Raw genomic sequence first — 112,661 nt, forward strand, 5'->3', positions numbered from 1 at the left:
CAGCCAGAAGTGGACCATGCCCATCCGGGATTGGAAGGCCGCGCTGACCCGCTTTACCATTCAGTTCGGAGACCGCATCTCCGTCAATTGAAGTCCGACCCGTTTACACAAAAATTCGGACACGCCCCGGCACGGGCATGCGGATTCTGGAGGCGCTACGCCTGCGCGTGAAGGATGTGGAGTTTGAGCGACGCGAGCTGATCGTGCGCCAGGGCAAGGGCAACAAGGACCGGGTGACGGTGCTGCCCGAGAACCTGATTGCACCGCTACGCGAGCAGATGGAGCGCGCCCGCGTGCTGCACCGCAAGGATCTGGATGCGGACATGGGTGCGGTGGGCTGCCCGATGCGCTGGCTGTCAAGTACCCGAATGTCGCCACGGCCTGGGGCGGGCGGGGTGTCTTGAGTCCGCTGGATGCCTTGTAACCACCGCCGGCGGATGGGTGTTCGGTCGGCGCACCCCGGATGGGTCAACCCGCCTGTGCGCTTGGGCACATGGAAATTGCCTTGCGTGAACCTGGTCCACATGGGCTTTTCCTGGAAGCGGCAAAAAGCCCCACATTCACACCGCAGCATGCGGTTGGAAGACGCGGATCCTGGCGGCGATTTTGTCGTGCAGGGCACGGTCGGTCACGCGCATGTCGTACTCGGTTTGCTGGTTCATCCAGAAGCGCGGCTCCATGTTGAAGAACAGGCCCAGCCGCAGGGCCGTGTCGGCGGTAATGGGACGCTTGCCGTTGACCAGCTCGCTGATGCGGCTGGGGGGTACGTCGATGTCCGCCGCCAGTTGGCGCGCGGAGATGCCCATGGGCTTCATGAAGTCCTCCAGCAAAATCTCGCCGGGGTGGATTTCGTCCAGCAGTTCGGCCATGTTCTCCTCCTCGTTGTGACTTGACAGGAGACTACGGCTTTTCGTCGGCACTTTCCTAGACAGGGACCGCACCGGCCGAGCCCCCATCCTTGCCTTCCCCCAGAGGGGGAAGGAGATCGGCAGCCGCCCGTTCGCGCAGCAGCACATCCGCCAGCGCGCCGTCCAGGATGCGCGGGGCCAGCACGTCGTAGTCCAGCAGCACGTCCAAGAGCGGCCCTTCGGCGATTTCGTCCTGGCGGCGCAGGATGAAGCCGTGGCGTTCGAGCAGCTTCAGGTTGGCGTCCAGGCGCAGCTTTTTGCCCAGCTGCGGGCCGTAGTCTTCCAGCAGCGCCTTGTACGACAGCACGGGGCTGGCGCTGGCGGCGCCGGGCAGGGGCTTGGCTCCGGGAAAGAAGTCGCTCTGCTGCTCGCCGTCAATGCTCTGGCGGCTGGTCTGGCGCTCACGCTTCGGTAAAACGATGAGCGCCCACAGCACAACGAGCAGCGCCTGGCCGTCGCGCGGCAGCTCCAGGTTGTTGTTGGCGTTGATGCCGGCCTCGCCCAGCGCGGCGTTTTGCGCGGCGGGGAGCAGGGCGACGCTGACGTGGTCGGCGTAGATGCTGTCCATCCAGCGCAGGCCGCATTGGGCCAGGCGCTGCTCGACCTGGGCGAACAGCTCGGCGTCGACCAGCGCGCGCTTGACCAGGCGGTGGTTGCGCGGCAGCCAGCGGCGGGTGAGCAGTTCGGCGATGAGCAGGGCGGCGTCATCCATTCTTTGATTCCTTGGTGGGAGCGCCGGTGTCTGGCCGGCCTGGCGCTGCGGGCGTCGCTGGCTCCTGTTCTTGCGCGCCCATGGAGCCGGCCGGCAGTAGCTGCCCACGGCTGAGCAGCTCGATCTGGTGGTGGTCGACGGCTTCGGCCTCGGCCTGCCACTGGACGCGCCAGGGCTGGCGCGCCAGGGCGCCGGTGGCGCCGGGCAGCACCTGGGCCTGGGGGTCGCCCAGCAGCGGCAGCAGCTGCGCCTTGTAGGCCAGTTGGGCGTAGCGCGTGGCGCCGGGGATGGGGCCAAGCAGCGCGTCCTGCACGCTGCGCGCCGCACCGTCTGGCGCGGGCTCCATGGCCCAGCGGCTGAGCAAATCGTTCAGGTCACCCAGCTCGCGCGGCAGGGCCACGGCGGCAAGCGTGCCGGCGGGCGCGTCCTGGGCGCTGGGTAGTTCCTCGGCCTGTTCGGGCGCGGGGCGGTCGCGCTCGAATTCGGCCTCGGTCACGTCCAGCAGCTCGTGCGGCGCCAGCGCCGCGACGGCCGTGGGCCGGGCCAGGGCGCCGGCCAGCAGTTGGTGCAGCGTGGGCGCGGCCTGCAGCCAGCGCTTGACGTCGGTGCTCGTCAGGCCAGTGGTGCCCAGCGTCACGCGCTGGCGATCCATTTGCTGCAGCGCGCGGTTGAACTGGCTGGCCATGGCCAAGAGGCGCGACTGCGCCTGGCCCAGGCCGCGCGCGGCGCGTTCGAGCTGGATGTGGCCGCGGCTGCCGCCGATGATGGCGGCAATCGCCTCCGATGCACGATCGATCAGGGTGGCGGCGCGGTCGTAGCGTTTGCGCGCCTCGCGCAGGCGAAATTCCGAGCCGCTGGCGATCGCGTCGGCAAATTCGCCGTGCAGGCGCGCCAGCTGCGCGTGCAGCAGCTGCACCTGGCCAGCGTCGACGCTGCCCAGCTGGTTGGCGCCGACCACCTGGCCGAGCAGGGCTGCGAGTTCGCCGCCGTCGGCGTCGTCCTCGCTCGCCTGGGCCGTGAGCGGCGCCAGCACGCCGGCCACGCGCTGGGCGAGGGCTGGCAGGTGGTAGGCGCGCTGGGTTTCGTCCCAGGCGAGCAGGCCCACGTCGCGCAGACGCTTGAGCACGGTCTCCAGCGCCTCGGGGCGCAGCGCATGAAAAAGCTCGGCAATGCGCTCGCGCGCCAGCAGCGCCTCGCCCTGGCTGGCCAGCTGCAGAAACACCCACAGGCGCAGCTGTACCAGCGCGGCCGGGCCGTGGAACAGGCCGCTGAGCGCGTGGACCAGCGGCTGCTGGTGCGTGAGGCGCCACAGCAGGAGCGAGTCCTGCGCGGCGTCGGCGTCGCGAAAAAAGTCGGCGATGGCCCCTACGCCGCTGCCGCTGCCGCCGCCACTGGCCAGGTCGTCGTCGGCAGGCTCGACCGGTGCGTGGGCCATCAGTCCAACCCCAGCATGCTCAGCGCCGCGACGGACGCCGTTTCGGCGCGCAGCACGCGCGCGCCCAGGCTGGCGGGGGCAAAGCCGGCGGCCAGTGCCGTGTCTTCCTCCTGCGCCGTCAGGCCGCCTTCGGGGCCATGCAGCACCCAGACCGCCTGGGCGTCGCCCGCGGCCTGGCGCAGTGGCTGGCTGCCCGGGCGCAGCGACAGCAGCAGGCGCCTGCCCTGGCCGGGTGCGCCACGCAGCCAGTCGGCCAGCGCCAGCGGCGCGTGCACGCTGGGCACGCGGTTTCTGCCGCACTGCTCGCACGCGGCGACGGCGATGGCCTGCCAGCGCGTCTGGCGCTTGGCGGCGCGCTCGCCCTCCAGGCGCAGCACGCTGCGCGCGGTGGCCACGGGCTGGATGCTGGCGGCGCCCAGCTCGGTGGCTTTTTCGACCAGCCAGTCCATGCGCTCGTTGGCCGGCATGCCGACGATCAGGTGGACGGCGCGCGCCGCCTCGCGCTCGATGGCGTGGTGCGCGCCCACTTCGACCTGCACGTCGCTGCGGCCCATGCGGGTGACGGTGGCGTCCCATTCACCGCCGGCGCCGTTGAACAGGGTGAGCGCCGCGCCGGGCTGCAGGCGCAGCACCTGCACATGGCGCGCGGCCTCGGTGGGCAGGTCGATCTGCGCGCCAGGGGCCAGGGGCAGAGGGCAGTGGAGGCGGGGCATGGTGGAGGCGGGGGTTTCAATATCTCGCTTCCTCCCCCTGTGGGGGAGGGTTGGGGTGGGGGCCTGCGGCGCCGATGGACAGGAGCCGGCTTGCCCCCATCCCTGCCTTCCCCCAGAGGGGGAAGGAGAAAACGACCGGCAGCAGCTTTCGCCTACATGCGGCCAAAGGCATAGCCTGCTGCCGCCTGCGTGCCTTCGATCTGGTCGACCAGGTGCAAAAGCGGTGCGAGCTCACGGTAGCGCGCGCAGGTGGCGCGGATGTAGCCGATGAAGCGCGGCGCGTCGGCCAGGTATTTGGGCTTGCCGTCGCGCAGCGTCAGGCGGGCGAAGATGCCGGCCACCTTGAGGTGGCGCTGCAGCGCCATCCAGTCGACGGCGCGGTAGAACTCGCCAAAGTCAGCGCCCCAGCCGTGGCTGCTGGCCGCGCCCAGCAGGCCGGCCTTGCGGGCCTTTTCCCAGTAGCGCACGGTGAGGTCGATGACGAAGTCTTCCTCCCAGCTGATGAAGGCGTCGCGCATCAGGCTGGCGATGTCGTAGGTGATGGGGCCGCAGACCGCGTCCTGGAAGTCGATGACGCCCAGGCGGCCACCTTCGCCGACCATCAGGTTGCGCATCATGAAGTCGCGGTGCACGTAGACGCTGGGAGTGGCCAGGTTGTGCGCGACGATGGTGCTGAACGCCTTGGCCAGCACCACCTGCTGCACTTCGTCGAGCTGCACCTGGCGGTGGCGCGCGAGGTACCAGTCGGGAAACAGCTGCAGCTCGCGGCGCAGCAGCGCCTCGTCATAGGCGGGCAGCGCGCCCGGCTGGCTGGCTTTTTGCCAGTCGATCAGGATGTCCAGCGCCTGGGCGTACCAGGCAAAGGCGTCCTGCGGGCGGGTGGGGTCAAGCTGCTCGATGGCCGTCTGCGCGCCCAGGTCGGTGAGCAGCATGAAGCCCTGCGCCTCGTCCCAGTCCAGGATTTCGGGCACGCGCAGGCCGGCGCCCTGCATCAGCGCCTGCACGTGGACGAAGGGGCGGCAGTCCTCGTTGGCGGGCGGCGCGTCCATCACGATCAGGCTCTCGCCCTGGGCGTTGTCGATGCGCAGGTAGCGGCGAAAGCTGGCGTCGGCCGATGCGGGGCGCAAAGTCGCCGGCTGCAGGCCGTGGGCTGCGCCCACGCGCGCGAGCCAGGCATCAAAGGCGGCGTGACGCCGGGCGTCGTCCCAGGAGACGGTCTGCGCGGCGGGCGTGGAGGGGGAGTGGAGAGAAGGGCTCATGGATAATCGCGATTCTACAAACCCGCCCTGCCCGCAAATGCGGGTCGCAGCGGGTGCGAAAATGCCGCGCGGCGCCGGCCGCACCGCTTTACTGTCCCTTCGGAAATTTTCGTTTGTCTTCGCTATCCACCCCGTCCTTGGCTCCCAAGGTCGCCTGCCTGCGACTGCTTGCCGCCGCGCTGCTGGGCCTGCCGCTGGCCAGCCAGGCCCAGGCGCCGCGCGCCGCGGCACCGGCGCCTGCCAAGGGCCTGCCTGTCTACGTCAGTGGCGACCGCATCACCGGCCAGAGCGACATCGAGGCGACGATAGAAGGCCACGCCGAACTGCAGCGCGGCGACACGACGATTCGCGCCGACCGCATGACCTATGACGTGCCGGCCGACCGCGCGCGCGCAGAGGGCAACGTCAGCGTGCTGCGCGAGGGCAATCTGTATCAGGGCACGCTGCTGGACCTGCAGGTGGACGCCTACAGCGGCTTTTTCACCGACGTGAACTACCGCCTGCACGAGACGCAGGCGCACGGCGAATCGAGCCGCGTGGACTTCATCGACCGCGACCGCTCGGTCGTTCACCAGGGCACGTACACCACCTGCCAGCGCGATGAGGACGACGCCCACTGGCGCCCCGACTGGATACTGCGCGCCGACGCGCTGCACCTGGACCAGGCCGAGGACGTGGGCCGCGCCGAGGGCGGCGTGCTGGAATTCAAGGGCGTGCCCATCCTGCCGCTGCCGGGCATCAGCTTTCCGCTGTCAGATCGGCGCAAGAGCGGCCTGCTGCCGCCCACCATTGGCATGGACAGCCTGAGCGGCCTGCAATACACCCAGCCCTACTACTGGAACATCGCGCCCAACCGCGACGCAACGATTGCGCCCACGCTGATGGCGCGCCGCGGCGTGGCGCTGGACGGGAGCTTTCGCTACCTGGAGCCCAGCTACAGCGGCGAGTTGTCGGCCAGCTATATGCCGAACGACAAATTGCGCGAGCGTGACCGCTGGTCGCTGGGCATCAAGCACGACGACCTGTTTGCCAGCCCGGTGGGCGACCTGCGCCTGGCAGTGAATCTGCGCCGGGTGAGCGACGACAACTACTGGCGCGACTTTCCGCTGCGCGGCGAGAGCTATTACACCGACACCACGGCCCAGCGCCTGCTGCCCGGCGACGCCCGCCTGAGCTGGGCACGCGGCGACCACGCGGTGAGCGTGCGCACCCTCAAATGGCAGACGCTGCAGGACGTGAGCGCGCCCATTACCCCGCCGTACGACATGGCGCCGCAGCTGGACTGGCAGTGGCGCCCGCAGGAAATCGGCGGCGGGCTGGACATGAGCGTGCAGACCAACTACACGCACTTCATTGCCGACCGCGACTACATCCACCAGCCCAACACGCAGCGCAGCTTCATGGTGGCGCAGGTCAGCCGCCCGTTCCTGGCGCCGGCGGGCTTCATCACGCCACGCCTGCAGCTGCACGCCACGCACTACAGCTTCGACACGCCGCTGACGAGCGGCCAGCGCAGCGCCAGCCGCACGCTGCCCACGTTCAGCCTGGACTCGGGCCTGGTGTTCGAGCGCGACACCCGCCTGCTGGGCCGCAGCCTGACGCAGACGCTGGAGCCGCGCGCCTTCTACACCTACACGCCGTACCGCGACCAGAGCATGCTGCCGGTGTACGACACGGCGCTGCAGGACTTCAACTTCGCGTCGATCTACACCGAAAACAGCTTCAGCGGCAACGACCGCATTGCCGACAACAACCTGCTGACGCTGGGCGTGACCAGCCGCCTGCTGGACGCGGACACCGGCGCCGAGGCAGCGCGCTTTGCGATTGCCCAGCGCCTGCGCAACAGCGACCAGCGCGTGGCGATGCCCGGCGCGCTGGCCGCGCGCGAGCGCGTCTCGGACGTGCTGCTGGGCGCGGGCCTGAACTGGACGCCGCAGTGGGGCATGGATGCCTTCGTGCAATACAACCCAAAGACGCGCAAGTCCGAGCGCTCGACGCTGGCGGCGCGCTACACGCCCAGCAAATACCGCACGGTGAGCGCCGCCTACCGGATGAACAAGATCAGCGACCTGATCACCGAGCCCAACGAGCAGCTGGACGTGGCGTGGCAGTGGCCCATAGGCGACCTGTGGGGCGACAGGCGCAGCGGCCCCACGCGCGAGGCCGGGCGCTGGTTCAGCGTCGGGCGGCTGAACTACAGCCTGCTGGAGCACAAGCTGGTCGACACCGTCGTCGGTCTGGAGTACGAGAGTTGCTGCTGGATCGGGCGCGTCGTGCTCGAACGACTGCAGCGCGCCGACCAGGCGTCCAACACCCGCATCCTGGTGCAGCTGGAGTTCTCGGGCTTCTCGCGCCTGTCGCTGGGCTCCAACCCGCTCGACAGCCTGCGCCAGCACATTCCCAATTACCAGACGCTGGGGGCCGACCGGCCCGCACCGTAAGATCCGCCTTTTCCAGCCATGGCAGCTCTCCTGCGCTCACACACCGCGATGACCCGTCCCCTCTTTCGCCCGGCCGCGCTGGCCGCCCTGGTCAGCGCCGCGCTGCTGGCGCCGCTGGGCGCTGGCGCCCAGGGCCTCAAGCCCTCGGCAGCCAGCGGCCTGACCCGCCTGCCGGCGGCCGTCACCACGCTGCCCTCCGCCAAGGACGGCGCGCCGCGCCAGGCCGACTTCATCGTCGCCGTCGTCAACTCCGACCCGATCACCAACAACGAGGTGCAGCGGCGCATCGAGCGCACGCTCTCGCAACTGCGCAACGAGGGCGCCACGCCCCCGTCGCACGAGGTGCTGGTGCAGCAGGTGCTGGAGCACCTGATCCAGGAAAAAATCCAGATCCAGACCGGCCACGAGATGGGCCTGAAGGTCGACGACTTCGCGGTCGACCAGGCCGAGCAGTCAGTCGCGCGGCAAAACGGCGTGTCGGTGGCCACGATGCACCAGCGCCTGGCCGAAGACGGCATCAGCGCCAGCGCGTTCCGCGAGGAGCTGCGCAATCAGCTCCTGATGCTGCGCGTGCGCGAGCGCGACGTGGAGTCGCGCGTGCGCGTGAGCGACCTGGACGTCGACCAGTACCTGCGCGAGCAAAAGCAGGCGCCGGCCACGCAGGCGCTGGAGCTCAACATCGGCAACATCCTGATTGGGGTGCCCGAGAACGCCACGCCCGCGCAACTGGCCGAGCGCCAGGCGATCGCCCAGGAGGTGCTGGCCAAGATCAAGGCCGGCGGCAACTGGCAGGAACTGGCGCAGCAGTACTCGCAGGCGCCCGACGCGGCCCAGGGCGGCGTGATGGGCATGCGTCCGGCCGACCGTTATCCGCAGCTGTTCACCGACGCGCTGGCCGGCACGGCCGTGGGCGGCGTCGTCGGCCCGGTGCGCTCGCCGGCGGGCCTGCACATCCTCAAGCTCATCAACAAGGAGCAGGCCGGCCTGATGAGCATGGCCGAGGAAAACCACGCGCGCCACATCCTGCTGCGCGCCCAGCCCGGGCGCAGCGAGCGCCAGGCGGCGCAGGAGCTGATGGAGCTGCGCGAGCGCATCGTGCGCCACCAGGCGACGTTCGAGCAGCTGGCGCGCGAGTATTCGCAGGACGGCAGCGCGGCCGAGGGCGGCGACCTGGGCTGGGCCCTGCCCGGGCGCTACGTGCCCGAGTTCGAGCAGGTGCTGGACTCGCTGCAGCCGGGCCAGATCAGCGAGCCGGTGGCCACGCGCTTTGGCGTGCACCTGATCGAGCTGATCGCGCGCCGCGAGGTCAAGCTCACCCAGCGCCAGCAGCGCGACATGGTGCGCGACGTGGTGCGCGAGAAAAAGCTCGACGAGGCCTGGCGCAACTGGATGCAGGAAGCGCGCGCGCGCGCCTACGTCGAGTACCGCGAGCCCCCACAGTGAACATGACCCCCACGGCCGCCCACTGCGTGTGGCTCCCTGCCCCCACACGCAGGCATGCCCTGCGCTTCGCTAGTGCGTGGGGCCGCGTTTTGCCTTGGGGCGGCCCGGCGGCAAAACAATTGCCCAATGCCTGCCGCCATGCGGCAAAGCCATGAAGCACATCCCCCGCAAGCGCTTTGGCCAGCACTTTCTGAGCGACCCGGCGATCATCGACGCCATCGTGCGCGCGATTGCGCCGCAACCGGGCCAGCCGATGGTGGAGATCGGCCCGGGCCTGGCCGCGCTGACCCAGCCGCTGGTCGAGCGCCTGGGACGGCTCACGGTAATCGAGCTCGACCGCGACCTGGCCGCGCGCCTGCGCCGCCACGGCCAGCTGCAGGTGGTCGAGTCGGACGTGCTCAAGGTGGACTTTGCCGCGCTGGCCGGCGAGTTGCAGAGCGCGCAGCTGCGCATCGTCGGCAACCTGCCCTACAACATCTCCACGCCCATCCTGTTTCACCTGCTGCCCTTTGCACACCTGGTGCAAGACCAGCATTTCATGCTGCAGAAAGAGGTGATCGACCGCATGGTGGCGCAGCCGGCGACCAGCGCTTACGGGCGGCTGTCGGTGATGCTGCAGTGGCGCTATGCGATGGAGGACGTGCTGTTCGTGCCGCCCGAGAGCTTTGACCCGCCTCCGCGCGTGGACAGCGCCGTGGTGCGCATGCTGCCCCGGCCCGCGCCTGCAGAGGTGGATGCCGGCCTGCTGTCCGAGCTGGTGCAGGTGGCGTTCAGCCAGCGGCGCAAGCTGCTGCGCCACAGCCTGGGGCGCTGGCTGGAGAGCAGGGGTTTTGGCGGCGCGTTCGACCTGCAGCGGCGCGCCGAGGAAGTGGCCGTGCCCGAATACCTGGCGCTGGCCCAGGCGCTGGGCGCAGGCGGCGCGTCAGCGCCGGATCAGGGCGCGGCGGCAGCCAGCCAGTAGCGGCTGTTGAACGGACTGCTCATGCGCAGCGCCAGTGGCGACAGCTGGGAGTCGGCGTCGGGCGCCGCGCCCAGCGGGCGGCTGCCGACCTCGATGGCCTGCGGGTACGCGCCGTGGACGGCCGCCCCGTTCGCCCGCTGCGTCTGGCCAGTGGTGGCGCAACGGGCTACAGAAAAGAATAGAAACAGCGGAACGCGATCTTGCGGTCGGCCCAGTAGTCGGCGGCGTCGCGGAAGATGTCCAGCAGCTGCTCGCGCGCTTCCTTGTCGAACTTGTGCGTCACCGGAATCTGCTCGAGCACGACGACAAAGCCCGGCTGCGGGCCGCTCTTGTGCAGCGGGTCGGTCATGCAGTCGTACAGCGCGTCGAAGTTCTTGCCGAAGTGCGCCGGAAAGGTGAACTGCGTGGCCACCAGCTCCAGGACGTCCTGCTTGGTTTGTGCGTGTGCCAGGTTGGCGTACAGGAAGTGGTGGCCCATGTGGCCCGCAGCCTTCTGCAGGTCGTGCACGCGGAAGGCCCGAATCGACTGCACGATGTTGCTGCGCACGCCGCGCAACAAGGGTTCCTGATCCTGACGAAGCGGTGTTTCCATCTCCGTGGCTCTTTCTTGAGGGTTCTCTAAAAAACGCATGCGTCGATCTTTCGCGGCTATGGCCTGATCTGGCGAAAGCTGGCGTAGTGGTCGCCGGTGTAGTAGCAGGCGTCGGGGGTGCGTGGCGCACCTCCACAGATGATGCGCCGCGCGCCCCTGCTGCGCATGCCGGGCGTGCGTACGGTGTACTCCAGGTAATACCCCCGGCGCTGGAGCGGCAACAATCGTTCACGGTTGCCGAACACGGTGCCGTCTTTCTCATAAGGGAAGGGTCCGCCCGCCAGAATGCGCCGGTAGGTGGTGCGCCCCTGGGCGGGCAATTGCGCCAGTGCAATCGGCGCTGACGCCTCGGCGTCAACGCCCGCCTGGCGGGCCAGAGCGGCGGGAGCAGGCCAGGCCAGTGCACAGGCGACGGCACACACCCACCCCGTCTTGTGTGCCGCACGGGCGACAGCCTGGAGCATCGACCACCTCTAAGGGTTCTCAGGGTTTACCCAAAATTCAGCCCGTGAGTGTGACAAAAATATGCTTTAAATGCAAGCATTTGCCTAAAAATGAGGCAAAAAAGCGCCATCCCGGCCCACAGGGCGGCGGGATGGCGACAAGGGCTGTGGGCCGGTAATCAGCGCGGCAAGGTGGCGTCGGCAACCGTGAGCGCCACCATGTTGACGATGCGCCGCACCGTCGCGCTGGGCGTGAGCACCTGCACCGGCGCCGCCGCGCCCAGCAGCATGGGGCCGATGGCAATGCCGCCACCGGCTGCCTGCTTGAGCAGGTTGTAGGCGATGTTGGCTGCGTCGATGTTGGGCATGACCAGCAGGTTGGCGCTGCCGCTCAGCGTGTTGTTGGGCATCAGGTCGCGGCGCGCCTTCTCGTCGAGCGCCACGTCGCCGTGCATCTCGCCCTCGACCTCCAGCCACGGTGCCTGCTCGCGCAGCAGCGCCAGCGCCTGGCGCATCTTGACCGCGCTGGGGTGCTGGCTGGAGCCGAAGTTGGAGTGGGAGAGCAGCGCCGCCTTGGGCTTGATGCCAAAGCGCGCGATCTCCTCGGCGGCCATGACGGTGATCTCGGCCAACTGCTCGGGCGTGGGGTCGTAGTTGACGTGGGTGTCGACCAGGAAGACCTGGCGCTCGGGCAGCAGCAGCGCGTTCATGCAGGCATAGGTGTTGGCGCCGGCGCGCTTGCCAATGACCTGGTCGATGTACTGCAGGTGGTGCGCCGTATGGCCCCAGGTGCCGCAGATCAGGCCGTCGACCTGGCCCTTGTGCAGCAGCATGGTGCCGATCAGCGTCAGGCGCCGGCGCAGCTCGATCTTGGCGATCGGCACCGTGACGCCGCGCCGCTCGGTCAGCCGGTGGTAGGTCTGCCAGAAGTCGCGGTAGCGCGCGTCCTGCTCGACGTTGACCACGTCGTAGTCGAGCTCCTCCTTCAGGCGCAGGCCGAACTGCTCGATGCGCTGGGCGATGACGGCCGGGCGCCCGATCAGCGTGGGCCGCGCCAGTTGCTCGTCGACCACGATTTGCGCGGCGCGCAGCACGCGCTCCTCCTCGCCCTCGCTGAAGGCCACGCGCTTGGCCCGCGCCTGCTTGGCCGCGGCAAAAATGGGCTTCATGATGGTGCCCGACGCGTAGACGAAGGTCTGCAGGTGATCGCGGTAGGCGTCCATGTCGGCAATCGGGCGCAGCGCCACGCCGCTGTCCATGGCCGCCTGCGCCACGGCCGGCGCGATCTTCATCATCAGGCGCGGGTCGAACGGCTTGGGGATCAGGTATTCAGACCCGAACGCCAGCGGCTCGCCGGCGTAGGCGGCGGCCACCACCTCGCTTTGCTCGGCCTGGGCCAGCTCGGCAATCGCATGCACCGCGGCAATCTCCATCTCCGCGGTGATCGTCGTCGCGCCGCTGTCCAGCGCGCCGCGGAAGATGTACGGGAAGCACAGGACGTTGTTGACCTGGTTGGGGTAGTCGGTGCGGCCGGTGGCGATGATGGCGTCGTCGCGCACCGCCTTGACGTCGTCGGGCGTGATCTCGGGGTTGGGGTTGGCCAGCGCAAAGATGAGCGGGCGCGGCGCCATCTGGCGCACCATGTCTTTTTTGAGCACGCCGCCGGCGGACAGGCCCAGAAACACGTCGGCGTCGGCAATCACTTCGGTGAGCGTGCGCAGCGCCGTCGCCTGCGCAAAGCGCGCCTTGTCCTCGTCCATCAGCTCGGTGCGGCCTTCCCAGACCACGCCGGCCAGGTCAGTCACCCAGATGTTCTCGCGCGGCAGGCCGAGCTTGACCAGCAGGCCCAGGCAGGCCAGCGCCGCAGCACCCGCGCCCGAGGCGACCAGCTTGACCTTCTCGATGTCCTTGCCCGCCACTTTCAGGCCGTTCAGGATGGCCGCGCCGACGACGATGGCCGTGCCATGCTGATCGTCGTGGAAGACCGGAATCTTCATGCGCTCGCGCAGCTTGCGCTCGACGATGAAGCAGTCCGGCGCCTTGATGTCTTCGAGGTTGATGCCACCGAACGTGGGTTCCAGGCTGGCAATGATCTCGACGAGCTTGTCCGGATCCCTCTCGTCGATCTCGATGTCGAATACGTCGATGCCCGAGAACTTCTTGAACAGAACCCCCTTGCCCTCCATCACCGGCTTGCCCGCCAGCGGACCGATGTCGCCCAGCCCCAGCACCGCCGTGCCGTTGGTCACGACACCCACGAGGTTGCCGCGCGCGGTGTACTTGAAGGCTGCCGTCGGATCCTTGACGATCTCCTCGCAGGGCGCGGCCACGCCGGGCGAGTAGGCCAGCGCCAGGTCGTGCTGGTTGACCATCTGCTTGGTGGCGGCAATGGCAATCTTGCCAGGGTGGGGCTGCTCGTGGTACTCCAGGGCGGCCTTGCGCAGCAAGGCGCGTTTGTCGGCGTTGGCGGTGGTTTCAGGCATGGTGGTCTCCGCAGTGCGGGGCAGCACCCCTCAAGGCAGAGCGCCCTGTCCCGCAGCAGTCTGGTGTACGTGATGAATGGCGATATTGCAAGCATCCGCCGGCACCTCAAACGGCGCTCGGCGGACGCGCGGCGCCATTGTGACGCAGTTTCATGAAATGCTTTTTTGCATCACAAAATCAATGACTTTTATCCACCCAATACGAAGAGGACGTCCTACACGCCCCGCGATGACACCGTATACACCGACTCTGCGTGTGCCATGCAGCAACGACTCGGTTACACCCCTGTCTGTTGGCCCGGCACAGAGCCTGGTTGGCACACGCCAACAGCATAGGAGTTGTCGCAGGTGTGCAGCTAGAAGGCCGCTGTATCGCACACGATAGCTTGACTCTGGGCGTATCTGTGGCCGCCCCATGTCTGGCGCAGCACCTGCCCGCGCTCAATAACTGTGGATAAAGGCGTATCGCCGAGTATTAGAAAAATCAATCTTGCATTTCAAAACCCGACGCGCGAACGATTGGACTCCATGCAGTACGCTCCTTGAGAATGCGCTCCGTGGCATCAACCCCCGGCTTGCCAACCACCTCCAGCCCCAAAGCCTCAAGCTTATTAGCTGCATCCGGGGTATGTGATGCCTTGACAAATGCATCCTGTAGACGAGCCCTCGACGCTTCCGGCGTGGCACTATTCACATAAGCACCATACCAACTGGTTGCGTATTCAAACTGTTTATAACCTTGCTCGAAGGCAGTGGGGACATTTGGCAGAGCCTTGATGCGATGCGTGCCACTCACGCCCAAAAAATGCAATCTTCCACCACGGTACAGAGGCATCATACTGGCCACCGCATCCCAACCCATGGAAACCGTGCCAGCCACCACATCAACCAGCATGGGCGATGCGCCGCGATAAGGCGTGGGCGTTACGGTCAAGCCCAACTCCTTACTCAAGGCAAACGCACCCAAATGACCCGCGCTGCCAATGGACGCCAAGCCCAGGCTACCCTGTGATGGATTTTGCTTGAGCCATTGAATATACTCATCCATAGTCTTGTAAGGGGCATTAACAGCGGTAGCTACTACGGTGGGCACGTCCGTGAGCAGTGCTACTGGAGTCAAGTCTTTATCTGGATCGTAGCTGAGTTTTTTATAGGTCAGTGGAAAAATAGTGAACATCGGCGAGGGGCCGATAAAAATCGTTTTCCCATCTGGGACGGACTTTTTCACGAAATCCAACGCTAGTCGCGATGATGCGCCAGGCTTGTTCTCTACCAGTACATTTCCCATTCCATCTTGGCGCAGCTGCTCGGCATAAATACGTGCCAGCGCATCCGCCGCGCCACCTGGCGCAAAACCCACAACAATACGGGTGACATCACTGTCTTGAGCCTGCGCTGTATTCATCAAGCCGAGTATTGCCAGCAGGCTAGTGAGCAATACATTGCGCCGTGCACGAAATAGATAGGTTATTGCAGTCATATGTTCTCCTTAAAGTATGAGGTAACAGATGGCCAGTGATTTAGAAGATCAAAAGCCTCCTCCAGACAAACCGCAACCTGCAGCAGGTACGCATCTTCAAACAAAGGGGCGACAATTTGTAATCCAATAGGCAACTGCTCTTTATCAAAGCCACAGGGTACACTAATCGCCGGATGTCCTGTCATGTTCATTGGCATGGTCCAGGGATACCAATTCGCACGAATATCTCCCAAGATATCACCATCAATATCCATGTCGTCGAAAATATCGGAATCCAAGGGCAAGGCGGTACGAGTGAGCGTAGGCATGAGCAGAAAATCTACACCATCGAGCCAACCTTGCAAAGTGTGGAACAGCCGCGTGCGGGCGAACATAGCTTGTTGATAGTCCTGAGCACTGTAATCAAGTGCTCCCTCAATCTGGCGGCAGAATGTTGCGCTCAGACTGTCTCGATGTTGACCAACCATCTCGGCAAAGCGTGTTCTCCAAACCGTATGATTGACCGTCCGCCAAATGGGTTCGATGTCCAGTTGCGCTTCAAAAGGCTCAACCTCACCGCCCAAAGCCTCAATACGCTGTATGGCAGCCAGGAACGCTCGTTCTACCTCAATGGCAACCTTCCGACCTTGTGGTGCCAAGTTATAGCGAAAACGCTTACCACGCAGGTCGGTGGCATTGCGCACTGTTTGCACATAGTTCACCCTTGGCCGCCCTAGCGACCAAGGGTCACAAACGTGTGATCCAGCCATCACATCCAGCATCAACGCTGTGTCCGACACGGTGCGCGTGGTTGGCGTGACATAGGTTTGATTACCAAACAAATCTAAGGCTTGGTTGTGTGGCACCACACCCAGACTTTGCTTGATTCCAACTACGCCGTTACACGCCGCTGGTATCCGTGTGGAGCCACCTCCGTCGGTAGCCACAGCCAGGGGTGCCATGCCGGCGGCAACCGCTACCGCCGCACCACCGCTGCTGCCACCACAGGTACGCTGCGCATGCCAAGCATTACAGGTACGGCCAAACAGCGGAGAGTCAGTAAAACCCTTGGAGCCAAACTCTGGTGTTGTCGTCTTGCCAACCAAGATGGCTCCCGCGCGTCGCAACCGTGCCACTGATACAGCATCCTCCTTGGGCATATAGTCACGCAGATGCATTGCACCAAAGCTGGTGGGAATATCCTGAGTGTTGACGATGTCCTTGACTGAAAAGGGTACCCCATGTAAAGGTCCAAAACTGTGACCGCGCATCAGCGCCTGCTCAGAAAGCTTCGCTTGTTCCATTGCTTGTTGCGAGCACAAGGCAATGAAGCAATTTAACTTGGGTTGAAGCAGATTAATATGCTCTAGAACAGACGTCATGACCTGCACAGGCGAAATTTCCCGATTTCGCATAGCTTGTGTTAAATCAATAGCCGACCACTTCCACAGTTCGGATGGAAGATTTTGGAGAAAAGTGGAAAATTTTGGCACTCGACTATGACTCCGTAATGGCTCTCACAGATAAGCTCAGTAATCGCCGTAAGAAACTAATCCACCAAGCGCCGATCACTGCACTTACGCGGTCTCCATCAGCGCATCGCCCAGCGCGCTGACCAGGCGGTCGATCTCCGCCTCGGTGCTGATGAAAGGCGGTGCCAGCTGGATGGTGTCGCCGCCGTAGCGCACGTAAAAGCCCTTGTCCCAGCACTTCATGGCCACCTCGTAGGGCCGGCGCGCCGGCTCGCCCGGCAGGGCCTCGATGGTGAAGCCCGCGGCCAGGCTGCAGTTGCGGATGTCCAGCACATGGCGTGCAGACCGAAGGCTGTGCACCGCGCTCTCGAAGTAGGGCGACAAGGCCTTCACGCGCGCCGGCATATCCTCTTTTTGCAGGATGTCCAGCGTGGCATTGCCCGCCGCGCAGGCCACGGGGTGGGCCGAGTAGGTGTAGCCGTGGGCGAATTCGAGCATGTACTCGGGGCCGCCCGCGGCCATGAAGGTGTCGTAGATTTCCTTGGCGACCACGCAGCCGCCCAGCGGCTGGGCGCCGTTAGTCACCTGCTTGGCGAAGTTCATGATGTCCGGCGTCACGCCAAACACCTCGGAGCCCGTCCAACCGCCGCAGCGGCCAAAGCCGGTAATGACCTCGTCGAAGATCAGCAGGATGTTGTTCTGCGTACAGATTTCACGCAGGCGTTGCAGGTAGCCCGCGGGCGGGATGACCACGCCGGCCGAGCCCGAGAAGGGCTCGACGATCACGGCTGCGATGTTGCTCGCGTCGTGCAGGGCAATCAGATCGAGCAGCCTGTCGGCCAGCGCGCGGCCATCGGTATCGGGCATGCCGCGGTGAAAGCCCCCCAGGGGCGGCTGGGTGTGAGGCATGTGATCGGCCTCCACGCCCTGGCCGAAGGTCTTGCGGTTGCCCACCATGCCGCCGACCGAGATGCCGCCGAAGTTCACGCCGTGGTAGCCCTTCTCGCGGCCAATCAACCGCGTCTTGCCGGCCTGGCCCTTGGCGCGCCAGTAGGCGCGCGCCATCTTCAGCGACGTGTCGGCCGCCTCGGAGCCCGAGCCGGTGAAGAACACATAGTCCAGACCCGCGGGCGTCAGCTCCTTGATGCGGTTGGCCAGCTCGAACGATGCCGGATGGCCGAACTGGAAAGCCGGTGCGTAGTCCAGGTTGGCGGCGGCCTGGCCGATGGCCTCGGCAATCTCGCGCCGCCCGTGGCCCAGGCCCGAGCACCACAGGCCCGACAGGCCGTCGAAGATCTTGCGTCCTTCAGCCGTCGTGTAGTACGCGCCCTTGGCACCGACGACCATGCGCGGGTTGGCCTTGAAGTTGCGGTTGCCGGTGAACGGCATCCAGTGGGCGTCCAGCCAGGCGGCGTCCATGCGCGGGGTGCTGGCGGTGGTGGTGTCGTCGATCACGGCAAACGTCATGGTGCTCTCCTGCAGGCAGACGGGAAGATGGTGTGGAAGCCATTGTGGCCACTGTTCATAATTGAGTAAATGAACATCTATCGCTATTCATTTGCATGATTAAGCAAGTAAATACCGCTGCCGCGCCACCGGGTGATCGGCGCCCGCGCGCACTGATCGGCCAGGTCAGCGACATGGACCTGCGCCTGCTGCAGGTGTTCAAGGCGGTCGTCGAATGCGGCGGCATGGCCGCGGCAGAACTGGAGCTGAACATCGGCACCAGCACGCTGAGCCGCCACGTGAAGGATCTGGAAACCCGCCTGGGCCTGACGCTGTGCCGGCGCGGGCGCGCCGGCTTTGCGCTGACGCCCGAGGGCCAGCGCGTCTATGACGAGACGCTGCACCTGCTGACCGCGGTGCGCGGGTTTCTGACCAGCATCGACGACATTCACGCCAGCATGGGCGGCCAGCTTGCGCTGGCGGTGTTCGACAAGACCGCCAGCAACCCGGCGGCGCACATCGACCGCGCGATTGCCGCCTTCCACGACGCCGCGCCCCAGGTGCAGTTGCAGCTGCACGTGGGCTCGATCAACGCCATCGAGCGCGGCGTGATCGACGGCAGCTACCAGTTGGGCATCATCCCGGCGCACCGCAGCGGGCGCAGCCTGTCATATACGCCGCTGTTCACCGAGACCATGCTGCTGTACTGCGGCCAGGGCCACCCACTGTTCGGCGCCGATCACGCGGGCATCGACTGGCCGCAACTGCGCGGCCATCGCTTTGCCGGCCTGGGCTACCACTCGCCCAACATGGCGCTGAGCCACCAGGCGCAGCTGGCGCGCGCGGCCACGGGCTTCGACCAGGAGTCAATCGCCACGCTGGTGCTCTCGGGCCGCTTTCTGGGCTTCCTGCCCGACCACTACGCCCAGTCTTTCGTGCAGCAGGGCCGCCTGCAGGCGGTGCGCGCCGACCGGCTGCACTACCACTGCGAATTCGTCGGCCTGCTGCGGCGCTCGCCCGCGCCGTCCCGCGCGGCGCAGCTGCTGCACGACTGCCTGGTGCGCGCGCACGCGGTGAATGAGTCTGGGCCGGCGCCATAAACGTAATAATTTGCAAACAACACGCAGTCTGCCGACAATGCGGTTCTGCCCCCGGGCCCAACCTCTTGCCGCCTGCCATGTCGCCCTCCTTCACCATTGCCCGTTCGGGCCTGCAGGCCGCCCAGCTTCACCTGGACGCCGCCGCGCACAACACCGCCAATCTGCAAACCCATGGCTTTCGCAGCACCGTCGTGCAGCAGCAGGCCGAGCCAGGCGCCGGCGTACGCGCCCAGGCCGTGGCAAATACCGGCGGTGCGCCGTCGCTGGAGACTCAGGCGGTGCAGCAGCTGGCAGCCACCTATGCATTCAAGGCCAACGCCGTGGCGCTGCGCATCTCGGATGAGACAGCCGGCCACCTGCTGGACACACGGGCCTGACCGGCGCACCGGCCGCCACGCCCGCTGTAGCGCCCAGCCCGACATGCGCGACGTCCTGCTTGGCACCCACCCGCAGTTGCGCCGGCCGCTGGCGCTGACCGCGCTGACCTGCGTGCTGATGGGCTGCTGCATCCTGGCGATGCAGGCGGTGGCAGCGGCCGGGCTGGCCGACGCGCGGCCGGTGCACTGGTGGTCGCTGGCCAGCGGCTGCTGGGTATTGGGCTGCTTCGTGCTGATCCGCAGCGGCCTGACGCAGCACTGGCGCGACCCGGCCTTCACGCTGGTGCAGATCGGCGGCGCCATTGCCAGCAACGCGCTGGCCTACGTCATCGCCGGGCAGGGCCGCGGCATCGTGCCGCCCATGCTGGCATTGGTCATGATTTTCTGCGTCTTCGGACTGACGCCGCGCCAGATCAAGGGCCTGCTGGCCTACGCCGTGGCCTTGTACGTGCTGGCCATCGCCGCGACCCAGCGACAGCCACGCCACGCGCCAGACACGATGCTGACGCTGGTCTACCTGTTCATCATCGTCATGGTGTTGATGGCCAGCACGCGGCTGACGCTGTACATCCACGGCATGCGCCAGCGGCTGCAACGGCAAAAGGGCGAGCTGGCGGACGCGCTGGCACAGATTCGCGCGCTGGCCACGCGCGACGAGCTGACCGGCCTGCCCAACCGGCGCTACGCCCAAGAGGCGCTGCGGCTGAAGTTGCTGCGCGCGCAGCGCGGCGGCCAGCCGGTGCAGCTGGCCGTGCTGGATCTGGATTTTTTCAAGCACATCAACGACCTGCATGGCCACGTCGCGGGCGACCAGGTGCTGCGGCACTTCGCGGCAACCGTCCAAGCCGGGATACGCGCCGAGGACATCCTGGCACGCTGGGGCGGCGAGGAATTCATCCTGCTGCTGGACAACACGACCGCACCCGAGGCCGCGGCCCTGCTGGAGCGCGTGCGCCAGGCGGTACAGGCCATGTCCGTCACGCTGGGCGACGGCGCGCTGCTGCGCACCACGGTATCGCTGGGCGCGGCCGAGCAGCAGGCGGGCGACACGCCGCAAACCCTGTTCGAACGCGCGGACGGCGCGCTGTACGCGGCCAAAACCGCCGGGCGCAACCGTCTGGCCTGGGCCGCGGACACGGCGCCGCAGCCATCAAAGCCTGCCTACGGTCTTTCTGCAGCAAGCCCGCCTGTGGATGTCGCGCCGGCCCCGATCGCGGCGAGGGCGCCGCGATGATTTTTTGGTTTTGCATTCAAGCGCAGGGCGAGGCGAACCAACGAACACGAAGGGGGCTCAGATCTGCGCCGGCCCGCCCGGCAGCCGCTCCAGCCACTGCTGCAACGCGGCAAACACCGGCGTGCAGGCCAGCTCATTGAAAATTTCATGGTAGAGGCCGGCAAAGCCCTCGGCCGTGACGACTGCGGGCGGCGCCGCGGCGGCAAAGCGGCGGCAGCCCGCGGGATCGATGAGCGTGTCGCCCTCGCCCCACAGCAGCAGCGTGGGCGTGCGCCACTGCGCCGCGCACGCCAGCACCTGCTGCTGCCCGGCGTTGGCCAGAAAATGCGCCAGCCGCGCGCTGATGCGGTCGTGGCACAGCGGGTCGGCGCGGTAGGCGGCGACGATGGCGTGGTCATGCGTCAGCGCGTCCGGGTCCAGGCCGTTGGACACGCGCAGGCCTGGTGCCAGGCGCGGCAGCACGGCCAGCAGCAGGCGCTGCAGCGCGTTGGCGCGAATGGCCAGCGCCGGCGCCGACAGCACCAGCGCCTGCACCGCATCCGGCTGGCGCGCCACCTGCGCCGCGGCCACCAGGCCGCCCATGCTGTGGCCCAGCAGCACCAGCGGTTCATCCGGCGCCAGCTGCCCGCGCGTCAGCTCCAGCATTTCCTGCAGGTGGTCGAGCAGCTGGCCGCTGCGCCGCAGGCCGCCGCGCGGCCCGTCCGAGCGGCCGTGGCCGTAGTGGTCGTAGCCGTGTACCGCCAGCCCCCAGGCGTTCAGGCGTTGCGCCAGTGTGGTGTAGCGCCCCATGTGCTCGCCCAGGCCATGAACCAATAGCACGCTGGCGCGCCGCTGCGCGGCGGCAAGCGGCCAGCCATACAGCGCCAGATGCGCGCCGTCGCGCATGCGGCGGGTTGCGGGTTGCAGGTCAGCCGTCATCGCTCACTCCTCCATAGCGTCGTGCCAGCCAGCGCGTCAGCGCCGGCCCGAAAGCCATCAGCGCCAGCAGCCGGGCCAGTTGCAGCGCCATCACAAAGGCGGAATCGGCCGAGCTGGTCGCTGCAATCACGGCCATGGTGTCGATGCCTCCGGGGCTGGTCGCCAGGTAGGCGGTCAGCGGGTCGACGCCCGCCAATACCACCAGCACCGCGGCCAGCACCAGCCCCAGGCCGATCAGCAGCGCCATGGCCAGCAGCACCTGGGGCAGGGCACGCAGCGCGTGGCGCACGATGGCCGGGGTGAAGCGCAGGCCGATGTGCCAGCCAATGCCGGCATACGCCAGCGCCATCACCACCGGCGGCAGCGCGGGCGCCCAGCCCGCGCCCCACTGCACCAGCACCGCGCCCGACAGCGGCAGCAGCAGCGCGCCCGACGCCATGCCCAGGCGCCGCGCCAGCCATTCCCCGCCTACGACCAGTGCCGTGGTGAGCAGCAGCGGGCCGGGCCAGGCCAGCGACGCCGCTGGAGCGCTCAAGGCCATGGCACTGGCGGACGAGGGCAGCGCGCCCGCCTGCGGCGCCAGCATGTGCGCCACGCCCGCGGCCAGCAGCGTCACCATCAGCACCCGGACGTATTGCATGAAGGCGACCAGGCGCACGTCGGCGCCATGGGCCTCGGCAAGCAGCACCATGGCCGCGGCGCCGCCGGGCGACATGCCCCACAGCGCGGTCGATCCGGGCAGCACGCGCCGGCGCACCAGCCACAGGCCCAGCAGTGCGCTGGCGCCGACCAGCGCCAGCGTCACACCCAGCATCAGCGGCCAGTCGTGCAGCACCGGGGCGAGCTGACGCGGCTGCAGGCTGGACGCGATCAAACAGCCCAGCAGCCCCTGGCTGTAACGAAAAAAACGCCGCGGCAGGGCCAGCGGCGTGTTTGCGCGCAGCGCATGGGCGACACCCGCCAGCAGGCAGGCCAGCAGGATGGCCGCAGGCACGGCCAGCCAGCGCAGCAGCGCCGCCAGCAGGGCGCTGGCCAGCACCAGCGCCAGCCAGCGCGCGGCGGCCGGCATCAGCGTGCAGCGGCGGGCCGGCGCGCGCCGCGCCAGGCGCGGTACAGCGGCGGGAAGACGATCATGAACGCCACGCCGACCCACAGCCCAATGGAGATCGAGCTCTCGAACAGGATGCCGACCTCGCCGTTGGTGATCGACAGCGCGCGGCGCAGGTTCTGCTCCATCATGTCGCCCAGCACGAAACCCAGGATCAGCGGCGCCATCGGCACGCCCTGCTTGCGCAGCAGGTAGCCGACGACGCCGGCCACGGCCATCAGCATCAGGTCGAAGGTGGTGGCGTGCACCGAGTACACGCCAATCGTGCTCACCGCCAAAATGGCCGGCACCAGCAGCCAGTTGGGCGTGCGCAGCATGCTGGCAAACACGCCGACCAGCGGAATGTTGATGAGCAGCAGCAAAAAATTGGCGATGAAGAACGAGGCGATCAGGCCCCAGACCAGCTCGGGGTTTTGCGTGAACAGCGCCGGGCCGGGCGTGATGTTGTAGAGCGCAAGCGCGCCCATCATCACCGCCGTCGTGCCCGAGCCGGGAACGCCCAGCGTCAGCATCGGCACGAAGGAGCCGGCGGCCGAGGCGTTGTTGGCCGCCTCGGGCGCGGCCACGCCACGGATGTCGCCCTCGCCGAACTTCGCCTCGGGCCCGGCGATGCGCTTTTCCATCGTGTAAGTCATGGCGCTGGCAATGGTGGCACCGGCGCCGGGCAGTACGCCGACGACGAAGCCAATCAGGCCCGAGCGAATCGTCGTCCACCAGGTGTGCGCCAGCTCCTTGAGGTTGAACAGCGTGCGCCCGGTCACCTTGACCATGCCGCCAGAACCCACATGCTGCTCGAGCATCAGCAAAATCTCGCTGATCGAGAACAGGCCGATCACCAGCACGATGAACTGGATGCCGTCCGACAGGTGCACGTTGTCGCCGGTGAAGCGGTAGACGCCCGAGTTGGAGTCCAGCCCCACGGTCGCCAGCGACAGGCCGATGATGGCCGCCAGCGCCGCCTTGACCGGCGCGTCGCCCATCAGCCCGGTGATGCAGGCAAAGGCAAAGCACATCAGCGCGAAGTATTCGGCCGGGCCGAACGCCAGCGCCCAGCGTGCCAGCAGCGGCGCGAACAGCACGATGCCGCAGGTGGCGATGAAGGAGCCGACGAACGAGCTCCAGGCCGAGATCGACAGCGCCACGCCGCCCAGGCCCTTCCTGGCCATGGGGTAGCCGTCGAGCGTGGTCATGATGGCGCCGGCGTCGCCCGGCACGTTGATCAGGATGGCCGAGATGCGCCCGCCGAACTCGCAGCCCATGTAGACCGCGGCCAGCAGGATGAGGGCTGTCTCGGCCGGCAGCTTGAGCGCGAAGGCCAGCGGCATCAGGATGGCGACGCCGTTGATCGGCCCCAGGCCCGGCAGCATGCCGACGATGGTGCCCACGAGCGCGCCGAGCGCGGCGATCATCAGGTTGTTGGCGGTCAGCGCGACACCAAAGCCGGTCGCAAGGTATTGCAACGTTTCCATGGCTCAGCGCCCTCCCAGAATGAACGCCAGCAGGCCGGTGGGCAGCACCACGTCGAGCAGCTTGTCAAAGAGCAGAAACAGCACCAGGCCCAGGCCCAGGCCGCCGGCGAGCGACTGCTTCCAGGTGCCGCCAAACGCCATGCCCACGGGCACGGCCATCAACACGGTGGCGAGCGTGAAACCCAGAGTCTGGAACAGAAAAGCGTAGGCAAACACCGCCGCGAGCGCAAACGCCAGCGCCCGCAGCGGCACGCGGCGCAGCCAGTTGTCACGCAGCGTGGGCTTGAACACCAGCCACAGGCCGCCCAGCGCCATCAGGCCAGCCAGCAGCAGCGGAAACGCGCGCGGGCCCACGGGTTCGTACGAAATGGGGGCGGCGTAGTCCTGCGCGGCCCAGGCCATGCCTGCGGCCACGGCCACGCAGGCGACGCCAAGAATGCGGTCACTCATGGGAAGACTCCAGTGAAAAAGCTGCGTGCCGCGCCGGTGCCATCAAAAGCACATGGCGCGGCGGCGCGGCAGGTTTACTTGGCGACGTTCAGGCCGAAATCGGCCGCTTCCTTGGCGTACTCGGCCACGCGCTGCTTGACGTAGGCATCGAGCTTGGCGCCCGTCAGCGCGAAGGGAAACAGGCCGCGCTCGGCCTGCAGCTTGGCGAACTCGGGCGTGGCCATCATCTTGTCGAAGGTGTCGACCCAGACCTGATAGTCGGCGTCGCTCACCTTGGGGCCGACGTAGAAGCCGCGGATGATGGGCCACTCCACGTCCAGGCCCTGCTCCTTGGCCGTCGGCACGTCGGCCAGGCTGCCCTGCAGGCGCTTGTCGCTCATCACCGCCAGCACGCGCATCTTGGCTCCGGCCTTGATCTGCTCCTCGGCCTCCGAGGCGTCGCCCGAATACACCTGCACATGGCCGCCCTGCAGCGCGGTCGAGGCCTCGCCGCCGCCCTCGAACGCGACAAAGCGCATCTTGCGCGGATCCAGCCCCGCGGCCTTGGCGGTGAGCGCCGCCTTCATCCAGTCCTGACTGCCGACGGTGCCGCCAGCGCCGAACACGATCTTGGACGGGTTGGCCTTGATGGCCGCAACCAGGTCACCCAGCGTCTTGTAGGGCGAGTTTTCGGCCACGATGATGGCGCCGTAGTCGGTGCCGACGGCCGCCACCCAGCGCACGTCGTTCACGTTGTAGCGGCCAAACTTGCCCTGCGCCAGGTTCAGGAGCGAGCCGCCGGAGAAGGCGACGATGGTGTTGTTCTCGGCCGGGCGCTGGGCCACGATGGCGTTGTAGGCGACGGCGCCGATGCCGCCGGGCATGTAGGTCACGCGCATCGGGTCGCTGATGTAGTTGCCCCCCATCAGGCCCGACTGCGCCAGCTTGCAGGTCAGGTCGAAGCCGCCGCCAGGCTTGGCCGGAGCGATGCATTCGGTCTTGTCCAGCGGGCCGGCAAAGGCCGTGGCGGCGGCAAGCGCCAGCGCGGCGCCGAAGACGGAAGCAGTGGTGCGCAATTGCATGGGGTCTCCTTCAGGTAGAAATTCAGGATTGCGGCAGCGGGCGCGCAACACGCCCAGTCTGCATGCATGCACTGTAGGAAATGGCAGCTTTCGTTCTACTTTCAGAACCCACCCCCAAATTCTGGGGTTTACCCGGAAGCCTCCGCCACGCTTGGGGACGCGGACAACGGCCAGGCCAGCACCACCGCCAGCCCCGGCGAGGCAGCGCCGGGCGTCGCATCATCGAGCTGCAGGTAGCCGCCGTGGCGCTGCACGATGGCCTGCGCAATCGACAGCCCCAGGCCGCTGCCCTGCGTGTTGTCCGTGCCCAGGCGCACGAAGCGCTGGCCGGCGCAAGCGCGGTCGGCGGCGGACAGGCCCGGCCCGTCGTCGCGCACGCACAGCAGCGCCATGCCGCCCCGCACGCCCGCCTGCACTGTTACCTGGCCGCCGCGCGGCACATGTTGCAGCGCGTTGTGCACCAGGTTGGCCAGCGCCTGCTCCAGCAAGCCTGCGTCGCCCCAGGCGCGCACGGGGCCGCCTTCGGCCAGCGGCTCCAGCCCCAGGTCCAGCCCCTGCTGGCGCGCCAGCGGCCACAGGCGGCGCGCCACGGTCTCGGCCAGCGCCATCAAGTCAAGCGGGCCCGCGTGCAGCTCCTGCGCGTCGGCGCGCGCCAGCGCCAGCATCTGGTTGGTCTGGCGGATCGCCGCGTCCAGCTCGGTCTTGATGGCCGCCAGCGTGTGCGTGGCGTCGTCGTGCACGCGCAGCGCATAGCCCACCTGCGTGGCCAGCGTGGTCAGCGGTGTGCGCAGCTGGTGCGAGGCGTCGTCGATGAATTGGCGCTGCTGCGCCATCGCCCGTCCATAGCGCTGCATGTGCAGGTTGATCGCCTCGACCAGCGGCGCCACGTCCTTGGGCACCCGGTCGGTGGCGATCGGCGTCAGGTCGTCGCTGGCGCGCCGCGCCACCTCGGCGCGCAGGCGCGACAGCGGGCGCAGCGCGCCATAGACGGCCAGCGCCACCAGCGCCAGCGCGGTGGCCAGCAGCAGAGTATCGCGCGCCACGCTCTCCCAGACCAGGCGGCGCGTGAAGTCCTGGCGGCTCTCCAGCGTCTCGGCCACCTGCACGATCACGCGGTCGGAGTGCGATCCCTGCGACAGCTCCCGATCCAGGGGCCGCTGCCAGGCGCCCACGCGCACCGGCACGCCGAAGTAGTTGGCGTCGTAGAACTGCGGCGCGCGGTCGGCCAGCGCGTGCGGCGGGCCGGGCAGGCCGGCGTTGCCGATCTCCACCAGGCCATCGCCACTGGCCACGCGGTAGAACACCTGGCCACTGGCGGTCAGCTCGAAGAACTCCAGCATCTGGTAGGGCAGCTCGACTGCCAGGCCACCGCCGGTGGTCGAGATGTTGGCGTCCATGGACTTGATCGCACCCAGCAGCGAGCGATCGAACGCGGTGTTGGCCGCCGCCAGCGCGTTGCGCCAGCCCGCCGCCAGTTCCAGCCCCATGACCAGCAACAGCCCCGGCAGCAACACCGCCAGCAGCGTGCGCCGCAGGCTCCAGTGCGACCAGCGGCTCATGCGGCGCCGTCCCCTGCGCTCGGCTCCAGAACATAGCCCAGGCCGCGCAGCGTGCTGATGCGCACGCCGCTGCCCTCCAGGCGCTTTCTCAGCCGATGCACCAGCACCTCGATGGCCTCGGGCTGCACGTCGATCTCGTCGCTGAACAGGCGCTCCAGCAGGTCGCGCTTGCCCATGGGCTCGCCGCTGTGCTGCACCAGAGTACGCAAGAGCGCGTGCTCGCGCGGCGTGAGCTTGAGCGGCTGGTGGCGCAGCAGCAACTGCTGCGCCACCGGATCCCACACCAGCGGGCCGCAGGCAAAGCGCGGGTGGCCGGCGCCGCGCGCGCGGCGCGTCAGCGCCAGCAGGCGCGCTTCCAGCTCGGCCAGCTCGAAGGGCTTGGCCAGAAAGTCGTCGGCGCCGGCGCGCAAGGTGTGCACACGCTCCATCAGCGAGTCGCGCGCGGTGAGGATCAGCACCGGCAGCTGGTGGCCGGCATCGCGCAAGTCTTCCAGCACGTCGTGGCCGTCGCGCCCGGGCAGGCCCAGGTCGAGCACCAGCGCGTCGTAGCGCGACTGGCGCAGGCTGGGCGTCACCAGCCGCCCGTCGTTGACCCAGTCGACCTGCAGGCCAGACTGCTGCAGCGCCTGCACCAGCCAGTGCGCCAGCGCGGGTTCGTCTTCGGCAAGCAGGATGCGCATGCGGTCGCGGCAGTCCGGTCAGGGCATGCGTGCGATCACCTCGGCCACCGACGCGGTCAGCCGCTTGGCGTAGGGCACGTGCAGGAATTCGTTGGGACCGTGGGCGTTGCTCCTGGGGCCGAGCACGCCGCAGACCATCATCTGCGCCGTGGGAAAGCCCTGGCTGAGCATGTTCATCAGCGGAATCGTGCCGCCCTGGCCGATGTAGCCCACGCCCGCGCCAAAGTGCGCGCGGCTGGCGTCGTCCAGCGCCCGCTCGAACCAGGGCGTGATGGCCGGCGCGTTCCAGCCGCTGGCGGCGCCTGCGCCTTCGAACGTCACCCTGGCCTGGTAGGGCGCGTTGTCCTCCAGCAGCGCTTTGAGCTGCTGCACGCTGGCGGCGGCGTCCACCAGCGGCGGCAGGCGCAGGCTGAGCTTGAACGCGGTATAGGGGCGCAGCACGTTGCCCGCGTCCTGCAGCGCCGGAAAGCCCTCGGCACCGGTGACCGACAGCGTCGGCTCCCAGGTGCGGCGGATCAGCGCCTGCACCGGATCCTGCGTGGTCGGCAGCGCAAACGCGGTGGAGCCGCCGCAGTCGGCGTGCGCCCAGGGAAAGCGCTTGTAGACCTCGTCGCCCAGGATGGCGGCGGTGGCGCGCGCCTGCGCCAGGCGATCGGGCGGCACCTCGCAGTGAAAACTGGCCGGCAGCAGGCGCCCGGTGGCCGAGTCTTCGAGCCGGTCGAGCACCATGCGCATGATGCGAAAGCTCGACGGCACCAGGCCCGAGGCATCGCCCGAGTGCACGCCTTCGGTGAGGATCTCGACCTTGAGCGTGCCGCTGGCCATGCCGCGCAGGCTGGTTGTGAGCCACAGCTGGTCGTAGTTGCCGGCGCCGCTGTCCAGGCAGATCACCAGGCCGACGTCGCCCAGGCGGGGCTTGAGCGCGTCGATGTAGGGCAACAGGTCGACCGAGCCGCTCTCCTCGCTGGTCTCGATCAGGCCGATGATGCGCGGATGGGCCACGCCCTGGCGCTTGAGCTCCTGCACCGCGGCAATGCTGGCGTAGACCGCGTAGCCGTCGTCGGCGCCGCCGCGGCCATAGAGCTTGCCATCCTCGTATTTGGGCGTCCACGGCCCCAGATCGGCGCGCCAGCCGTCGAACTCGGGCTGCTTGTCCAGGTGGCCGTACATCAGCACCGTCTGGCTGCCCGCGTGCTCATGCGCCGGCACCTCGAAGAACAGCACCGGCGTGCGCCCGGGCAGGCGCACGATCTCCAGCGTCAGGCCGGCAATCTTCTGCGCCTGCACCCAGTCGGCGGCGTTGCGCACCACGGTCTCCAGCAAGCCCTGCTGCTGCCAGTCGGGCGCGAACATCGGCGACTTGGCCGGAATGCGGATGTACTCGGTCAGCTGCGGCAGGATGCGCTCGTCCCAGGTGCGGCCGAGGTGCTCCAGCGCCTGGGCGCTTTGCAGGACATGAGGGTGGGCAGGGGCGTTCATGGCGGGCCTCGTTGGTGAAGGGGCGGTATGCAGTATCGGCGCCGCGGCAAGTGCGCGGCAGTACCGGGATTGTCCAGCGCTGCGGGCCGCAGCGCCAGCGCGGGCGAAGAGGGCGCGATTGCGGTGCGGCTTCGGGCGGTCAAGCCGCGCGCGCGTCAGGTCGCAGGCACGTCCTGCTGCACGTCCACGCGGTTGCGCCCGCCCGCCTTGGCGCGATACAACGCGCCGTCGGCTGCGCCGATCAGTGCCTCCCACCCCTGGCCGACGCGCGGGCAGCCGGCATAGACGCCGATGCTCGCAGTAACCGTAAGTGGCCGGCCCTGCCACTCGCACGGCGTTTGCTCCACCTGCCGGCGCAAGGTTCGCGCCAGCGCCAGTGCGCCATCGGAGTCGGTGCCGGGCAGCAGCACCAGCAACTCCTCTCCGCCATAGCGGCCAACCAGATCCTGCGCGCGTACGCGCGTCGCCAACAACTGCGCGATGTGGCGCAGCACGGCGTCGCCCGCCAGATGGCCGTGCGCATCGTTGAAGGCCTTGAAGTGGTCGACGTCGATCAGCAGCAATGCATAGGGCCGCCGCTGGCGCACGGCGCACGCCAGGTCGCGTTCGAGGGTAGCGATCAGGGCCCGCCGATTGGCCACGCCGGTCAGCGCATCGTGCGTCGCCTGGTAGTGGTTGAGCGCGTCGGCCCGGTCCTTGGCCATCAGGATGAACCCCAGCGACGACAGTACGACGACAACGAACACCAGCAGGAACACCGCCGCCTGCATGCCGCCGGGCTGTATGGCCGCGCCCTCGGGCGCTCCCAGCAGCAGCACGGCCACGGCACGCACCAGCAGCAGCGCCGCCTGCAGCCCCTGCGCCAGCGTCAGCAGCACCGCGCCACGCAGCGCGGGCGGCCTGTCCGGGTGCCACAGCGCCCTGATTGCCATGCCCATCTGTACCGCCAGCACCACGCCGGCCAGCACCACGCGCAGCCGCACATCGTGCAGCCACAGGGCAAACCCAAGCGCGGAGACCAGCACCGGAACGCCCATGCCCAGCCAGGGAAGCGCGCGGGCATGGAACCGCGCGATGGCCGCCAGCACCAGGGCCAGCGACGCGCTCAGCAGGATGTTGGCCAGCCAGACGCTGGCCCAGTCGCTGACCTGTCCGCGCAGCGCGAGCAGCACATAGGCGACGGTGTGCAGCACCAGGCCCACGGCCCATAGCCCCAGACCCTCGCGGCGGCGCGTCAGCGTCGCGAACAATGCCAGCGCCATCGTCAGCGAAGCCGCGGCGATGGCGACCAGAAGGGTGAAGACGTCCAGCGAAGGGCGCATCAGGGGCCGCCGGAAACAACAGTAGCTGCGCACATGGCGCAGGCCGGCGGCATGGCTGGGGCGCCCGGACGTTCAGACATTCTCAGTCGCGCTCGAAGCGAAACACCGCGGTGCCGGCCAGCGCATTGGGCAGCCAGCGCACCTCGCGCCCGTCCTCCAGGCCAAAGGCGTCCAGGATGCGCAGCTGGTTTTTGCCCGCCAGCACCTCGAAATCCTTGTACGTGCCGACGCGGATGTTGGGCGTGTCGTACCACTGGTAGGGCAGGCGACGCGTGACCGGCATCCGCCCGCGCAGTACCGACAGGCGGTTGGGCCAGTGCGCGAAGTTGGGGAAGGCGACGATGCCGCTTCTGCCCACGCGCGCGGTCTCGCGCAGCATGACCTCGGCGTTGCGCAGGTGCGGCAGCGTGTCGATCTGCAGTACCACGTCAAAGCTGTTGTCGGCAAACATCGCCAGCCCTTCGTCCAGGTTGAGCTGAATGACGTTGACGCCGCGGCGCACGCAGGCGAGCACGTTGGCGTCGTCGATCTCGATGCCGTAGCCGCTGCAGCCGCGCTGGCGGATCAGGTGGTCGAGCAGCGCGCCGTCGCCGCAGCCCAGGTCGAGCACGCGGCTGCCCTCGGGCACTAGGCGGGCAATGGCGTGCATGGTGGCGTGATCGCTCATTGCTGCTGCTCCTTGGTCGATTCGTCGGCAATGCCGTCGAAGTAGGCGCCCACCACGCCCAGGTAGCGCGGGTCGTCGAGCAAAAAGGCGTCGTGCCCGTGCGGCGCGTCGATCTCGGCGTAGCTCACGTCGCGGCGGTTCTCCAGCAGCGCGTGCACGATCTCGCGCGAGCGCCGCGGCGAGAAGCGCCAGTCGGTCGAGAAGCTGACCAGCAAAAACTTGGCGCGCGCCACGGCAAGCGCCCGCGTCAGGTCGCCGCCGTGCGCACGCGCCGGGTCGAAGTAGTCGAGCGCGCGCGTGATCAGGAGGTAGGTATTGGCGTCGAAATACTCGCTGAACTTGTCGCCCTGGTAGCGCAGATAGCTCTCGATCTGGAACTCGATGTCCTGCGTGCTGTAGTGGTAGCCCTCGCGCGCAATGCCGTCGACCGCGCTGCGCAGCTCGCGGCCGAATTTCTCGTTCATCACGTCGTCAGAGAGGTAGGTGATGTGGCCGATCATCCGGGCGATGCGCAGCCCGCGCTTCGGAATCACGCCGTGGCGGTAGAAATGCCCACCGTGAAAGTCCGGGTCGGTCACGATGGCGCGGCGCGCCACCTCGTTGAACGCAATGTTCTCGGCCGACAGATTGGGCGCGCTGGCCACGACGACCGCGTGGCGCACCCGCTCGGGGTATTGCAGCGTCCAGCTCAATGCCTGCATGCCGCCCAGGCTGCCGCCCATCACGGCCGCCAACTGCACGATGCCCAGGCCGTCGAGCAGCCGCGCCTGCGCGCTCACCCAGTCCTCCACCGTCATCACCGGAAAGTCGGCGCCATAGACCTCGCCGGTGTCGGGGTTGGCGTCCATCGGGCCGGTCGAGCCAAAGCACGAACCCGGGTTGTTGATGCCGATCACGAAAAACCGGTTGGTGTCCACGGACTTGCCCGGGCCGATCATGTTGTTCCACCAGCCCTCACTCCTGGGCTGGCCCTCATAGACGCCGGCGACATGGTGCGACGCATTGAGCGCATGGCACACCAGCACGGCGTTGCTCTTGTCGGCGTTGAGCTGGCCGTAGGTCTCGTAGCTGAGCTGGTAATCGCGCAACTGGGCGCCGGACTGCAGCGGCAGCGCCCCGGCGAAGTGCATGGTCTGGGGGGTGGCGATGAACGACATGGAAAACCCGGCTTCGTCCTAGAACTGGTTCTAAAAACGGGGCCGGGCCGGTCAATTTGCGTGTCGCTCGGTCACGTCTTTAGCAGGATTTGTAAAGCGCCCGCAAGCGGTGCAAATCGGCGCATTCGTTGCGGCGATTATGCCAAAGCCGGCGCCAGCAGCACGGCGGCGCCCAGCAGCAGGAAAATCACCGCCGACACCGCATGCACCGCGCGGATCGGCACACGCCGCGTGATGCGATCGCCCAGCCAGACCACCGGCGCATTGGCCAGCATCATGCCCAGCGTAGTGCCAGCCACGACCGCCAGCCATGCGTCGTAGCGCGCCGCCAGCGCCACCGTGGCAATCTGCGTCTTGTCGCCCATCTCGGCCAGGAAGAACGCCACCAGCGTCGTTCCGAACACGCCCCAGTGCGCCGTGGCGTTGGCCTCGTCCTCATCGAGCTTGTCGGGCACCAGCATCCACAGCGCCATGGCGATGAAGGACAGGCCCAGCACCCAGCGCAGCCACACCGGCCCCAGCCAGGCGGTCACCCAGGTGCCGACGGCGCCGGCCAGCGCATGGTTGGCCAGCGTGGCCACGAAAATGCCCAGCACGATGGGCCAGGGTTTGCGAAAGCGCGCCGCCAGCACCAGCGACAGCAACTGGGTCTTGTCACCCATCTCGGCCAGCGCGACGACTGCCGTGGAAATCAAAAATGCCTGCATTCCATTCGGGCGGCGGAACCCCTCGGCCTAACCATTGCCCCTCGTAAAAAGGCTGCGAATTGTATCGGCGCCGGTATTTACCCGCAGAATTGTTGTTCCTGTGCCTCAACCACGGCCATCGCGCCCAGGCACGCCGCATTCGGCAACGATAATCTCCCGCTGCCTTGCAGCCCCGGCCGCAAGGCGCTTTCTGCGGTGTCTGGTCGGTTTCGCGTCTTTGGTTTTTTGCACGGGTTGCGTCGGGCTCCATCGCTTTTCTTTGTTTTTGCTGGAGTCCCTCATGGACACAAGACTGTACGTGGGCAACCTGCCCTATTCCTTCCGCGACAACGACCTGGAGCAAACCTTCAGCGCCTTTGGCTCGGTCACCAGCGCCAAGGTCATGATGGAGCGCGACAGCGGCCGCTCCAAGGGCTTTGGCTTCGTCGAGATGGGCGACGCCGCCCAGGCCCAGGCCGCCATCGAAGGCACGCACGGCCAGAGCTTCGGCGGCCGCAACCTGGTGGTCAACGTCGCCCGCCCGATGGAGCCTCGCGCCCCGCGCAGCGGCGGCTACGGCGGTGGTTTTGGCGGCGGCGGCCGTGGCGGATATTGATCCTTGATCAACTTTCGCGCCACTTTGTGACGAAAAAGCCCCAATGGGGCTTTTTTTCATTCCATACGCCCCCTGAACCGTGAAAAATCTGGTGTCTGCGAAAAACTTCTCGCACATAATTCGCCGGGTGGGTTGACAAACCCACTGAGGTTGCGGTGATCCGTCAGTTTTCGCGTACAAGGCGTCCTTGTTGATGAGCTGTCTGCGGTTCGGGACTCTCCGTTGCTCTATCCATTTGTTTTTTGAGGAGTCCCACAACAATGGGCAACAAGCTGTACGTCGGCAATCTGCCGTACTCGGTGCGCGACATTGACCTGGAACAAGCGTTCTCGGCCTATGGCACCGTCAACAGTGCCAAGGTCATGATGGAGCGCGACACCGGCCGTTCCAAAGGCTTTGGTTTCGTCGAAATGGGCGACGACGCCCAGGCGCAAGCCGCCGTCCAGGGCCTGAACGGCCAGCCGCTGGGCGGTCGCAGCCTGGTGGTCAATGAAGCACGCCCGATGGAGCCCCGTCCCCCGCGCAGCGGCGGCGGTGGATTTGGTGGCGGCGGTGGCTACGGTGGTGGCGGCGGCCGTGGTGGCTACGGCGGCGGCCGTGAAGGCGGCGGCGGTGGCCGTGGCGACGGCGGCTTTCGCAGCCCCTACGGCACGGGCGCACGCCACGGCGGCGGTGGCGGCAACGGCGGTGGCCGTGGCGGCTACGGTGGCGGCGGTGGACGCGACTACTGATCCGGATTGATTCCGGTCTGAGAACAAAAGGCCTTCTTGCGAAGGCCTTTTTCATTGGCGTACCGCCGCCCAGGGCGGCAAATCAGAAGCCGCTGCCCGGCTGTTGCAAAAAGGCCTGCTCCTCTGCGCTGCTGATACGCCCCAGCGCCGCGTTGCGGTGCGGGTAGCGGCCAAAGCGGGCAACGATGACCTCGTGGCGGCGGGCAAAGTCCAGGTTGCCGGGCTGGCCCAGTGCCTCGAACAGGCGCAGCGACTGCTGCTGCACCACCAGCGACTCGCTGTGCATGTATGGCATGTAGGCAAAGGCACGCTCGCGCGGCACCAGCCGCGCGTCCAGCCCCTGGGCCACCAGTTCCTGCGCCAGGGCCAGCGCCAGCGGGTCGCTGGCGAACGCCTGCGGCTGGCCGCGCAGCAGATTGCGCGAGAACTGGTCGAGCACGATGATCTCCGCCAGCCGCCCGCGCGCACTGGCGCGCCAATGCCACAGCTCACAGCGCGCCGCCTGGGCGTGCAGCGCGCCAAAGCGCTCGTGCAGGCGCGCGTCGAACGCGTCGTCCTTGGCAAACCACAGGCGCTCGGGCGTCTCTTCGAACCAGAAATGCAGCACCGCTTCGGGGCCGATGGGCGCGGCGTCGTTGTCAACAGTCATGGTCGGCTCTTTCATTCATCGGCTTCGCGCACGAAGCTGCCCGACTTGCCGCCATGCTTTTCCAGCAATTGCACGCCGGTGATGACCATGGCGCGATCCACCGCCTTGCACATGTCGTAGACCGTGAGCAGCGCCACCTGCACCGCGGTCAGCGCCTCCATCTCGACGCCGGTGGGGCCGGTGGTCTCGGCGGTGACGGTGCAGGCCACGCCGGGCAGCTCGTGCAGCAGCTGCCAGTCCAGCGCCACGCGGGTGAGCGCCAGCGGGTGGCACAGCGGAATCAGCTCGCTGGTCTTCTTGGATGCCATGATGCCGGCGATGCGCGCCACGCCCAGCACGTCGCCTTTTTTGGCGCTGCCGCTGGCGATCAGCTGCAGCGTTGCAGGCTGCATGCGGATGCGACCGGTGGCCACGGCGACGCGCCGTGTGGCGGGCTTGGCGCCGACGTCGACCATGTGGGCCTGGCCCTGGGCGTCAAAATGCGTAAGAGAGAGGGCGTCAGCAGACATGGAACCGCCAGGGAAATGGAACGTTGACACGAACCGGGCATCATACGGCCTGGCCACAAACCAGCTTGGAACCAACCAGGCGCCGCCACTTGATCGTCTTGACTGCAAAACTCGTGCCCTCAGCCCCGTCCCATCCCAAGCCCCTGATGCGCCGCGCGCTGGCGGTGCTGGTCAGCGCCGCACTGCTCTTGAGTGGCGTGCCGCCGCTGCACGCGCAAAGCGCGCTGCCGTCGATGGGTGACGGCGCCGAGATGACGCTGGCCGCCGAGCGCCGCCTGGGCGACGAGATCATTGCCTCGCTGTACCGCGACCCGGACTACATGGACGACGCGCCGCTGCAGGAATACGTGCAAGGCATCTTCCAGTCGCTGGTGGACGCCGCCAGCGCACGCGGCGAGCTGCTGCCCGACCTGCACGAGCGCTTTGCCTGGCAGGTGCTGCTCGGGCGCGACCGCCAGGTCAACGCTTTTGCGCTGCCCGGCGGCTACCTGGGCGTCTACCTGGGGCTGATCGCGGTCGTCTCCACGCCCGACGAGCTGGCCTCGGTGATGGCGCACGAACTGAGCCACGTCACGCAGCGCCACATCGCCCGCTTGATCGCGCAGCAAGGGCGCCAGACGCCGCTGATGATCGGCGCGCTGATCCTGGGCGCGCTGGCCGCCAGCAAGAGCCCGGACGCGGCGCAGGCGCTGATGATCGGCGGCCAGGCCGCCGCCGTGCAGAACCAGCTCAACTTCTCGCGCGACATGGAGCGCGAGGCCGACCGCGTCGGCTACGGCCTGATGGCGCCGGCCGGTTTCTCGCCGCAAGGCTTTGTCGCGATGTTCGACAAGCTGCAGCAGGCCAACCGCATCAACGACAACGGCAGCTGGCCCTATCTGCGCAGCCACCCGCTGACCACGCAGCGCATTGCCGACATGCAAAGCCGCCACGCGCTGGCGGGCAGCGCCCAACCGCCCGCGCCGCTGCAGCACGTGATGATGGTGGCGCGCGCGCGCGTACTGATGCGACCGGGCGTCGACGCCTGGCGCCAATGGGCCGCAGCGCCGCAGGACGCCGGCTTTGCCCAGCTGGGGCGCGCCGCGCGCGTGCAGGCCTGGTATGCGGCGGCGCTCAGCAGCCTGCAGCTCAAGAACATGGCCGACGCACGCAAGGCGCTGGCCGGCCTGATACAGGACGTGGACGGAGACGCTGCCGCGCAGCGCCAGGCGCATCTGCTGGCCGCCGAGCTGGAACTGCAGGACGGCCGACCCGCCGAGGCGCTGGCACAGCTGCAGGGTCTGCCCGACAACCGCCGCCCCGAGCTGCTGCTGCGCACCCAGGCACTGCTGCGCCAGGGTGACACGGCCAGCATCGCCGGCGCGCTGCAAACCTGGGTGGCCAACCACCCCGAAGACGCCGGCGCCTGGCAGGCACTGGCGCAGGCCTGGCAGCAGCAGGGCCAGCTGCTGCGCGCGGTGCGCGCCGAGGCCGAGGCGCAAGTGGCGCACCACGACTACGCGGCGGCCATCGACCGTTTCAAGGCGGGGCAGGATCTGGCGCGCCGCGGCGGCGCGCAGGACTACATCGAGGCGTCGATCATCGACACGCGGCTGCGCGCGGTCGAGTCACTTCTGCGCGAACAGGCCGCCCAGCGCTGACTCGATCAACATGCCCAGCACCGAGTAGATCAGCGAGCCCAGCAGCGCCGCGCCAAAGCCGTGAACCTGAAAGCCGTCGCCCAGCACGCTGGCCGCGGCCCAGAACATCCACGCGTTGATGACGAACAGGAACAGCCCGACGGTGACGATGGTCACCGGCAGCGTCAGCACGACCAGGATGGGGCGCACGATGGTGTTGAGCAGCCCGATGACGAAGGCCGCGCCCAGCGCCGCGCCGAAGCTGTGCACCTCGACGCCGCTGTACAGATAGGCCACGCACAGCAGCGCGACTGCATGCAATATCCACTTGAGCAGGATTCTCATGCGATCAGGATAACAGTGGTTGCGGTGCGCGGGGCGGCTTGGCGCCCGCCCGCACACCGCGACCGGTCAGTGCAATTCGGTCTGCGCGGCCGGGCGGCGCGCAGCCAGCCACTTGCCCAGCCCCAGCACCAGCAGCGCGCCGGCCAGGTGCGACGGCCAGTACAGGAGCGGCGGCAGAATCGCCTGGCCCTCGTCGTCCAGCCATGCCAGCTTGGGTGCCCACAGCCACTTCTCGTGGTTGACGAACAGCGGGTCGCTCACCAGCATGCCGCCGGCAATCCAGCCCAGCAGCATGCCGCCCACCAGAATCACCCAGGGGAAGCGCTCCATCAGCTTGATGACCAGCTGCGAGCCCCAGACGATGATCGGCACCGAGATCAGCAGGCCCAGCACGACGAGCAGCACCTGGTGCTCGCCCGAGTTCTTGGCCGCCGCGGCAATCGCGATCACGTTGTCGATCGACATCACCAAGTCGGCGATGATGATGGTCTTGATCGCCGCCAGCAGCTTGTCGCTGCTCGCCACGTTTTCGTGGCCCTCCTCCTCGGGGGCGATCAGCTTGACACCAATCCACACCAGCAGCAGCGCGCCGATGATCTTGAGCGCCGGCAGGTTGAGCAGCGTCATGGCAAAGACGATGAGCACCACCCGCAGCCCGATGGCGCCGGCCGTGCCCCAGATGATGCCCTTGGTGCGCTGGTGCGCCGGCAGCTTGCGGCAGGCCAGCGCAATCACGACCGCGTTGTCGCCGCCCAGCAGGATGTCGATGATGATGATCTGACCCAGCGCAATCCAGAACGGAATGTGGGTGAGAAAGTCCAAATCCATGGTTGTCTACCTCGTTCGTACTTCAAATGACATTGTGCCGCCGGCATACGCCGACGGTCTGCAAGCACGACAGGGTCACCGAGTTCGTCAGAGCACCAACTGCACGCCGCCCGGATGGGACGCGCAGACGGCAGGGGGCACTTTGAGCCGACCATGGCAACTACCTGTCGTAACCCAAAGGTCTTGCTCGGCGGCAATTGCTTGCGCGTCTGGCGGGCCGGAAGCGTCGTGATGCCTTGGCACCTGCCAACGCCTGCAAGCCATGCCTGCTGTGCGCTGCGACCACCTTGGCCTCCCGGGCTTCGTCTTGACGACCGAACCACCGTGGGCCTTGCGCCCACGGGGAGCTACTCCCCTTTGAAGACCGCCATTGGAACACAGATCCGGGCGCCCGGCCTGTGGTCATTACCTATCCCCAGGCCCGGCTTTACGCCGGCGTGGGCGCCGGCTATCGTCACCGTCATGCTGCGCCTGACCCACGCCCCCAACATTGCCATCGCCACGCTGTGGAGCGATCTGCTGTGCGAGGCCGGCATGCCCGCCAGCGTGCAGCGCCAGTACCTGAGCAGCGTGGCCGGGGAGCTGCCGCCCAGCGAATGCCTGCCCGAGATCTGGTTGCGCTACGCCGAGCACGAGGAGCGCGCCCGCGCGCTCTTGCACGAGCTGCAGCACCTGCCCCAGCGCCACTGGCGCTGCCAGCGTTGCGGCGAGCAGATCGAAGGCGGCTTCGAGCAGTGCTGGAACTGCGGCGCGCTGATGCCGCGCTGACCCGGCCTGCACCGCGCTCCACCTCCGCGCTATTTCCAGCACAGCGGCTCCAGGTCGATGCTGGCGCGGTCGCTGCTCAGCGTGATCGCGCCATCCTGAATCGTCGCCTGCAGCTGCATGCTGCGCTCGGCCAGCTGCGCCAGTGCCTGCACGCCCGCGTAGGGCAGGCGCCACACCTGCAGCCTGTCCAGGCGCGTGAGCTTGGCCTCGATGCCCTTCCACCACACCTCGGCCGCATGGCCAAAGGCGTAGACCAGCACCTGGTCGGCGCGCGCGCAGGCCTTGGCCAGCGGCTTGTCGTCGGGCTGGCCCACTTCGATCCACAAGCGCCGCGCGCCGGTAAAGTCGGTCAGCAGCACATCGGGGTCGTCCGGGTCGGACAGGCCGGCGCCAAACCCGAGCGTGCCGTCGCCGCGGCACAAGTCCTGCAGCTGGTGCGCCTGCAGCGCCAGCGCCACCAGGCGCGCCAGCATGCGCTCGTCGGTCTCGCTGGGGTGGCGCGCCAGAGTCAGCGCGTGGTCGGCGTAGTAGCCGTGGTCGATGTCGGCGATCGACAGATGCGCCTTGAAGATCGTGGACTTGAGCGCCATTACACCCGGCGCGCCAGCTCGGCCGCCTTGCCCACGTAGCTGGCCGGCGTCATCGCCAGCAACCGCTGTTTGTCGGCGGCGGGAATCTCCAGGCTTTCGATCAGCGCGTGCAGGTCGGCGGCCAGCACGCTCTTGCCACGCGTGACCTCCTTGAGCTTTTCATAGGCACCGGCCACGCCATAGCGGCGCATCACTGTCTGGATGGGCTCGGCCAGCACCTCCCAGGCGGCGTCCAGGTCGACGGCCAGGCGCTCCTCGTTCAATTCCAGCTTGTTCAGACCGGTCATCAGCGAGCTGTAGGCCAACGCCGCATAACCCAGCGCCACGCCGATGTTGCGCAGCACCGTGGAGTCGGTCAGGTCGCGCTGCCAGCGGCTGATCGGCAGCTTCTCGGACAGGTGGCGCAGCAGCGCGTTGGCCAGGCCCAGGTTGCCCTCGGCGTTCTCGAAGTCGATCGGGTTGACCTTGTGCGGCATGGTCGACGAGCCGATTTCACCTTCTTTCAGCTTTTGCTTGAAGTAACCCAAACTGACGTAACCCCACACGTCGCGCGCCAGGTCGATCAGGATGGTGTTGGCGCGCGCCAGCGCGTCAAAGAACTCGGCCATGTAGTCGTGTGGCTCGATCTGGATCGAGTAGGGCTGAAAACCCAGGCCCAGGCCTTGCGGCTCGGCGCTTTCCACCACGCGGCGGGCAAACGCTTCCCAGTCGAAGTCGGGCCAGGCGGCCAGGTGGGCGTTGTAGTTGCCCACGGCGCCGTTCATCTTGCCGCGCATCGTCACGCCGGCGATTTTCTCCAGCGTCCCCTCCAGGCGCACGACGACGTTGGCCAGCTCCTTGCCCACGGTCGTCGGGCTGGCCGTCTGGCCGTGGGTGCGGCTGAGCATGGGCGTGGCCGCGTACTGGTGCGCCATGGCGCGCAGCTTGTCGATGATGGCCTGCAGCCCCGGCACGATGGCTGCGTCGCGCCCGCTGCGCATCTGCAGCGCATGGCTGGTGTTGTTGATGTCCTCGCTGGTGCAGGCAAAGTGCACGAACTCGGCGGCCTTCTGCAGCTCGGGGCGGCCGTCGAACCTGGACTTGATCCAGTACTCGACCGCCTTCACGTCGTGGTTGGTGGTCTTCTCGATGTCCTTGATCGCCTGGGCGTCGGCCTCGGAAAATTGCGCCACCAGGCCGTGCAAGTAAGTACGCGCTTCTGCGGACAGCGGCGAAAATTCAGCAAAACCAGCGTCCGACAACGCGATGAACCAGGTGATTTCGACCTGCACGCGGCGGTGCATGTAGCCGTATTCGCTCATCAGGGGGCGCAGGGCGGACAGCTTGGCGGCGTAGCGGCCGTCCAGCGGAGAGAGGGCGGTGAGGGCAGACAGTTGCATGGGGCCCGATTGTAGGATCCCTGCAACGGCCACCCCGCAGGCCGTCGATAGAATCGTTTTTCCACCACTGACCGCCTGCCGCCATGAAACTCATCGGATCACTCACCAGCCCCTATGTGCGCAAAGTGCGCGTGGTGCTGGCCGAGAAAAAACTGGACTACCGCCTGCAGGTGGACGACGTCTGGTCCAAGGCATCCGAAGTCGGCGCCGCCAACCCGCTGGGCAAGGTGCCCTGCCTGGTGCTCGAAGGCGGCGATGCGGTCTACGACTCGCGCGTCATCGTCGAGCACCTGGACCAGCTCTCGCCGCTGGGGCGGCTGATTCCGCCGCCGGGGCGCGAGCGTCTGCAGGTCAAGACCTGGGAAGCGCTGGCCGACGGCCTGCTGGACGCGGCCGTGCTGGCGCGGCAGGAGGCCACCTGGCCCGGTCGCAGCGACGCGCAGCGCTGTCCCGCCTGGATCGAGCGCCAGCTGGGCAAGGTGAGCGCCGGCCTGAAAGCAATGGAGACCGACCTGGGCGACAAGCCTTTTTGCTGTGGCAACCACCTGAGCCTGGCCGATATCGCCGTCGGCTGCGCGCTGGCCTGGCTGGAGTTCCGCTTTCCCGACCTCGCATGGCGCGCCGACCACCCGCAGCTGGCGCGCCTGCTCGACAAGCTGGCCCAGCGCCCGAGCTTCGTCGACACCCAGCCGCCGCAAGGCTGATTCGCCCGACCTCCCGATCCCAAAACGCCACGGCGCGCCAATTCTTGCAGAGCTGGCGCGCCGTGGTGGGAATAAAAGGGTTGCGAAGCGCCCTGAAACGAAACAAGAGAGGGAGGGAGGAGAAGCGCCCCAGGGAGGTCACTCGGCACATGAGTGCCGAAGAGGCTTCGCAACGTCAAAACTCTGCGCTGCACCGGCGGCTTTCTACCCGCTACCCGTGGTGAGCGCCAAGGGTGGAGTCCCCAGTCTGAGGGGAAGTTCCGGGCGGCTTGTAAAAAATCTTTGCCCGTGCCTGAGTCCATTTCTATATCGATCGAGTACGCGAAGGTGAAGCGCAGACAGTGCTGTAGCACGACAAGCGAAGCCGACAAAGTAATCGGTTGATATGGAAATGGAATGAGTCCGCGGCATGCCCGCAGTCAGTCAGGCCACCAGGCCGAGCAGCTCATGCAGCGGCAACTGCACGCGCAGGCTGTGGCAGGGCACGCACACTGCCACCTTGAAGGCGCTGTGCGCCGCGTCGCGCAGCAGCGGCGCGTCGCAGGGCAGGCCCTGGCGGTCGACCAGCACGGCCACGCGCGGCGTCGTCGGCGTCGGGCCGCGGCGCAGCACCACGCCCACTTCCTGGCTGATCAGGCGCACGCAAGCGCCCGGCGGGTAACGCCCCAGCGTCTTGACCAGCGCCGCGCCCGCCTCCTCGACCTGGCCGTTCTCGTCGTAGTAGCTGCCCTGCATGGCCGCACTCATGTTCATCGGGCTGCGCGTGGCGCGCGGCGCAATGCGCGCGCCGAACTGGTCGGCGCGCTGGATCAGCCGCGCCATCTGCAGCGCCGGCGCCAGCGCGTGCAGCTGCCCGGGCACGCGCTGGTGGTGGTTGGCCACCGCCTCCAGCCAGTCGGCGTCGTGCACGCCCATCTGGCGCAGCAGCTGCACCGACTGCTCGGGGTGGGCGTTGATCGCCTGGATCTGCTCGCGCTTGAGCGGCGCGCTCTGCAGCGCCAGTCGATCCTGCAGCGCAGTCACGCTCAGATTCATCGTCAGCGCGGCGCGCGCCAGCGTGGCCACGCGCGGCGCGTCCCAGCGCAGCGTCTCGCGCGCCACCAGCGTGGTGACGGCCACGACCAGCAGCGCCCGCGTGGCGCTGTGCTGGCGCAGCTCGCGCGCGCTCAGCTGCACCAGCGCCAACAGCGCGGCGTCGGGTGCGCGCCGGCATTGCTCCAGCACATGGTCGGCCAGCGCACCGAGCTGGCGCGCAAGCTGCGCGCTGGGCTCGGCCAGCAGCAGGTGCGCGGTGTACTGGTGCAGCGCGGGCCAGTCGGTGGGCGGCGCCCCCAGCGCCACCAGGTGGGCGCGATAGGCATCGCCGCAGGTGTCGGTGTCGACGAACAGGCCAGCGCCGCGCTCGGCCAGTTGCTGCAGCTGGGCGTGGTCGCGCACCTGCTGGCCGCGCGCCAGCAACTCGCCGCCCTGCGCGCCGCGCAGCACGAAGGGCAGGGGGGTTTGCAGGGCCAGAGTGTCGGCGTTCAGGGCAACAAGATTCATGGGGCAGTGCGGTGGTGGCCAGGGTCTGCTGCGCGCTGCCGGCCCGCCAGCAGACGGCGCAGCGCGTGCTCCAGATCGTCAATGTAAGTGAACACGGTCGGCACGACCAGTAGGCTCAATACCGTGGACGTGATCAGCCCGCCGATCACCGCGACCGCCATCGGCGAGCGAAAGCTCATGTCGGCGCCGCCCAGCGCCAGCGCGATCGGCGTCATGCCCGCGCCCATGGCCAGCGTCGTCATGATGATGGGGCGCGCGCGCTTGTGGCAGGCGTCCAGCAGCGCGTCCAGGCGCGACATGCCGCGCTCGCGCCGCGCCATGATCGCGTACTCGACCAGCAGGATGGAGTTCTTGGTCGCAATGCCCATCAGCATGATCAGCCCGATCAGCGACGGCATCGAAAAGCTCTGCTGCGCCGCCAGCAGCGCGACGAACGCGCCGCCCAGCGACAGCGGCAGCGCCGCCAGAATGGTGGCCGGCTGCAGCAAGTCCTTGAACAGCAGCACCAGCACGATGTAGATGCACACCACGCCGGTGATCATCGCCAGGCCGAAGCTGGAGAACAGCTCGCCCATCATCTCGGCGTCGCCCACGTCGACCAGCTGCACGCTGGCGGGCAGCTGCCGCACCGCGGGCAGCGCGCGCACCGCGTCCTTGACCTCGCCCAGGCCACGCGCGCCCAGCTCGATCTCGAAATTGACGTTGCGCGAGCGGTCGTAGCGGCGGATCACCGCCGGCCCGCCCGCCAGCTCCAGCTGCGCCACCTCGGACAGGCGCACCGCGCCGCGGCTGCCCGGCACCTGCAGCTGGGCCAGCTGATCCAAGTCTTCGCGCGCCGCGTCGGCCAGGCGCACCACGATGGGCACCTGGCGTTGCGGCAGGTTGAGCTTGGCCAGGTACTGCTCATAGTCGCCCACGGTCGCCACGCGCAGCGTATCGGCCATGGCGGCGGCGCTCACGCCCAGCTCGGCGGCGCGCACGAAGTCCGGGCGCACCACGATCTCCGGGCGCACCAGACTGGCCGTGGAGCTGACCCCGCCAATGCCGCCAATCGTGCGCAGCCCGCGCTCGACGGCCTGGGCGCTGGCGGCCAGCGCCTGCGGATCTTCGCTGGCCAGCGCCAGAATGTATTTGTCGTTGGAGCCACCCAGCCCCACTTTCACGCGCACGCCGGGCAGGTCGGCCATGGCCACGCGCAGTGCTTGCTCTATGGCCTGCTTGCGCGGGCGCTCGCCGCGCGGGTCCAGGCGCAGCGTCAGCGTGGCGATGCGCGGATCCTGGCTGGAGACGTTGGCACGAATGTCCGCGCCCGCGCTACCCCCGCCAATCGTCGTGTAGATGGTCTGCACATGGCCCACCTGCCGCACCCGCGCCAGCGCCTGCTGCACCAGCACCTGCGTCTGCGCCAGCTTGGTGCCCGGCGCCAGCTCCAGCGTCACCTGCGTCTGCGCGTTGTCGTCGGCCGGGATGAAACCCGAGGGCAGCAGCGGAATCAGCGCCAGCGAGCCGACGAAAAACAGCGTGGCCGCAGCCAGCGTGGCCCAGCGGTGGCGCAAACACCAGCTGCTGGCGCGCATGTAGGCGGCCAGCCAGCCGGGCTCGCGGTGCGCGCCCACCAAAGGCCTGAGCAGGTAGGCGCACATCATCGGCGTGAGCAGGCGCGCCACCAGCAGCGAGGCAAACACCGCCAGCGACGCGGTCCAGCCGAACTGTTTGAAGAAGCGCCCGGCAATGCCGCTCATGAAGGCCGTCGGCAGAAACACCGCGATCAGCGAGAAGGTGGTGGCCACCACCGCCAGGCCAATCTCGTCGGCCGCCTCCATCGCCGCCTGATAAGGGCTCTTGCCCTGGCCCAGGTGGCGCACGATGTTCTCGACCTCGACGATGGCGTCGTCCACCAGAATGCCCACGACCAGCGACAGCGCCAGCAGCGTGATGATGTTAATCGTGAAGCCCAGCAAATGCATGCCGATGAAGGCCGGAATCACCGACAGTGGCAGCGCCACTGCCGAGATGATGGTCGCGCGCCAGTCGCGCAGGAAGAACCACACGACGACTACCGCCAGCAGCGCACCCTCGTAGAGCAGGCGCATCGAGCTGTCGTACTCGTCCTGCGCGATCTCGACGAAGTCCACCGTCTTCTCCAGCTGCAGGTGCGGCAGTTCCTGCTGCAGCTGCGCCAGCACGCGCTGCACGCCCGCGCCCACCTCGATCTCGCTGGCGCCACGCGAGCGCGAGACCTCGAAACCCACCACATGCCGCTCGCCCAGCAGCGCCGCGCTGCGCGGCTCGGCCACCGTGTCGCTCACCTGCGCCAGCGCATCAAGCCGCGCATGGCGCCCGCCAGGCAGCGCAATGGCCAGCGCCGCCACCTCCTGCGCGGTGCGCACCGTGGCCAGCGTGCGCACCGGCTGCTCGGCGCCGGCCAGCTCGGCGCGCCCGCCCGCGCTCTCCAGCTGCACGCGCGCCAGCTGGCGCGACACCTCGGCCGCGGTCACGCCCAGCGCCTGCAGGCGTACCGGATCCAGCGCCACGCGCACCTCGCGCGTCACGCCGCCCACGCGCGCCACGCCACCCACGCCCGGCACCGCCAGCAGGCGGCGCGTGAGCTGGTCGTCGACGAACCACGACAGCGCCTCCTCGTCCCAGCGGCTGGAGTCGATCGCATACGCCAGGATGGGCTGGGCGCTCAGCTCCACCTTGGTGATCACCGGGTCGTGCAGATCGGCCGGCAGGTCGCTGCGCACCTGCGCAACGGCCGAGCGCACGTCGTCCAGCGCCTCCTGCACCGGCTTTTCCAGCCGGTACTCGGCCGCCACCGTCGCAATGCCGTCGACCAGCGTGGTCGACAAATGCTTGAGCCCCTGCGTCGTCGCGATCGAGTTCTCGATCTTGCGCGCCACGTCCGCCTCCAGCTGGCCGGGCGAGGCGCCGGGCAACACCGCGTTGACCACGACGATGGGCAGATCCATGTCCGGAAAATTCTGCACTTTCATCGTGTGGAAGGCGTAGCCGCCGCCCAGCGTCAGCATGACGAACAGCATCGCCGCGGCAATCGGATTGCGGATCGCCCAGGCGGATACGTTCATGTTCATGGCTGCACCTCCTGCGCCGCAGCCACCACCCGCACCCGGTCGCCGTCATTCAAGAATGCGCCGCCCTGCTGCACCACGCGTTCGTCGGGTTGCAGGCCGTCCACCACCTCGACCCAGTCGCCCCCGCGGCTGGCGGTGCGCACCCGGCGCAGCGCCACGCCGTCGCCGCCCTGCAGCACGAAGACCGCGGTAAAGCCGTCGCGCACCACCAGCGCCGCCAGCGGCACCGTCAGCGCCGCGTGCTCGCCCAGCAGCAACTCGCCGCTCAGATACTGGCCGGCGCGCAGCTGCGCGTGCCGCGGCAGATCCACATAGACCAGCGCGTTGCGCGTGGCGGCGTCCACCGTCGGCGCCAGCATGCGCACCGTGCCGGCCACCGCCTCGCCGCCGGGCAGCTGCAGGCGTGCGCCGCCGCCCGGCGCCAGCCGCGCCAGGTCGGCCGCGTTCACCTCGGCGCGCCACTCAAGGCGAGAGCGCAGCACCATGCGAAACAGCTCGGTGCCCGTGCCCACCACCGCGCCCACCGTGGCACTGCGCGCAGAAATCACACCCGCATCCGGCGCCAGCACCCGCGTGTGGCCCAGGCGCAGCTGCTGCGCCTGCAACTGCGCGCGCGCCACCTGCACCTGCGCCTGCGCGGTCTGCCCCGCCGTCGCGTACTGGGCAATCTGCTGCGCGCTCATCGCACCCGTGCCCGCCAGCGCCTGGGCACGCTCGGCGTTGGCGCGGGCCTCGGCCTCGGCCGCGCGCGCCTGCGCCAGCGCCGCCTGGGCCTGGGCCACGTCGGCCTGAACCGTATCCTGGGCCAGCGTGGCCAGCACCTGGCCGGCGCGCACCACGTCACCCACGTTCACATTCACCTGCTCCAGCCGCAAGCCCTGCACCTGCGCGCCAATGCTGGCCTCCTGCCACGCTGCCACATTGCCGCTGGCCGCAATCGCCGAGGCCACGGTGCGCTGCACCGGCGGCGCAACAGTCACCGTCAGCGCCGGGTGCACCGCGTCCTGCGCTTTTTCCTGGGTCTTCTCCTGCGCAGCGCTTGCGCTCCAGCCGCCGGCCCAATGGCTCCAGCCAGCGGCGGCGGCCAGCGCCAGGACGAGCAGCGTCACGGACAGAGCAGGGCGACGGCGCATGCAAGACTCCACAAAAAACAAAAGCCCGTATTGTGCGCAGTTGCGCATCACGCCCCTGTCACCTACCGCAGCTGCCTGCCAGGCGCGGCGACAATCGGGCGCAGCGCCACGGCCAGCCATATTCCGACAACAGCCGCCTGCTGACGCTGGATACGCAGCACACCCAGGCCCGACCCTCTGCCATACAAGCCCCATGCACCTGACCACCGATACCGCCACCCCTCAGGCCTATCTGCTGCGCGTGACGCTGCGCGACATCGATCCGCCCGTCTGGCGCGAGCTGTGGGTGGATGCTGGCATCACGCTGCGCCAGCTGCACGCCACGCTGCAGGCGGCCATGGGATGGAAAAATTGCCACCTGCACGGCTTTGCACTGCCGGACAAACTGCCGCAGTTGCCGCGCTACTGGCGCGTGCCGGCGCTGATGCGCTTCGAGCCTGAGCCGCTGCGCGAGGAAAGCCCGCCGGACGAGCGCGCCAGCGACGACGCGCGCACCCGGCTGCGCCAGGTCATGCGCAAGGCGGGCGACCAACTGCTGTACCTGTACGACTTTGGCGACAGCTGGGAGCATGTGCTGACGCTGCAGCAGGTGGCGCCCGCCAGCGGGCCGCTGCCGCGCCTGGCCGGCGCCGCACTGATGTGCCCGCCCGAGGACTGCGGCGGCGTGCCCGGCCTGGTGCACTGGATGGACGCCTGGGACGACCCCGGCCACCCCGAGCACGATGATGCCCGCGCCCTGATGCGGCGCCTGGGCCGCAAGAACGACCCGATGGAGCTGACCCCAAGCCGCCTGGCCACGCTGCGCAAACGCATTGCGTTGCTGCGCCCGCCGCCGCAGTGAGCGCCATGGCCGGCCTGCCCGCCAGCGCCCGGCGCCTGCAGCCCGACGATGGCGCGGTGCCCCCGCCGGTGCGCACCGCGGCACTGGCGCACTGGCAGCCCGGCGCCAGCCTGTGGCGCTGCCCCGAGCCCGAGCAGGCGCGCGACCTGTGGGCCGCCTATGGCTGCGGCCAGCGCGCAGGCAGCGTGCAGTGGCAGCTGCGCGGCGCGCGCGGCGAGCTGCTGCAGGTGTTCTGGCAGGAGTGAGCCGCGCAGGGCGGTTTTGGGAAATATGGGTGGGGTGCGCCAGCCCACCTCGGCACCACATGCCGGCCGCCCCCATCCCAACCTTCCCCCAAAGGGGGAAGGAGAAAACACTACATGAAATTGCGCGTATGCAGCGCCGCCAGGTGCTCGGCCTCGTCGCGTGCAAAGCCCAGGCGCAGCAGGCGGGTGAAGCGCCCGTCTGCCATGTCGCGCACCAGTTGCTGCACGCGCTCGAAGCCCCGGTGTACCGCGCCGGGCTCCAGGCTGCCGGCGGCGATCAGGATGAGCGCGTCAAACACCTCCTCGTTCAGCCCCGAGGTGCCGGCCAGGCTGTCGTGGCGCTGCTCCACGGCCTGGGCCAGGCGCTGGCGCAGCGCGGGTTCCGCCTGCAGGCGGTGCAGCAGGTGCGACATGCCCAGCGCGACGTGACGCGCCTCGTCGCGCGCGGCCAGTTTGCAGATCTGGCGGGTCAGCGGGTCGGGCGCGTGCGCGGCCAGGAACTGCAGCAGGTTGACGAAAGTACCCTCGCCCAGCACCGACAGCAGAAAGCCGGCGACGGAAAAGTCGGGTTCGTCCAGCAGGCTCTTGAGCGAAGCCTGGCCGCCGGCGGTGGACAGCGCCGGCTCGCCGCCGCCGTGGCGGATGCGGCGGGTGAAGACGTCGATGTGGCGCGCCTCGTCGGCCACCTGTATGGCCAGCGCGGCCTGCAGCTCGCGGTAGTGCGGGTGGATCTGGCCGAGAAAGCGCGCCGGCACCAGCAGCGCGGCGTTCTCGTTCTCGACCATGTAGGTCATGACCTGGACGATGGCGGCCTCGACCTCGGGCGGATGGGTGAGCTGCACGCTCCAGTCCAGCGCGACGTCCGGATCCCACTGCGCGGCGACGGCCTGGGCGTAGAGGTCGGCGGCATTGTCGGCCCAGATGTCCTGCTTGCGGTCGAAGCGAAAGACAAACGCGGGGGCGCCCGCCTCCACGCGCGCGCCGCGCGCGGCCAGGCCCCAGGCGGGGCTGGCCTGCTCCTGCACCGCGCCGGGCGCGTGCGGGTCGGCGTGGCCGGTGTGCGCGGCGTCGCGCCAGCGGCCGGCGTCGGCGTTGCCGCGGGTGATGAGCGCAGCGCGGCCTTCCTCCTCTCCCCTTTGGGGAGAGGTCGGGTGAGGGGCTTGCGCGCTGCCCTCACCCCCGCCCTCTCCCAGGGAGAGAGGAAACCAGGTCAATGCATGGCCCTGGGCGCGGCACCAGCCGGCCAGCTGCGCCTGCCAGCCGGGCGCGCAGCCGGTCACGCACAGCGCCGTGCCCACGGGCAGGGCTGCCAGCGCGTGCTTGACCAGCAGGTGGGCGCCGGCGTCAAAGCCCAGCGCTTCAATATCGATAGTCGCTGGCGATGATGTTTCCGTGCTCGTCATAAAAACCTTGTTCGGTGGCGGCGCGCTCCAGCAGCGCAAAGCCGTTGCTGCGGCCCGCGCGCCATTGGCGCAGGCCTTCGAGTTCGAGCAGCGGGCGCACCTGGGCGTCGTTCCAGTCCATGGCCAGCAGCAGTTCGCCAAAGCGGCGCGTGGCGTCGGCATCGACGCCCGGGCTCACGGTCATGGTGCAGTGGTCGTACAGGCCGGTGGTGGCCAGCACGCGGGTGCCGCCGGCGGGCAGCAGCCCTTCCTTGGCAAAGGCGTGGTAGTTGCCGGCAATCATCCAGCTGGCGGCCACCTCGCCTGCCAGCAGGGCGGCGGCGGCGTCGCGCTCGCCGCCAATGTGGTCGCCGTGCTTGCCGCCCAGCACGTCGAAGCGCCGCACGGCGTAGTCCTTGCCGGGCGTGAGGCCCCCCTGGTGCTGCAGGTGGTCCAGCGGGATCAACGTCGCCTGGGGCGAGTCGATGGCGCCAAAGCCGACGGTCTGGCCCTTGAGGCCGGCCAGGGCCTGCACCGGGCTGTCGGCCTTGACCACCAGCACCGACTGCAAGTCCTGGTCGGTGTCGCGCATGACCAGCGACTGCACGGCCTGGCCGCGCGCGCGGGCCATTCGGTCGGCGCGCACCCAGGCCAGGGGCGAGTTCCAGGCAAAGGCGACGTCGCCCTTGAACTGCGCCTCGACCTGGGTTTCGTAGTTGGAGTACAGGATGTAGTCCATCGCAAAGCCGCGCTCGCCCAGGTAGGTCTTGAAGCCTTCCCAGATGGTGACGACCTTGGGCGCGTAGGCGACGGCGCCAAGGATGAAGGGTTGGGGTTGTGCCATTGGTTGAATCCTTTCAGTCTTGTTGCGCTGCGGCATCGCACAGCGCGGCGCCGATGAAGTCGTAGAGCACGTCCGAGGTGGGCGCCATGATCGACGCGGCCCGCGCGTCGCGGAACAGCCGCTCGATGCCGACGTCCTTGCGGAACGCCGCGCCGCCGCAGATGCGCATTGCGGTGTCGGTCACCTCCAGCGCGGCCTCGGCGGCGCTGGCCTTGACCTGCAGCACGCGCAACACGGTGTCGGCGCGGCCGGCGGCCATGGCGGCCAGCGTGTCGTCGCGCAGCACGCGGGCCTGGTCGGCGCGGATTTTTGCGCGCGCCAGGTAGGCGCGCACCGTGGGCAGGTCGGAGATGCTGCCGCCGCTCTCGGCAAAGCGGTTCTTGCTGATGTGGGCGGTGGCACGCGCAAGCGCGCCGTCCATCATGCCTATGGAGCACGAGGCGATCAGCGTGGCGAACACCGGCATCTCATCGTTGTTCATCAGCGTGGCGCCGTCGCCGTCCGCGCCCAGCAGGCAGCCGGGCGCAATGCGCACGCCCTCGGCCTTGACCGGGGCCGAGGCGTTGCCGCGCAGGCCCATGCCGTCGAACGGCGCGGTGCGCGCCAGGCCCGGCAGGCGGCTGTCGACCACCCAGAGGCTGGACGCGCCTTCACCCTGCGTGGGGCGCGACGACCAGACGTAGGAGTCGGCTTCGACGGCCGAGGTGACCATGCTCTTGAAGCCGTCCAGCACCACCGCGTCGCCTTCGCGCCGCGCCGTGCCCACCGGCGCCCAGAAGTGGCTGCGCGAGCCGATCTCGGACCAGGCAAGCGTGGTGACGTGGCGGCCCGCGGCAATCGCGCGGCGCAGCTCCTGCTGGCCGTATTTCTCGATCAGCGCGGTGCCGGCGTAGTGCATGGTCAGCACCATGGCGGTCGACGGGCAGTCCTGGGCGATGCGCTGCACGACCTGGGCCGCCTCGGCCAGGCCCAGGCCCATGCCGCCAACCTCGCGGGCGCTGGTCAGGCCCAGCAGGCCGGCCGCGCCCAGCGCGTCGAGCGCGGCGCGCGGAAAGCGCGCCTCGCGGTCGGTGGCCTCGGCGGCGGGGGCAATGGTGTCGCGCACGATGGGCGCAAGAGATGCAAGAAAGGACATACGGTCTTTCCGTGAAGGAACGGCATTGATTGGCACATAGAGTTCCATGAAGCCGTGCGCGTTGCGGCGACCGCGCTGGCAGAAACCATGGCCCGTGCCGCAAAAGCATGCCGATGGCCCAGCGCGGCGTCGGTGCAGACCTGCAACTGCGACGCATGGAGGGTATGCGGGCCTGCAGCCCGCGCAGCGGGAGAGGCCACGGCCATTATGGCAACGCGCGCAGTCGCTTGCAGGCGGATGGCCGCCGGGTTTTACCCACCCCTCGCGTCCCAGGGTACTGAAGAAATCTCATGCAGGGCAGCCCGGCTACGTTTACGCGCCAAAAACCGCCCGCCACAGGGCGCGCACCGCCGCCTGCTCGCCCGCCAGCTCCTCCTGCGGCATGCGCGTGGGCTCTTCGTTCAGGCGCGCGCGGTGCTGTACGTGGCGCAGGCTGCGGTAGGCGCTGGCGGCCGCTTCGCCCACGCCCAGGGGCAGCAGGCCGGCGGCCTCGGCGCGTTGCAGCAGCGCGATGTTGCCCTTGTTGTCCTGCAGCGCGGGGTGTTCGCTGCTGTGCAGCAGCACCAGGTATTGCACCGCAAATTCCACGTCGACCATGCCGCCGTGGCTGTGCTTGACGTCGAACTGCCCGGCCGGCACCGGGTGGGCCTGGTGCAGGCGATCACGCATGGCGATGATCTCGGCGGCGAGCAGCGCCGCGTCGCGCGGCGCGGTGATGACGGCCTGGCGCACCGCGTCGAAGCGCGCATTCAACGCATCACTGCCGAGCACGAAGCGCGCGCGCGTCATGGCCTGGTGCTCCCAGGTCCAGGCGGTGTTGCTGCCGCGCTGGCGCTGGTAGTCCTCGTAGGCATCAAAGCTGGTGACCAGCAGGCCGGAGCTGCCGTTGGGGCGCAGCGCGGTGTCGATCTCGAACAAATCGCCCTCGCCGGTCTTGGCGGTGAGCCAGTTGATGAGCTTGCGCACGAAGGCGGCGTAGACCTCGGGGGCGCGCTCGTCGTCGTCGTCGAAGACGAAGACGATGTCCAGGTCGCTGCCGTAGCCCAGCTCCTTGCCGCCGAGCTTGCCGTAGCCGATGACGGCCAGCTGCGCGTCCTCGCGGTGGCGCTTCTTCAGCCGGCTCCAGCACCACTGGCTGGTCACGCGCAGCACGCTGTCGGCCAGCAGCGACAGGTCGTCGGCCACCTGCTCGACGCTGATGCGCCCTTCGGTGTCGCGCGCCAGCGTGCGAAACACCTCGGCGTGGTGGGCGCGGCGCAGCAGGTCGAGCAGGTTTTCGTCGTCGTCCTCGCCGGTGGACGCCAGCGCCTGCAGGCGCAGCGCCAGCTCGTGCTCGAAGGCGGCGGCGTCGAAGCGCTCGGCCAGCAGCGCGCCGCTGGCCAGCTCGTCGATCACGCCCGGATGCTGGTGCAGGTAGCGCGCGGGCCAGCGCGCCGCACCCAGGATGTCCAGCAGGTGGCGGTGCGCCAGCGGGCGCTCCAGCAGCAGCGCCAGGTAGCTTTCGCGACGCAGCAGGGTGTCGAGCCAGTCGATCAGGCGCAGCGCCGCCACTTCGCTGGCCTGGCCCTGTGCCAGCCACTGGCCGGTGCGCTCCACGATGCGCAAGAGCCGCCCGCGCGCCTGCTCGCGCAGCTGCTGCACGCGGGGGTTGCCGCGCCAAGCGGCCACGCGCTCGGCCACGGCGGGGGGCAGCTCGGCCAGCAGCGCGTCGAAGTCGGGCGCGGACGTGCTGTCGCCGTTGCCGTTCTTGCGACAGCCCTTGCCGCTGCACTTGCCCGGCTCGGGCCCGCCCAGCAGGGTGTCGAACTCCTGCGCGACGATTTCGCGATGGTGGTCGAGCTCGCGCAGCAAGTCGCAGCTGCTCAGGCCCAGCGTGGCGGCCATCCAGGCCAGGTCGTCGTCGCGCGTGGGCAGCACGTGGGTCTGCTGGTCGTCCAGGTACTGGATGCGGTGCTCGACGCGGCGCAAAAAGGTGTAGGCGTCGCCCAGCTGCTGCGCCTTGTCCTGCTCCATCAGGCCGGCGCGCGCCAGGCGCTGCAGCGCCTCCAGCGTGGGGCGGCAGCGCAGCTCGGGGAATTGCCCGCCGCGCACCACCTGCAGCAGCTGCACGGTGAATTCGATCTCGCGGATGCCGCCGCGCGAGAGCTTGACGTCGTTGCCGCTGCCCGGGCGCCCGGCGCTTCTGCGCATCGCGTGCTCGCGGATCTGGCGGTGCAGCACGCGCAGCGCCTCGAACACGTTGTAGTCCAGGTAGCGGCGAAACACGAAGGGCAGCACCACAGAGCGCAGCGCCTGCACCTCGCTGGAGGCGACGCTTGCCCGCGGCGCGACGACGCGGCTCTTGAGCCAGGCAAAGCGCTCCCACTCGCGACCCTGCGACTGCAGGTAGTCCTCCAGCGCGGCCAGCGACAGCGCCGGCGGGCCGCTGTTGCCGTGCGGGCGCAGCGCCAGGTCCATGCGAAAGACGAAGCCGTGCTCGGTGGTCTCGCCGATCAGCGCGTGCAGCGCGCGGGCCGCGCGGGCGAAGTATTCGTGGTTGGACAGCCGCCCGCGCCCACTGGCCAGGCCGGTGGTCTCACCATCACTGGCGTAGACGTAGATCAGGTCGATGTCGCTGGAGACGTTGAGCTCGCGCGCGCCCAGCTTGCCCATGCCGACGATCCACAGCGCCACCGGCTGGCCCTGCGCGTCCTGCGGCGCGCCGTGGTGGGCGTCGAGTTCTGCGCGCACCTGGGCGCAGGCGCGGTCGAGCGCCAACTCGGCCAGCGCGGTCATTGCGCCGGTCACCGCCGCAAGCGGCGCGCCCTGGTCGCAGTCCAGCTCGATCAGCCGCGCCAGCACCAGCTGGCGCAGTATGCGCAGCGCGCCGCCCAGGTCATGGCCGCCGGCCTGCAGCGCGTCGACGGCGGCGGCCATGCGCTCGCGCGTGGGCTCGCCCGGCGCCAGCAGCTGCCACTGCGCGCCATAGCGGCGCTGCAGCCGCTGGTACAGGCGGCTTTGGCTGGAGGGGGCGGGCAGGGTGGGTGCATCACCCGCGGATTGGGAACAAACCATGGAAGCTCGAAACTATCTCGAAACCGTCAGTGAATCGCCGTGGCGCGCGCCACCGGCCACAACCCGCCGGCCAGCGGCTGCGCTGCAGCCTGCGGGCCATAATGCCGGCCTCCCATCATCCCTGCCATGACTGCTCTTTTTACCCAACCCTCACGCCGGCTGGTGTTCGTGGCCCGTGCGGCGCGGTGGTTGCTGGGCATGGTGGCGGGCTTGTGGTTATTGCTGCTGGCGTGCCTGCTGGTGTTGCACGCGGCGATTGTGCCGCGTATCGACGACCTTCGCCCGTGGCTGCAGGAGCGCGCCAGCCGCGCACTGGGCGTGCCGGTGCAGCTCGGCGCGCTGGGGGCGTACAGCCACGGGCTGTTTCCGACAATCGAGGCACGCGACGTGGCCCTGCTGGATGCGCAGGGCCAGGCGGCACTGGTGCTGCCGCGCGTGCTGGCCACGGTGTCGCCGCGCTCGCTGCTGCGCCTGGGGCTGGAGCAACTGGTCGTCGAGCGCCCGCAATTGCGCGTCGAGCGCCACGCCGACGCCAGCCTGTGGATGGCCGGCCTGAAGGTGGGCGCGCCGCAGGACGGCGACGACAGCGCCGCGCTGGACTGGCTGCTGGCGCAGACCGAGCTGGTGATCACCGGCGGCGCGCTGACCTGGCACGACGCGCTGCGCGGCGCGCCGCCGCTGGCGCTGACCGAGGTGCAGCTGGTGCTGCGCAACCGCGGCTGGCAGCACCAGCTGCGCCTGGACGCCACGCCGCCACCCGGCTGGGGCGCGCGCTTTACGCTGCAGGCCCAGCTGCGCGACCCTTTGATTGCACTGCACGGCCCGGCCTGGCGCAGCACCAGCGGCCAGCTGTATGGCCATTTTCCGCAGGTGGATCTGGCGCAACTGGGACGCTACGCCGACCTGGGCCCGGTGACGCTGGCGCAGGGCCAGGGCGCACTGCGCGCCTGGGCCGACGTGCAGCGCGGCCGGCTGGGCGGCGTGAGCGCCGACCTGGCGCTGCAGCAGGTCGACGTGACGCTGGCGCCGAACCTGGAGCCGCTGGTGCTCAGCGACGTGCGCGGGCGCGTGGGCGGACAGTGGAGCGAGGCCGAGAGCCAGTGGTTTGCGCGCGACCTGCAATTCACCACCGACGACGGCCTGCGCTGGCCCGGCGGCGACCTTGAGCTGCGCTACGCAGCGGCCAACACCGCGTCGCCCCACGGCGAGCTGCAGGCCGACGGACTGGACCTGGCGGTGCTGGCGCGCATAGGCCGGCGCATTCCGCTGCAGAAGGACATGCACCAGCTGCTGCGCCGCACCGCGCCGCAGGGCGTAATGCGCCAACTGCGGGCCAGCTGGCACGGCCCGCTGGACGCGCCGCAGCAATACCAGGCGCGCGGGCGCGTGCAGGATCTGGCGCTGGGCGCGAGTGCGAGCGCCGGCACGGTCGCACAACCCAAACCGCAGCAGCCGGGCGTGCGCGGCGTGCAACTGCAGTTCGACCTGACGCAGGCCGGCGGCCAGGCACAGCTGCACGTCGACGACGGCGCGCTGGCGCTGCCCGGCGTGTTCGAAGACCCGGTGATCGCCATCGACCAGCTCAGCGCCGGCGTGCGCTGGCAGATACAGGGCGGACAGATCGAGGTGAGCAGCGACGACCTGCGCTTTGCCAATGCCGACGCCCAGGGCCAGGCGCGGCTGAACTGGAAGACGGGCCAAGGCGGGCAGCGCCTGCCCGGCGTACTCGACCTGTCGGGCAGCCTGAGCCGCGCCAACGGAGCGCGCGTGCACCGCTACCTGCCGCTGGCCGTGCCGCAAGAGGCGCGCCACTACGTGCGCGACGCGGTGCGCCAGGGGCGTGCGCGCCAGGCGCGCTTTCGCGTGCGCGGCGCGCTGGCCAACTTTCCGTTCGCCGGCGACGGACCGGGCGAGTTCCACGTCGAGGCGCAGGTCGAGGGCGTGCGCTACGACTACGTGCCCGCGTCGCTGCTGGAGCCGGACGACAAGCCCTGGCCCGCGCTCACGCAGCTGGCCGGCACGCTGGTGTTCGACGGCGCCGCAATGCAGGTGAAAAACGCCAGCGGCCGCTTTGCCGGCCAGACCAAGCTGCAGGCGCAGCCGCTGCAGGCGCGCATTGCCGATCTGGAGCACCCGGTGGTCGAGGTGGACGGCCAGGTACGCGGCCCGCTGGCCGACATGCTGGCACTGGTGCGCGGCTCGCACATCGCGCAGCTGACCGACGGCGCGCTCGACCAGGCGCAGGCCAGCGGCGCGGCGCAGCTTGACCTGCAGCTCACGCTGCCCATCGACCGGCTGGCGCAGTCCACGGTGCGCGGCAGCGTCACGCTGGCGGGCAACGAGGTGCGCTTCGTGCCGGCCGCGCCCAAGGTCAGCGCCGCGCGCGGCCAGGTGCAGTTCACCGAGGGCGGCTTCACGCTGGCGGGCGTCCAGGGCCAGGCACTGGGCGGGCCGGTGCAGCTGTCGGGCGGCATGCAGACGGCCAAGGACGGCGCACCCGAAGTGCAGGTGCGCGCCAGTGGCACGGCCAGCGCCGAGGGCCTGCGCGCAGCGCCCGAGCTGCCCATCGTCGCCCAGCTTGCGCAGCACGCCAGCGGCAGCAGCGCCTACACGCTAGCGCTTGGAGTGCGCCGCGGCCAGCCCGAGATCACCGTCACCACCGACCTGCAGGGCATGGCGCTGGACGCGCCTGCGCCGCTGGGCAAGGCGGCCGACACGCGCCAGAGCGTGCGCGTGAGCACCCAGCTGAGCGACGCGGCCGCCGCCGGCGCGCAGACGCCGCTGACCGACCTGCTGACCGTCGACCTGGACACGCTGGGCCGGCTGCAGTGGCTGCGCGCGCTGCAGGGCGACGATGCACGCGTGCTTGCCGGGCGCCTGGACATCGGCACCGGCACAACCGGCCCACTGCCCGCGCGCGGCGTGCAGGCGCACGCCGAGCTGCCGGCCATCGACGTTGACGCCTGGAGCGCGCTGCTGGCGCCGCCCGCGAGCGCAAGCGCTGGCGCCGCTGCCGCCACACCCGCATCCGCGCTGGGCGACGAAGCGCGGCAATACCTGCCGACGACCATCACGCTGCAGACGCCCCGGCTGGGCACCCAGGCGCGCCAGTTGCACGACGTGCGCCTGAGCGCGACGCGCGAGGATTTGCTGTGGCGCTCCCAGGTGCAGGCGCGCGAGCTGCAGGGCAGCGTGCACTACCAGATGCCCGACGACAAAACGCCCCAGGGCCAGTTGGTCGCGCGGCTGCAGCGGCTGGAGATTGCGCAAAGCAGCAGCGAGTCGACCGACGCGGCGCTGGACGCGCTGCTCAACCCGCGCCAGCCCAGCCATCTGCCCGGGCTGGACATCGTTGTCGAACACTTCACGCTGCATGGCAAGCGCCTGGGCCAGCTGCACATCAACGCGCACAACCACACGGCCGACAACCAGCAGCGCGAGTGGCGGCTGACACGCTTTGACCTGAGCACGCCCGAGGCGCGCTTCAGCTCGCGCGGCAACTGGGCGCTGCTGGGCAGCGGCGGCGCAGGCGCCCAGGCGCTGCGGCGCACCGTGCTCACCTTCACGCTGGACATCGACGATGCGGGCGCGCTGCTCGACCGCCTGGGCATGGACGGCGTGCTGCGCAAGGGCCACGGCAAGATCGACGGGCAGATCGGCTGGCTGGGCTCGCCTCTGTCGCCCGACACGCACAGCATGGGCGGGCAGCTGCACATGGACGTGCAGACCGGCCAGTTCCTGAAGGCCGACCCCGGCCTGGCGCGGCTGCTGGGCGTGCTCAGCCTGCAGTCGCTGCCGCGGCGGCTGACGCTGGACTTTCGCGACATCTTCAGCGAGGGTTTTGCGTTTGATTTCGTGCGCGGCGACGCCCGGGTGGCACAGGGCGTGGCGTCTACCAACAACCTGCAGATGAAGGGCGTGAACGCCGCCGTGCTGATGGAAGGCAGCGCCGACCTGGTGCACGAGACGCAGAACCTGCACGTCGTCATCGTCCCCGAGATCAACGCGATGACCGCCTCGCTCGTAGCCACCGCCATCAACCCGGTGATCGGCCTGGGGAGTTTTCTCGCCCAGGCCTTTCTGCGCGGCCCCCTCATCGAGGCGGCCACCCAGGAGTTTCGCATCGACGGATCCTGGGCCGCACCGCGGGTGGAGCGCGTGGCGCGCAAGAGCGGGGAAAAGGGGCCGGCGGGCGAGGGGCAGCAGCCTCAACAGTAGTCGCGTCGCAGAGCGCATTGGCGAGCCACTTCCCAGTTTTTATCGTCTCCCGGGAAGGTTTGAACCGTACGATTTTTTCGTATGGTTGCTCCGAACCTGTTGCTTGTACCAGTTGGAGCTTCAAATCTGACCAATATCGGCAGGCATTGAGCCTGGCTTCACAATCAAGCCTGTTGCGCCCCAAATACCACTCACCATCCACCGTTTTCCTCATGCCCTCCCCCATCGCCGTCATCGACTTTGAAACCACCGGCATGACGCCCGCGCACGGCGCGCGGGCGACCGAGGTGGGCATTGTTCTGGTGCAGCAGGGCCGGGTGGTCGACCGCTTTGCCAGCCTGATGTACACGGGCGTGCCGATTCCGCGCTTCATTGCCGAGATGACGGGCATCACAAACGCCATGCTGCGCGAGGCACCGCCGGCGGCGCAGGTGATGCGCGAGGCGGCACGCTTTGTCGGCGACGCGCCGATGGTGGCGCACAACGCGGCGTTCGACAGCAAGTTCTGGCAGGCCGAGCTGGCGCTGCTGGGCCTCGCGGCGTCCCAGCCGTATGCCTGCACGGTGCTGCTGAGCCGGCGCATCTACCCCGACGCGCCCAGCCACAAGCTGGGCCGTTTGACCGATCACCTGGGCCTGCCGCGGCCGGGGCGCGCGCACCGCGCGCTGGCCGACGCCGAAATGGCCGCCGCGCTGCTGGCGGCGATGCAGCAGCGGCTGCAAGACAGCTACGGCCTGCCCTGGCCCGACCACGCTCAGCTGATGCAGCTGCAGCGCTGCACGCCCAAGACCCTGGCGCGCATGCTGCAACCGACTTTGGCCGTCCAATCGGAGTGAATCCCTCAACCACAACCGCCATGTCTTCTACCGCCCGCGTCATTGGCCAGATCCACACCGTGCTGCGCGGCACGGTGCAACCCTATCCGCGCCCGGACGGCAGCGCCGGCGACCGCAGCGCGATTGACAAGCATCCGGTGGCCGGCCCGGTGGCCGTACGCGCGCTCGGGCTGGAGGGCGACGAGCAAGGCAATTTGCGCGTGCACGGCGGGCCGGACAAGGCGGTACACCACTACGCGCAGGAGCACTACCCGCTGTGGCGCGCCGAGCTGGGCGAGCTGCCGGTGCTGCAGCAACCAGGCGCCTTTGGCGAGAACCTGGCGAGCACCGGCGTGACCGAGGCCAGCCTGTGCTGGGGCGACCAGGTGCGCATTGGCAGCACGCTGCTTGAGCTGGCGCAGCTGCGCCAGCCCTGCTGGAAGCTGAACGTGCGCTTTGGCCAGCGCGACATGGCGCTGCGTCTGCAGCGCACCGGGCGCACTGGCTGGTACTGGCGCGTACTGCAAGAAGGGCAGTTGCAGGCGGGCGATGCCATCGAGCTAGTGGCGCGCCCTCACCCTGAATGGCCGCTCACGCGCGTGGTCGACGTGCTGTACCACCACGCGCTGGATCGCACCCAGCTGCAGCAGCTGGCGCAGCTGCGCCTGCCCGCGTCGTGGGAGAAGCTGGTGCAGGCGCGCCTGGAGCATGGCCAGGTAGAGGATTGGGCGCGCCGCGTGCATGGCTGACGCTGCCGTCGATACGCTAAGCTCACCCGCCATGGCGGCCCCACAGATCGATCAACCCCGGCGGCGCTGGCTGGCGCTGGCGCCCGTGCTGGTGTTGGCCGCCTGCTCCAGCGCGCCGCCGCGGCGCACCTCCGCACCCGCGTATTCGCGCCTGTCGAGCGAGCAGGCCAGCGACATCGCCATCCACGCGCTGGGCCTGGTGGGCACGCCCTACCGCTGGGGCGGCAACACGCCCGACGGTGGTTTTGACTGCAGCGGCCTGATTGGCTACGTCTACCGCAGCCGCACCGGGCTGGCGCCGCCGCGCACCGTGGCGCAACTCAATGACTTTGGCTTCGACGTCGACCAAGGCGAGTTGCGCAGCGGCGACCTGGTCGTCTTTGGCGGGCGCAGGCCCACGCACGCGGGCATTTACGTCGGCCAGGGCCGCTTCGTACACGCGCCGTCCAGCGGCGGCACGGTGCGCGTGGATCGGCTCGACGGCCCGTACTGGTCGCGCCAGGCAACCGCGTATCGCCGGCCTTGACGCGCGCAGCCCACAGGCGCCGCCCTTCCTGATTTTTCTCTCGACTCTTTTCCCATGACCACGCTTCACACCCAAGGCGCCCCGCGCACGCAGGACACCACCCGCATCGACGACTTGCGCATCAAGACGGTGCGCCCCCTGATCACCCCGGCCATCCTCGAAGAATGGCTGCCCGCGCCCGACGCGGCGCAAGACCTGGTCGAGGCCAGCCGCCGCGCGCTCTCGCGCGTGCTGCATGGCAAGGACGACCGGCTCATCGTCGTCGTCGGGCCGTGCTCCATCCACGACCATGGCCAGGCCATGGAGTACGCGCGCCGGCTCAAGGCCCAGGCCGATGCGCTGGCGCAGGATTTGCTGGTCGTGATGCGCGTGTACTTTGAAAAGCCCCGCACCACGATCGGCTGGAAGGGCTACATCAACGACCCGCGCATGGATGGCAGCTACGCGATCAACGAGGGGCTTGAGCGCGCCCGCGCGCTGCTGCTGGACGTGCTGGCGCTGGGCCTGCCGGTGGGCACCGAGTTTCTGGATCTGCTCAGCCCGCAGTACATCAGCGACCTGGTGAGCTGGGGCGCGATTGGCGCACGCACCACCGAGAGCCAGAGCCACCGCCAGCTGGCCAGCGGCCTGAGCTGCCCGGTGGGCTTCAAGAACGGCACCGACGGCGGCGTGAAGGTGGCCGTCGACGCGATGCTGTCGGCGCAGGCGCCCCACGCCTTCATGGGCATGACCAAGATGGGGCAGGCGGCGATCTTCGAGACGCGCGGCAACCAGGACTGCCACGTCATTCTGCGCGGCGGCAAGGCGCCCAACTACAGCGCGGCCGACGTGCAGGCCGCCTGCGCGCTGCTGGAAAAGTCGGGGCTGCGCCCGCAGGTGATGATCGACTGCTCGCACGCCAACAGCAGCAAGCAGCACGCGCGCCAGATCGTCGTGGCGCAAGACATTGCCGGGCAGATTTCGGCGGGCGATGCGCGCATCACCGGCGTGATGATCGAGAGCAACCTGGAGGAGGGCCGCCAGGATCATGTGGCCGGCAAGCCGCTGGCGCACGGCGTGTCGGTGACCGACGCCTGCATCAGCTTCGGGCAGACGGTGCCGGTGCTCGAAGGCCTGGCTGCTGCGGTGCGCGCGCGCCGCGCCGCACGCACAGCCTGAACCACACGCCCCCCGACCGCCCAGAACCGCGATGGCGCTCAACCGCATCTGGTCGGCCTTCTTCCTGGTCGCCTTTGCCACCGCCTGCTGGCGCTGGTGGCAGGGCGACGCGCAGATCTTCCAGGCCCTGATGACGGCCAGCTTCGACAGCGCGCGTGCCGGCTTCGAGATCTCGCTGGGCCTGGCCGGCGTGATGGCGCTGTGGCTTGGCCTGATGCGCGTGGGCGAGCAGGCCGGCATGGTGCAGCTGCTGGCGCGGCTGGCGCAGCCGCTGTTTCGCCGCCTGTTTCCGGGCGTACCGGCCGACCACCCGGCACAGGGCGCGATGACGATGAACCTGTCGGCCAACCTGCTGGGGCTGGACAACGCTGCCACGCCGCTGGGTCTGACCGCGATGCGCGAGCTGCAAACACTCAACCGCGAGAGCGAAGGCACGGCCAGCAACGCGCAGATCATGTTCGTCGTGATGAACACCGCCGGGCTGACGCTGATTCCGACCTCGGTGATCGCGATCCGCCAGAGCGTGGCGCTGCGCCAGGGACTGGGCGCGGGCTTCAATGCGGCCGACATTTTTTTGCCGACGCTGCTGGTCACGCTGGCCGGGCTGCTGGCCGGCGTGCTGGCCGTGGCAGTGCGCCAGCGCCTGCCGCTGTGGCGCCCGCGCGCGCTGCTGACGCTGGCCGCCGCCGCCGGCCTGCCGCTGGCGCTGGTGGCCTTTCTGGCGCGCCTGCCGGCCGATCAGGCCGCGCTGTGGGCCGGCACCGTGGGCGCGGCCAGCATTCTGGCGGTCATCGTGCTGTTCGTGGTGGCGGCCGCGTGGCGGCGCGTCAATGCGTACGACGCCTTCATCGACGGTGCACGCCAGGGCTTTGGCGTGGCCGTGGACATCGTTCCCTACCTGGTCGCCATTCTGGTGGCCATTGGCTGGTTTCGCGCCGCCGGCTGCATGGACATGCTGCTGGACGCGCTGCGCCTTGTGGTGACCGCGCTGGGCTTGAACACCGACTTTCTGCCGGCGCTGCCCGTGGGGCTGATGAAGGTGCTGTCAGGCGCGGGCGCGCGCGGACTGATGATCGACGTGCTGCAGACGCACGGCGTCGAGTCATTCGCCGGGCGGCTGGCGGCCATCATCCAGGGCTCGACCGAGACCACCTTCTACGTGCTGGCGGTGTACTTTGGCAGCGTCGGCGTCAAGCACACGCGCCACGCGCTGGCCTGCGCGCTGTGGGCTGACCTGGTGGGGCTGGTGGCGGCGGTTGCGCTGGCGTACGTCCTCTGGCATTGACGCGGCTTGCCGTACACGGATCGCGGCGAGGGCGCCGCAATGAATGCACCGACCGGCGGGCGCAGCCGCCGGATCAGATCAGTAATGCAGCGCGTAGCGCACCTGGATGAAGTTCTCGCCCGGATTGGGGTGCTTGATGCCGGCGTTGGACAGGTGCTCGATGCGCAACTGCAACTCGTGGCGGCGCTGCGCGCCCAGGTGGATGCCGACGCCGATGTGGTCGGCAAAGTTGAAGCGCGTGCTGAACTCGCGCGCCGGCGTGTAGTAGCGGTGGTCGGCATAGGTCAGGCCTATGCCGGCCTGGACAAACCAGGACGAGCGGCCCTGGTTGGAATACCAGCGCAGCGTGGGCGTCACGCCCAGCAGGTTCAGGCTGTCGTTGCCTCCGGGGCCCCGATCGAACGACCAGCGGCTGTAGTAGACGTCCCACAGGCCGCGCAACTGGCCGCCCCACAGCGCCATGCTCCAGCCGTCCCAGGGCAGCATGAGGCCGACGGTGGCGGCGCTGGTGCCATGCCTGGCCCACTGGCCTTGCAGGTAGACGGCGGGGGTGTTGGCAAAAGTGCCGGCGGATGGGGCCTGTGCCTGGACTGGCGTCATGGCCAGGCTGGCGGCGGCGCCGGCCAGGGCGGCGCTCAGTCGAAGGGTGAACAGGGAGGTCATTGGGAATCCTTTGCCTTCCTATTGTGTAACGAAACTGCAACGGCTGAACGCAAAAAGGCCTCACCACGGGGATGAGGCCTTGCCGCTGATTGCCTGGCCCGGCGGCGCAGTTGCGCCGCCGGACATGGACGGGAGCTTGACTCAGGTATTGGGCTGGCCTGCAGCACCTTGCGGCGCCGGCTGGGGTGTGTGGCGCGGGCCGTGGCCCTTCCAGCCCTGGTGGTCACCGCGGTGGTGCTTCATGGCGTGGCCGCGGTGCTCGCTGCCACGGTGATCCTTGGCCATCCAGCGGTTGCCTTGTTCGTCCAGCGTTTTTTGCTGGTCAGGCGTCAGCGCGGCGTACAGCGTCTTGAGCGCGTCGCCGCGGCGGTCGGCGTCGGCGCCTTGCTGGGCACGCAGCGCACGCATGTGGTCGACGCGCTCGGGCGTGGTCAGCTTGCGCAGATCCTGGCGCTCGATGCGGGCGTGCTGGCTGGGCTGCATCGCCTGCACGAAGGCGTCCCAGGCGCCTTGCTGCTGCGGCGTGATCTGCAGCTTCTGCTTGAACGCATCCATGCGCTGGGCCATGGCCTGCTGGCGCTGCTCGGGCGTCAGGGCGCGGCGCTGCTGGCGCTCGGCGCGCGGGGGCTTGTCCTGCTGCACGGCGGCGGCGCCATCTGCGGCCGGGGCGGCCATGGTGGGCGCTGCGCCCAGAACCATCAGGGCCGAGGCCAGGCTGGCGACGAGGGTGGTCTTGGTGAATCGGATCATGGTGCTTCCTTTGCGTTGGGGTTCACGATGACTGCAGTTTGCGCGGCCGATGTTGCGTTGCAATGTGCGTGTGCATCGCCTGTGTAAAGTTCTGTCCAGTTGATCCGCACGCCGCCACAGGCGCCCGGGCATCAGCGTTTTTTTGTTTGTTGGAAGGAAATCAGGTGTTCAAGAATCTCATCGTTTACCGCATTGCGCAGGACTGGCAGGGCGATCTGTCGGCCGTCGAGCAGGCGCTGGCCAAGACGCCATTCGTCGCCTGCGGCGCTACGCAGGAACATTCCAGCGGCTGGGTGCCGCCACGCGGCGAAGCGCATGGCCTGCTGGCCGAGAGCGTGGGCGGGCAGTGGATTCTGCGCTTCATGGCCGAGTCCAAGGTGCTGCCCGCCAGCGTGCTGGCGCGCAAGGTGCAGGAGAAGGCCGAGCAGATCGAGCAGCAGACCGGACGCAAGCCCGGCAAGAAGGAAAGCAAGGAGCTCAAGGACGAGGCGCGGCTGGATCTGCTGCCGATGGCCTTCACCAAGCTGGGAACGACATGGGTGTGGATCGACCCGCAGGCGCACCTGTTGGCGCTGGACACGTCCAGCCAGGGGCGGGCGGATGAGATCACGACCGCGCTGGTCGAGGCTCTGCCGGGGCTGTCTCTGGCGCTGCTGGACACGCAGACCAGCCCCCAGGCGGCAATGGCGCACTGGCTGGTGTCGCAGGAGGCGCCGGCCGGCTTTTCCATCGACCGAGAGTGCGAGCTCAAGAGCGCAGGAGAGGACAAGGCGGTGGTGCGCTATGCCCGCCACCCGCTGGACATCGACGAGGTACGCGAGCACATCCAGGCCGGCAAGCTGCCGACCAAGCTGGCGCTGACCTGGGACGATCGGGTGCACTTTGTGCTGACCGAGGGGCTGCAGTTGAAAAAACTGGCATTTGCCGACGTGGTGATGGAAGGCCAGACGCAGGACGACGGCGGATTTGACGCCGACGTGGCCATTGCGACCACTGAGCTGGGCCAGATGGTGGCCGACCTGATCCTGGCGCTGGATGGGGAAGGGCGCAGCGCGGCGCCGGCGGGCCAGCCCGGCGCGCCCATGCCGCTCACCGGCAGCGACCAGCCGGAGAACGACGCGCCGTTCTGAGCCGCGCCGAAGCAAAAGACAGGGCGGCGAAGCCGTGGTCGCAACGCCGCTATTGTTCTTCCTGTATTCAATATTTAAAGATAGTCGTAGTAGTAGAAGACCACGCGATGCTGTGGAAAAGTAATTTTTCTTACATCAAATCAACTGCTTGACGCTCGACAAACCCTGGGTAGCACGCCCGGGGTTTGTGTCTTGTGCATTGGGGACAGACCGCGCGGTCACGCGCCATCTGTGGAAAACACCTGACTTTTCCTGAAACCCTGCCCAGGTTTATCCACAAACACATTCCGCCATCTGGAGACTGCGTGTCCTGGAGGCCGGTTTACTCGCTCGCCAGATGGTCTGCGCGGGCTTGTGCGCCTCCAGGTGCGTTTTGTTGTCCTGGGGACGGGTCGGAGCGTTTCACTGCGTTCTGGGTGGCGTTGGGCGCGCTGTTCGTCCTTGAGCGCTGGATACGGACTTGCCGGTAAGTCCATAAGTCCCGATTTGCAAACGAAGCACGGCAGGTCGCCGTTGGTGCCGCTGCGATTTCAAACGCTTTGAAAGAATCCAATCCCGCGAATGGGAAAAGGTGAGAGGGGCAGTGTCGATTTGCACGACTATGGTTGTCATTATTTCTATCTCTTTAATTAGTAATAGTAGTAGGCCAGCCATCAAACTGTGGACAACTACATTTTTTGTCTATGAATCAATGATTTGCGATTCATTGAATCCTTGGGATGAGACGGTGCGCGAGCTGACACCGAAATGGGGACAAAAACGCCGTGCCGGCATGGCTTGTGGACAACTGGCCACTTGTGCCGGCACTGTCCCCAGCTTGATCCACAAGGGACATCCATGCTGCATCCGGCGGCAAAAATGCCGGCCAGGATCGCCATCGCGCCGTTGATGCCGATGCGTGCCGACAGTGGACGCGCCCGGCTCTGCAGGTCTTGCCCCGTCTGGAAATACGTCCCAAAGGCTGTACGCACCCGGTGGTTGACGCTCGAAAGAGCATGTTTTTGATGTAGGTCGTGTTTTCTTTCCTGGGTGTGTTGCCAAGGTAAATCAAGCGTAAATTTTCGTTAAGATAACAAGACTGATTCTCATACGCATTACTTTTATCTTCATGGCACATCCTCCCTCTTCCATCCTTTGTCCTTCTTCCTTTGCCGCCGCCATCGTGGCGCTGGGCCTGGCCTCTCCTGCCTTGGCGCAGTCGGCGCCAGACGCCAGAACCCTGGACACCATGGTGATCACGGCTTCGGGTTTTGAGCAGGCGGTGGAAGATGCACCGGCTTCAATCACCGTGATTCCTCGTGGTGAGTTGGAGAAAAAGGCTTATCGCGATGTGACCGATGCCTTGCGCGACGTGCCCGGTGTGCTGGTGACCGGTGGCGGCAGTTCCAGCGACATCAGCATTCGCGGCATGGGAGCGGGTTACACGATGATTCTGGTCGACGGCAGGCGCCAGAACTCGCGCGAGACTCGCCCCAACAGCGACGGTTCCGGGATCGAGCAAGGCTGGTTGCCGCCGATCAGCGCCATCGAGCGCATCGAGGTGGTGCGTGGACCAATGTCGTCGCTGTATGGCTCGGATGCGATGGGTGGCGTGATCAACATCATCACCCGCAAGGTGGCCAAGGCCTGGACTGGCACGGTGCGCGCCGAGACGACGCAGCAGGAATCCTCGGACGCGGGAGATATGTACCAGGCGGGATTTTTCCTCGGTGGTCCGGTCAAAGATGACGTGCTGGGTCTGCAGATCTATGGCCAGAAGTCGCGCCGCAACGAGGATCGTTTCCTCAATGGCTTCAACAAGCAGGACACGGGCTCGGGCACGGTCAAGCTCAGCCTTGCTCCCAACAAGGATCACGATTTGGTGTTCGAGGCCAGCCATACCAAGCAGGAGCGCGGTACGACGGCGGGCAGGAGTGGCAATACCTCGTCGTTGAGCGACTATGACAAGACCTTGTACGCACTGACGCACACCGGACGCTGGGCCGTCGGAACGTCCACCACCTATTTGCAGCAAGAGGAGGTGGACAACCCGGGGCGGAGCATGAACATCAAGAACACCGAGTTCAACAGCCAGCTGACCATGCCGTTGGGCGGCGGCCGGCATTTGACGACGGTGGGCATGTCATTCAAAAACGAAGATCTGCTGGACAACGGCAACAAGCTCGGTCGGCTGGAACGCTACCAGTGGGCGTTGTTTGCCGAGAACGAATGGAGCATGACCGACAGCTTTGCGCTGACCACCGGCCTGCGCATGAACAAGGATGAAAACTACGGCACGCACTGGACTCCGCGCCTGTATGGCGTATGGAAGGCCACCGAGATGTTCAGCTTCAAGGGAGGTATTTCTGCTGGCTTCAAGGCGCCGGGTTTGCGCAGTGCTGCGGGGCAATTGACCGGAGGCGGCGGTGACCCGGCCTGGATCATCGGCAACCCCAATTTGAAGCCCGAGAAAAGCACCAGCCAGGAAATCGGTGTGATTTGGGACAACCGCAGCAATCTGAACGCCAGCCTGATGCTGTTCAACACCGAGTTCAAGGACAAGATCACCGAGATACGCAGCTGCTCGGATACGGCGGGCAATGGAAGCGCGATCGTGACCGGCAACTGCGTCTACAACGGCACCACGTACAAGTTTTTGAGCGACCGGGTCAACGTGGACAAGGCCAATATGCGCGGCATCGAGGCCACGGCGACCTGGGCGATCCAGGAGGGCTTGCGCCTGACTTCCAATTACACCTATACGCGCTCGGAGCAAAAGAGCGGCGACTTCAAGGGGCGGCCGCTCAACAAGATGCCCAAGCACATGCTTAACGCCACGCTGGATTGGAAAGCCACCCAGGCGCTGGGTGTCTGGGGCCGGATGAACTTCCGAAGCAAAACGTCCGAATACCTGAGCCGCACCAGCATGGCCCAGGGAACGCCGTCGTTCGCCTTCGTGGATCTGGGCCTGAATTACGCCCTGTCCAGGAACGTCAAGCTGGGCGCAGGCATTTACAACCTGCTGGACAAGCGGGTGGATTACTCCACCTACGGTGCGCAATACGACGGCCGCCGCTACTGGATGAATGTGACGGCCGGCTTCTGATTCGTGCATCTGATGGACAGCAGCGGGCCGACGGCGATGTTGAACAACATCCAGCAGTTGCGCCAGGCCTATCGCGCAGCGGGCGTGCAGTAAACTTTGGCGCGGTGGCCGGCGGCGCAGCCGCCACCGAGCGCCGCCCTTTCTTCCCTCTGCACTTTCGCCTGGTTTGCACCGTGACCGATTCTTCCCTGATTGCCCTGCCTGACCGCCTTGCCGTCGACCCGCGCAGCCCCCACCATGTGGCGGCGATTTTTCAGCAGCCGATAGACATTGGCGTGCGCTTCAACGGCAAGGAGCGTGTGGACGTCGAGGAATACTGCGTCAGCGAGGGTTGGATCAAGGTGCCCGCCGGCAAGACGCGCGACCGCAAGGGACGACCGCTGCTGATCACGCTCAAGGGGAGCGTCGAGGTGTTCTACCAGACCGCCTGACGGCCATTCATGTCGCAGCGGGCCTATTGACCCTTGAATTGCGGCGCGCGCTTGGCAAAAAAGGCTTCCAGCCCTTCGCGCAGGTCTTCGGTGCGTGCGCAGGCGTCAAACGACTGGGCCTCGGCCTGCAGCTGCGGGGCCAGGTCGCGGTCAAAACTGGAGCGCATCAGCCGGCGCATGTGGCCGTAGGCGCGCGTTGGCCCGCTGGCCAGGCGCTGGGCAAAGGCTTGGGCAGCGTCCTCCAGCTCGGCGGCCGGCAGCACGCGGTTGACCAGGCCCAGGCGCAGCGCTTCATCCGCACCAAAGGTCTCGCCCAGCATGGCGATCTCCAGTGCGTGGCGCAGACCCACCAGGCGCGGAAGCGCCCAGGACGCGCCGACGTCGCAGCTGGTGCCCAGATTGATGTAGGCCAGGTTGAACTTGGTGCCCTCGGCCGCCAGGACGAAGTCGCACATCAGCATCAGCGACAGGCCGGCGCCGGCCGCGGCTCCGTGCACCTGGGCTATGACTGGAGCGTCCAGGTTCTGCAGCAGCAGCATGGCTTCGTTGAGTGGTGTGAGCAGCGCACGCGCACCCTGTACCGGATCGGCGCGCAGCAGCGCCAGGTCGCCGCCAGCGACGAAGGCGCGGCCCGAGCCCTTGAGCAGTACGGCGCGCACGCTGGTGTCCTGCGCAATGCTTTGCACTGCCGCCAGCAGCGCCTGGGCGGTGTCCAAATCCAGGGCGTTCATGGCCTCTGGGCGGTTGAATTGCAGCGTGGCGATGGCGCCCTGGCGGGTGACGAGCAGGGGGGTGGTGGTCATATGGATTTACTTTTGGTTTGATGGCTGCCGGCGCGACCTGTCATGCATACAAGGCCTCGATCTCCGCCGCATAGGTCTTGTAGATGCTGGAGCGGCGCACCTTCATGGTAGCGGTGACTTCGCCGTCGTCGTGGTCCAGCTCCTTAGGCAAAAGGTGAAACTTGCGGATCTGCGCCACCTGCGCCAGCCTGGCGTTGCCGCTGGCGATCTCGGCATCGATCAGCTGGCGCACCTCGGGCGTCTCGACCAGCGAGCGGAAATGCGTGAACGCCAGGCGCCGCGCCTCGGCCCATTTGCCCACGGTCTCGTAGTCGATCATCACCAGCGCACCGACGAACTTGCGCCCGTCGGCGACGATCACGCATTCCTTGATGAAGGGGCTGGCCTTCATGGTGTTCTCGATCTCCGATGGCGTCAGGTTCTTGCCGCCGGCGGTGATCATGATGTCCTTCAAGCGATCGACGATCTTGATTTGGCCGCGCTCCTCGCGCACCACGTCGCCGGTGTGCAGCCAGCCGTCCTGGATGCTCTGCGCCGTGGCCTCGGGATTCTTGTAGTAGCCGGCGAAGACCATGTCGCCGCGGATCTGGAATTCGCCGCTGTCGGCGATGCGGTACTGCACGCCCTCGATGACGGGCCCGACGGTGCCGATGGCCACGTCATCGAGCCGGTGGCCAGTGACCATGCCGGTCGATTCGGTCAGTCCGTAGACCTCGATGAGCGGCACACCCAGGGTGCGGAAGAAGCGCACCACCTCGGGCGCGATCGGCGCGGCGCCGGTGAGCGCCACGGTGGCCTCGCGCAGGCCGATGAAGTTCTGCAGCGCGCGCAGCACCAGCCAGTAATACGCCGCGTAGCGCAGGCGTTCGGCCAGGCCCCATTGGGCGCGCGGTGTGTCGGCCAGCGGCGCGCAGGCGGCCAGGGCGTGTGCGTACAGCGCGCGGCGCAGCGGCCCGGTCTCCTGCATCTTGATGCTGATGGAGGAATGCAGCTTCTCCCAGATGCGCGGCACGCCCAGGAACATGGTCGGCGCCACCTCGCGCAAGTCTTCCTGCACGGTGCGGATCGATTCGCCAAAGTTGACCGTGGAGCTCAGGTACAGCGGTACGAAGGTGGTCAACATCTGCTCGGCCACGTGGCACAGCGGCAGGTAGGACAGGTGGGTGGTGCTGCCGCTCAGCTGCAGGCGCTCGACGATGCCGGGCGTGACGCCGCGCATGTTGCGCCACGAGATCATCGCGCCCTTGGGTTTGCCGGTGGAGCCCGAGGTGTAGATCATCAGGCCCACGTCGTCGAGCTGCTGGCGTGCCAGCAGCGCGTCGATGTGCGCCGGATCATGCCGGCTGCGGCCCAGCTGCTCGACCTCGTCGAAGGTCGTGATCAGCGCGCGGTGCTCGGGGGCACAGCTGCGCAGGCCCTTCGGTTCCATCACGATGATTTTTTTCAGCAGTGGCAACTGGTCGAGCGCATCGAGCACCTTGTCGGTCTGCTCCTGATCCTCGCAGACCATGATGGCGATGTCGGCGTGGCCGACCACATAGGCTACCTCGGGGCTGGGGCTGGTCGGGTAGACGCCCACGGTGATGCCGCCCACCAGGCCCGCGCCCATCTGCGCCAGCACCCATTCGATGCGGTTCTCGGCAATCACGCCGACGTGGCCGCCCGCGCCCAATCCCAGCTGCAGCAGCCCCTGGCCGAAATGCGCGGCGCGCTCGTAGTACTGCGCCCAGGTGAAGGGCTTCCAGATGCCGAAGTCCTTTTGCCGGATGGCCACGCGCTCGGCGTCCGTGTGTGCGCGCTCGCGCAGCATCTGGGGCAGGGTGAGTTCAGGGAGATTCATGACAGCCATCTTTTGCGCCGTTTGTAGTGCTTGATCTCTTTGAAGCTCTTGGCCTCGCCGCTGCCGCCCATGCCAAGGTAGAACTCGCGCACGTCCGGGTCGCTGGCCAGACGTTCGGCCGTGCCGTCGATGACGATCTTGCCGTTCTCCATGATGTAGCCGCTGTGCGCTACGGCCAGCGCCACGGTGGCGTTCTGCTCGACCAGCAGCATCGAGGTGCCGCGCTCGGCGTTGATGCGAGCGATGATGGAAAAAATGTCTTCGGTGAGCTTGGGCGAGAGGCCGAGCGACGGCTCGTCGAGCAGGATGAGCTGCGGCTGGGCGATCAGCGCCCGGCCGATGGCCAGCATCTGCTGCTCGCCGCCCGACAGGTAGCCGGCCAGGCCCTTGCGGCGCTCGTGCAGGCGCGGGAAATATTCGTAGACCAGGTCGAAGTCGGGCGGGGCCGCTCCCTCGCGGCCGGCCAGCGCGTAGGTCGAGGCGACGAGGTTTTCCTCGATCGTCAGATCCTCGAAGATGCGCCGCCCCTCCATCACGTGCGACAGGCCGCTGCGCACCAGGGTGTGCGGCGCCAGCCGGGCCGTGTCCTGGCCGGCAAAGCGGATGCTGCCGGCGGCCAGCTGCCCGTCTTCGAGTGCCAGCAGGTTGGACACCGCCTTGAGCGTGGTGCTCTTGCCCGCGCCGTTGCTGCCCAGCAGCGCCACGATTTGCCCGCGCGGCACGGCCAGCGACAGGCCGCGCAGGGCCTGGACGACCTTGTTGTAGATGACCTCGATGTTGTTGACTTCGAGGATGGGAGGAGGGGAATTCATGGCGTCTCGCGGCGATTGCGTTCATTGCTCCTTCCTCCACCGGGGGAAGGCAGGGATGGGGGCGGCCGGTTCAGGCGCTGGCTGCGCATTGCGCCGTAGGCCCCCACCCCAGCCCTCCCCCAGAGGGGGAGGGAGGAAAACGTCAGAGCTTGATCCAATCGGACGCGGCGACCATCTTCTGCGTCTTCATGTCGGCCTTGTAGACGCGCCCCACCGGGATGGAGTTGCCGCTGATGGTGATGGGCACGCCGATCACGCCGCCGGTGTCGAAGTCCTTGATGGAGTTCAGCGCCGCCTTTAGGTTGTCGCCGGTGAGCGGCTTGTTGCCGTCCAGGCAGCGCCTGGCCGATTCGAGGAACAGCATGGTGGCGAGAAAGCCCTGCATATAGGCCGTGCTCTGGTACTCCGGGCGCATCGCGCGGATCTTCTCCAGCATCGGGGCGCGCTCGGTGTCGTAGTAGTAGCGGTAGGGCATCACGCCCATGAAGCCGTCGCCGTCGGCGCCCATCTTCATCACGGTGGAGCTGTCCATGGTCCAGAAGGTGCCCATCCACTTGCTCGTCATGCCCTGCTGCTTGCCCTGGGTGATGAACTCGGGGATGGGCGCCAGGATGTAGCCGTGGAAGATGGTGTAGTCGGGCCTGGCGCGGCGCAGCTTGATGACCTCGGTGGACACGTCCACGCTGCCGGCGGGGGTCATGATCTTGATCGGCACCGACAGGCCCAGCTGCTTGGCCAGCGCTTCGCTGGAGTCGATCGGATCGCGGCCGAACTCGGAGTCGGAGTAGACGAAGGCCACCTTGGCGCCGGGCTTTTCCTTGGCGATGTGTTTCAGCAATATGCCGAACATCTCGGTGTAGTCGGGGCCGACCAGGAACTGGTGCGGGTACTTCTTCGGGTCGTTCAATTCGGTGGCGAACGAGGCGCCGGCCATCAGGATGCCGCCGTTCCTCTCCAGCTCGGGGTTGATGGTCTTGGCAAAGCCGGTGGAGTCGCCGTAGTACAGGTTGACCTTGTTCTGGCTGGTGATCTTCTTGTACGCGGCCACCGACATGTCCACCTTGTACGCCGTGTCCTCGGGCACGTAGCGCACCTTGCGGCCCTTGATGCCGCCGGCGTCGTTGATGATCTTCACGTAGTCCTGGATGCCGGCGTTGATGCCCACGCCGGCAAAGGCGAATACGCCGGTCATCGGGATCGAGCCGCCGATGACGATCTCGTCGGCGCTTTGCGCCAGCACCGACAGCGGCTGGGCGAGGGCGGCGGCACCGGCCGCGGCGGCGCCCAGCACCAGGCTGCGGCGGCGGGGGGAAAGTCCTTGCGGGTTCATGTCTGTCTCCTTGTCCGATGGAATCAGTGGCTAGTTTTTGAAGGGCCACAGGTGAAAGAACCGGCGCGTGCGCCGCCACATTTCTGCGAGCCCCAGTGGCTCGAAGACCAGAAAACCGATGATCAGCGCGCCAAACACCACCAGGCGCACCGGCGAGAGGAAGACGGCCAGCTCGATGCCGCCGGGCAGCCAGTCGAACACCAGCTTGAGCAGCTCGGGCACCAGCGTCATGAACACCGCGCCCAGGATGGCGCCCAGGATCGAACCCATGCCGCCGACGATGATGGCCGCCAGGAAGAAGATCGACATCGACAGCGGAAAGCTCTCGGGCGTGACCACGCGGAAGAAATACGCCCACAGCCCGCCTGCCACGCCGGCGTAGAACGACGACAGGCCGAATGACAGCAGCTTGTACTTGAGCAGCGGTATGCCCAGCACCTCGGCCGAGATGTCGCGGTCGCGAATCGCGATGAAGGCGCGCCCGATGCGCGTGCGAAACAGGTTGGCCGCGCCGAAAAGCATCAACAGCATCACCGGCACGATGAGCCAGTACAGGCGAAACGAGGTATCGAGGTCCACGCCGAAGATGCGCGCCGGCGGCAGCGACAACCCCGCCGTGCCGCCCGTGAAGTCGAAATTGGCGAACAGGAAATGCGCGATGAACGAGGCTGCGATGGTCACGATGGCCAGGTACAGCCCCTTGACGCGCAGCGACGGAATACCGACCACGATGCCGCCCAGCATTGCCACCACGCCGCCCGTCAGCAGGTTGAGCAGAAACGGCGTACCCCAGCGCGCCTGCAGGATGGCCACGGTGTACGCGCCCAGGCCCATGAAGGCCGCCTGCCCCAGGCTGACCAGTCCGGTGTAGCCGGTCAGGATGTTGAGCCCCGTGCTGCTGGCCACGTTGATCGCCACCAGGCAGGCCAGGTAGAGCCAGTAGTCGCTGGCGACGAAGGGAAACAGCACCAGCAGCGCAGCGGCCAGCGCCAGCCAGGCATGCTGGGTGCGCGAGTCGAACAACGCCGCGTCGGCGACGTAGCTTTCCTTGAGGGTTCCGATGCGCATTTCAATGATCCATGGTGAAAAATGCCGCTGTTTTCTTCTCCCTCCCCCGCTGGAGGAGGGTAGGGGCGGGGGGCAGCGGCCGCTGATGCACAGCTGCCGTGCGCCTGAACCACGCCGCCCCCATCCCAGCCTTCCCCCTGTGGGGGAAGGAGCGAGGCAGCCAAGCGCGTCGTGTCATAGCCGTTCGATCTCGTGCGTGCCGAACAGGCCGTAGGGCCGCAGCATCAGGATGGCCACCAGCACCACGAAAGTCGCCAGCAGCTTGTATTCGCCGCCCAGGTAGGCGCCGGCCAGGGCTTCGACCAGGCCGATCAGCAGACCGGCGACCAGCGCGCCGAGCACGCTGTCGAGCCCGCCGACGATGACCACCACCAGCACTGACAGACCGAACACGCCCATGCTGCTGGAGATGCCGCCGATCGAGCCGACGATGATCCCGGAGACGGCCGCCAGCATGGCGGACGCCACCCAGGCGAGCGAAAACACGCGCGGCACGTTGATGCCCACCGAATACGCCGCGCCCTGGTCGCTGGCCGTGGCGCGCAGCGCGACGCCGCCCCTCCAGTAGCGAAACAGCAGGAGCACGGCGGCGATGAACACGGCGGCCACCACCGCGCCCCAGAACACCTTGGGCGCGAGGAAGGCGTCGCCGACCATGATTGGCGCGCTGGGCATGAAGTCCGGCAGGCGGCGCTGGTCGGCACTCCAGAGGATCTCCACCAGCCCGATCAGCACCGAGGACAGGCCGACGGTGACCATGAACACCGAGATCTCCGGCTCGCCCAGCAGCGGGCGGATCATGGTGCGCTCGATCACGCCGCCGAGCACGCCCGCCGCCAGCACCGCGGCGGGAATCGCCAGCCACAGCGGCAGCGCCCACATCGCGGCGAAGGTGAAGAACAGGTAGCCGCCGGCCATCAGCATCTCGCCGATGGCCAGGTTGACCACGCGCGTGGCCTTGTAGACCACCACGAAGGCCAGCGCCGCCAGCGCGTACAGGCCGCCGCTGGCCAGGCCGGTCAGGCTGATCTCGAACAGAAAGGCCCAGTCCATCATGCGGCTCCCGTGGTGGCGGCCCGGGGCCGGGATGCGGCCTGCAGCTTGGCGCGCAGTTCATCGACGTTGCCCGAGCCCAGGTAGGCGCGGGTCACTTCCGGGTCGGCCTGCACCACGGCGGGCACGCCCTGGGCGATGACCTGGCCGAAGTTGAGCACCACCACGTGGTCCGACAAATCCATCACCATGCCCATGTCGTGCTCGACCATCAGCACCGTCACGCCCCACTCGGCGCGCACGTCGAGGATGAAGCGCGCCATGTCCTCGGTCTCCTCGCGGTTCATGCCGGCCACGGGCTCGTCGAGCATCAGGATCTCGGGCTGCATGGCCAGCGCGCGCGCCATCTCCACGCGCTTTTGCAGGCCGTAGGACAGGGCCGAGACGGGGGCGTGGCGGATGTGGTCTATCTCCAGGAAATCGATGATGCGTTCCTCGATGTCGCGGCGCAGCGCGGCCTCTTCGCGGCGCGCGCGGCCCAGGTAGAACAAGGCGTCGAAGACGTTGGTTTTCAGGTGCGCGTGGCGCCCGAGCTTGATGTTGTCGAGCACCGTCATGCCGCGAAACAGCGCGATGTTCTGGAAGCTGCGCCCCAGGCCCATGCGCGCGCGCTGCGGCGCGGGGATGCGCGTGATCTCCTGGCCCTTGAACCGGATGCTGCCCTCGGTCGGGCGGTAGAAGCCCGAGATGGTGTTGAACAGCGACGTCTTGCCCGCGCCGTTGGGGCCGATCACCGCGGTGATCGAGCCCGGCTGCACGCTGAAACTGACCCCCGACAGCGCGCGCACGCCGCCAAAGGCCAGCGTGACGGCATCCACCTGCAACAAGGGTCTGGTTGTCTCCATCGGCTTCCTCTACGGGTTTGTGCGAACCGGTGATCTATCTACTTTTACGTAGACTAGTTACTTGAAAGTAGATTTTTGGTTAGACCAGCCTGTTCAGGCATCAGGAATAACCCGGGATACGCAGGAGTTACCGGCATGGGCGCATCACCCGCAGGTTCCAGGGCAACGGCGGCCAAGGCCGGCGTACGTCGGCGCAGTACGGGCCAGGAAGATTCACCCTGGGCCGACGCCCCCGCGCGCGCGCAGCAGCGCGAGGCCAAGCGCAACGCGGTGCTTTCTACGGCCGCGCAGATGTTCAACGAGCGCGGCTTTCACGCCACGTCGCTGGACGACATTGCCGCCAGCCTGCACGTGAGCAAGCCCACGCTGTACTACTACGTGAAGAACAAGGACGAGATCCTGCTGGAGTGCGTGAAGAAGGGGCTGCACATGACGCTGGATGGCATCGAGGCTTCGCGCGCCGCCGGCGGCAACGCCGTGGACATGCTCCGCGCCTGCATGCAGGTGTATGCCGACATCGTCACCCAGCCCTTCGGCATGTGCCTGATCCGTGTGGGCGATGAGGAAGTGCCCGAACCCAGCCGCACCGAGCTGCGCCGCATGAAGCGCGAGATTGACCTGGCCTTTCGCCGCCTGGTGGCGCAGGGGGTGGAGGAGGGGTCGCTCGCGCCCTGCGACCCCAAGATTACGGCCTTCGTGATCGCCGGCGCCCTGAGCTGGATTGGCCGCTGGTACCAGCCGGGTGGCGACTACGGCGCGGAGCAGGTTGCCGAGCAGTGCATTGGCACGCTGCTGGGCGGTGTTTTGACAAGACCGTAGACACGTCCCTACTCGGCTGCCAGGTCGTCGAGGATGGGGCAATCGGGTCGCTCGTCGCCATGGCAGCAGGCCACCAGCGCCTGCAGGCTGCGCTGCATGGCCTGCATGGCGGCGATGCGTTCGGTCAGGCTGGCGATGTGCTTTTGCGCGATCTGCTTGACTTGGGCGCTGGCGCGTTGCTTGTCTTGCCACAGGCCCAGCAGCTGGGCGATCTCGTCCATCGAGAAGCCCAGGTCGCGTGCACGGCGGATGAAGCGCAGGGTGTGCACGTCTGCCTCGGTGTACTGGCGGTAGCCGCCGTCGGTGCGCGCTACCGGCGGCAGCAGGCCAAGGCTTTCATAGTGGCGCACCATGCGCGCCGAAACACCGGCGCGCTCGGCCGCCTGGCCAATGGCCACGGGCCAGTGCGCGGCGCCCGACGTCGCTGCGTTCATGCGAGAACCTTGTAGCCCTCTTCCTGGATGGCGTTGGCGATGGCGTCGCGCGCAGCCTTGTCGCTGCTGACGTTGACCTGCTTGGTTTCGAGGTCGACCTTGACGATGGCGTCGGTGTCGACCTGACGCACGGCGTGTACGACGGCACGCTCGCAGTGGCCGCAGGTCATGCCGTCGACTGTGAACTGGTATTGCATGGAGTCCTCCTGATGGATTGGTTGGGAATGGCTGGTATGTTGCACCTTGCCATGATGTCAGAGTCAAGTGCTTTGGCAAGCCGTCCCAACCCCATGCATGCGCCGCGCGGCGTCAGGGCGCCGTTACGCCGAGGGCAGGGTAGTCGGTATAGCCGGGTTCGGTGCCACCGTAGAAGGTGGTCTTGTCCCAGGCGTTGAGCGGTGCGCCGCTGCGCAGGCGCTCGGCCAGGTCGGGGTTGGAGATGTAGTCCTTGCCGAAGGCGACGATATCCGCCGCGCCGCTGGCCACGGCGTCGATCGCCATGGCGCGGTCGTAGCCGTTGTTGACCATCCATGCGCCTTGCCCGCCGGCGTTGCGGTAGGCGGCCTTGAAGGCGGCGTAGTCGAAGGGGTGGCCTTCGACTGTGCGCGGCCCGCCGGTGGCGCCTTCGATCACGTGGATGTAGGACAGGCCCAACGGCGCGAGGTGGCGGGCCAGGTAGTCGAACAGCGGCTGGGGGTGGCTGTCGGTGATGCCGTTGGCTGGCGTGACCGGAGACAGCCGCAGGCCGACGCGGCCGCTGCCGACGGCGTCGCAGACCGCGCGCACCACTTCGAGCATCAGGCGGGCGCGGTTGGGAATGGCACCGCCGTAGTCGTCGCGGCGCTGGTTGGCGCCGTCCTTGAGGAACTGGTCGAGCAGGTAGCCGTTGGCGCCGTGGATTTCCACGCCGTCAAAGCCTGCGCCTTCCACCGCGTTGCGCGCTGCGGTGGCGTAGCTGTGGACGATGTCGGGCAGCTCCTCGGCGTCGAGCGCGCGTGGCTGCGACGTGGGTATGAAACCGCCCTTGCCGGTAGTCGGATCGATCAGATAGGTCTTGGCCTCGGCGCGCAGTGCAGAAGGGCCAACGGGTTCGCGCTCTTGCGGCTGCAGCCAGTGGTGCGACACGCGACCCACGTGCCACAGTTGCGTGACGATGCATCCGCCGCGCTCATGCACGGCTTGCGTGACCTGCTTCCAGCCCTGCAGCTGGTCGGTGCCGTATAGGCCGGGCACGTCGGCATAGCCCTGGCCCTGGGGGCTGATGGCCGTGCCCTCGGTGATGATCAGGCCGGCGCTGGCGCGCTGGGCATAGTAGCGCGCGTTCATCGCATTGGGGATGGCTTCGGGGCTGCGGTTGCGCGTCAGCGGAGCCATGGCAATGCGGTTGGCCAGGTGCAGGGAGCCCGCATGAATGGGGTCGAAGAGGGTGGTCATGGCGCTCTTTCTTGAAGCATGTTCCTGTTTCACGTGAAACAGGAACATGGGCGGTGTGACTGCGGGCATGGGTGAACCCGCAGGCGGCGTTACTTGAGCAGGCCTTCCGCCTTCATGGCAGCCTGCACGGCCGGGCGTGCCGCCACCCGATCGCGGTATGCCGACAGGTTCTTCAGGTGCGAGATGTCCGGGCCGACGAACTGCGCCCAGTTGGTGACGGTGAACAAATAGGCATCGGCCACGCTGAAGTCGTTGCCCAGCAGGTATTGCTTGCCGGCCAGCTGGCCGTCGATCCATTGCAGGCGGGAGAGCAGTTTCTCCTTTGCCTGCGTCTTGTATTCCTCGGGCGTAGCGGGGCTGAACAGTGGCGAGAAGCCCTTGTGAACCTCGGTGCCGATGAAGGTGAGCCACTCCAGCAGGTGGTAATGCGCCATGGTGCCCTGGGCTGGAACCAGGTTCTTCTGTGGCACCTGGTGGGCCAGGTACTGGACGATGACCGGGCCTTCGCGCAGGCGGGTGCCGTCGTCCAGTTCGAGCACTGGAACATAGCCCAGCGGGTTGATCGTGTAGTAGTCGGTGCCGTCCTGCAGCTTGTGGCTCTTGGTGCTGGCCAGCACCAGTTCGCACGTCAGGCCGGTCTCTTCCAGAATGATGTGGGGCGAGAGCGAGCAGGCGCCGGGCGAGTAGTACAGCTTCATGGTGTGATCTCCTTGTGTGAAAACACCAATGCTATGCGTTGTGCTGCCATCTTGCAGATGTGGTTGATTGCCGCCGGCCTGGAGCCGGTGTGGGCCGTTGCTGGCGGGGTTTGGGCAGTTACGCTGCGGTGGGTAAACCGTGGCCGGGGACATCCCAAACCAAAGATGGGAAAATTATGGGTTTTCTCGCAATTTCTCGATCCATCATGTTGTATCCCCAGGAGTTTGACGTCATCGTCGTCGGCGGCGGCCACGCCGGTACCGAGGCGGCGCTTGCCAGTGCCCGTATGGGCTGCGCCACCTTGCTGCTGACGCACAACATCGAGACCCTGGGGCAGATGAGCTGCAACCCCAGCATTGGCGGCATCGGCAAGGGCCATTTGGTGAAAGAGGTGGACGCGCTGGGCGGCGCCATGGCGCTGGCGACCGACGAGGCGGGTATTCAGTTCCGCACGCTCAACAGCAGCAAAGGGCCGGCGGTGCGCGCCACGCGGGCGCAGGCAGACCGAATTCTGTACAAGGCGGCAATTCGCCACCGGCTGGAGAGCCAGCCCAATCTGTGGCTGTTCCAGCAGGCCGTCGATGACCTGATGGTCGAGGGCGAGCGGGTGGTGGGCGCGGTCACGCAGATCGGACTGCGCTTTCGCGCCCGTGCCGTGGTGCTGACGGCGGGCACTTTCCTGGATGGCAAGATCCACGTTGGCCTGAACAACTACCAGGGCGGCAGGGCAGGAGATCCACCGGCGGTGTCGCTGTCGGCGCGACTCAAGGAGTTGCAGCTGCCGCAGGGGCGGCTGAAGACGGGCACGCCGCCGCGCATCGACGGGCGCAGCATCGACTTCAGCCAGTGCGAAGAGCAGCCCGGCGACGGCATGCCCGGCGGCGTGAACGAGGGCCAGTTGCCGGTGTTCAGCTTCATGGGCAGCGCGGTGATGCACCCGCGCCAGGTGCCGTGCTGGATCACCTGGACCAACGAGCGCACGCACGAGATCATCAGGAGCGGATTTGACCGCAGCCCGATGTTCACCGGCAAGATCGAGGGCGTGGGGCCGCGCTACTGCCCCAGCGTCGAGGACAAGATCAACCGCTTTGCCGACAAGGACAGCCACCAGATTTTTCTGGAGCCCGAGGGCCTGACCACGCACGAGTTCTACCCCAACGGCATCTCCACCAGCCTGCCGTTCGACATCCAGCTGGCGCTGGTGCGATCGATGAAAGGGCTGGAGAACGCCCACATCCTGCGCCCGGGCTACGCCATTGAGTACGACTATTTCGACCCGCGCTCGCTCAAGGCCAGCTTTGAGACGAGGCAGATTCAGGGCCTGTTCTTTGCCGGGCAGATCAACGGCACGACGGGCTATGAAGAGGCCGCGGCCCAGGGGCTGTACGCCGGTCTGAACGCCGCGCTGCAATGCCGCGGCGAGGCGCCCTGGGTGCCGGCGCGCAGCGACGCCTATCTGGGTGTGCTGGTTGACGACCTGATTACCAAGGGCGTGACCGAGCCCTACCGCATGTTCACCAGCCGGGCGGAGTTTCGCCTGCAACTGCGCGAGGACAACGCCGACATGCGCCTGACCGAGATCGGCCGCCAGTTGGGTCTGGTCGACGACGCGCGCTGGGACGCCTTCAGCCGCAAGCGCGACGCTGTTTCACGTGAAACACAGCGCCTCAAGACGACCTGGGTCAATCCGCGCAACCTGCCGGCGGCAGAGTCTGAGCGCGTGCTGGGCAAGGCCATCGAGCATGAATACAAGCTGTTTGACCTGTTGCGTCGCCCCGACGTGAGCTACGCCAGCCTGATGAGCCTGGATGGCGGCAAGCATGCAAGCAGCGACGTGGGTGTAGAAGCCCTGGCCGAGCTGAGTGCGCCGGTGATCGAGCAAGTGGAAATTGCCGCCAAATACAGCGGCTACATCGACCGGCAAAAGGACGATGTGGAGCGAGCGGCCCATTTTGAAAACCTGCGCCTGCCGCCTGATCTGGACTACATGCAGGTCGCCGCGCTGTCGATCGAGGTGCGCCAGACGCTGCAAAAACGCCGCCCAGAGACGCTGGGCCAGGCTTCGCGCATCTCCGGGGTCACTCCGGCGGCCATCTCGCTGCTGCTGGTGCATCTGAAGAAGGGTGGTTTCAAGGGCTTTGCCGCGGAGGCGCGGGCATGAATTTCGAGCAATCACTGCGCGGTGGGTTGCAATCCTTGGACCTGCAGCTGTCGGACGCGCAGATCACGCAATTGCTGACGTTTGCCGAGCTGCTGCACAAATGGAACAAGGTCTACAACCTGACCGCACTGCGCAGCCAGGACGAAATGCTGACCCACCACCTGCTCGACAGCCTGGCCGTGGTGCCGGCGCTGCAGCGCCACTTGGAGGGGCCGGGCGGCAGGGCAGGGCAGCGGCTGCTGGACGTGGGCAGCGGCGGCGGCCTGCCGGGCGTGGTGTTCGCCATCTGTTGCCCGCAACTCGATGTCAGCTGTGTGGACACCGTCGCCAAAAAGGCCGCCTTTATCCAGCAGGCCGCCGCGGTGCTGGGAATGAAGAACCTGCACGGTATCCACGCCCGGGTGGAAAGCCTGGCCGGCCCGTTCGACGTCATCAGCTGCCGCGCCTTTGCCGCGCTGGCGGACTTCACCGCCTGGTCGCTCCAGGCGCTGGCAGAAGACGGTGTCTGGCTGGCGATGAAGGGCAAGCGGCCGCAGAACGAAATCGCCGCGCTGCCCGCTGAAGTCCAGATGTTTCACGTGGAACCACTGGCCGTTCCGGGGCTCGATGCCGAGCGCTGCATCGTCTGGATGCGCAGATCTTGAGCGCTTGAAAGCTCAGTCGTCCTCGTAGACTTTCAGGTGCTTTTGTAGCCTCGCTCCATAGGATTCCTGGCCCGCAGGGCTGGGCGCCAGGCTGTCGCAGCCGCTGGTGGACAGGTTCCATTGGTAGAAGAAGCGGCCTTGGTCGTCCTTGCCGGCGATGTCGCAAATGTGCAGGCGCCGGGCATGGCAAAAGCGTGATCTGGGGGCGTGGGTCAGGCCATATTCCGTGTGGATCAGATAGGGGCAGCCCCGGGTCGCGTCGGCCTGCCTGGTGGGGGCTGGTTGCTGCGGGGCCTGCTGTTGCTGCTGCCGCTGCTGCTGTTCCCATTGGCGCATTTGCTGCTGCAACCGCTGGTTCTCGGCCTGCAGTTGCTGCTGCTGCTCCAGGCTGAGCTGCTGCGACTGGGCTTGGTCTTGCTGGCGCTGCAACTGCATTTGCTGGCGCTCGCCGTCTTTCATGCTTTGGTACATGGTTTCGTTCAGGCGGCGGAGGGCATCATTGGACGCGCTTTTTCGTTGCTGTGAGGGTGTTGGAACCGCATTCGTGGAGGAAGGAAAAGCTCCGCAGTCACCCTGCGGGCCATAGCAGGGGCGGCTTTCTACGCCAGGTTTTGAAACTGGTTCAGCTTGTGCGACAGGGGTTGCCCACATGAAAAAAGCAGTCGCACAGGCCAGGATTGTGAAGAAAGCGTGTTTCGTCGCGTGATGCGCCAGAGGTCTGTTGAGCATGGTTCTACTGGCCAAGAAAGGCTTCGATGCGTTGCTTTTGATCCTCGGACAGAGAGTTGGGGCCCTTGTTCTTCTTCAGGTATTTTTCGTACTCTTTACGGATGAGGTTTTTGTTGCCTCGGATCCAGTTGTCCACGGCCGTGAAATACTGGCCGTGGGCGGTGCGCAGGCAGGCCCAGCGCTCGATGCACTGCTTTTCGTCGCCACCGAATTGGCAGTTTTCCGAGGAGAAGCTGTCTCCTGGCTTGAAGGACTGCGCCCGGTACCACCCGTTCTGATCCCGTTTGGATTCAACCTCCAGAATGCCCAACGCCCTTGAGTTGCCGCCATATTGGGCCTGGCCCAGTACCGAGGTTCTTACCAGGTCGTAGCCAACGGCCCGGCAGGGGCCGCCGTCGCCGATGAGCACGGGGTGATCGTCCCAGGATTCGTATTGGATGGAAAAGGAGAAGCCATCGGCTGTGACGACTTCCGCTGCATTCCTGTGGGTGGGCGCTGCCTTGGGCGGTGCACTGTTGGCCAGCCGGACCAGCGGCTGCTTTTGCTGCTCCAGCCACTGCCGCTGCCTTTGGCGCGCCTGGCTGGCCTGGGCTTGCAGGTCGGCGCCCCGGGCCTGCGGGCGGGCGGCCAGGTCGCTGGCCTGCGGCAGCTGCGCGGGCAGTTGGCCCAGCAGCTCCAGGCCGATGGCATCGATGCGCTGCGGCGTGGGGGGCTGGGCCAGGGACGCGGCCTCGGGGTCGTTGGGGTGGATGCGTTCGACGTGCGCGATGTCCTCGATGCGCGCCTGGTCCAGGTCCAGGGCGCCGAGCGTGCGCTCGGCAGGGTCGTAGAGGTAGACCGTTGCGGTCGCGGCGACCATCAGCTGGCCCTGGACCACGGTGCGCTCGTACGGCTCGTAGACGGGCGTGGCGACGTGGGTGGGGGTGTTGCCCAGTTCCCGGCTGAGTTTTTCGACGTTGGACTTCTGGGCCACCGAGTTGAACGTGCTGGTGCTGATCAGCCCCAGCACGGCCATGGCGCCCAGGCCCGAGCGTGATTGGCTGGCAATGCTTTTCGCCTGCTGCTGGGCTTGTTGCTCGGCTTGCTCGGCCTGGCGCCATTCCTGCTCGGCCTGGGCCAGTTCTTGCTGCAGCTGGCGGTGCCGGGGGTTGGGGATGTTGTCGTGGCGGGCCAGGTAGCGGGCTTGCTGCGGGTGCGTGCCGGACTGCGCTTGCACGCCCGTGATGCGCCCGAGTTCGACCAGGGCCACGAGGTCGCTCTCTCCCGCGGGCCAGCTTGCCAGGCGCCGGGCCGCGTCGTCGAGGGTGCTGGGAGGCTCGACGCGGGCCGCCCAGCGTTGGGCCATTTGCTCGACTGCCTGCCGGGCCGCCTGTTGCCGGGCAGGGTTGAGCTTGGGGTCGATCAGCGGCACGACCGTGACGCGCACCACGGGATAGGGCCACTGGGGCAGCTTGGCCATCAGGTGCTGGCCTGATTCGAGCCGGCGCGCGCGGGTCAGGGGCGCGGCGGGCCAGCCTTTCTCGCGCGCATAGGCCTGGTGCCAGGCGGACAGCACGGCGGCGGCCGAGTCCGCGTCCAGCGCCTGGCGCTGCAGGTAGTCGGCGAGCACGCGGGCGCCGTGCTCCGTTTCCCAGGTGGGCAGGGCCTGAAGCAGGGCGGGGACGCGGTCCTGGAGCAGCCGGCGCTGCTGCTGCTCCGTCATGGAAAGCGGGTAAGTGCTGAAGAAGGTGTCGATCGAGGCCGCCGAGCCCACTTGGTGGCGCTCCAGCTGTGCCCCGGCGGCGCTTGCCAGCGTCTGCTGCAGGGCGCGGACCTGGCCTTGCAAGGCCTTGGCCGGTTCCGAGACAAAGGGCGGCTGGCGCAGCAGCACGTCCGCTTCGCGCGCTTGCAGCAGGGCTTGGGCTTGCTGGAGCAGGGCGGTGGCCGCGGCCCAGTCCTGTGGGGCCAGGTCGGGGCGGTCGAGCGCGGCCAGCTGGTCTGCGCAGGCCTGCAGCGCGGGCGCTTGCCGTTCATTGAGCCGCTGCGCCAGCTGCGTGATCGAGGGCGCTGCGGATGCGGAGGCGTCCAGGCTCGGCTGGTTTTTGGCATACAGCGCGTGGGCCTGGTCCAGCTCTCCGGATTCGACGAGGCGAGAGAACTCGGCCTGGGTCCCGCCCACCAGGGCGCCCAGTCCGTCGAGCAGGCTCGACAGCTGCAGGCGCGCCGTGGCGAGCGGATCGGCCGCACCGTGCGCCGCCGGCTGCCCCGGGGGCAGGCTGGCGCAGCCGGCCAAAAGCAGCGCGGCGAGGGGGGCGATGGCGCAGGCCTGCAGGCGTGAAAAGCGTGGCGTCATGGGATGTTCCGTGCATGAAAAGAGAGCGCCGCAACATTGACGGCGATGAAGAAACATTTTTTGACATATTACCGGCAGAGTCCATCCCCCAGATAGGGGGATGCCCGGCTGGAAAGGAATCAGCCCAGCGCCTGCACCAGCTGCACCAGGTCGATTTGCCGGCGGCAGCCCGTTTTGGCCTGCAGATTTTTCAGGTGGTCGCGCGCCGTGTGGATGCTGCTGCCTTGCATGGCGGCGAAATCGGCCAGCGTGTGCCCTTGCGCCAGCGCTTGTGCCAGCGCGGCCTCTTTGGGCGTGGCGCCCAGGAGTTCGGCAAGCTGGCCTGGCGAGAGCGCGCCGGCCTGGAAAGGGGTGCTGGTGATGACCAGCGCCATGCGCGTCCATGGCGAGGCCAGCGCGTGCTCCGCGGGCAAGGGGAGGATGCGCACGATGGCCGCCAGGCCCTGGGCCGCGTGGAGCACGCTGGCCTGGTGGGGCGGCTGGCAGGCCCGCGCCAGCGCGTGCTCGAAGTGCTGCTGCACCGCCGTATCCTGCAGGCGCAGCCGGCCGTGGGGCGCGTGGAGCCAGCGGGCTTCCCGCACCTGGCGCTGGGCCTGGAGATTGGCGTAGCCGATGCGGCCATGGCCATCAGTGACCGTGATGCCCTGCGGCAGCGCGTCCAGGGCGGCCGTCCCGGCGTGGGCCAGGCCCTGGAGCTGGCGGGCCTGTGCCCGCAGCCGCCCCGCCCGGGCCATGTGCGGGGCCAGGAGTTCCATCAGCGCCTGCTCGCGGGCGCCGTAGGCGGGCTGGTCGCTGGCGCGCAGGACCGCCAGGTAGTCGTGCCCGTGGGCACTGCGTTGCAACACCATGCCCAGCGTGTGGCGCATGCCCAGCGGGCGCAGAAAGTCCGCGTAGATGGCGGAGCGGGACATGTGGCGGGCGTCGAAATGCAGGTGATCGAAGAGGAACTGCCCGTCGCCCAGTGCGGCGATCACGGCCACCCGCTCGTCGTGCGGCGTGTATTGCTGCTCGTATTCCTGGGCCTTGCCCTCGGGGATGATGTCGCAGGCCACGGAATCGATGACCGCCCTGTCCTGCGGTGCCAGCGTGATCTGGTGGAAGGACACGCCCCGCACTTCGTGGCGCAGCCGATCCAAGGCCGCGTACCACGAGCGGGGGGCGAGAATCCCTTCGTAGAAGAGCGCGGCGATGTCCGCGGCCCTGTGGGGGAGGTCGTCGTCGGGCATGGTCTTGTGGTGTGTATTGCGGGCGCTGCATTGTCTTGGAGGCGCCGCCGCGGTTCAAGTTCTGGCGTTGGACGGCGGTGTTCCACGTGAAACAGCAACAGCGGGCCGCTTCGGGCCTCGCCGGCAAGTGCCGCAGCGCGAGGCTGCGGCCGCGCGCAAACACGGTCGCGTAAACTCTGGCGCACCGGCGGCGGACTCTGCGGCCGCCGTCCACTCCCCCACACTGCATCACCGCATGGCCAAGATTTTTTGCATTGCCAACCAAAAGGGCGGCGTCGGCAAGACCACCACCACCGTCAACCTTGCCGCCGGCCTGGCAAAAATAGGCCAGCGCGTGCTGATGGTCGATCTCGACCCACAAGGTAATGCCACCATGGGCTCGGGCGTGGACAAGCGCCAGCTGGCGCTGTCGGTGTACGACGTGCTGCTGGGCAGCGCCAGCGTGCGCGATGCGGCGGTGGCGGGTGAGCAGTGCGGGTACCGGGTGCTGGGCGCCAACCGAGAGCTGGCTGGTGCCGAGGTCGAACTCGTCGATCTGGAGAACCGAGAGAAACGCCTGAAGAACGCGCTGGCCGAGGTGGCGCAGGACTACGACTTCGTGCTGGTCGACTGCCCGCCCAGCCTGTCAATGCTGACGCTCAACGGCCTGTGCGCCGCGCACGGCGTCATCGTGCCGATGCAGTGCGAATACTTTGCGCTGGAAGGATTGACCGACCTGGTCAACACCATCAAGCAGGTGCACGCCAACCTCAATCGCGACCTGCAGATCATCGGCCTGCTGCGCGTCATGTTCGACCCGCGCATCACGCTGCAGCAGCAGGTCAGCGAGCAGCTCAAGGATCACTTTGGCGACAAGGTGTTCAACACCGTCATTCCGCGCAACGTGCGCCTGGCCGAGGCGCCCAGCTATGGCCTGCCCGGCGTGGTCTTTGACGCCTCGGCCAAGGGCAGCCAGGCCTTCGTCGCGTTTGCGCACGAGATGGTCGAGCGCATCAAGACCATGTGAGCATGGCACAGGTGCAGGTCTTGACGCTGCCCGGCTGGCAAGGCTCGGGTCCCGGCCACTGGCAGACGCTGTGGGAGCAGCGCCACGGCGCGCAGCGCGTCGAGCAGCACGACTGGATGCGTCCGCTGCGCGGCGATTGGAGCGCGCGGCTGCAGGAGGTGGTCGTTGACGCACCTGGGCCGGTCGTGCTGGCCGCCCACAGCCTGGGCTGTGTTCTCGTGGCCTGGTGGGCCGCGCACAGCCGTTTGGCGCACAAAGTGCGCGGCGCGCTGCTGGTGGCGCCCGGCGACGTGGAGCGCGCCGACCTGGCAGCGCAGATCTCCGGCTGGGTGCCGATTGCGCGCCAACCCCTGCCGTTTCCCGCTGTCGTCGCTGCCAGCCGCGACGACCCGTATTGCACCTGGCAGCGCAGTGAGCAACTGGCGCAGGACTGGGGCGCCCGCCTGGTCGACCTGGGCGACTGCGGCCACGCCAACGCCGACTCGCAGCTGGGCGACTGGCCTGCCGGCTGGGCATTGCTGACCCCGTTTTTGAAGGATTGAAATGGCAACCAAGAAACCCAAGGGCCTGGGCCGCGGCCTTGAAGCGCTGCTGGGCCCTACCGTCAGCGACAGCGGCGCGCCCGCGGCGGGCGACGGCCTGCCCACCAGCCTGGCGCTGGACATGCTGGTGCCCGGCGCCTATCAGCCGCGCACGCACATGGATGAGGGCGCGCTGTACGAGCTGGCCGAGAGCATCAAGACGCAGGGCATCATGCAGCCGATTCTTGTTCGTCGTCTCGACGATGAACAAGCCCGGCTGCGCCGGCAAGAACGAAGATCGCAGGGGCCCTCTCCTGCGATGGGTGCCTTGAGCGAAGAGGGACCGTTGTACGAAATCATTGCCGGCGAGCGGCGTTTTCGCGCCTCGCACCTGGCGGGGCTTGATGAGGTTCCGGTGCTGGTGCGCGAGGTGGCCGACGAGGCCGCCGCCGCGATGGCGCTGATCGAGAACATCCAGCGCGAAGACCTCAACCCGCTGGAAGAGGCCCAGGGCCTGCAGCGCCTGGTGCGCGAGTTCGGCCTGACGCACGAGCAGGCGGCGCAGGCCGTGGGGCGATCGCGTTCGGCGGCCAGCAACCTGCTGCGCCTGCTGAACCTGGCCGATCCGGTGCAGACCATGCTGATGGCCGGCGACATCGACATGGGCCACGCGCGCGCGCTGCTGGCGCTCGACCGCGCAGCACAGATCACCGCGGGCAACCAGATCGTCGCCAAGAAATTGTCGGTGCGCGAGACCGAGGGTCTGGTCAAGAAGCTGGCGGCCGAGTTCAGCCTGGCGCCGCAAAAGCCCAAGAAGGAAAAATCGCGCGACATCCGCCGCGTCGAGGAAGAGCTGTCCGATCTCTTGATGGCCGACGTCGAGGTGCGCGTGAAAAAGCGCGTCAAGCGCGCAGGGCGCCTGGAGGACATGGGCGAGCTGGCGATCCAGTTTGGTTCGCTGGACGCACTCAACGGCCTGATCGAGCGCCTGCGGGGATGATCCCCTGGCCGTTGCCCGCCGTGCTGGTGTGGGCCGCGGCGTGGCTGGCCTTCGTCGGACTGCAGCGGGTTGCGCCGCCGCTGGTGGCCGTGCTGCTGGCTTGCGGCGTGGGCGTGGCGGGCAGTCTGCTCGCGGCCACGTGGTGGCGCCGGGGGGTGATCGTGCTGGGCTTTCCGCTGTCGCTGATGCTCACCGGCGCGGCGGCGCTGCCCGCCTGGGCGTGGCTGGCGCCATTGGCTGTGTTGCTGCTGGTCTATCCGCTCAATGCCTGGCGCGATGCCCCGCTGTTTCCCACGCCGCGCGGGGCGCTGCAGGGGCTGCAGCTCGCGGCGCCGCTGCAGCCGGGCGCGTTGGTGCTTGATGCCGGTTGCGGACTGGGTGACGGGCTGCTGGCGCTGCGCGGGGCCTATCCGCAAGCGCGGCTGCACGGGCTGGAGTGGAGCCGGCCGCTGGCCCTGCTGTGTCGCCTGCGTTGCCCCTGGGCGCGTGTGCGGCGTGGCGACATCTGGGCAGAAGATTGGGGCGCTTACCAGATGGTGTATGTATTCCAGCGGCCCGAGAGCATGACCCGCGCGGCCGCCAAGGCGCGGGCCGAGATGGCGCCGGGGAGCTGGCTGGTCAGCCTGGCGTTCGAGGCGCCGGGCCTGCGCGCCAGCGCCCGGCTGCCCTCATTCGCGGGGCATGAGGTCTGGGTCTACCGCATCCGGTAGGCAACTCGCCCAGAAAAAATGCCAGACAGACTGAGCTGACTGGCATTGCATCGAGGAGGTCTTCCTCCTTGGCCGGGCTGGAAGTCCGGATTACTGGCCGACCTTGAGCTGGCCGCCGCGGCCCAGGCCGCCCTTGACTTCCTGCGCCTTGTAGTTGCGCAGCGAGATCACCATGTTGTTGTAGGCGTCCATGAAGGCGGCCACGGTGGCCTTGCCCTCGGGGGAGCGCGAGAAGCCGCCCAGGCCGGCCGCCGCGCCGCTTCCAAAGGCGCCCAGGGCCGCGCCGAAGTTGGTGGCCGTGGCGTTGCCTTCGGAGATGGAGATCTGCACGCCCGAGCGGATGTCGAACATGCTCAGCGTCACCACCGAAGCCTTGCTCTGCATGGCACCGCCGACGAGCGTGCCCACGCGGCCGAGCAGTCCGCCCACGCCAGCCGCCATCTGGCCCGTGGCATCGTTGTCAATGATGATGGACGGCTCCATGTAGTAGTCGGCCGCCACGCGCTGGCCTTTTTGCTGCTTGGAGCCGGCGCGGAATTCACCGGAGTTGCGCTGCTTGTCCGTGATGGCGCTGAGCCTGCTCTCGGTGCGGTTGTTGCCGATGGAGGTGATCACGAAGCAGTTGGATTGCTGCACGGCCAGGCGGATCAGCGGCTCGATGGACGTGATCTTGGTGGCGGCGCCAAAGCTGGCATACCACTCCTTGCCGCGTCCGTCATCGACGGCCAGCGTGCCCAGCGGGGCGTCGCAGCGCTCCAGCTCGGGGTTGGCATTCACGCTGCTGGCGCCACCGGCGGCGCCCGTGGCGGCCGTGGGGGCTGTTCCGGAGCTGACAATGCCGCCGCCAGGGGTTACGCAACCAGCCAGGGCCAGGGAAGCCGCCAGGGCGGTGAAAGTTTTCTTGGACATGAGGATGCTTTCAATGGTGGTTCAGGTTGTGGGAAAAGATAGCGGTGCGGCACGCATCAACGCAGATACCAGCCCGACGAGCGCCAGACCCAGTAATAAGGTGCGTGAATGTACCAGCCATACCAGGACTCGCGCAGCCTCTTGCGCACCTGGTAGTTGCCCTGGACTTCCCGTTTGGCGGCTTGGGCCTCGGGCAGAAGGCGCGCGGCTTCCTTGTTGCCCTGTGCGGCGGCGCGGGCGAGCCAGGTTTCGGCCTCGGCCGGATCGGGGCCCATCTCCTCGACTCCCACCAGGTACATGCGGCCGAGCTCGAACTGGGCGGCGCCATTGCCGCGGTCGCCCGCCTTGCGCATCCATTCGATGGCCTGATAGGTGTTGCGCTCCACGCCGTCGCCGCGCAGCAGGCGCAGGCTAAGGTCGTATGCGGCCTTGGGGTCGCGCTCGGCCAGCGCGGTCAGGGACGCCATCCGACGTTCAGATTCGGCGTCGACCGGCTCTCCCTGGAATGTGGCGATGTCGCGCGGCTGATCCGAGCATTGACCGCCGCCGGTGCAAAGGCGCACGGTGGGCGCCCTGTTCATCTGCTCCGCAGGAGTCTGGTTGGCACAGCCTGCCAATGCCGCGGCAGCCAGGGACAGACTGGTGAAAACGAGGCGCATGGAAGACTCCTTGGAGTTTTTGATGCAAAAAGTATATCTTGCCGATTTCTTCCCCTGAGAGTGTGTTTACGCCCTGTTGGCGCCAGATGGCGAAGGTGTATCCCGGTCAGATAGCGCACGATGGCGCGCAGCAGATCCGAGACATTGAGCGCGCGGTACTGCCGCCGAGCTGTCGTACAAAGGACGAAGGCTGGCTGTCTAAGATGCGCACCATGAAAAGAACCTCCAACACGCTTCGCCAGGACGCGCGCACCATCGGCCTGATCGGGCTGGCGCACGGCTCCTCGCACTTCTTCCACATGCTGCTGCCGCCGCTGTTCCCGTTCCTGATCCGCGATCTGGGGCTGAGCTATTCCGAGCTGGGGCTGCTGCTGACGGTGTTCTTCGTCATCTCCGGCATCGGGCAGGCACTGGCGGGCTTCATCGTCGACCGCGTGGGCGCGCGGCCGGTGCTGTTCTTCGCGCTGGCCAGCTTTGGCGCCGCGGGCATGGTGGCCGGCGCAAGCGCGGGCTACTCCGGACTGGTCGCCGCTGCGGCGCTGGCGGGGCTGGGCAATGCGCCGTTTCACCCGGTCGATTTCACCATCTTGAACAAGCGGGTCTCGCCCAGGAACCTGGGCCACGGTTTTGCGGTGCACGGTATTTCGGGCAACCTGGGCTGGGCAGTGGCGCCGGTCTTCATGACGGGCATTGCCACGCTGGCCGATTCCTGGCGCCTGGCGTGCGTCGCCGGTGGACTGCTGGCGCTGGCGGTGCTGGCCGTCATGGTCTGGCAGCGCGACGCGCTCGATGATCGCCATGGCGCGTGGGCGCATCCTGACGCTGCGGCCATGGCAGCGGAACACGCCAAGAGTGAGCATCCACTTGCATTCCTGCGCCTGCCGTCGGTCTGGCTGTGTTTCTCGTTCTTCTTCTGGAGCACCTGCTCGCTCAGCGCCATCCAGAGCTTTGCCGGCCCCTCGCTGGAGGCGCTGTACGCCATTCCGCTGTCGGTCACCGCCATGGTGGTGACCGGCTACATGCTGTGCGGCGCCGCGGGCATGGTGCTGGGCGGTTTCCTGGTCGGGCGTGTGCAGCGGCTGGAGCTGACGATCAGTGTCTGCCTGCTGGCGTCGGCGCTGCTGCTGGCGCTGGTGGGCCTGGGCGGGCTGCCGGGGCCGGCGGCGCTGGTCGTGGCGGCGCTGGCGGGCGCGGGCATCGGTATTGCCGGGCCGTCGCGCGACATGCTGATCAAGCGCGCCGCGCCGCCGGGGGCGACCGGGCGTGTCTATGGCACGGTGTATTCGGGACTGGACCTGGGTTTCAGCATCGCGGCGCCAGTGTTCGGGATGATGCTGGACGCCGGCATGCACAGCGGCATCTTCTATGGATCGGCGCTGGCGCTGGTGCTCAGCGTGGTGTCGGCCGGCTTTGTCGGCGCAGGCCTTGCCGCGCGTACGGCGCGGCCCAGCGGCGCGGTTGCGTGATGCACGGCTGGCGGCAGGATGTGTTCATCGCGGCGAGGGCGCCGCGATCAAGGCTTGCACAGTATCCGGGGTTCTGCAAGAACCGGCGCCAAGCCAAAAGAAAACCCGCCGGCTGCTGTCGCATGCCGGCGGGTTGTTGCGGGTGGCTGGTGCTCAGTTCAGCGGCGCCATGGCCGTGCCGCGGTAGGTCAGCGGGGTCTCGGGTACCGGGTAGCCGGCAGCGGTGAAGGTCTGGACGATGGCCTTGTGCGTGTCGAAGTAGACCTGCCAATAGTGGTCGGTGTGGGTGTAGGGGCGTACGCACAGCTTGGGCCCTTCGGGCGTGAACTCCAGGATCTCGATGTCGGGCGCCGGGCTGGTGGCGACGTTGGGAATGGCCTTGATCGCCGGGCGCAGGCGCTCGATGGCCTCCATCGGGTCGACGCCGTTGGCCACCTTCACGGTGCAGTCGACGCGGCGCACGGCCAGCGCGCTGTAGTTCTGGATGTTGTCGCCAAAGACCTTGCCGTTGCCGACGATGGTGACCACGTTGTCGGGCGTGACGATGGTGGTGGCAAACAGGCCCAACTCCTGCACCGTGCCGACGGTGCCGCCAGCGTTGATGAAGTCGCCCACCTTGTAGGGGCGCAGTACCTGCATGAACACGCCGGCGGCGAAGTTGCCCAGCATGCCGCTCCAGGCGGCGCCTATGGCCAAGCCGGCGCCGGCCAGCAGCGCGGCGAACGAGGTGGTCTTGACGCCGAAGATGTCCAGGATCGCCAGGATGAGGACGACGTTGAGCACGACGCTGATGATGGACTTGAGGTAGTTGACCAGCGTCGCGTCGATCTTGCCGCCGCGCTGCATCAGCTTGCCCATCAGGCTGGCGGCCAGGCCGATCAGCCAGCGGCCGATGATCCAGGCGGCGATGGCGGTGAGCAGCTTGATGGCGAAGTCGCTGCCTTGTGTGGTGACGAAGTGCCAGAGATCGGTGGTATTCATTGTGGGCAAGCAAAGGTTTGATGCCTTCAGTATTGACCAACTGATGCGAAAAGAATGTCAACGATCTTGATTGGCGTCGATCTCCGCAGGAAGACGTGGCAATCGGCGCCAATCCGGGACAACCCGATGCCGGCCGTGTGCCGCCGCGTCAGGCGATGCGCCGAACGGTCTTGTGCGCGCTGCCCGCGCGGGTGTAGCGAAACAGGTCCTTGGGATCGTTGTCGTCGTCGTCCGCGCTCCAGGGCACCAGCTGCACTGCGGCGCCCAGGTTGCGCCGCTCGGCCTGCTCGTTGACGTAGCGCAACGTGGAGTAGTCCTCCAGCGCAAAACCCACCGAGTCGAACAGCGTGACCTGTTGCGCATTCTCGCGCCCGGGTCGCTGGCCGGCCAGCACGCGCCACAGCTCGGTGACGGCAAAGTCGGCCGGCATCTGCTGGATTTCGCCCTCGATGCGTGATTGCGGCTCATATTCGACGAACACGCGTGCGGCGCGCAGCACGTCGGCGTGCAGCTCGGTCTTGCCCGGACAGTCGCCACCGACGGCATTCAGGTGCATGCCGGGCTCGATCATGTCGGGTGCGAGGATGGTGGCGTAGGCCTTGTCCGCGGTCACCGTGGTCACGATGTCGGCGCCGCGCACCGCCTCGGCGGTGCTGTGGGCGCGGCAGATACTGAGCGCCGGGTAGTCGCCCGCCAGGTTGGCGATGAGCTTGTCGGTCGCGCGCGGGTCGACGTCGTAGGCGATGATTTCATTGATGCCCAGGTGGCAGTGGAAGGCCAGCGCCTGGAACTCGCTTTGTGCGCCGTTGCCGATCAGCGCCATGCGCCGCGCTTCGGGGCGCGCCAGTGCGCGCGCGGCCATCAGCGAGGTGGCGCAGGTGCGCAGCGCGGTGGCCACGGTCAATTCCGACAGCAGCACCGGATAGCCGGTATCGACCTCGGCCAGCACGCCAAACGCCATCACCGTGGGCAGGCCGCGCCGGGTGTTTGCGGGATGGCCGTTGACGTATTTGAACGCGTAGCGCTGTGCGTTGGAGACCGGCATCAACTCGATCACGCCAATGTCGGAATGGCTGGCCACGCGCGCCGACTTGTCGAACTGCGGCCAGTGGATGAAGTCGTCGCGGATGGCGTCGGCCAGCGCGCCGATGAACTGCGGCACGCCAATGTCGGCAATCAGCTGCGACATGGTCGGAACGTCGATGAATCGGGTCATGGCAAACCTCCTCGCTGCGGCGGGCGCATGGGGCTTGCGTGCCCGCCTGGCCCACAGGATAGGCCGGCCGCGGCGGCAGCGCATTGCCTGCGTTGCCCCCAGGGGCAGTTCAGAACTCCGGGTTGATGCTCAGCGCCATCAGCGCCGAGAGCTGGCACAGCGGCCGGCCCGATGCCGCGTGCAGCGCGTTGAACGCGGCCTGCACGGCCTGCAGCTCGCGCTGGGTGGTCGGCGTTCGCGCAATCACACCGCCCGCCTGCAGGCGGGCCACCACGTCGCTGGTGAGCAAAAAAGTGTCCTTGCCGGCCAGGCGCAGAAAGCCGGCGCCCGAGCGTCCGCCCAGCCGGGCGCCGCGCTGCGCCAGCACGCGCCACAGGCCGACGATGTCGGTGACCGGCCAGTCGGCCAGCCATTCGCCGAAGCCGCGGCCCTGCTCCTGGCGGACGTCCAGGATGAAACGGGCGTTGCGCGCAATCGTCAGCAGCTTGGTGCGGTCGCGGATGATGCGCCGGTTGCGCAGGTGCGCCTCGACCTCTTGCGCGGTCATGCGCGACATGGCCTCGGGGTCGAAGCCGGCAAACGCCTCCTCGAATGCCGGCCAGCGCGCGTCCACCACGCTGTGCTGCATGCCGGCCTGGAATACGCGCTGGCTCATCGCCGACAGATAGCGGTCGTCGCCCTTGCTGCGCAAGGCATCGGCCGATAGCGGCGTCGGCAGGAAATCCTCCAGCGCCGCGTCGCTGCCAAAGCGCTGGCGCACCGTTTGGTGGAGCCAGCGGTGGTCAAGCGATTGTGGATCTGCCGGGTGGTTCATGCGTTGCCGTCCTGTGGAGTGGCTGCGGGCTACAGCGCGAAGAGCTACAGCGCGAAGATCTTGCCCGGATTCAGGATGTCGTTGGGGTCGAGCGCCTGCTTGATTGCCCGCATCATCTGCACCGCGCCTGCGCCCGCCTCGTCGACCAGAAAGCCCATTTTGTGCACGCCCACGCCGTGCTCGCCGGTGCAGGTGCCGCCCAGCGCCAGCGCACGGGCGACGAGCTGGTGGTTGAGGGCTTCGGCGCGCGCGCGCTCGTCGGCGCTGTCCGGATCGATCAGGTAGCCGAAATGGAAGTTGCCGTCGCCCACGTGGCCTACGAGGAAGTAGGGAATGCCGCTGGCGTCGGCCTCGGCAATGCTGTCGAGCAGCGCGTCGGCCAGGCGCGAGATGGGCACGCAGGTGTCGGTGGCGATCGCGACGCACCCCGGGCGGCTTTGCACCGCGGCAAAGTAGGCGTTGTGCCGCGCCGTCCACAGGCGGGTGCGCTCCTCGGGCGTGGTCGCCCATTCAAAGTCGTTGCCGCCCCATTCGCGGGCAATTTCCTGCACCGTCTCGGCCTGCTCTTTCACGCCCGCGGGCGAGCCGTGGAACTCCATCAGCAGCATCGGCTCCTCGCGCAGGCCCAGCTTGCTGTGGGCGTTGACCATGCGCACGCTGTTGACGTCGATCAGCTCGACGCGCGCAATCGGCACGCCCAGCTGGATGGTCTGGATCACGCTGCGCACCGCCGCCTCGATGCTGGGGAAGGAGCAGATCGCCGCGCTCACCGCTTCGGGCAGCGGGTACAGGCGCACGGTCACCTCGGTAAAGATGCCCAGCGTGCCCTCGCTGCCCACCATCAGGCGTGTCAGGTCGTAGCCGGCGCTGCTCTTGCGCGCGCGCGTGCCGGTGCGGATCGCCTCGCCACTGGCGGTCACCACCTCCAGCGCCAGCACGTTCTCGCGCATCGTGCCGTAGCGCACCGCATTCGTGCCGCTGGCGCGCGTGGCGGCCATGCCGCCAATGCTGGCGTCCGCGCCCGGGTCGATGGGGAAGAACAGGCCCTGGTCCTTGACCGCGTCGTTGAGCTGCTTGCGCGTGATGCCCGGCTGCACGGTCACCGTCAGATCCTCGGCGTTGACCGACAGCACGCGGTTCATGCGGTTGACGTCGATGCAGATGCCGCCTTGCACCGCCAGCAAATGGCCTTCCAGCGACGAGCCCGCGGCGTAGGCGATGACCGGCACCGCGTGCTGGTTGCACAGCCGCACAGCGTCCTGCACGTCCAGCGTGCTTTCGGCAAACACCACGGCCGCTGGCGGCGGCGCCTGGATCGAGCCCTCGACGCGGCCGTGGTGCTCGCGCACCGCCATGGCCGTCGAGCACTGCGTGCCAAAGCGGCTGGCGAGCGCGTCCAGCAGCGCCTGGGGCATGGGGCGGGGGAGGGCGGCGTTCATCGTGTCTATCTCCAATCGGCGGAATGTCCATTGTAGAAAGCATGCGCTGCTGCGCTGGCGGACAATGGCCACTGCATGGGCGCCGCCAGCCGGCGTCTGAGAGACACCCGAGAGAACACCAGAGGACACACCATGGGCAAACGACTGACGCAGATCGCCACGCGCACCGGCGACGATGGCACGACAGGGCTTGGCAACAACACGCGCGTCTCCAAGAACAGCCCGCGCCCGCACGCGATGGGCGACATCGACGAGCTCAACAGCCACATCGGCCTGCTGCTGTGCGAGCCGATGGAGGACGCGCTGCGCCAGCTGCTCACCGACATCCAGCAGCAGCTGTTCAACCTGGGTGGCGAGATCTCGATCCCCGGCTACGAGCTGCTCAAGGACGAGGCACTGGCGCAGCTGGACGACGCACTCAAGACGCACAACGCGCGCCTGCCGCGGCTGCAGGAGTTCATCCTGCCCAATGGCACGCGGGCCGCGGCCCAGGCCCATGTGTGCCGCACCGTGGCGCGCCGTGCCGAGCGCTCGGTGGTCGCGCTGCAGCAGGCCGAGGAGATGCGCGCCGCGCCGCGCCAGTACTTGAACCGCCTGTCGGACCTGATGTTCGTGCTGGCGCGCGTGTTCAACCTGGGCCAGGCCGACGCCGAGGTCTATTGGCAAAGCGACAAGCTGGCGCGCGACCAGGCCGGCGATTGACCCGGGCCATGGCGCGGGTGTTGGAGAAGCCGTCGCATTTCCAGACCGGACAGAAAGCCCGAACCATGCAAGCACCCGCTCTGATGCGCTCCATGTTTGACGCCGCCGTCGCCTCGGCCCAGCCCGCGCTGTGCGTGCCGCCGCACCTGCCGCACCCGGACGAGGTCAAGGGGCGCCTGGTCGTCATCGGCGCCGGCAAGGCCTCGGCCGCGATGGCGCAGGCCGTGGAGCAGCATTGGCGCGGCCCGCTCACCGGCCTGGTCGTCACGCGCTACGGCTACCAGGCGCCGTGCGAGCACATCGAGATCGTGCAGGCAGCCCACCCCGTGCCCGACGCCGCCGGCGAGCAAGCCGCCCGGCGCCTGATGGCGCTGGCCGCCACGTTGACGGCCGACGACGTCGTGCTGTGCCTGATCTCTGGCGGCGGCTCGGCGCTGCTGCCACTGCCGCTGGCCGGCATCAGCCTGCAGGACAAGCAGCAGATCAACCGCGCGCTGCTGGCCAGCGGCGCCAGCATCGGCGAGATGAACACGGTGCGCCGGCATCTGTCGGCCATCAAGGGCGGGCGCCTGGCCGCCGCCTGCCACCCGGCGCGCGTCATCACGCTGCTGCTGTCGGACGTGCCGGGCGACGCGCCGCGCGACATCGCCTCCGGCCCCACCGTGGGCGACGAGACCACCTGCGCCGACGCGCTGGCCATCGTGCAGCGCTACGGACTGCAACTGCCCGCCCATGTGCGCGCGGTGCTGGAAAGCGGCGCCGGCGAGTCGGTCAAGCCGGGCGACGCGCGGCTGGCCAACTGCAGCGCGCACATCGTCGCCGCGCCGCAGCAGGCGCTGGAGGCAGCCGCCCGCGTGGCGCAGGCGCATGGCTACACGCCCTGCATCCTCAGCGACGCCATCGAGGGCGAGGCGCGCGACGTGGGCAAGGTGCTGGCGGCGCTGAGCGTGCAGGTGGCCGGGCGCGGCCAGCCCTTCACGCCGCCCTGCGCGATTTTGTCGGGCGGCGAGACCACGGTGACGCTGCGCGGCAAGGGCCGCGGCGGGCGCAACGTGGAATGCCTGCTGTCGTTTGCGATCGCCACGCAGGGCCACGCGCGCATCCATGCGCTGATGGGCGACACCGACGGCGTGGACGGCGCCGAGGAAATCGCCGGTGCCCACGTCGGCCCGGACACGCTGGCGCGCGCCTTTGCGCTGGGAATTCGGCCGCTGCGCAGCCTGGACGACAACGACGGCCACGGCTTCTTCGAGGCGCTGGGCGACGCAGTCGTCACCGGCCCCACGCGCACCAACGTGAACGACTTTCGCGTCGTGCTGATCGACGCTCCCTGACTATTGCTCCGGCCTTGTGATGTTTGAACTCGTCATCCCGGCGAAGGCCGGGATCCAGTGCCTTTGAGAGGAAGTCATGGATTGCGGCCTTCGCCGCAATGACGAAAAATTGCTACTTCAAAGGGTCGAATCAATAGGGCTCGTCGCGCGCCGCTCAGCGCGGCGCCAGGATGGCCATGGTGATGCGCGAGACGCAGGTCAGCTCGCCGGCCTCGTTGACCATGTCGATCTGCCAGACCTGGGTGGTGCGGCCGATGTGCACCGGGCGCGCCGTGCCGGTCACCCAGCCGCTGGTGGCCGAGCGCAGGTGGTTGGCGTTGATGTCCAGGCCCACGGCGCGGTGGCCCTCGGGGCTGCTGCAGGCGGCGCCGACCGAGCCCATGGTTTCGGCCAGCACCACGCTGACGCCGCCGTGCAGCAGGCCGTAGGGCTGGCGCGTGCGCTGGTCGACCGGTACGCGCGCGCGCAGGAAGTCGTCACCGATTTCGGTGAATTCGATGCCCAGGTGCGATACGGCCGTGTTGGCGCTCATCGCGTTGAGCTGGGCTAGGGTGATGGGTTGGGTCCAGATGGGCATGGGATCTCTCATGAAAGAGCCCGCGCACTGCACGCACGGGCGCGGTTCCAAACCCGTTCATTATTGGCGGCGTCCACGCCGTGGCTGTCCCAGCCGTTACAAGACCCTGCGGCCTGCGCGCACCCGGTGCGATGCGCGGGGTGCGTCAGGCGTGCATGCTGCCTGTGTCCAGGTAGCGCTGGTGCCAGCTCAGTGCCTCGCCCAGCAGGTGCGGCGTGTGCTGCGCGCCCTGGCGGCTGGCGCGCTCGAAGTAGTCCAGCAGCATCGGGCGGAAGTCCGGGTGGGCGCAGTGCTCGATGATGGCCCGCGCGCGCTTGCGCGGCGCCAGGCCGCGCAGGTCGGCCAGGCCCTGTTCGGTGACGATGATCTGCGTGTCGTGCTCTGTGTGGTCGACGTGCGAGACCATGGGCACGATGCAGCTGATCGCGCCATCCTTGGCGACCGAGGGGGTGACGAAGAACGACAGGTAGCCGTTGCGCGCAAAGTCACCCGAGCCACCGATGCCGTTCATCATGCTCGAACCCATCAGGTGGGTGGAGTTGACGTTGCCGTAGATGTCGGCTTCGATCATCGAGTTCATCGCGATCACGCCCAGGCGGCGCACCAGCTCGGGGTGGTTGCTGATCTCCTGCGGACGCAGGATGACGCGGTCGCGGTAGAAGTCGATGTTGTTCTCGAAGTCCTCGTAGGCGGCGCGCGACAGCGAGATGGCGGTGGCCGAGGCGCGTGCCATCTTGCCCGCGCGCAGCAGGTCGAGCATGCCGTCCTGCAGCACCTCGGTAAAGCCCAGCAGCTTCTCGAACGGGCTGTGCAGCAGGCCGGCGAGCACTGCGTTGGCCACGTTGCCCACGCCCGACTGGATGGGCAGCATCTGCTGGGGCAGGCGGCCCATCTTCACCTCGTGGGCGAGAAAGTCGATGATGAACTGTGCAATGCGGTTGGAGTTCGCGTCGGGCTGGGCGAACACGTTGTCGCGGTCCAGCGCGCTGGTCTCGACGATGGCCACCACCTTGGCCGGGTCGACGTGCAGATAGGGCTCGCCGATGCGGTTGTCGGCGTGGGTGAGCGAGATCGGCATGCGCCGCGGGGGCAGCGCCGTGCCGTTGTAGATGTCGTGCATGCCCTCGATGCGCAGGGGCAGGCGGGTGTTGACTTCCAGGATCACGCGGTCGGCGATCTGCAGCCAGGTCTTGTTGTTGCCCACGGCGTTGGACGGAATCAAGAGGCCGTCGGCGGTCACGCCGGCCACCTCGATCACTGCCACGTCCATCTTGCCCAGAAAGCCGAACCAGGCGTGCTGGGCCACGTGCGACAGGTGCATGTCGATGTAGTCGATCTCGCCGGCGTTGATCTGGCGGCGTGCCGACGGGTCGGAGTTGTAGGGCAGGCGCTGGGCGATCGCGCCGGCAGCGGCCAGTGCGCCGTCGACCTCCGGCGCGGTGGACGCGCCGGTCCACAGGTTGATCTTGAACGGATCGCCCGCGCCATGGGCGGCGCTGGCGCGCGCGGCGATCGCCTGGGGCAGCGCCTTGGGGTGGCCCACGCCGGTAAAGCCGCTCATGCCGACGGTGTCGCCGTGCGAGATGAACCGGGCGGCCTGCTCGGCGCTCATGGTGCGGGAAAGAAAGTCTGCGTAGCGAACGCGGTCAGCCAGGGCCATCGGAATCACACTCCAGTCACGACGTAAAAAGGCCGCCCAGGGCGGCCGCGGTGAATTCGGTCGGAGGACGATCGTAGCGCTGTGCGTGCAAAATCAAGGGTAAACCTTATAAGGGTTTACCCTTGATTCGGTGAAGTCCCCGCTCGTCTGATTTGAAGCCTGCGAGGCATGCGCCGTATTCGTTTCAGCGCTGGTGGCCGGCCCTGCGTGGCGCCAGTAGCGCGTGCAACACGATGGCGCCGAACGTCGCGGTGCCGATGCCGCCGAGCGCAAAGTCGCCGAACTTCAGCGTGAACTCGCCCGTGCCCAGGATGAGCGTGATGGCCGCGACGATCAGGTTGTGCGTCTGCGAGAAATCCACGCGGTTGTCCACCCAGATGCGCGCGCCGGCAATCGCGATCAGTCCGAAGACGACGATGGACACACCGCCCATCACCGGCAGCGGGATGGCCTGGATCAGCGCGCCGAACTTCGGCGAGAAGCCCAGCAGCACGGCGATCAGCGCCGCCACCAGGAACACCGCGGTCGAGTAGATGCGCGTGGCCGCCATCACGCCGATGTTTTCGGCATAGGTGGTCACGCCGGTGCCGCCGGCCGCACCGCTGACCATGGTGGCCAGGCCATCGCCCAGAAAGGCACGGCCCATGTAGACGTCGAGGTTCTTGCCCGTCATCGCGGTCACCGCCTTGATGTGGCCCAGGTTCTCGGCTACCAGAATGATGACCACCGGCACGATCAGCAACATGGCCGGCGCGCTGAACACCGGCGCGTGGAACTGCGGCATGCCCAGCCACGGCGCGGCGGCCACGCCCGACAGATCGAGCGGCTTGCCCATTCCCAGCCCATTGGTGAACACCGCGTACAGCACGCTGGCGGCGATCAACCCGACCAGAATCAGCAGGCGCTGCACCATGCCGCGCGTGAATACCGCCACCAGCGCCACGCAGACAAAGGTGAGCGCCTGCATCCAGGCCTCGAAATTGTTGGCCGCCATGTTCTTGACGGGAATGCCGGCCAGGTTCAGCCCGATCACCGCCACCACCGCGCCGGTCACCACCGGCGGCATGAAGCGCTCGATCCAGCCGGTGCCGATCAGGTGCACCACCACGCCCACCAGCGCATACACCGCGCCGCAGGCAATGATGCCGCCCAGCGCAAGGCCGATGTTGGCGTTGAGCCCCTGGCCGGCATAGCCCGTGGCCGTCACCACCACGCCGATGAAGGCGAACGACGAGCCCAGGTAGCTGGGTACCTTGCCGCCGGTGATCAGGAAGAAGATCAGCGTGCCGATACCGCTCATGAACACCGCCAGGTTGGGGTCGAACCCCATCAGAATGGGCGCCAGCACCGTCGAGCCGAACATCGCGATGACGTGCTGCACGCCCATCAGCGTGGTCTGCCCCCAGGGCAGGCGCTCGTCGGGACCGATCACGCCACCCGCCTGCAGCGCCTGTGCCGGGCGCTCCTTCCATTGCAACAAGCCCATGTTTTTTCTCCTTGGTTTGGGTGGCGCGATGGTAGAGGCTTGGGCACGCACTCTTGCAACAGTTGCAACTTTGCGTACGGCAAACAACCCGTCCGGACTGCGCCAGCAACCCATGAACGACGGTGTTGCGGTGACAAATGTGGCCTGAACGGTGGGCCGCATGAACGCGCTGTTACTTTGAATACCCGGACGTACAGGGGCTTGCTGGCTAGAGTGGCGCGAACAGCCCAACCATCCGGGAGTGCGCCATGGCCGAAGACAAATCGAGCAAACGCAAGCTGCCTGCCGCGCCCAAGGCGGCAGCGGCCAAGGACAAGGTGGTGTCCAAGCCGGCTCCGGCCACGCCGGCCAGAGCGCCGGTGCTGCGGGCGCCCGCAGCCGCAGCGCCACCAGCGGCGCCGCCCGCAGCGGCTCCAGCGCAACCCAAGCCAGCGGCTGCGGTGAAGGCTCCCGTCGTCAAGGCGCCCACCGTCAAGGCGCCAATCCTTGGCTCGTCGCTTCCACCGGTGATCCCGCGCCCCGAAGAGCCCGTGGCGCCCATTCACCCCGAGCCGCCCACCCCGGTGCCGCCCACGCCGCCTACCGTCCCCAAGCTCAATATTCCCGCCGTGTCGATCCCGCCGATCCCGCCCATTGGGCCGATCCCGCCGATCGTGCCTGTGCCGCCGGTGGGGCCGATCAAGCCGATTCCCATTCCGCCCATTCTGGTGCGGCCCTCGGCGCAGGGCAATCTGTTCAGTGCAGGGCGCGCGGGTGCACCCGTCGCGCGTGCTGACGATCTGCTAGCCCTGCGCGTGGAGCTGGTCAACCTCAAGATCTCGCCGGGGTCGCCGCCGACGGTGGTCAAGCAGGCCAAGGGCAGCAGCCAGATCGTGCTGCACTTTCCGCCGCAAAACATTGCCGAGGAAGTGTTTTACGAAAAACAGCCTTCGGAGGATGAGCAAAACGACCAGAAACAGAGCAAGAGCCACGACCAGGAACAGAAGTATCTCGACAGCCTGGGCAAACCCACCCCCACCACCGGCACAGATCCGGGCGCGCAAATGCCCATACCGCTGCGCGCACGCATTGCCGGCGAGTCGCGCGTGGTCTTCGAGGTGCCCGACGGCTTCAGTGCGCCTTATACCTTGCAGGGGGTGCTCGAAGCCTGCATGCAGCTGCCACTGTCGGTGGCGGCCAATGCGCTGGCGCCCCAGCCTGCAGCGCTTGCGCCGCCCATCGTGCAACTGCCGCTCGATCAGCTGCTTGGCGTGAAAACGGCGAATACCGCCGCGCGCCTGGCGCTGGGTGCGCTGCGCACCCGGCTGCTGGCAACGGGCACCAACGCCGCCAGCGTGCTGGCCGCGCGTGGCGGTCTGCTTGCCGCCAGCGCGGCGCAGTTGGGCACGCCCGTCCAGCAGCTGCCGCATCTACCGATTCCCCGGCCCGTTCTCAAGCCGCGGCCGGCCGCGCCAGCGGCCACGCAAACGGCGATCGAGCTGCCGTGGCGGCTCATCGTCTCGCCCCATCGGGATGAGCGGCTGCAGCACGCCGGCGCGCCCGTGGTGTCGGCGCTCACCCGGCGCACCGAGCTGTGGCATACGCGCCTGGTCGGCCCCGCAGTGGATGGCCAGACCATCGAGCCGCCCCGCCCCGATGCCGCGCGCACGCTGCGCGCCGTCTGGGCGCTGATGGGCGAAGGGTCGGATCCGGCCAAGCCCATGCGGGGCACGTTCCCCACGACGGACGACCTGCCGCCCAGCACCACCTCGGGCGGGCCGTTTCTCACCACGCTGAGCGACTTCGACCGGGTGCAGATTGCCCATTCGTCGTCCAATTTCTCGGAGGCCAACTACGCGCCGCAGACCATCGACACCCATTTGCTCATGCTCTCGGCGCTGGGCGGCTGGCTCGACAGCCGGGGCGAATGGGATCCGCCCGGCCTGCCGCTCGAGGAGTGGAGCCACCGCGCCGCCATGGGGCGCGACCATTGGGTGCGCGTGGTCTACAAGGGTTTTCTGTTTCCCTTCGGCCACCGCGTGGCGCTGATCAAGGTGAGCGAGCGCAAGTTCCACAACGGGCTGGCCGGCAACCCGGCGTTTGTGCGCCAGCGCATGTTCATCGTCATCCGCGAGCGCCAGCGCGACTACGTCGACCCGCAGCTCGTCGACCCGCAAGGACGCAGCTTTGCGCGCCAGATGCCGTTCAACCAGGTGCGCATCCTGACCACGGTCACGCCCGACCTGGACAAGCCCACCGACGGCGCGGCCAGGATTGGCGCGCAGGGCCAGAGCATGTTCTGGCCCTGTGTGGGCGGTAAGCCGTTTGCATTTCGCTGCGTCGGCACCGACATCGACGGACGCCGCGTGGGTTTTGAGCTGCCGCTCATCTTCATGGACAGCAGCCGCGCCAGCCCGCGCAAGCTTGTGGCGGGGAAGCTGACTCCCGACTACACGGCCGCCCAGGGTCATGCCGATACGGCCCAGGCCGACTGGAATGCGCGCAGCGAGTGGCGCACTGCCGCCTTCAAGGGCCAGCGCATGGCGCTGGCGCTCAGCACCCGCGCGGGAGATACGGCGGTGGAGGCGCAATACGTCAGCTTTGGCGCGCAGGTGCGGGCCAAGGGCAACGGCCTGCGCGACTACTCGCAGGGCTTGCAGCGCCCGCTGTTCTACCCCTCGGTCACGCGGGTCGAGGCGCGCATTCCGGCACTGGCGCAGCTCACCGGTGCGAGCGCCAGCAACGCGCTGACGTGGAACGCGCATTACCTGGAAAAAGGGTTTGAGGACAACGTCGGCGAGGTGTTTGTCGACGTCGATGTTGCCGACCAGGACGCAGGCGGCGCGCAGCTCGATTTCTCGTCCCAGGGCGACCGCTCGGGCGGCTTCGTCATGCCCAATATGGCGCCGCGCGCGCTCTCGCGCATGGCCGGGCCGGTGTCGGTGGCGCCCGGCAAATTCGTCGCGGGCAGCAACATCACCGGCGCCGACCTGTTTCCGGGCGGCATCGGCAACCTGCCGCTGCCACTGCTGTTTGGCTGCATTCCGCTGGGCGAGGTGCTCAAGAGCATTGCCAGCGTTGGCGGCGCGCCGCAGAAAATCCCGCAATTCGTCTCCGAGGCGTCGACCAAGGTCGAGGCCTTCGTCGGTGCGCTGGTGCGCGCCTACGAGTTTCTGCGCGATCTGGGGGCCGACTCCAGCGCCCTGGGCAAGGCCGCCCTGGGCGTTGTGCAAGGCCTGGTCGATGACCAGCTGGCGCAGGCCAAGGGGCTGCCGGTCAGCAGCGTGGCGCAGCTGCAATCGGCGCTGACGGACTTCCAGGATGCACTCGGTGTGGTGTGGAACCAGCTCGACAGCGTGTCCGCCGGTACCAGCGTCGACGCCATAGGGAATGCACTGGCCAGCCTGCCCGACAACGCGGATACCGTTGTGGACAGGATTGACCATGTAGTCGACGTGGTGCGCGCTGCGCCGCTGCCCTCGGGCCTGGCGCAGTCGGTGCTGGCCATGGCGGGCCAGGCCAAGGCCTTGCTGCAAGACCTCAAGACGCTGGAGCAACTGATCCCACAAGCAACCGCCTTGTACCAGGCGCTGGCCGACATCGTCGGCGACGGCGCTGCGCTCGAAGAGGCGCTCTCCAAACCTGAAAAACTGGCCGAGAAGCTCCAAGCGGTGAAGGACTCCCTCCAGACCGTGCGCAGCACGCTGGCCAAGCTGTACCTGCTCGAAGGCGCGCCACGCAAGATGATTCTGGGCGCGCTGGACGACGTGAGCGAGGTGCTGAGCGGCGCGGGCGACCTGCTCACGTTTTTGCAAAATCTGCTCGGCGAGGAGCTGGTCGTGCGCTTTGACTGGGCGCCCGAAATCACCAACTGGCCCAGCACCGGCGCGCCAATCTTTCGCGCCAACGACCCGCACGGCTTCAAGGTGGTGGTGGTGGCGCGTGTCAAAAAGAGCGGCGGCACGCCCAAGATCGAGGTGGTGTGCGGGCTCAAGCACTTCGACCTGGTGCTGATCGGCGCCGCGGCCTTTCTGGAGCTGAACTTCGAGAAGATCGAGTTCAACGTCGACAGCGGCGCCAAGATGAATGTCGACGTGCGCCTGACCGACATCAAGTTTCTTGGCCCGCTGTCCTTCGTCGAGACGCTGCGCGACCTCATCCCGCTCGACGGCTTTTCCGACCCGCCCTACCTGGACATCAGCGCCCAGGGCATCGAGGCGGGTTTCTCGCTGGCCCTGCCCAATGTGGCGGTGGGCGTTTTGTCGCTCACCAACCTGTCGCTGGCAGCGGCCGTCACCGTGCCCTTCATCGGCCAGCCGCTGGCCGCGCGCTTCAATTTCTGCACGCGCGAGCAGCCGTTCAACCTGACCGTGTGCATGTTTGGCGGCGGCGGGTTTTTTGGCGTCACCGTCGACCCCAAGGGCGTGCAGATTCTGGAGGCGGCGTTCGAGTTCGGCGCCTCGGTGTCGATGAACTTCGGCGTGGCATCGGGCGGCGTGCACGTCATGGCCGGCATTTACTTTCGCATGGAGCAGGACGCCGCCTCGCTGACCGGCTACTTCCGCCTGGGCGGCTATGTGAGCGTGCTCGGCTTGATCACCGCCTCGCTAGAGCTGTACCTGGAGCTGCGCTACGAGTTCGAAAGCGGCAAGGCCGTCGGCATGGCGCAGCTGACCATCGAGGTCGAGGTGTTTTTGTTCTCCACCAGCGTCACCGTGCGCTGCGAGCGCAAGTTCGCCGGCTCCAACGGCGACCCCAGCCTGCGCGACCTGCTGGGCCTTGACCCCAGCCTGCCACTGGCCGACGAGCTGGCCCTGATCGACACCCAGGCCGGCCAGCAGACGCAATACGCCTGGCGCGACTACTGCGACGCCTTTGCCTGAAAACCAGTCCAACCCGTTCGAGGGAGATCCGCCATGGCCATCCAAACCATCGTCTGGACCGCGCTGCCCCACGGCTGGGACGCGCAGGGCCGGCCGCGCCTGTCCATCGTCGTCGCGCCGCGTTTGAGGCCGCAAAAAGAGAGCGAGCACCACCTGGGCGCGCCCGCCTACAGCGACTTTCACAACTGGCCCAAGACGCTCGACGGCCTGGCGCTGGGCCTGTGCATCGGCGGCAAGGTCTTTCCGGTGGAGCGCCAGGGCCAGACCGACGCCGCGCTGTGGGACGCGCTGCTGGGCCCCGACACGCCGGTGGCCGGCTTTGTCTTCACCGACATGAGCCGCGTCAACCTGCGCTCGTTCTCCGTGCGCAATGTGCAGGGTTTTGTGCGCCAGCACTATGGCCGGCTGGCCACGCAGTCGCCCACCGAGCTGCCCACGCTGCTGCCCTGGAGCCAGGCCCACCCGGGCCTGCAGGACATGCTGACCGACCTGGGCACGCGCGTCGAACGCACCAACCTGGGCCGCCAGCCGCTCTACACCATGGCGCCCGGCCTCGACCGCTTCTTTGGCCCCGCGGGCGAGAAAAACGTCGAGCAGCAGATCAACCGCCAGGTCTTTGGCCCCGAGGGCCGCTACCGCGCGCCCCGCGTAGGCATTGATGGCAAGGTGGATGCCAGCGGGGGCGAGTTCACCATCCGCGTGCTGCCCACCGACTGGCAAGACCCGGTGCTGAACAGGCCGGATGCACCGCTGATGGCGCAGTTTCGCAGCGCCGCCGAATACGACCTGTACCAGGCCAACCGCTTTTACCGCCGCCGCCCGGCCACGCCGGCCGAGCAGGCTCTGCGCCGGCCCAGTTTTGAAGGCGTGGCTCCCGCGCCCGAGGAGCCCGAATACGACTTTCACCGCATCATCGCGTCCTACGCCGACACACCGGCCCTGCTGCGCGCGCTGGGGCTGGTCATCGACGTCGTCCTGCCGGCGGACAACCCGATTGCCGCCGCGCTGCGCCAGGAGAAAGAGGCCACGGGCGAGCTGGGCGTGCAGCTGATTTCCTGGCCTGGCCACGACAGCAAAAGCGACCGCTATCCGCAGACCGCCTGGCAGGCCACGGCCGAGCGCTTCGTCACGCGCAGCCGTACCAGCGACCACGCCGACGGCCTGCTGGCGCTGGCCGAGGCGCACGACCGCACGCTGGAATCCAACCGCAAGCTGCGCAGCGACTTCGACGTGTTCCAGCTCGACGTGGACGGCGCGGGGCTCAAGAGCGTCAACTTCGGCCTGACGGCGCAAAACCTGCTGGCGCGCAGCTTTGCCCCGGGCAGCCACGGCGAGGTGACCTACACCACCGGCGACCGCCAGGGCCTGGCCGCGCTGCGCTCGGGCGGCCTGGGCATTTCGCGCCACGGGCGCGCGGCCCAGGTGGCCACGACGGCGGCGGCCACGGCGCTGAAAAACAAAGCCATCGAGACATCGGCCGCCGAGTCCGAGCGCATCGTGCTGTACGCCGAGGACGTGCTGCGCGGCTACCGCGTCGACGTGCAGCCCCAGGACGGCGCCTGGCACAGCCTGTGCGCGCGCGTGGGCGACTACCGGCTGGCGCGCACCGGCCAGGCACTGGCGTTTGGGCCCGACGAGGGCTATGTGAAGGGCGCCAGCACCAGCGGCGACGGCGGCGACGACCACTATCTGCATGAGGCGCTGTTTCGCTGGACGGGCTGGAGCCTGGTGGCCGAGCGCCCCGGGCGCACGATTGCCGCCGTGCAGGAGGAGGGCAGCGGCCTGCAGGGCGAGGCGGTGCAGAGCGTGGACGCCGTCGCCAGCCAGGGCAACGGCCTGGTGGCGCGTTTTCGCGCCGCGCCGGGCAGCCTGCCGCGGCTGCGCTTTGGCTGGAGCTACCGCCTGCGCGCGCGCGTCGTCGACCTGGCGGGCAACAGCCTGCAGCCGGACGACGCCAGCCTGCGCAAGAGCAAGAACGAACAGGCGACCGAGGCCGTGAGCTATCTGCGCCTCGAACCCGTCGACCCGCCGGCGCTGGTGCACGCCCGCCGCGTGAGCGAGGGCGAGTCGCTCGAACGCCTGGTGCTGCGCAGCAATGCCGGCGTCTCGCCGCGCGACTACCTGCAAACCCCCGACTTTGCCGAGGCGGTGCAGCTCGATGTATCGGCGGATTTCGAATACCTGGCCACTTGCGAGCGCCACCTGGTGCCGCCCAAGGCCTCGCAGCTGCAGTGCGAGCAGCACGGCCTGTTCGACGAAGCCATAGGCAGCGGCGACGCCGACCGCGTCAAGACCGCCTACGCCATCGCCGCGCGCGAGGCGGGCACGCTGTACGACAAGCTGCCGGGCAGCCAGGTCGAGCTGGTGACGCCCGCTTCGGTTGACGCCGCAGCACAGACCAAGGACGTACCGCCCAGGCTGCCCGACGCCCAGCACCCCACGGGCGAGCGGCTGGTGGGCGGGCAGTACGTCGTGCATCGCCAGGATCAGGTCATCACGCCCTACCTGCCCGACCCGCTGGCCGCCGGCGTGGCCATCCACGGCGCGACCAATGCCGACATGCAGCGCATCGGCATCACCCAGCCCATGGAGCTGGGGCCCGATGCGCTCGTCGTGCTCGGGCCCAACCAGCAGTTGGTGCTGCTGGTGCGCTACGCCAAGGCCTGGCCCGACAGCACCGGCCTGCGCATCGTGCTGGCCGAGCGCGACGATCCGGCCTCTCTTGCCGAGGAATCCTGCTTCGAAGAGCCCCTGGGCGCGCAGGACTTGCCGCAGTGGGACGCCGCGCAGCGCGTGCTCACGCTCTTTGTGCGCAAAGGCCATGTCGCGCGGCTGCGCTACGCCAGCTTTGTCCACCCCCAGCGCATGCAGCAGCTGGCCCTGCCGCACTGGGCCGCGTCCAGCGGCCTGCAGCAAGTCATTGCCCTGCATGCGCTGCTGGGGCTGCACTGGATGGTCACCCCCAATCGCCCGTTGGTGCTGGTGCACGCCACGCAGCAGCCCATCTGCACGCCGCGCATCGACAAGATCCAAGTGCACCGCGAAGCGGGCGACAGCTTTGCCGACCTCGACGCCTTTGTGCAGTTGCACGGGCCGAGCAGCGGCAAGGTAGAGGTCGAGGCCGAATGGGACGAGTGGATAGACGACCCGAGCCAGCCCGGCCCGCAGCGGCGCACCCAGGTGCGCGCAGTCCTGGCCGAAATTGCGCTGCCCGAAAACCACGACAACACTTTTTAT

Annotated in this window: 96 protein-coding genes (1 of these 96 running past the window's edge); 35 read left to right on the forward strand and 61 right to left on the reverse strand. The window is 67.9% G+C overall.

What is annotated here, in order from left to right; genetic code table 11:
• Positions 1-137: 137 nt before the first annotated feature.
• The gene (locus ABD767_RS17260) at positions 138-404 is read left to right on the forward strand and encodes a tyrosine-type recombinase/integrase (protein WP_425549885.1); all 267 of its coding nucleotides are present in this window, start codon (positions 138-140) and stop codon (positions 402-404) included.
• A 156-nt stretch (positions 405-560) separates the two neighbouring features.
• Here the strand turns inward: ABD767_RS17260 and ABD767_RS02305 are convergent, their stop codons facing one another.
• The 5 genes from ABD767_RS02305 to ABD767_RS02325 all read right to left on the reverse strand — a co-directional run bounded on the left by ABD767_RS02305 (position 561) and on the right by ABD767_RS02325 (position 5,027).
• The gene (locus ABD767_RS02305; RefSeq protein WP_344868006.1) at positions 561-869 is read right to left on the reverse strand and encodes a HigA family addiction module antitoxin; all 309 of its coding nucleotides are present in this window, start codon (positions 867-869) and stop codon (positions 561-563) included.
• A gap of 55 nt (positions 870-924) precedes the next feature.
• A complete protein-coding gene (locus ABD767_RS02310) occupies positions 925-1,620 on the reverse strand; it encodes a hypothetical protein (RefSeq protein ID WP_344868008.1) in 696 nt (231 codons plus the stop codon).
• Entirely contained in the window at positions 1,613-3,055 is a 1,443-nt protein-coding gene (locus tag ABD767_RS02315; protein ID WP_344868010.1) for a hypothetical protein, read from the reverse strand. Before ABD767_RS02315 ends, ABD767_RS02310 begins: the two co-directional genes overlap by 8 nt.
• Complete coding sequence (locus tag ABD767_RS02320) at positions 3,055-3,768, reverse strand: 16S rRNA (uracil(1498)-N(3))-methyltransferase (protein WP_103045422.1); 714 nt, start codon at positions 3,766-3,768, stop codon at positions 3,055-3,057. The genes ABD767_RS02315 and ABD767_RS02320 overlap by 1 nt, the downstream gene beginning before the upstream one ends.
• A gap of 152 nt (positions 3,769-3,920) precedes the next feature.
• Positions 3,921-5,027, reverse strand: coding sequence for a phosphotransferase (locus ABD767_RS02325; RefSeq protein WP_103045423.1), 1,107 nt, complete (start codon positions 5,025-5,027; stop codon positions 3,921-3,923).
• A 113-nt stretch (positions 5,028-5,140) separates the two neighbouring features.
• Here ABD767_RS02325 and ABD767_RS02330 point away from each other — a divergent pair, with 113 nt between their 5' ends.
• From ABD767_RS02330 to rsmA, 3 genes are all read left to right on the forward strand, one after another.
• Positions 5,141-7,468, forward strand: a complete 2,328-nt coding sequence (locus tag ABD767_RS02330) for an LPS assembly protein LptD (RefSeq protein ID WP_103045424.1) — start codon at positions 5,141-5,143, stop codon at positions 7,466-7,468.
• Positions 7,469-7,516: 48 nt separating this feature from the next.
• Positions 7,517-8,911, forward strand: coding sequence for a peptidylprolyl isomerase (locus ABD767_RS02335; protein WP_103045425.1), 1,395 nt, complete (start codon positions 7,517-7,519; stop codon positions 8,909-8,911).
• Between the two features lie 151 nt (positions 8,912-9,062).
• Positions 9,063-9,872 (forward strand): 16S rRNA (adenine(1518)-N(6)/adenine(1519)-N(6))-dimethyltransferase RsmA, encoded by an 810-nt coding sequence (gene rsmA, locus ABD767_RS02340; protein ID WP_103045426.1) that lies wholly within the window; start codon positions 9,063-9,065, stop codon positions 9,870-9,872.
• A 166-nt stretch (positions 9,873-10,038) separates the two neighbouring features.
• Here rsmA and ABD767_RS02345 read toward each other — a convergent pair whose 3' ends face one another.
• The 6 genes from ABD767_RS02345 to aptA form a co-directional block, all read right to left on the reverse strand.
• Positions 10,039-10,464, reverse strand: a complete 426-nt coding sequence (locus tag ABD767_RS02345; RefSeq protein ID WP_103045427.1) for a barstar family protein — start codon at positions 10,462-10,464, stop codon at positions 10,039-10,041.
• A 56-nt stretch (positions 10,465-10,520) separates the two neighbouring features.
• Positions 10,521-10,928, reverse strand: a complete 408-nt coding sequence (locus ABD767_RS02350) for a ribonuclease domain-containing protein (protein WP_103045428.1) — start codon at positions 10,926-10,928, stop codon at positions 10,521-10,523.
• A 158-nt stretch (positions 10,929-11,086) separates the two neighbouring features.
• Positions 11,087-13,390, reverse strand: a complete 2,304-nt coding sequence (locus ABD767_RS02355; RefSeq protein WP_103045429.1) for an NADP-dependent malic enzyme — start codon at positions 13,388-13,390, stop codon at positions 11,087-11,089.
• Positions 13,391-13,874: 484 nt separating this feature from the next.
• Positions 13,875-14,870 (reverse strand): Bug family tripartite tricarboxylate transporter substrate binding protein, encoded by a 996-nt coding sequence (locus ABD767_RS02360; RefSeq protein ID WP_425549886.1) that lies wholly within the window; start codon positions 14,868-14,870, stop codon positions 13,875-13,877.
• The gene (locus ABD767_RS02365) at positions 14,867-16,264 is read right to left on the reverse strand and encodes an amidase family protein (RefSeq protein WP_103045430.1); all 1,398 of its coding nucleotides are present in this window, start codon (positions 16,262-16,264) and stop codon (positions 14,867-14,869) included. The genes ABD767_RS02360 and ABD767_RS02365 overlap by 4 nt, the downstream gene beginning before the upstream one ends.
• Before the next feature lie 162 nt (positions 16,265-16,426).
• Positions 16,427-17,788 (reverse strand): omega-aminotransferase AptA, encoded by a 1,362-nt coding sequence (gene aptA, locus ABD767_RS02370; RefSeq protein WP_103045431.1) that lies wholly within the window; start codon positions 17,786-17,788, stop codon positions 16,427-16,429.
• A gap of 95 nt (positions 17,789-17,883) precedes the next feature.
• Between aptA and ABD767_RS02375 the strand changes: the two genes are divergently transcribed.
• The 3 genes from ABD767_RS02375 to ABD767_RS02385 all read left to right on the forward strand — a co-directional run bounded on the left by ABD767_RS02375 (position 17,884) and on the right by ABD767_RS02385 (position 20,478).
• Complete coding sequence (locus ABD767_RS02375; protein ID WP_103045432.1) at positions 17,884-18,867, forward strand: LysR substrate-binding domain-containing protein; 984 nt, start codon at positions 17,884-17,886, stop codon at positions 18,865-18,867.
• Positions 18,868-18,944: 77 nt separating this feature from the next.
• On the forward strand, positions 18,945-19,244 hold the full coding sequence (locus tag ABD767_RS02380) for a flagellar basal body protein (protein WP_103045433.1): 300 nt from the start codon (positions 18,945-18,947) through the stop codon (positions 19,242-19,244).
• Between the two features lie 43 nt (positions 19,245-19,287).
• Entirely contained in the window at positions 19,288-20,478 is a 1,191-nt protein-coding gene (locus ABD767_RS02385) for a GGDEF domain-containing protein (protein WP_344868021.1), read from the forward strand.
• Positions 20,479-20,535: 57 nt separating this feature from the next.
• Here the strand turns inward: ABD767_RS02385 and ABD767_RS02390 are convergent, their stop codons facing one another.
• The 12 genes from ABD767_RS02390 to ABD767_RS02445 all read right to left on the reverse strand — a co-directional run bounded on the left by ABD767_RS02390 (position 20,536) and on the right by ABD767_RS02445 (position 33,055).
• Positions 20,536-21,396: an alpha/beta fold hydrolase gene (locus ABD767_RS02390; RefSeq protein ID WP_103045434.1), complete on the reverse strand. Its 861-nt coding sequence runs from the start codon at positions 21,394-21,396 to the stop codon at positions 20,536-20,538.
• Positions 21,386-22,465 (reverse strand): AbrB family transcriptional regulator, encoded by a 1,080-nt coding sequence (locus tag ABD767_RS02395; protein ID WP_103045435.1) that lies wholly within the window; start codon positions 22,463-22,465, stop codon positions 21,386-21,388. The genes ABD767_RS02390 and ABD767_RS02395 overlap by 11 nt, the downstream gene beginning before the upstream one ends.
• Positions 22,465-23,973, reverse strand: coding sequence for a tripartite tricarboxylate transporter permease (locus tag ABD767_RS02400; protein ID WP_344868025.1), 1,509 nt, complete (start codon positions 23,971-23,973; stop codon positions 22,465-22,467). The genes ABD767_RS02395 and ABD767_RS02400 overlap by 1 nt, the downstream gene beginning before the upstream one ends.
• Before the next feature lie 3 nt (positions 23,974-23,976).
• Positions 23,977-24,423: a tripartite tricarboxylate transporter TctB family protein gene (locus ABD767_RS02405; RefSeq protein WP_103045719.1), complete on the reverse strand. Its 447-nt coding sequence runs from the start codon at positions 24,421-24,423 to the stop codon at positions 23,977-23,979.
• 74 nt (positions 24,424-24,497) lie between these two features.
• Entirely contained in the window at positions 24,498-25,478 is a 981-nt protein-coding gene (locus ABD767_RS02410) for a Bug family tripartite tricarboxylate transporter substrate binding protein (RefSeq protein ID WP_425549887.1), read from the reverse strand.
• Positions 25,479-25,612: 134 nt separating this feature from the next.
• Positions 25,613-27,043, reverse strand: coding sequence for a sensor histidine kinase N-terminal domain-containing protein (locus ABD767_RS02415; RefSeq protein ID WP_103045721.1), 1,431 nt, complete (start codon positions 27,041-27,043; stop codon positions 25,613-25,615).
• Entirely contained in the window at positions 27,040-27,723 is a 684-nt protein-coding gene (locus ABD767_RS02420; RefSeq protein ID WP_103045722.1) for a response regulator, read from the reverse strand. The genes ABD767_RS02415 and ABD767_RS02420 overlap by 4 nt, the downstream gene beginning before the upstream one ends.
• 18 nt (positions 27,724-27,741) lie before the next feature.
• A complete protein-coding gene (locus ABD767_RS02425) occupies positions 27,742-29,202 on the reverse strand; it encodes a M20 family metallopeptidase (protein WP_344868030.1) in 1,461 nt (486 codons plus the stop codon).
• Positions 29,203-29,357: 155 nt separating this feature from the next.
• The gene (locus ABD767_RS02430; protein ID WP_344868032.1) at positions 29,358-30,524 is read right to left on the reverse strand and encodes a GGDEF domain-containing protein; all 1,167 of its coding nucleotides are present in this window, start codon (positions 30,522-30,524) and stop codon (positions 29,358-29,360) included.
• An 82-nt stretch (positions 30,525-30,606) separates the two neighbouring features.
• On the reverse strand, positions 30,607-31,191 hold the full coding sequence (gene metW / locus ABD767_RS02435; protein ID WP_103045724.1) for a methionine biosynthesis protein MetW: 585 nt from the start codon (positions 31,189-31,191) through the stop codon (positions 30,607-30,609).
• Entirely contained in the window at positions 31,188-32,348 is a 1,161-nt protein-coding gene (gene metX / locus ABD767_RS02440; protein ID WP_103045725.1) for a homoserine O-succinyltransferase MetX, read from the reverse strand. The genes metW and metX overlap by 4 nt, the downstream gene beginning before the upstream one ends.
• Positions 32,349-32,485: 137 nt before the next feature.
• Complete coding sequence (locus ABD767_RS02445) at positions 32,486-33,055, reverse strand: TMEM165/GDT1 family protein (protein ID WP_103045726.1); 570 nt, start codon at positions 33,053-33,055, stop codon at positions 32,486-32,488.
• 280 nt (positions 33,056-33,335) lie between these two features.
• Between ABD767_RS02445 and ABD767_RS02450 the strand changes: the two genes are divergently transcribed.
• Positions 33,336-33,650 carry an RNA-binding regulator gene (locus ABD767_RS02450; RefSeq protein WP_103045727.1) on the forward strand — a complete coding sequence of 105 codons (315 nt, stop codon included), beginning with the start codon at positions 33,336-33,338 and terminating at the stop codon, positions 33,648-33,650.
• Positions 33,651-33,910: 260 nt separating this feature from the next.
• Complete coding sequence (locus ABD767_RS02455) at positions 33,911-34,381, forward strand: RNA-binding regulator (RefSeq protein WP_103045728.1); 471 nt, start codon at positions 33,911-33,913, stop codon at positions 34,379-34,381.
• Positions 34,382-34,463: 82 nt separating this feature from the next.
• On the opposite strand, the gene ABD767_RS02460 is transcribed toward ABD767_RS02455, so the two are convergent.
• Both ABD767_RS02460 and moaC read right to left on the reverse strand, forming a co-directional pair.
• Positions 34,464-35,030: a DUF924 family protein gene (locus ABD767_RS02460; protein ID WP_344868037.1), complete on the reverse strand. Its 567-nt coding sequence runs from the start codon at positions 35,028-35,030 to the stop codon at positions 34,464-34,466.
• Between the two features lie 11 nt (positions 35,031-35,041).
• A complete protein-coding gene (gene moaC / locus ABD767_RS02465; protein WP_103045729.1) occupies positions 35,042-35,539 on the reverse strand; it encodes a cyclic pyranopterin monophosphate synthase MoaC in 498 nt (165 codons plus the stop codon).
• A 146-nt stretch (positions 35,540-35,685) separates the two neighbouring features.
• Between moaC and ABD767_RS02470 the strand changes: the two genes are divergently transcribed.
• A complete protein-coding gene (locus ABD767_RS02470) occupies positions 35,686-37,179 on the forward strand; it encodes a M48 family metalloprotease (protein ID WP_344868159.1) in 1,494 nt (497 codons plus the stop codon).
• Here the strand turns inward: ABD767_RS02470 and ABD767_RS02475 are convergent.
• The gene (locus ABD767_RS02475; RefSeq protein ID WP_103045731.1) at positions 37,147-37,503 is read right to left on the reverse strand and encodes a phage holin family protein; all 357 of its coding nucleotides are present in this window, start codon (positions 37,501-37,503) and stop codon (positions 37,147-37,149) included. The two genes, ABD767_RS02470 and ABD767_RS02475, sit on opposite strands and share 33 nt — an antisense overlap.
• Before the next feature lie 66 nt (positions 37,504-37,569).
• Complete coding sequence (locus ABD767_RS02480) at positions 37,570-38,331, reverse strand: YjbE family putative metal transport protein (RefSeq protein ID WP_103045732.1); 762 nt, start codon at positions 38,329-38,331, stop codon at positions 37,570-37,572.
• Between the two features lie 462 nt (positions 38,332-38,793).
• On the opposite strand from ABD767_RS02480, the gene ABD767_RS02485 reads away from it, so the two are divergent.
• Entirely contained in the window at positions 38,794-39,099 is a 306-nt protein-coding gene (locus ABD767_RS02485; protein WP_103045733.1) for a hypothetical protein, read from the forward strand.
• A gap of 29 nt (positions 39,100-39,128) precedes the next feature.
• On the opposite strand, the gene ABD767_RS02490 is transcribed toward ABD767_RS02485, so the two are convergent.
• Positions 39,129-39,689: a YaeQ family protein gene (locus ABD767_RS02490; protein ID WP_103045734.1), complete on the reverse strand. Its 561-nt coding sequence runs from the start codon at positions 39,687-39,689 to the stop codon at positions 39,129-39,131.
• On the reverse strand, positions 39,689-41,068 hold the full coding sequence (gene purB / locus ABD767_RS02495; RefSeq protein ID WP_344868043.1) for an adenylosuccinate lyase: 1,380 nt from the start codon (positions 41,066-41,068) through the stop codon (positions 39,689-39,691). The genes ABD767_RS02490 and purB overlap by 1 nt, the downstream gene beginning before the upstream one ends.
• An 83-nt stretch (positions 41,069-41,151) precedes the next feature.
• Here purB and ABD767_RS02500 point away from each other — a divergent pair, with 83 nt between their 5' ends.
• Positions 41,152-41,772: a glutathione S-transferase C-terminal domain-containing protein gene (locus ABD767_RS02500; protein ID WP_103045736.1), complete on the forward strand. Its 621-nt coding sequence runs from the start codon at positions 41,152-41,154 to the stop codon at positions 41,770-41,772.
• Positions 41,773-42,195: 423 nt separating this feature from the next.
• On the opposite strand, the gene ABD767_RS02505 is transcribed toward ABD767_RS02500, so the two are convergent.
• The 3 genes from ABD767_RS02505 to ABD767_RS02515 are packed head-to-tail and all read right to left on the reverse strand — an operon-like array spanning position 42,196 to position 47,518.
• Positions 42,196-43,314, reverse strand: a complete 1,119-nt coding sequence (locus ABD767_RS02505; RefSeq protein WP_103044054.1) for an HD domain-containing phosphohydrolase — start codon at positions 43,312-43,314, stop codon at positions 42,196-42,198.
• On the reverse strand, positions 43,311-46,403 hold the full coding sequence (locus ABD767_RS02510; protein ID WP_344868161.1) for an efflux RND transporter permease subunit: 3,093 nt from the start codon (positions 46,401-46,403) through the stop codon (positions 43,311-43,313). The genes ABD767_RS02505 and ABD767_RS02510 overlap by 4 nt, the downstream gene beginning before the upstream one ends.
• Positions 46,404-46,405: 2 nt before the next feature.
• Positions 46,406-47,518: an efflux RND transporter periplasmic adaptor subunit gene (locus tag ABD767_RS02515; protein ID WP_344868046.1), complete on the reverse strand. Its 1,113-nt coding sequence runs from the start codon at positions 47,516-47,518 to the stop codon at positions 46,406-46,408.
• 217 nt (positions 47,519-47,735) lie between these two features.
• On the opposite strand from ABD767_RS02515, the gene ABD767_RS02520 reads away from it, so the two are divergent.
• Both ABD767_RS02520 and ABD767_RS02525 read left to right on the forward strand, forming a co-directional pair.
• Complete coding sequence (locus tag ABD767_RS02520) at positions 47,736-48,383, forward strand: plasmid pRiA4b ORF-3 family protein (protein WP_344868048.1); 648 nt, start codon at positions 47,736-47,738, stop codon at positions 48,381-48,383.
• Positions 48,380-48,628 (forward strand): hypothetical protein, encoded by a 249-nt coding sequence (locus ABD767_RS02525; protein WP_103044050.1) that lies wholly within the window; start codon positions 48,380-48,382, stop codon positions 48,626-48,628. The genes ABD767_RS02520 and ABD767_RS02525 overlap by 4 nt, the downstream gene beginning before the upstream one ends.
• A 110-nt stretch (positions 48,629-48,738) precedes the next feature.
• Here the strand turns inward: ABD767_RS02525 and ABD767_RS02530 are convergent, their stop codons facing one another.
• The 4 genes from ABD767_RS02530 to glnE all read right to left on the reverse strand — a co-directional run bounded on the left by ABD767_RS02530 (position 48,739) and on the right by glnE (position 55,043).
• The gene (locus ABD767_RS02530; RefSeq protein ID WP_103044049.1) at positions 48,739-50,031 is read right to left on the reverse strand and encodes a ferritin family protein; all 1,293 of its coding nucleotides are present in this window, start codon (positions 50,029-50,031) and stop codon (positions 48,739-48,741) included.
• Entirely contained in the window at positions 49,988-50,854 is an 867-nt protein-coding gene (locus ABD767_RS02535; RefSeq protein ID WP_103044048.1) for a PhnD/SsuA/transferrin family substrate-binding protein, read from the reverse strand. Before ABD767_RS02535 ends, ABD767_RS02530 begins: the two co-directional genes overlap by 44 nt.
• A gap of 13 nt (positions 50,855-50,867) precedes the next feature.
• Positions 50,868-51,989 carry an acyl-CoA dehydrogenase family protein gene (locus tag ABD767_RS02540; RefSeq protein WP_103044047.1) on the reverse strand — a complete coding sequence of 374 codons (1,122 nt, stop codon included), beginning with the start codon at positions 51,987-51,989 and terminating at the stop codon, positions 50,868-50,870.
• 312 nt (positions 51,990-52,301) lie between these two features.
• Positions 52,302-55,043, reverse strand: coding sequence for a bifunctional [glutamate--ammonia ligase]-adenylyl-L-tyrosine phosphorylase/[glutamate--ammonia-ligase] adenylyltransferase (gene glnE / locus ABD767_RS02545; protein WP_103044046.1), 2,742 nt, complete (start codon positions 55,041-55,043; stop codon positions 52,302-52,304).
• 126 nt (positions 55,044-55,169) lie between these two features.
• On the opposite strand from glnE, the gene ABD767_RS02550 reads away from it, so the two are divergent.
• The 6 genes from ABD767_RS02550 (at position 55,170) to ABD767_RS02575 (ending at position 63,794) form a co-directional block, all read left to right on the forward strand.
• On the forward strand, positions 55,170-59,261 hold the full coding sequence (locus ABD767_RS02550) for a YhdP family protein (protein WP_103044045.1): 4,092 nt from the start codon (positions 55,170-55,172) through the stop codon (positions 59,259-59,261).
• A gap of 212 nt (positions 59,262-59,473) precedes the next feature.
• Positions 59,474-60,097 carry an exonuclease domain-containing protein gene (locus ABD767_RS02555; RefSeq protein ID WP_103044044.1) on the forward strand — a complete coding sequence of 208 codons (624 nt, stop codon included), beginning with the start codon at positions 59,474-59,476 and terminating at the stop codon, positions 60,095-60,097.
• Positions 60,098-60,117: 20 nt separating this feature from the next.
• Positions 60,118-60,825: an MOSC domain-containing protein gene (locus tag ABD767_RS02560; protein WP_103044043.1), complete on the forward strand. Its 708-nt coding sequence runs from the start codon at positions 60,118-60,120 to the stop codon at positions 60,823-60,825.
• A 31-nt stretch (positions 60,826-60,856) separates the two neighbouring features.
• Positions 60,857-61,351, forward strand: a complete 495-nt coding sequence (locus ABD767_RS02565) for a C40 family peptidase (RefSeq protein WP_344868058.1) — start codon at positions 60,857-60,859, stop codon at positions 61,349-61,351.
• A gap of 54 nt (positions 61,352-61,405) precedes the next feature.
• Positions 61,406-62,509 carry a 3-deoxy-7-phosphoheptulonate synthase gene (locus ABD767_RS02570; protein WP_103044041.1) on the forward strand — a complete coding sequence of 368 codons (1,104 nt, stop codon included), beginning with the start codon at positions 61,406-61,408 and terminating at the stop codon, positions 62,507-62,509.
• 31 nt (positions 62,510-62,540) lie between these two features.
• A complete protein-coding gene (locus ABD767_RS02575; protein WP_103044040.1) occupies positions 62,541-63,794 on the forward strand; it encodes a nucleoside recognition domain-containing protein in 1,254 nt (417 codons plus the stop codon).
• 78 nt (positions 63,795-63,872) lie between these two features.
• Here the strand turns inward: ABD767_RS02575 and ABD767_RS02580 are convergent, their stop codons facing one another.
• Together ABD767_RS02580 and ABD767_RS02585 are read right to left on the reverse strand one after the other, a co-directional pair.
• A complete protein-coding gene (locus ABD767_RS02580; RefSeq protein WP_344868061.1) occupies positions 63,873-64,457 on the reverse strand; it encodes an acyloxyacyl hydrolase in 585 nt (194 codons plus the stop codon).
• 141 nt (positions 64,458-64,598) lie between these two features.
• On the reverse strand, positions 64,599-65,207 hold the full coding sequence (locus tag ABD767_RS02585; RefSeq protein ID WP_103044039.1) for a Spy/CpxP family protein refolding chaperone: 609 nt from the start codon (positions 65,205-65,207) through the stop codon (positions 64,599-64,601).
• A gap of 164 nt (positions 65,208-65,371) precedes the next feature.
• Here ABD767_RS02585 and ABD767_RS02590 point away from each other — a divergent pair, with 164 nt between their 5' ends.
• From ABD767_RS02590 to ABD767_RS02600, 3 genes are all read left to right on the forward strand, one after another.
• A complete protein-coding gene (locus ABD767_RS02590; protein ID WP_103044038.1) occupies positions 65,372-66,337 on the forward strand; it encodes a recombination-associated protein RdgC in 966 nt (321 codons plus the stop codon).
• A gap of 1,162 nt (positions 66,338-67,499) precedes the next feature.
• Entirely contained in the window at positions 67,500-69,422 is a 1,923-nt protein-coding gene (locus ABD767_RS02595; protein WP_344868064.1) for a ligand-gated channel protein, read from the forward strand.
• 173 nt (positions 69,423-69,595) lie between these two features.
• Positions 69,596-69,853: a DUF3297 family protein gene (locus ABD767_RS02600; RefSeq protein ID WP_103044056.1), complete on the forward strand. Its 258-nt coding sequence runs from the start codon at positions 69,596-69,598 to the stop codon at positions 69,851-69,853.
• Positions 69,854-69,876: 23 nt separating this feature from the next.
• On the opposite strand, the gene ABD767_RS02605 is transcribed toward ABD767_RS02600, so the two are convergent.
• The 7 genes from ABD767_RS02605 to ABD767_RS02635 all read right to left on the reverse strand — a co-directional run bounded on the left by ABD767_RS02605 (position 69,877) and on the right by ABD767_RS02635 (position 77,604).
• A complete protein-coding gene (locus ABD767_RS02605; RefSeq protein ID WP_103044036.1) occupies positions 69,877-70,656 on the reverse strand; it encodes an enoyl-CoA hydratase-related protein in 780 nt (259 codons plus the stop codon).
• A 40-nt stretch (positions 70,657-70,696) separates the two neighbouring features.
• A complete protein-coding gene (locus ABD767_RS02610; protein WP_344868068.1) occupies positions 70,697-72,496 on the reverse strand; it encodes an AMP-dependent synthetase/ligase in 1,800 nt (599 codons plus the stop codon).
• Positions 72,493-73,308 (reverse strand): ATP-binding cassette domain-containing protein, encoded by an 816-nt coding sequence (locus ABD767_RS02615; protein WP_103044034.1) that lies wholly within the window; start codon positions 73,306-73,308, stop codon positions 72,493-72,495. The genes ABD767_RS02610 and ABD767_RS02615 overlap by 4 nt, the downstream gene beginning before the upstream one ends.
• A 142-nt stretch (positions 73,309-73,450) precedes the next feature.
• Complete coding sequence (locus ABD767_RS02620; RefSeq protein ID WP_103044033.1) at positions 73,451-74,638, reverse strand: ABC transporter substrate-binding protein; 1,188 nt, start codon at positions 74,636-74,638, stop codon at positions 73,451-73,453.
• Positions 74,639-74,668: 30 nt separating this feature from the next.
• Positions 74,669-75,706: an ABC transporter permease subunit gene (locus ABD767_RS02625; RefSeq protein ID WP_103044032.1), complete on the reverse strand. Its 1,038-nt coding sequence runs from the start codon at positions 75,704-75,706 to the stop codon at positions 74,669-74,671.
• Positions 75,707-75,880: 174 nt separating this feature from the next.
• Complete coding sequence (locus ABD767_RS02630) at positions 75,881-76,759, reverse strand: branched-chain amino acid ABC transporter permease (RefSeq protein ID WP_344868071.1); 879 nt, start codon at positions 76,757-76,759, stop codon at positions 75,881-75,883.
• Positions 76,759-77,604: an ATP-binding cassette domain-containing protein gene (locus ABD767_RS02635; RefSeq protein ID WP_103044030.1), complete on the reverse strand. Its 846-nt coding sequence runs from the start codon at positions 77,602-77,604 to the stop codon at positions 76,759-76,761. The genes ABD767_RS02630 and ABD767_RS02635 overlap by 1 nt, the downstream gene beginning before the upstream one ends.
• A gap of 135 nt (positions 77,605-77,739) precedes the next feature.
• Here ABD767_RS02635 and ABD767_RS02640 point away from each other — a divergent pair, with 135 nt between their 5' ends.
• The gene (locus ABD767_RS02640; protein WP_103044029.1) at positions 77,740-78,423 is read left to right on the forward strand and encodes a TetR-type transcription factor C-terminal domain-containing protein; all 684 of its coding nucleotides are present in this window, start codon (positions 77,740-77,742) and stop codon (positions 78,421-78,423) included.
• An 8-nt stretch (positions 78,424-78,431) separates the two neighbouring features.
• Here ABD767_RS02640 and cueR read toward each other — a convergent pair whose 3' ends face one another.
• From cueR to gstA, 4 genes are all read right to left on the reverse strand, one after another.
• The gene (gene cueR / locus ABD767_RS02645; protein ID WP_103044028.1) at positions 78,432-78,857 is read right to left on the reverse strand and encodes a Cu(I)-responsive transcriptional regulator; all 426 of its coding nucleotides are present in this window, start codon (positions 78,855-78,857) and stop codon (positions 78,432-78,434) included.
• A complete protein-coding gene (locus ABD767_RS02650) occupies positions 78,854-79,054 on the reverse strand; it encodes a cation transporter (protein ID WP_103044027.1) in 201 nt (66 codons plus the stop codon). Before ABD767_RS02650 ends, cueR begins: the two co-directional genes overlap by 4 nt.
• 112 nt (positions 79,055-79,166) lie before the next feature.
• Positions 79,167-80,291, reverse strand: coding sequence for an oxidoreductase (locus ABD767_RS02655; protein ID WP_103044026.1), 1,125 nt, complete (start codon positions 80,289-80,291; stop codon positions 79,167-79,169).
• An 89-nt stretch (positions 80,292-80,380) separates the two neighbouring features.
• Entirely contained in the window at positions 80,381-80,989 is a 609-nt protein-coding gene (gstA, locus tag ABD767_RS02660; protein WP_103044025.1) for a glutathione transferase GstA, read from the reverse strand.
• A gap of 206 nt (positions 80,990-81,195) precedes the next feature.
• Here gstA and mnmG point away from each other — a divergent pair, with 206 nt between their 5' ends.
• Together mnmG and rsmG are read left to right on the forward strand one after the other, a co-directional pair.
• Positions 81,196-83,151 (forward strand): tRNA uridine-5-carboxymethylaminomethyl(34) synthesis enzyme MnmG, encoded by a 1,956-nt coding sequence (gene mnmG, locus ABD767_RS02665; protein WP_103044024.1) that lies wholly within the window; start codon positions 81,196-81,198, stop codon positions 83,149-83,151.
• Positions 83,148-83,795 carry a 16S rRNA (guanine(527)-N(7))-methyltransferase RsmG gene (gene rsmG, locus ABD767_RS02670; protein WP_103044023.1) on the forward strand — a complete coding sequence of 216 codons (648 nt, stop codon included), beginning with the start codon at positions 83,148-83,150 and terminating at the stop codon, positions 83,793-83,795. The genes mnmG and rsmG overlap by 4 nt, the downstream gene beginning before the upstream one ends.
• A 12-nt stretch (positions 83,796-83,807) precedes the next feature.
• On the opposite strand, the gene ABD767_RS02675 is transcribed toward rsmG, so the two are convergent.
• The 3 genes from ABD767_RS02675 to ABD767_RS02685 form a co-directional block, all read right to left on the reverse strand.
• Positions 83,808-84,266, reverse strand: a complete 459-nt coding sequence (locus ABD767_RS02675; protein WP_103044022.1) for a hypothetical protein — start codon at positions 84,264-84,266, stop codon at positions 83,808-83,810.
• Between the two features lie 262 nt (positions 84,267-84,528).
• Positions 84,529-86,856 carry a hypothetical protein gene (locus ABD767_RS02680; RefSeq protein ID WP_146031436.1) on the reverse strand — a complete coding sequence of 776 codons (2,328 nt, stop codon included), beginning with the start codon at positions 86,854-86,856 and terminating at the stop codon, positions 84,529-84,531.
• Positions 86,857-86,975: 119 nt separating this feature from the next.
• On the reverse strand, positions 86,976-88,082 hold the full coding sequence (locus tag ABD767_RS02685) for a helix-turn-helix transcriptional regulator (protein WP_103044018.1): 1,107 nt from the start codon (positions 88,080-88,082) through the stop codon (positions 86,976-86,978).
• A gap of 235 nt (positions 88,083-88,317) precedes the next feature.
• On the opposite strand from ABD767_RS02685, the gene ABD767_RS02690 reads away from it, so the two are divergent.
• The 4 genes from ABD767_RS02690 to ABD767_RS02705 are packed head-to-tail and all read left to right on the forward strand — an operon-like array spanning position 88,318 to position 91,319.
• Positions 88,318-89,088: an AAA family ATPase gene (locus ABD767_RS02690; RefSeq protein WP_103044017.1), complete on the forward strand. Its 771-nt coding sequence runs from the start codon at positions 88,318-88,320 to the stop codon at positions 89,086-89,088.
• Positions 89,089-89,090: 2 nt separating this feature from the next.
• Positions 89,091-89,630 carry an alpha/beta hydrolase gene (locus ABD767_RS02695; RefSeq protein WP_103044016.1) on the forward strand — a complete coding sequence of 180 codons (540 nt, stop codon included), beginning with the start codon at positions 89,091-89,093 and terminating at the stop codon, positions 89,628-89,630.
• A gap of 1 nt (position 89,631) precedes the next feature.
• The gene (locus ABD767_RS02700; protein ID WP_103044015.1) at positions 89,632-90,609 is read left to right on the forward strand and encodes a ParB/RepB/Spo0J family partition protein; all 978 of its coding nucleotides are present in this window, start codon (positions 89,632-89,634) and stop codon (positions 90,607-90,609) included.
• Positions 90,606-91,319, forward strand: coding sequence for a class I SAM-dependent methyltransferase (locus ABD767_RS02705; RefSeq protein ID WP_103044014.1), 714 nt, complete (start codon positions 90,606-90,608; stop codon positions 91,317-91,319). Before ABD767_RS02700 ends, ABD767_RS02705 begins: the two co-directional genes overlap by 4 nt.
• Positions 91,320-91,409: 90 nt before the next feature.
• Here ABD767_RS02705 and ABD767_RS02710 read toward each other — a convergent pair whose 3' ends face one another.
• Positions 91,410-92,228, reverse strand: coding sequence for a hypothetical protein (locus tag ABD767_RS02710; RefSeq protein ID WP_103044013.1), 819 nt, complete (start codon positions 92,226-92,228; stop codon positions 91,410-91,412).
• 56 nt (positions 92,229-92,284) lie between these two features.
• Positions 92,285-92,887 carry an SEL1-like repeat protein gene (locus ABD767_RS02715; RefSeq protein WP_103044012.1) on the reverse strand — a complete coding sequence of 201 codons (603 nt, stop codon included), beginning with the start codon at positions 92,885-92,887 and terminating at the stop codon, positions 92,285-92,287.
• Positions 92,888-93,099: 212 nt separating this feature from the next.
• Here ABD767_RS02715 and ABD767_RS02720 point away from each other — a divergent pair, with 212 nt between their 5' ends.
• Positions 93,100-94,353, forward strand: coding sequence for an MFS transporter (locus ABD767_RS02720; protein WP_103044055.1), 1,254 nt, complete (start codon positions 93,100-93,102; stop codon positions 94,351-94,353).
• A gap of 153 nt (positions 94,354-94,506) precedes the next feature.
• Here the strand turns inward: ABD767_RS02720 and ABD767_RS02725 are convergent, their stop codons facing one another.
• From ABD767_RS02725 to ABD767_RS02740, 4 genes are all read right to left on the reverse strand, one after another.
• Positions 94,507-95,334: a mechanosensitive ion channel domain-containing protein gene (locus tag ABD767_RS02725; protein ID WP_103044011.1), complete on the reverse strand. Its 828-nt coding sequence runs from the start codon at positions 95,332-95,334 to the stop codon at positions 94,507-94,509.
• A gap of 148 nt (positions 95,335-95,482) precedes the next feature.
• The gene (locus ABD767_RS02730) at positions 95,483-96,550 is read right to left on the reverse strand and encodes an ornithine cyclodeaminase (RefSeq protein WP_103044010.1); all 1,068 of its coding nucleotides are present in this window, start codon (positions 96,548-96,550) and stop codon (positions 95,483-95,485) included.
• Between the two features lie 109 nt (positions 96,551-96,659).
• Complete coding sequence (locus ABD767_RS02735) at positions 96,660-97,364, reverse strand: DNA-3-methyladenine glycosylase I (protein WP_103044009.1); 705 nt, start codon at positions 97,362-97,364, stop codon at positions 96,660-96,662.
• A gap of 44 nt (positions 97,365-97,408) precedes the next feature.
• The gene (locus tag ABD767_RS02740) at positions 97,409-98,803 is read right to left on the reverse strand and encodes an FAD-linked oxidase C-terminal domain-containing protein (RefSeq protein ID WP_103044008.1); all 1,395 of its coding nucleotides are present in this window, start codon (positions 98,801-98,803) and stop codon (positions 97,409-97,411) included.
• 132 nt (positions 98,804-98,935) lie between these two features.
• On the opposite strand from ABD767_RS02740, the gene ABD767_RS02745 reads away from it, so the two are divergent.
• Together ABD767_RS02745 and ABD767_RS02750 are read left to right on the forward strand one after the other, a co-directional pair.
• The gene (locus tag ABD767_RS02745; protein WP_103044007.1) at positions 98,936-99,505 is read left to right on the forward strand and encodes a cob(I)yrinic acid a,c-diamide adenosyltransferase; all 570 of its coding nucleotides are present in this window, start codon (positions 98,936-98,938) and stop codon (positions 99,503-99,505) included.
• Between the two features lie 65 nt (positions 99,506-99,570).
• Positions 99,571-100,839 carry a DUF4147 domain-containing protein gene (locus tag ABD767_RS02750; protein WP_103044006.1) on the forward strand — a complete coding sequence of 423 codons (1,269 nt, stop codon included), beginning with the start codon at positions 99,571-99,573 and terminating at the stop codon, positions 100,837-100,839.
• Positions 100,840-100,993: 154 nt separating this feature from the next.
• Here ABD767_RS02750 and ABD767_RS02755 read toward each other — a convergent pair whose 3' ends face one another.
• The 3 genes from ABD767_RS02755 to ABD767_RS02765 all read right to left on the reverse strand — a co-directional run bounded on the left by ABD767_RS02755 (position 100,994) and on the right by ABD767_RS02765 (position 104,562).
• A complete protein-coding gene (locus ABD767_RS02755; RefSeq protein WP_103044228.1) occupies positions 100,994-101,416 on the reverse strand; it encodes a hotdog fold thioesterase in 423 nt (140 codons plus the stop codon).
• 145 nt (positions 101,417-101,561) lie between these two features.
• A complete protein-coding gene (gene scpC, locus ABD767_RS02760) occupies positions 101,562-103,076 on the reverse strand; it encodes a succinyl-CoA:acetate CoA-transferase ScpC (RefSeq protein ID WP_103044227.1) in 1,515 nt (504 codons plus the stop codon).
• Positions 103,077-103,260: 184 nt separating this feature from the next.
• Positions 103,261-104,562, reverse strand: coding sequence for a solute carrier family 23 protein (locus ABD767_RS02765; RefSeq protein WP_103044226.1), 1,302 nt, complete (start codon positions 104,560-104,562; stop codon positions 103,261-103,263).
• A 248-nt stretch (positions 104,563-104,810) separates the two neighbouring features.
• On the opposite strand from ABD767_RS02765, the gene ABD767_RS02770 reads away from it, so the two are divergent.
• Both ABD767_RS02770 and ABD767_RS02775 read left to right on the forward strand, forming a co-directional pair.
• A complete protein-coding gene (locus ABD767_RS02770) occupies positions 104,811-109,424 on the forward strand; it encodes a hypothetical protein (RefSeq protein ID WP_344868092.1) in 4,614 nt (1,537 codons plus the stop codon).
• Between the two features lie 33 nt (positions 109,425-109,457).
• A protein-coding gene (locus tag ABD767_RS02775; protein ID WP_103044224.1) for a hypothetical protein crosses the window boundary here: on the forward strand, positions 109,458-112,661 show its 5' portion. Its footprint extends 1,530 nt past the window's final position; the window shows 3,204 of its 4,734 coding nt (coding positions 1-3,204); it begins with the start codon at positions 109,458-109,460; its stop codon lies beyond the right edge, outside the window.

It is taken from the genome of Comamonas faecalis (assembly GCF_039538025.1).
GTDB lineage: Bacteria > Pseudomonadota > Gammaproteobacteria > Burkholderiales > Burkholderiaceae_C > Comamonas_C > Comamonas_C faecalis.

What these genes read in the sequence shown, in the direction of transcription:
- ABD767_RS02555 (WP_103044044.1), top strand. Translation starts at nt 59,474, where the DNA reads ATGCCCTCCCCCATCGCCGTCATCGACTTTGAAACCACCGGCATGACG.
- ABD767_RS02550 (WP_103044045.1), top strand. Translation starts at nt 55,170, where the DNA reads ATGACTGCTCTTTTTACCCAACCCTCACGCCGGCTGGTGTTCGTGGCC.
- aptA (WP_103045431.1), bottom strand. Translation starts at nt 17,788, where the DNA reads ATGACGTTTGCCGTGATCGACGACACCACCACCGCCAGCACCCCGCGC.
- purB (WP_344868043.1), bottom strand. Translation starts at nt 41,068, where the DNA reads ATGCAACTGTCTGCCCTCACCGCCCTCTCTCCGCTGGACGGCCGCTAC.
- gstA (WP_103044025.1), bottom strand. Translation starts at nt 80,989, where the DNA reads ATGAAGCTGTACTACTCGCCCGGCGCCTGCTCGCTCTCGCCCCACATC.
- ABD767_RS02540 (WP_103044047.1), bottom strand. Translation starts at nt 51,989, where the DNA reads ATGTCCTTTCTTGCATCTCTTGCGCCCATCGTGCGCGACACCATTGCC.
- metX (WP_103045725.1), bottom strand. Translation starts at nt 32,348, where the DNA reads ATGTCGTTCATCGCCACCCCCCAGACCATGCACTTCGCCGGGGCGCTG.
- ABD767_RS02455 (WP_103045728.1), top strand. Translation starts at nt 33,911, where the DNA reads ATGGGCAACAAGCTGTACGTCGGCAATCTGCCGTACTCGGTGCGCGAC.
- ABD767_RS02310 (WP_344868008.1), bottom strand. Translation starts at nt 1,620, where the DNA reads ATGGATGACGCCGCCCTGCTCATCGCCGAACTGCTCACCCGCCGCTGG.
- ABD767_RS02565 (WP_344868058.1), top strand. Translation starts at nt 60,857, where the DNA reads ATGGCGGCCCCACAGATCGATCAACCCCGGCGGCGCTGGCTGGCGCTG.
- cueR (WP_103044028.1), bottom strand. Translation starts at nt 78,857, where the DNA reads ATGAACGCAGCGACGTCGGGCGCCGCGCACTGGCCCGTGGCCATTGGC.
- ABD767_RS02690 (WP_103044017.1), top strand. Translation starts at nt 88,318, where the DNA reads ATGGCCAAGATTTTTTGCATTGCCAACCAAAAGGGCGGCGTCGGCAAG.
- ABD767_RS02360 (WP_425549886.1), bottom strand. Translation starts at nt 14,870, where the DNA reads ATGACTGCAATAACCTATCTATTTCGTGCACGGCGCAATGTATTGCTC.
- ABD767_RS02355 (WP_103045429.1), bottom strand. Translation starts at nt 13,390, where the DNA reads ATGCCTGAAACCACCGCCAACGCCGACAAACGCGCCTTGCTGCGCAAG.
- ABD767_RS02305 (WP_344868006.1), bottom strand. Translation starts at nt 869, where the DNA reads ATGGCCGAACTGCTGGACGAAATCCACCCCGGCGAGATTTTGCTGGAG.
- ABD767_RS02745 (WP_103044007.1), top strand. Translation starts at nt 98,936, where the DNA reads ATGGGCAAACGACTGACGCAGATCGCCACGCGCACCGGCGACGATGGC.
- scpC (WP_103044227.1), bottom strand. Translation starts at nt 103,076, where the DNA reads ATGGCCCTGGCTGACCGCGTTCGCTACGCAGACTTTCTTTCCCGCACC.
- rsmA (WP_103045426.1), top strand. Translation starts at nt 9,063, where the DNA reads ATGAAGCACATCCCCCGCAAGCGCTTTGGCCAGCACTTTCTGAGCGAC.
- ABD767_RS02530 (WP_103044049.1), bottom strand. Translation starts at nt 50,031, where the DNA reads ATGACGAGCACGGAAACATCATCGCCAGCGACTATCGATATTGAAGCG.
- ABD767_RS02345 (WP_103045427.1), bottom strand. Translation starts at nt 10,464, where the DNA reads ATGGAAACACCGCTTCGTCAGGATCAGGAACCCTTGTTGCGCGGCGTG.
- ABD767_RS02610 (WP_344868068.1), bottom strand. Translation starts at nt 72,496, where the DNA reads ATGAATCTCCCTGAACTCACCCTGCCCCAGATGCTGCGCGAGCGCGCA.
- ABD767_RS02720 (WP_103044055.1), top strand. Translation starts at nt 93,100, where the DNA reads ATGAAAAGAACCTCCAACACGCTTCGCCAGGACGCGCGCACCATCGGC.
- ABD767_RS02500 (WP_103045736.1), top strand. Translation starts at nt 41,152, where the DNA reads ATGAAACTCATCGGATCACTCACCAGCCCCTATGTGCGCAAAGTGCGC.
- moaC (WP_103045729.1), bottom strand. Translation starts at nt 35,539, where the DNA reads ATGTCTGCTGACGCCCTCTCTCTTACGCATTTTGACGCCCAGGGCCAG.
- ABD767_RS02680 (WP_146031436.1), bottom strand. Translation starts at nt 86,856, where the DNA reads ATGACGCCACGCTTTTCACGCCTGCAGGCCTGCGCCATCGCCCCCCTC.
- ABD767_RS02575 (WP_103044040.1), top strand. Translation starts at nt 62,541, where the DNA reads ATGGCGCTCAACCGCATCTGGTCGGCCTTCTTCCTGGTCGCCTTTGCC.
- ABD767_RS02420 (WP_103045722.1), bottom strand. Translation starts at nt 27,723, where the DNA reads ATGCGCATCCTGCTTGCCGAAGACGAACCCGCGCTGGCGCACTGGCTG.
- ABD767_RS02605 (WP_103044036.1), bottom strand. Translation starts at nt 70,656, where the DNA reads ATGACCACCACCCCCCTGCTCGTCACCCGCCAGGGCGCCATCGCCACG.
- ABD767_RS02695 (WP_103044016.1), top strand. Translation starts at nt 89,091, where the DNA reads ATGGCACAGGTGCAGGTCTTGACGCTGCCCGGCTGGCAAGGCTCGGGT.
- ABD767_RS02385 (WP_344868021.1), top strand. Translation starts at nt 19,288, where the DNA reads ATGCGCGACGTCCTGCTTGGCACCCACCCGCAGTTGCGCCGGCCGCTG.
- ABD767_RS02675 (WP_103044022.1), bottom strand. Translation starts at nt 84,266, where the DNA reads ATGTACCAAAGCATGAAAGACGGCGAGCGCCAGCAAATGCAGTTGCAG.
- ABD767_RS02535 (WP_103044048.1), bottom strand. Translation starts at nt 50,854, where the DNA reads ATGGCACAACCCCAACCCTTCATCCTTGGCGCCGTCGCCTACGCGCCC.
- ABD767_RS02450 (WP_103045727.1), top strand. Translation starts at nt 33,336, where the DNA reads ATGGACACAAGACTGTACGTGGGCAACCTGCCCTATTCCTTCCGCGAC.
- ABD767_RS02705 (WP_103044014.1), top strand. Translation starts at nt 90,606, where the DNA reads ATGATCCCCTGGCCGTTGCCCGCCGTGCTGGTGTGGGCCGCGGCGTGG.
- ABD767_RS02755 (WP_103044228.1), bottom strand. Translation starts at nt 101,416, where the DNA reads ATGCCCATCTGGACCCAACCCATCACCCTAGCCCAGCTCAACGCGATG.
- ABD767_RS02510 (WP_344868161.1), bottom strand. Translation starts at nt 46,403, where the DNA reads ATGAACGTATCCGCCTGGGCGATCCGCAATCCGATTGCCGCGGCGATG.
- ABD767_RS02650 (WP_103044027.1), bottom strand. Translation starts at nt 79,054, where the DNA reads ATGCAATACCAGTTCACAGTCGACGGCATGACCTGCGGCCACTGCGAG.
- ABD767_RS02560 (WP_103044043.1), top strand. Translation starts at nt 60,118, where the DNA reads ATGTCTTCTACCGCCCGCGTCATTGGCCAGATCCACACCGTGCTGCGC.
- ABD767_RS02445 (WP_103045726.1), bottom strand. Translation starts at nt 33,055, where the DNA reads ATGCAGGCATTTTTGATTTCCACGGCAGTCGTCGCGCTGGCCGAGATG.
- ABD767_RS02490 (WP_103045734.1), bottom strand. Translation starts at nt 39,689, where the DNA reads ATGGCGCTCAAGTCCACGATCTTCAAGGCGCATCTGTCGATCGCCGAC.
- ABD767_RS02520 (WP_344868048.1), top strand. Translation starts at nt 47,736, where the DNA reads ATGCACCTGACCACCGATACCGCCACCCCTCAGGCCTATCTGCTGCGC.
- ABD767_RS02630 (WP_344868071.1), bottom strand. Translation starts at nt 76,759, where the DNA reads ATGGACTGGGCCTTTCTGTTCGAGATCAGCCTGACCGGCCTGGCCAGC.
- ABD767_RS02485 (WP_103045733.1), top strand. Translation starts at nt 38,794, where the DNA reads ATGCTGCGCCTGACCCACGCCCCCAACATTGCCATCGCCACGCTGTGG.
- ABD767_RS02585 (WP_103044039.1), bottom strand. Translation starts at nt 65,207, where the DNA reads ATGATCCGATTCACCAAGACCACCCTCGTCGCCAGCCTGGCCTCGGCC.
- ABD767_RS02320 (WP_103045422.1), bottom strand. Translation starts at nt 3,768, where the DNA reads ATGCCCCGCCTCCACTGCCCTCTGCCCCTGGCCCCTGGCGCGCAGATC.
- ABD767_RS02405 (WP_103045719.1), bottom strand. Translation starts at nt 24,423, where the DNA reads ATGAGTGACCGCATTCTTGGCGTCGCCTGCGTGGCCGTGGCCGCAGGC.
- ABD767_RS02750 (WP_103044006.1), top strand. Translation starts at nt 99,571, where the DNA reads ATGCAAGCACCCGCTCTGATGCGCTCCATGTTTGACGCCGCCGTCGCC.
- ABD767_RS17260 (WP_425549885.1), top strand. Translation starts at nt 138, where the DNA reads ATGCGGATTCTGGAGGCGCTACGCCTGCGCGTGAAGGATGTGGAGTTT.
- glnE (WP_103044046.1), bottom strand. Translation starts at nt 55,043, where the DNA reads ATGGTTTGTTCCCAATCCGCGGGTGATGCACCCACCCTGCCCGCCCCC.
- ABD767_RS02365 (WP_103045430.1), bottom strand. Translation starts at nt 16,264, where the DNA reads ATGCGAAATCGGGAAATTTCGCCTGTGCAGGTCATGACGTCTGTTCTA.
- ABD767_RS02415 (WP_103045721.1), bottom strand. Translation starts at nt 27,043, where the DNA reads ATGAGCCGCTGGTCGCACTGGAGCCTGCGGCGCACGCTGCTGGCGGTG.
- ABD767_RS02315 (WP_344868010.1), bottom strand. Translation starts at nt 3,055, where the DNA reads ATGGCCCACGCACCGGTCGAGCCTGCCGACGACGACCTGGCCAGTGGC.
- ABD767_RS02615 (WP_103044034.1), bottom strand. Translation starts at nt 73,308, where the DNA reads ATGAATTCCCCTCCTCCCATCCTCGAAGTCAACAACATCGAGGTCATC.
- ABD767_RS02400 (WP_344868025.1), bottom strand. Translation starts at nt 23,973, where the DNA reads ATGGAAACGTTGCAATACCTTGCGACCGGCTTTGGTGTCGCGCTGACC.
- ABD767_RS02350 (WP_103045428.1), bottom strand. Translation starts at nt 10,928, where the DNA reads ATGCTCCAGGCTGTCGCCCGTGCGGCACACAAGACGGGGTGGGTGTGT.
- ABD767_RS02380 (WP_103045433.1), top strand. Translation starts at nt 18,945, where the DNA reads ATGTCGCCCTCCTTCACCATTGCCCGTTCGGGCCTGCAGGCCGCCCAG.
- ABD767_RS02470 (WP_344868159.1), top strand. Translation starts at nt 35,686, where the DNA reads ATGCGCCGCGCGCTGGCGGTGCTGGTCAGCGCCGCACTGCTCTTGAGT.
- ABD767_RS02395 (WP_103045435.1), bottom strand. Translation starts at nt 22,465, where the DNA reads ATGCCGGCCGCCGCGCGCTGGCTGGCGCTGGTGCTGGCCAGCGCCCTG.
- mnmG (WP_103044024.1), top strand. Translation starts at nt 81,196, where the DNA reads ATGTTGTATCCCCAGGAGTTTGACGTCATCGTCGTCGGCGGCGGCCAC.
- ABD767_RS02635 (WP_103044030.1), bottom strand. Translation starts at nt 77,604, where the DNA reads ATGGAGACAACCAGACCCTTGTTGCAGGTGGATGCCGTCACGCTGGCC.
- ABD767_RS02740 (WP_103044008.1), bottom strand. Translation starts at nt 98,803, where the DNA reads ATGAACGCCGCCCTCCCCCGCCCCATGCCCCAGGCGCTGCTGGACGCG.
- ABD767_RS02620 (WP_103044033.1), bottom strand. Translation starts at nt 74,638, where the DNA reads ATGAACCCGCAAGGACTTTCCCCCCGCCGCCGCAGCCTGGTGCTGGGC.
- ABD767_RS02460 (WP_344868037.1), bottom strand. Translation starts at nt 35,030, where the DNA reads ATGACTGTTGACAACGACGCCGCGCCCATCGGCCCCGAAGCGGTGCTG.
- ABD767_RS02505 (WP_103044054.1), bottom strand. Translation starts at nt 43,314, where the DNA reads ATGAATCTTGTTGCCCTGAACGCCGACACTCTGGCCCTGCAAACCCCC.
- ABD767_RS02570 (WP_103044041.1), top strand. Translation starts at nt 61,406, where the DNA reads ATGACCACGCTTCACACCCAAGGCGCCCCGCGCACGCAGGACACCACC.
- ABD767_RS02480 (WP_103045732.1), bottom strand. Translation starts at nt 38,331, where the DNA reads ATGGATTTGGACTTTCTCACCCACATTCCGTTCTGGATTGCGCTGGGT.
- rsmG (WP_103044023.1), top strand. Translation starts at nt 83,148, where the DNA reads ATGAATTTCGAGCAATCACTGCGCGGTGGGTTGCAATCCTTGGACCTG.
- ABD767_RS02725 (WP_103044011.1), bottom strand. Translation starts at nt 95,334, where the DNA reads ATGAATACCACCGATCTCTGGCACTTCGTCACCACACAAGGCAGCGAC.
- ABD767_RS02710 (WP_103044013.1), bottom strand. Translation starts at nt 92,228, where the DNA reads ATGTCCAAGAAAACTTTCACCGCCCTGGCGGCTTCCCTGGCCCTGGCT.
- ABD767_RS02580 (WP_344868061.1), bottom strand. Translation starts at nt 64,457, where the DNA reads ATGACCTCCCTGTTCACCCTTCGACTGAGCGCCGCCCTGGCCGGCGCC.
- ABD767_RS02640 (WP_103044029.1), top strand. Translation starts at nt 77,740, where the DNA reads ATGGGCGCATCACCCGCAGGTTCCAGGGCAACGGCGGCCAAGGCCGGC.
- ABD767_RS02715 (WP_103044012.1), bottom strand. Translation starts at nt 92,887, where the DNA reads ATGCGCCTCGTTTTCACCAGTCTGTCCCTGGCTGCCGCGGCATTGGCA.
- ABD767_RS02390 (WP_103045434.1), bottom strand. Translation starts at nt 21,396, where the DNA reads ATGACGGCTGACCTGCAACCCGCAACCCGCCGCATGCGCGACGGCGCG.
- ABD767_RS02335 (WP_103045425.1), top strand. Translation starts at nt 7,517, where the DNA reads ATGACCCGTCCCCTCTTTCGCCCGGCCGCGCTGGCCGCCCTGGTCAGC.
- metW (WP_103045724.1), bottom strand. Translation starts at nt 31,191, where the DNA reads ATGAGCGATCACGCCACCATGCACGCCATTGCCCGCCTAGTGCCCGAG.
- ABD767_RS02655 (WP_103044026.1), bottom strand. Translation starts at nt 80,291, where the DNA reads ATGACCACCCTCTTCGACCCCATTCATGCGGGCTCCCTGCACCTGGCC.
- ABD767_RS02730 (WP_103044010.1), bottom strand. Translation starts at nt 96,550, where the DNA reads ATGACCCGATTCATCGACGTTCCGACCATGTCGCAGCTGATTGCCGAC.
- ABD767_RS02425 (WP_344868030.1), bottom strand. Translation starts at nt 29,202, where the DNA reads ATGAACGCCCCTGCCCACCCTCATGTCCTGCAAAGCGCCCAGGCGCTG.
- ABD767_RS02735 (WP_103044009.1), bottom strand. Translation starts at nt 97,364, where the DNA reads ATGAACCACCCGGCAGATCCACAATCGCTTGACCACCGCTGGCTCCAC.
- ABD767_RS02475 (WP_103045731.1), bottom strand. Translation starts at nt 37,503, where the DNA reads ATGAGAATCCTGCTCAAGTGGATATTGCATGCAGTCGCGCTGCTGTGC.
- ABD767_RS02375 (WP_103045432.1), top strand. Translation starts at nt 17,884, where the DNA reads ATGATTAAGCAAGTAAATACCGCTGCCGCGCCACCGGGTGATCGGCGC.
- ABD767_RS02325 (WP_103045423.1), bottom strand. Translation starts at nt 5,027, where the DNA reads ATGAGCCCTTCTCTCCACTCCCCCTCCACGCCCGCCGCGCAGACCGTC.
- ABD767_RS02770 (WP_344868092.1), top strand. Translation starts at nt 104,811, where the DNA reads ATGGCCGAAGACAAATCGAGCAAACGCAAGCTGCCTGCCGCGCCCAAG.
- ABD767_RS02625 (WP_103044032.1), bottom strand. Translation starts at nt 75,706, where the DNA reads ATGCGCATCGGAACCCTCAAGGAAAGCTACGTCGCCGACGCGGCGTTG.
- ABD767_RS02700 (WP_103044015.1), top strand. Translation starts at nt 89,632, where the DNA reads ATGGCAACCAAGAAACCCAAGGGCCTGGGCCGCGGCCTTGAAGCGCTG.
- ABD767_RS02685 (WP_103044018.1), bottom strand. Translation starts at nt 88,082, where the DNA reads ATGCCCGACGACGACCTCCCCCACAGGGCCGCGGACATCGCCGCGCTC.
- ABD767_RS02430 (WP_344868032.1), bottom strand. Translation starts at nt 30,524, where the DNA reads ATGCGCCCTTCGCTGGACGTCTTCACCCTTCTGGTCGCCATCGCCGCG.
- ABD767_RS02765 (WP_103044226.1), bottom strand. Translation starts at nt 104,562, where the DNA reads ATGGGCTTGTTGCAATGGAAGGAGCGCCCGGCACAGGCGCTGCAGGCG.